Origin of the sequence: Kribbella sp. ALI-6-A, from assembly GCF_001984195.1 — a bacterium.
Taxonomy (GTDB): Bacteria; Actinomycetota; Actinomycetes; order Propionibacteriales; family Kribbellaceae; genus Kribbella.
In genome coordinates, this window is record NZ_MTQN01000011.1 from 112229 (window position 1) to 226942 (window position 114714).

The window sequence follows — 114714 nt, forward strand, 5'->3', positions numbered from 1 at the left end:
GCGTGGACTTGCCACAGTCCATGGTCCCGGTGAAGTAGAGCAGCTCAGCCACGGGCGCCCATCCTGCCAAAGTCGCTTGCGGGTCAGTAACGCCGGGGGGCGTCGGCTTTCGTTCTGCACCTTCGCCAGGTTCTACTTGGTCGTGCGCAAAGCCCTGTTCTCCGCCTGTTCCTTCGCCCTGGTCCTCGCGTCGGCTCTGTTACCGGCCGCCGGGCCGGCGACGGCTGCCGCCGTACCGATCCGGGCCGAGGCCGGGCTGCGCGCCTACTTCGTGCTGACCGCGCCGAAGCAGACCGCCGCGGTCACCTCCGCGATCACCGGCAACGGCGGCACCGTCTACGCGACGTACGACGCGATCGGTGTGGTCGTCGTGCACTCGCAGACCCCCGACTTCGCCGCGAAGTTGCGCGGCGTGAGCGGCGTCCAGAAGGTCGGCGCCACCCGGACGTCCGACGTCCCGGCCGCGGCCGCCGGCCCAGCTGTCCCGGTGGCGCCGCCGGTGACCCCGGACGAGTCGCCGGAGATCCCCCGCCCGGACATGCAGCAGATCGGCGCGGACCAGGCCTGGGCGGTCAACCCGGGGTCGAAGTCGATCACCGTCGGTGTGCTCGACACCGGAGTCGACGACCAGCACCCCGACCTCAAGCCGAACTTCGACGCGGCGCGCTCGGCGTCCTGCGCCTACGGCAAGATCGACACCCGGCCCGGCGCCTGGCGGCCGGTCGGCGAGCACGGCACCCACGTGGCCGGCTCGATCGCCGCCGCGAAGGACGGCAAGGGCATGGTCGGCGTCGCGCCGGGCGTCCGGATCTCCTCGATCCGGGTGGCCGAGGCGGGCAGCCAGCTGTTCTTCCCCGAGAACACGGTCTGTGCGTTCGTGTTCGCCGCCGACAAGGGCGTCTCGGTCACCAACAACAGCTACTACACCGACCCGTGGCTGTTCACCTGCCCGAGCGACCCGGACCAGGACGCGATCGCCGAGGCCGTCCGCCGTTCCGTCGCGTACGCCGACAGCAAGGGCGTCGTGAACGTCGCCGCGGCCGGCAACGAGAACTACAACCTGGCGGCCAAGACCAGCGACAACACCAGCCCGAACGACTCGACCCCGGGCGAGCGCACGATCGGCAACGACTGCCTGAGCCTGCCGACCGAGCTGCCGAACATGGTGGTCGTCGCCTCGGTCAACGGCAGCAGCGTGAAGTCGAGCTTCTCCAACTACGGCACCGGCAAGATCACCGTCGCGGCGCCCGGCGAGGACGTCTACTCGACCGTCCCGGGCGGTGGTTACCAAAGCCTCGACGGGACGTCGATGGCCGCGCCGCACGTCGCCGGTGTCGCGGCCCTGCTGCGCAGCGCGAATCCCAAACTCACCCCCGCGCAAGTCCGCGACCGGCTCTCGGCCCAGGCGAACGACCTGACCTGCCCCGCCGCGTCCGGCGGCGAGTGCACCGGCTCGGACCAGAACAACTCGTTCTACGGCGAAGGTCTGGTCGACGCGGCCGAGGCGGTCGGCGCGGCGACGAAGACGCCGACCTCCGGCGTGACCATCACCAAGCCGCCGAACCAGCTCGGCATCGGCGGGCTGCCCGCCGTACCGCTGCTGATCAAGGGACTCAGCAGCAAGGGCGAGATCAGCTACACCGCGACCGGTCTGCCGCCGGGGCTCAGCATCGACCCGGAGCGCGGCTGGATCACGGGTGTCCTGACGCCCGGCGCGGGGCGCTACAAGGTGACCGTGCGGGCGCAGGACGCCGACGCACGCGACGCCACCACGACCTTCTTCTGGAGCGTCTGGAGCTTCTAGCCCGCGTCGACCAGGAGCGGGATGGCCATCTCGTCCTCGGTCAGCGAACCGTGGACGCCGATGAGCCCGGCCTCCTGCGGGAAGCGCGTTGAGGCGACCAGTGCGACCGGGCCGAGCGCGGCGACCACGACGTCGCCGATCCGCGGTGCGACCCGCTCCTCGACCGGGCCGAACCAGTCCCGCTCGACCGCTTCCGACCGGCACAGGACGAGCGCCTGGTCGCCGAGCAGCTCGCGGTAACGCTCGGCGACGTACGGCTCGGCGCCCGGTACGCAGTACAGGTGCCGGAACCGCGACTCGCCGCCGATCAGCCGTACGCCGTCGGACAGCGTCGGATCGGCGTCGAGATCGATCCGGTTCTCGGGCGCGATGTCGACCATGCCGTGATCGGCGACCACGACCAGTACGGCGTCGCGCGGCAGCGCCGACCGCACCCGCTGCGCGAACGAGTCGGCCGCGGTGAGCTCCTTGCGCCACTGCCAGGACTCGCAGCCCTGCATGTGGCCGATGTAGTCGAGCTGCGAGTCGTACACGTAGACCAGCGACGAACTGCCCTCGCGGCTGGCGAACCTGGTCGCGTCCAGCCGGTCCTCGATCGTGTCGGCGCCCCGGTGCGCGCTGCCGCGGAACGCCGCCGCGGTCAGCCCGGACTTGTCGAACCGCGCCTTGCTGACGTTGCGCGTCGCGACGCCCGCGGCCGCCACCCGCTCGAACACCGTCGGGTGCGGCTGCCACCGGCGCGGATCGACCGGAGCATCCCAGGCGAGCGCGTTCAGCAGGGCGCCGGTCTCCGGCACGATCGCCGAGTAGCCGACGATCCCGTGCGCGCCCGGCGGAAGACCGGTGCCGAGACTGGTCAGGCTGGTCGCGGTCGTCGACGGTACGCCGGCCGTCAGCGGCCGGGCCTGCAACGAGCTGAGGTACGGCGCGAGCTCGGGATGACGGCGCAGCAGGTTCCAGCCGAGGCCGTCGAGCAGCAGTACGGCGTACCGGCTCGCCTGCGGCAAGCCGAGCTGGTTCTGCTCGCCCGGCACCGACAGCGCGCCGGCGACCGAGGGCAGGACGTCGGCGAGCGACCCGCCGCCGTAGGCGGGCAGGGTCGGCGTGGGGCCACTCACGACGACTACCGGCTGGTCGCGAAGGACAGTGCGGCGGCGAAGTCGAGCACCTGCTGGATCCCGGCCGGGCCGTCGGCGGCCGCGCTGATTCGCAACGAGATGTCGTCGGCGGCCACCGAGCCGGTGTAGCCGTGGTCGGCCTCGCAGTTCGGGTCGGCGCAGACGGCGGGCTCCAGGTCGATCCGGTTCACCATGCCCCAGCCGATCGTCAGCACCACCTCACCGCCGGCCGTCGCCGTGGCCGGGTCGGCCTTGCCGGAGGCGTAGCCGGCCGGGTTCGGGACGACGCGGTTGACCACGACGGCGTTCACCCGGTTCAGCGGGATCGCTTCGGTCGAGGTCGACGCGTACGGCGCCCGGATCAGGTCGTCGGCGGCGTGCTCGTCGGTGTGCCCGACGATCAGCCGGCTCGGGGTCAGCGCCAGGATCGTGATGTGGCGCCGGACCTCGTCGCGGTCGAAGGTCGGTTCGTGCTGCAGCACGAAGGCCCGGATCGGTTCGTTGGCGATCGCGATCGCGAGCGAGTCCGTCACCACGTCGGGGTAGTAGCCGCACCGGTCGATCGCCTCGCGCAGAGCGGCGGAGACGTCCGTGAGTTCCGGGACCGGCGCATTCAGGTCACGCATGCCCTCATCCTTGCATGCGCCGGTCCCTTCGTTGCCGCTAACCCACGCTGGCCTTGCGCAGTACCGGCGCACCGGCCGCCCCGGCGACCGTGACCAGAATCAGCCCGACCACGACCTGACCGAACAGCAACACGACTCCCGAACTGCCCTGGGTGATCACCTGGCCACCGCTCAGCACCAGGCCGCACAACGCTCCGAAGCCGACCACCGGCAGACCGACGCCGACCACCGGTACGACGGCCGCCAGCCGGGACGCCCGCTCGATCACCGACAGCGGTACGCCGGACCGGCGCAGCGCCTTCGCGGGACCGGCCTGGTCCAGCGCCGTACCGACAGCTCCGGCGGCGGTCGACGCTGCGCCGGTCACGAAGACCACCCCGAGCAGCAGCGCGACACCGAGCCGCATGTCGAGGTAGAGCCCGGCCTGGTGCTCGTCGTGCTCCGCGTCGGTCAACGGCACTCTGCCCGGGACGAGGTCGTAGAGCACGGTCCGGACGCCTTCGCGGTCGTTGCTCGCGACCACGATCTCGACGGCGTTGGTATCGGTCGTCACCTCACCCTGCAGGCCCGCCTTCGCGAGCCGGTCCTTCGCGTCCTGCGCGACGGCGGCTGTTGTGGCCGGTTTGGTGGAGAACTCGAACGTCGTGTCCCTGCCGTCGCTGTTCATGCCGTACGGCATGAACAGCGCGAGAAAGCCGGTGACGAATCCGCTCAGCACCAGCGCCGCGACCGGGCGGAACGCAGCCTTCGGGTCGTCGACGAGGCGACGGCCGGCCAGCAGCGCGACCGGGCCTTTCGCCGTACGGGCGAGGATCCGGCCGATCACCTGGACGGCGAACGGGCCGACGACTCGCACCGCCAGCGCGCCGAAGCCGACGCCGATCACCAGCGGCAGCAGCGCTCCCCCGCTGCCGATCACGCCGAGCATCACCGGGCCGACCACGAGCAGAGCGAGCCGGAGCGGCGTGATGCCCTTGCGGGTCTGACCGCGGACGACGCCGAGCGGCGTGATGCTGACGCGTCCCAGTCCGATCAGGGCGCTGAGCACCGACAGCAGCGGTACGGCGACCAGGACGATCAGGACGAGCCACCAGCTGACGGTGAGGTCGTGCACGTACCAGCGGCCGCCGCCGAGCGGGATGCGGGCGATCAGCGGAGTGAGCGCGGTGTAGGCGAGCAGGCCGGCGACGGCGCCGAAGACCCCGAGGACGGCTTGCTCGACCGCACTCAGCAGCAGGACCTGACCACGGGTCGCGCCGGCGAGGCGGAGTGCGGCCAGTCGGTGCTCGCGTCGCTTCGCGGCGACGCCGGCCGCCTGACCGACCAGGCTGAGCACCGGGAACAGGACCAGAGCGATGCCGAAGGCAACGAAGGCGAACAGGACCGCGATCCGCGCGTCGGTCGACGTACCGCGCCAGGTCTCGAGGTAGTTCGGCCGCTCGGTGGGCCGCATCCCCGGCGCGTCGGGCGCGAGGCCGCGGATCGCGATCAACTCGTCGGGTGAGGACAGACCGTCGCTGGAGATGACGCCGGTCGGGTTGCCGATCTCGTAGCGCTTGCTGAGGTCGGGGCCCCAGAGCTTCGCCAGCGCGGGCGAGACGTACACCTCACCCGGCTTCGGCGCATGCGGCAGACCTGGTGGAGGCGGAAGTTCGGCATTACGCCGGTCGTTGGTGATCGCGAGGTCGAGCCGCTGGAACGGCTTGCCGTCGACCATGTCGTCGACGTTTCTGACCAAGCCGACCGCCTCGCGGCCGTCGCCGCCCACGCTGACCCGCCAGCCGATCCGGTCGTTGCGTTCGGACAGTCCCAGCGTGCCGGCGATCAGGAACGTGATCAGCAGCGCGACGACCGCCGTCGCGCCGAACGCTGCCAGGTTCGCCGCCCGGCCGCCCGGTCCGGGTCTGCGCACGAACCGCAGCCCGAGCGAGGTCATCGGGTTCATCGCTCGCTCACCCGGCCGTCCACGATCCGTACGACGCGGTGGCAGCGCGCGGCGACCGCGTCGTCGTGCGTCACGACCACCACGGCCGCACCCCGATGCGTCGCGGCACCCACCAGCAGATCGATCACCTGCGCACCGGTCGCCGCGTCGAGTGCCCCCGTCGGCTCGTCGGCAAATACCGCCTGCGGCTCGCCCACCAACGCCCGAGCGATCGCGACCCGCTGAGCCTGACCTCCCGACAACTCCCCCGGCCGGCGGTTCGCTTCGTTGGCCAACCCCACCTGCGCCAACATCCCCCGCGCCCGCGTCACCGCCTCCCGGCGCGACACCCCGTCCACCATCAACGGCAGCGCCACGTTCTCATCCGCCGGCAGCTCCGCCAGCAGTTGATTGTCCTGAAACACGAACCCCAACCGCCGCCGCCGGAGCACGGTCCGCTGAGCGTCATTCAGCTGATCCACCCGCTCTCCCCCGAGCCACACCTCTCCCTGGTCCGGCGTCAGGATCCCCGCCAGCACATGCAGCAACGTCGTCTTGCCGTTGCCACTGGGCCCCATCACCGCCAGCGCCTCCCCCGGCCGGACGGCGACGTCCACCCCCGCCAAACCGACAACCTCTCCGTAGTACTTCACCAGCCCCCGCCCGGCCAGCGCCGGGTAGCTGTTGCTCGGAACGGGGACCTGCATCATCTGAGGACTGGGCTGCGTCATACCCCAAACCCTCCCGCCAACAGCCTGCCAATACGTCGGCCCTTGGTCCCGTCCTCCGGTCGCCCTTCGGTCGTCGAACCAGCACTTGCTGTAGTCCCTGGGTAGTACGCGGGGGCAGACGATCGTTCGCCACTGCTAAGTTCTGCGAACCGCTCGCGCGTTCGACACGGTGATCGCCGCCCATTCCTGGCACGGATCGACCCGGGCGCCGGCACTACGTGCGCCGCAGCCACCCAGCAATTCTCGAGATGGCTCAGGCCTCGAACGCCGACGGATACGCGTCTCGGTAGCTCGGCAGGCGGCCGGCCGGCGACTCGACCGTTTCAGCGGCCAGTACGGCGTGCACGACCGCTCGGGTGAGGGCGCGGGATGCGGCTGCGTAGATCCTCTCGAGTTGGGCGAGGGCGGCGGGGTCCGTGACGGTGAGGCGCGGGGTGTCTTTCGGCGCGGTGGAGGCGCCGAAGATCGAGTCGCCGTCGAGCAGGGTGTGGACGGGATCGATGGAGCGGGCCAGGCCGTCGTGGGCGATCATCGCGAGACGCTTGGCGGCGGCTTTGTCGAGGGGTGCGTCGGTGGCGACGACGGCGATGACCGTGTTCATGGCGGGGGCCGCAGGTGGGGGTGGTGGCGGCTCGGTGGGGGTTCTCAGATCGCCGAACTCGTTGTCCAGGGCAGCATGCTCGCCGAGGAGGCGGCCGGTTGGGGAGACTGCGGAGCCGACCGCGTTGACGATGGCCAACGCTCCCACCGTGGTTCCGTCCTCCAGTACGACGCTGGCGGTGCCGGTGCCGCCTTTGAGGGCGCCCGCCCGGGCTCCCGCGCCGGCGCCATGGTTGCCTTGGGCAACAGGGCCGTCATGGGCGGCGGCGATGGCGTCGCGACCCCACTCGGCGGTCGGGCGGGCGGTGAAGGAGCCGCCGCGGCCGAGGTCGAGGATGACGGCGGCGGGGACGATGGGGACGACGTCGTGGTCACCAGGGCCGACACGTACCCCTTCGCCGCGGAACTCCAGCCAGGACATGACGCCGCCGGCCGTGTCCAGGCCGTAAGCGCTCCCTCCGGTGAGCACGATCGCGTTGACACCGGGATTGGAGTTCACCGGGTCGAGCAGGTCGGTCTCGCGGGTGCCGGGCGCACCGCCGCGCACATCGACGCCGGCGACCGCCGCACCGGGGAAGTAGACGACCGTGGTGCCGGTCAGGTACGGCGGGTCGGTGCGTTCGACCTGGCCGACCAGGACGCCGGGGACATCGGTGATCGCGTTGTGCGGGCCTGGCTGCATGGATCCGTCATAGCACCCTGGGTAGGGTCTCAGGCCGGCGACGGGCGGAGGAGTCCGTCGAGGGCGGTCTGCAGGATCGGTTCGACGTACTCGGCGTCGCCGTTGATCGTTGCGATGGCGACGACCATGTCGAAGACCTGCTCGAGGGTGAGATCCTTGCGCACCTCCCCCGCCTCTTGGGCCGCGGCGAGCAGTGGCCGGCCCGCGGCGAGTCCGGCCGCGCGGCCGTCACCGAAGACCGCTTCGTCTCCACCGAGCTGCGTCAGCAGTTCGGTCGCGACCTCGCGCTTGGCGGTGATGAAAGCGAAGAACCGCCACAGCCACATCCGCAGCGCGGCCGCTGGAGTCTCACCCTCGGAAGCAGCGATCCCGGCGGCCTCGCACAGCGCCGTCACCTCGTCGGCGTAGACGGCTTCGAGCAGCTCGCGGCGGCTCGGGAAGTTCCGGTACAGCGTCGCCATTCCCACACCGGCGCGCCGCGAGACCGCGGCCATCGACGTCTCGCCGCCTTCACTGAACGCCGCGCGGGCCGCCGCGAGGATCTTGTCGCGGTTCCGCCGGGCGTCCGCCCGCCGCGCCGGGGCAGCACCCAGGCCCTTGGCTGCCCCGCCAGGACACTCGACTTCCCCAGACTCGCCGGCTCTCGCGCTCACCGCTCGGCGCCCCTGGATCCACACCCGCGGGCAGCACTCGGCACAGACGTCTCTTGTAAGTGGATAGCCTCTCCGTTACTGTCTAAGTGGACAGCCTCTCCGTTCATGCTCCGGAGACTACCCCACTCAGCGAAAGAGAACCCTCATGGACTACCGCCCACTGGGCCGTACCGGGATCACCGTCAGCGAGCTGTGCCTCGGCGCGATGATGTTCGGTGCCGCCGGCAATTCCGATCACGACGACTCGATCCGGATCATCCACCGCGCGCTCGACGCCGGGATCAACTTCATCGACACCGCGGACATCTACTCGGCCGGCGAGTCCGAGGAGATCGTCGGCAAGGCACTGGCCGGGCGTCGCGACGACATCGTGCTCGCCACCAAGGTCGGACTGCCGTTCGACGAGGATCCCAACCACCGCGGCGCCTCCCGCCGCTGGATCATCGAGTCGGTCGACCGCTCGCTGCGGCGGCTCGGCACCGACTGGATCGACCTTTACCAGATCCACCGCCTCGACCCGGACGTCGACATCGACGAGACCCTCGGCGCGCTGTCGGACCTGGTCAGCCAGGGCAAGATCCGCGCGTTCGGCGCCTCCACCGTCCCGGCGTCGCAGATCGTCGAGGCGCAGTGGACCGCCGAGCGACGCGGCAGAGAGCGCTTTCGCACCGAGCAACCGCCGTACTCGATGCTCGCTCGCGCGATCGAGAACGACGTCCTGCCGACCTGCCTGCGCTACGGGATGGGCGTGCTCACCTACAGCCCGCTCGCGATGGGCTGGCTGTCCGGGCGCTACCGCACGGACCAGGCAGTGCCCGAGTCCGCCCGGGCAGCGCGCTTCCCGGCGCGATGGGATCTCGGCCTCGAGGTCAACCAGCGCAAGCTCGCGGCCGCCGACGCGCTCGCGACGCTGGCCGAGGAAGCAGGGATGACGCTGATCGAGCTGGCGATCGCGTTCGTCGTTCGGCATCCCGCGGTCACCTCCGCGATCATCGGGCCGCGCACGCTGGAGCACCTCGAGTCGCAGCTGCCGGCCGCCGACGTCGAGCTGTCCACCGACGTGCTCGACCGGATCGACGAGATCGTGCCGCCCGGCGTGACCATCCACCCCGAAGACAACATGTCGTTCACGAACGCGCTCAGCCCGGCGATGCGGCGGCGCTGAAAATCGGTTGCAGCCCGCCTTAGCGTGGAAGGCATGAACGCCGATCAACTCTGCGGACTGCTGGCCGAACCGTCCCGCCTCAAGGTGTACTCCGCCGTCGTGCTCGGCGCCGGGACTCCGGATCAGGTCGCGGAACGAACCGGGCTCGGACCCGCGGTCGTCGGGAAGGCGCTCCAGCGGTTGTTCAAGAGCGAGCTGGTCGTTGCTGACAGCAACGGCTTACGAGCCGACGAAAGCGTGTTCAAGAACGCCGTACGGACGGGCCGGCCGGAGCGGGAACCGCTGTCCGCCGATCCGGAGCGGGACAACGTGCTGCGCTCGTTCGTCCGGGACGGACGGCTGACGCACTTCCCGACGGTCCCGGCCAAGTTCCGGGTCGTGCTGGAGTATCTGGCCGGCTCGTTCGAGACCGGCGTGCAGTACCCGGAGAGCGCGGTCAACGAGATCCTCCAGCGCTGGCACGACGACTACGCGACGCTGCGTCGTCAGCTGGTCGACTACGGCTTCCTGACCCGGGCCGACGCGGTCTACAGCCGCGCGGCCTGAGCCGCAGCCCGTTCCAGTACGCCGGGCGCCGGCACCGACCGGATCTGCTGAACGATCTGGCTGCGGGCGAACTCCCGGTGCTCGGCGGCGAGCTCCGGGTCGAGCGAATCGTTCACCTGCACGTGCAGATAGTTCAGCATGATCGCCAACCCGGCCGCGAATCCTTCCGGCTCGGTGATCAGCCCAGGACCACCCGCCGACCGGTACGCCGCGACGATGCGTCGTACGGCGTGCTCGTCGGTGAGGTGGTTGATCAGCAGGAAGCTCAACTCCTGGGTCGCGGACATCGGCCCGACGTTGTCCCAGTCGACCAGACAGGGGCCGTCGGCACCGATCAGCACGTTCGACGGCGCGAGGTCCCGGTGGCACCAGATCAGGTTGTCCACCGGGGCCGCGTTCACGAGTTCGGTGAGCTCGACGAGCCGGGGCACGGCCGGGGCCACCGCGGGTTCGCGCTCGGCCAGGGCCGGCCAGTCGACGTGGACGCGGCAGTAGAAGTCCTGCGGCTCCAGCGGCCCTTCGGTCCAGGCCACCTTGTGCATGGTTGCCGCCTGCTCCGCGAGCCAGCCCAGAGACTCGTCGCCCGGCACCGTGCCGTCCACCCACTCGTAAAGCCGCCAGCCGTCGGCGACGTACGCGCCGGCTGGAGTGGTGAGCGGCTCAGGGCTGCGCACGCCACAGGCCGCGCGGAACGCGATCTCCAGCCGGACGCGCTGCTCGTCGGGAGGAGTCCAGAACGCCTCCTTGGCAGCGAACACCCCGGCCCGGGTCTCGAGTCGCCAGACAGCTCCCATGGCGCCGCGCGCAATACGCTCGAAGGCAACCGCCCGACCGAGCCCGAAGGCGTCGGCCAACGCCTGAGCCGCGCCACCTACCCCAAACGAAGCCGTTTCCGGCGCACTCATGTCAGCCGTCGGGCCGGCATGTCCTGCCGCGGCTTCTCGTTCGGCGCGATCCGGATCGTCGTGTCGAGCACCGTCGCGCCCTGCGCCGCGACCAGCACCGACCGCAGATCCAGCCGCACGACCTCCTCCAGCTCCAACGTCAACCGCGAAACCCGGTGCAGCAGGTTCTCGATCGCGGCGATGTCCACCGGATCCGACCCGCGGTACCCGTACAGCAACGGCGCCGCCCGCACCTCCCGCACCATCTCCGCCGCATCGGCCGTCGTCAGCGGTGGCATCCGGTACGACCGGTCGCCGAGCAGATCGGTCGCCACGCCGGACAACCCGAACGACACCACCGGCCCGAACGCGACGTCCTCCTGCGCCGAGATCACCACCGGCACCCCCGGCGGCGCCATCTTCTGTACGACGAACTGCGCCCGCGCCGGGTCCGACGCGACCCCGAAGGTCCGCGTCATCTCCGCCCACGCCTCGCGCATGTCGTCCTCGTCGTGGATGTGCCGCCAGATGTCGGCCAGGTCCGGCCGCATCCGCCACTGCTCGGCGGTCGCCTTGAGGATCACCTCGTAGCCGAGATCGGCCGCCCGCGCGACCGCCTCGTCGGCCGACAGCACCGGGAACGCCGGCAGCACGCTGATGTCGTAGAAGCTGAGCAGCCGCTGGCGATCCGCGTCGTCCAGGTCGGCGCCGGCCGGATGCCGCTGCAGGAACTCCTGCACGAAGTCCTCCGCACCGGCCGAGTCGATGTTGGGCAGGACCGGGATCTGGTCGTCCGCCCGCTGCCGCCACTCGGCGTACTGGGTCGCCTTGGCCAGCGCGCCGACGGCGTACTGCGGGGACAGGAACGACGGGATCGAGCCGCGCGCCGCGCCGCCCTGCTCGCCGGGGACGCGAAGCTGCTCGGGCACGCTGCGCGACGCGAGGAATGTCGACAGGACCGGCTTGTCCGAGCCCGCCGCGGCGGCCGCGAGCACCTGGGCGACCTCGGCCACGTTCGACTGGACCGGCGGGGTGAAGATCACCACCACCGAGTGCACCTGGTCGTCGGCGATCACCGCGGTCAGCGCCTCGGAGAAGTCCGACGCCGAGGCGTCGGCGCTGAGCGTGTGGGGCTCCCCCGCGACGTCCAGCCCGCAGGTGGCCATCATGTCGAGCGCGAGCAGCGTCAGCGCGTCGGAGTTGCTGACGATCGCGACCCGCCGGCCCTTCGGCAACGGCTGGTGCGCGAGCAGCTGCGCCACGTCGAACAGCTCGCCCGTGGTGTCCACGCCGATCAGCCCGCTCTGCCGGAACAACGAGTCGACCGTTGCCGCCGGCAAGTGACTGCGCCGGACCGTGTGCCCGAGCGGAACGCCCTGGGTGGCCCGCCCCGACTTCAGCGCGATCACCGGCTTACGGCGCGCCAGCCGCCGCGCGACCCGGCTGAACTTGCGCGGATTGCCGAGCGACTCCAGGTAGAGCAGGACCACCTCGGTGGACTCGTCGGAGTACCAGTACTGCATCAGGTCGTTGCCGGACACATCGGCCCGGTTGCCCGCCGACACGAAGCTCGACAGCCCGAGACCGCGCCCGACCATGTCGGCCAGGATCGACACGCCGAGCGCGCCGGACTGGCAGAAGAACGCCACCCGCCCCGGACTCGGCATCAGCGGCGACAGTGTCGCGTTGAGCGAGACGCCGGAGGCGGTGTTGATCACGCCGAGCGCGTTCGGCCCGATCACGCGCATCCCGTACGAACGGGCGAGCCCGACCAGGCGGCGCTGCCGGCGGCGTCCCTCGGGGCCGACCTCGGCGAAGCCGCTCGACACCACGACCAGCCCGCGGACGCCCTTCGCGGCGCAGTCCAGCACCACGTCGACGACCGCCTCGGCCGGTACCGCGACCACGGCCAGGTCGACCGTGTCGTCGACGTCCCGGATCGTCCCGTACGCCGGGACGCCGTCGATTTCCTCGTCCTTGGTGTCGGTGTTCACGGCGTACAGGCGGCCCGGGAAGCCGGCGTCGCGCAGGTTGCGCAGCAGCGCGTTGCCGATCGTGCCCTCCCGCCGCGACGCGCCGATCACCGCGACGCTGGCCGGCGTCAGCAACCGGGCGATCGACAGCGCCTCGGACCGCTGCTCGCGGGCCTGCATCACCTCGAACGACGTGTCGGTGGGCGCGATGTCGAACTCGACCATGATCACGCCGTCCTCGAACTCCCGGGCCACCTTGTAGCCGGCCTCGGTGAAGACGGTGATCATCTTGCGGTTGTCCGGCAGCACCTCGGCCACGAACCGGGTGATGCCGTGCTCGCGCGCCGCCTGGGCCAGGTGCTCGAGCAGCAGTTGGCCGAGCCCGCGGCCCTGGTGCGCGTCCTCGATCAGGAACGCGACCTCCGCGGTCCGCCGGCCGGTCCGCTCGTAGCGGCCGACGCCGATCATCGCGTCGGCGACGGTGACGATCAGCGCGAGGCGGTCGTGGTAGTCGACCTGGGTGAACCTGGCCACGTCCCGGTCCGACAGTTGCGGGTACGGCGCGAAGAACCGGTAGTACTTCGACTGCTCCGAGACCCGCGCGTAGAACTCGACCAGCAGGTCGGCGTCGTCCGGTGTGATCGGCCTCAGATGCGCGGTCGCGCCGTCGCGCAGTACGACGTCCGCCTCGAACTCCACCGGGTAGCCGTCGGGCCGCCCGGCCAGCGGCCGTCCAGCCAGCGGCAGGCCCGCGAGGGTCTGCCCGGCGGTCTCTGGCTCCTCCGGCGATGTCACCCGATCAGCCTACTCACCGGACGGCGGCCTCACGACGCCATTCCGGTGCACGGAAGGTGCTCACATAGGGTCTGCAGTCATGTGGTGGCTGAGCGCGCTCGGCGGACTGGGCGTGCTGGTCACGGGTCTGCTCGGGCTGGACGACGCAGCAGGCGTGCTGGAGCGCATCGCCTCGGTCCTGGTGTTCCTGGTCGCCGTGACGGTGATCGCAGGGCTCGCCGACTCGGCGAAGGTATTCGACGTCGCGGCCCGGGAGGCGGCTTACCTGGCGCGTGGCAAGACGTGGCGCCTGTGGCTGCTGGTCGTCGTACTGGCTACTGCGCTCACCATCGTGCTGTCGCTCGACACGTGCGCGGTGCTGCTGACTCCGGTCGTACTGGCGATGGCGCGGCAGCTGAGCATCCCGCCGAAGCTGTTCGCCTTCACCACGGTCTGGCTGGCCGGTACGGCGTCGCTGCTGCTGCCCGTGTCCAACCTCACCAACCTGCTGGCGCTGCACCGGCTCGACCAGCTGGGTCTGGGCCTGGCGGACTACCTCGCGCTGAGCTGGCGCCCCGCGGTCACCGCCATCGTGATCACCGTCGCGGTGCTGGCCGCCCTGTTCCACCGAGACCTGCGCCGCGAGTACGCCGTACCGGAGACCCCGGCTGTCGACGACAAGGTCCTCTTCTGGAGCTCCGCCGGCATCTGCCTCGCCCTGGGACCGGCGTTCGTGTCGGGCGTCGACGTAGCCATCCCGGCGACCATCGGCGCGCTCATCCTCACCGGACTGTTCGCAGTACGACGCCGAGCGGCGCTGAAGTGGTCCCTAATCCCCTGGCGGCTGGTTGTCACCGTGGTCGGCCTGTTCCTGGTCGTCGGCGCACTCACCGCTCACGGACTGGAACAGCTTCTCGGCGACGTGGCCGGCACAGTCTCCGCCGGCCTCGGCTCCGACCTCCGGCTCACCGGTACGGCAGCCGTCGGGGCGAACGCGTTCGACAACCTCCCGGCGTACCTGGCGATGGAACCAGTGGCCGCCGCGGAAGGTCATCGGATGATGCTGCTGCTGATCGGCGTGAACTGCGGCTGCCTACTGACCCTGTGGGGCTCGCTGGCCACGCTGATCTGGCGGGACCGCTGCGTCGCGGCAGGCGTCCACATCTCCTGGTGGTCGTTCCTGTGGCGCGGACTCGTGTTGATCCCCTTGGTGCTCGCCGGGGCGGTTGCCGCGCTGCGGCTCGGCTAGTTGTCCACAGACACGCGCGAGCCCGATTGCCGTGGGCGTCCGGGTGAGGGAATCATGCCCTGCATGAGCGAGGAACAGAGCACCTCGGACAACACCCGGGCCTTCCGTGAGGCGCGCGACTTCCTGGTCGCGCACCGGGAGGACTACGACACGGCGTACCGGGACTTCAGCTGGCCGGCGTTCGACCGGTTCAACTGGGCGCGGGACTGGTTCGACGCGCTTGCCGTCGAGCAGGCCGAGGTGGCGGCGCTGACGATCGTCGAGGAGGACGGCGAGGTCAACTCGCTCACCTACGCGCAGATGGCCGAGCGGTCGCGCCAGGTGGCCGGCTGGCTCACCGAGCACGGGCTGCAGCCCGGCGACCGGGTCCTGATCGTGCTCGGCAACACCGTGCCGCTCTGGGAGGTCATGCTCGGCTGCATCCGGGCCGGCGCGGTGATGATCCCGGCAACGACTCTGCTCACCGACGCCGATCTGGCCGACCGGATCACGCGCGGCGGCGTGCGGGTGGTCGTCACCAGCAGCGCCGACGCCTCCCGGTACGCCGGGATCGCGGACCACTGCCTTCGGGTCGGCATCGGCGAGCCGGTCGAGGGCTGGCTCGACTACGACGACAGCCGCCAGTACGACGGTCCGGTGCCCGAGGTCGACACCTCGGCCGACGACTCGCTGCTGCTCTACTTCACCTCCGGCACGACCAGCGAGCCGAAGCTGGTCGAGCACACCCAGGTCAGCTACCCGGTCGGTCATCTGTCGACGATGTACTGGATCGGGCTCCAACCCGGTGACGTGCACCTCAACGTGTCGTCGCCGGGATGGGCGAAGCACTCGTGGAGCAACGTCTTCGCGCCCTGGAACGCGGGCGCGACCGTCTTTCTCTACAACTACACGCGCTTCGACGCCGAGAAGATGCTGCAGGTGCTGCAGACGTACGGCGTGACCACGTTCTGCGCGCCGCCGACGGTCTGGCGGATGCTGATCCAGGCCGACCTGTCCGCGGTCGAGGTGGCGATCCGGGAGTGCATCTCGGCCGGTGAGCCGCTCAACCCGGAGGTGATCGAGCAGGTCCGCAACGCGTGGGGCATCACGATCCGCGACGGGTACGGCCAGACCGAGACCACCGCCCAGATCGGCAACCCGCCGGGCCAGCCGGTCAAGCTCGGCTCGATGGGCCGGCCGCTGCCCGGGTACTCGATCGCGCTGGTCGACCCGGCCACCGACACGGTCGGCGACGACGGCGAGATCTGCATCGAGCTCGCTCCCCCGCCGGTGCCGCTGATGCGCGGCTACCGCGATGCGAAGGCGCTGACCGACGAGGTGATGCGCGGCGGTTTCTACCACACCGGCGACGTCGCCAGCCGCGACGAGGACGGCTACATCACCTACGTCGGGCGCTCCGACGACGTGTTCAAGGCCAGCGACTACCGGATCTCGCCGTTCGAGCTGGAGTCGGTGCTGATCGAGCACCCGGCCGTCGCCGAGGCGGCCGTCGTACCGTCGCCGGACCCGGTCCGCCTGGCCGTGCCGAAGGCGTACGTCGTCCTGGCGCCCGGCCGCGAGCCGTCGCGCGAACTGGCCGGCGAGATCCTCCAGTTCTGCCGCGACCACCTGGCGGCGTACAAGCGGATCCGGCGAATCGAGTTCGCCGAGCTGCCGAAAACCATCTCGGGCAAGATCCGCCGGGTCGAGCTGCGCACCGAGGAAGCCGACAAGGTCGCCGGCGGTCAGCACCCCGAACACGCCTACGACGAGTCCGACTTCCAACAGCCCTGACGCCTGGACCGGGAGACGCTTCCACCACTCGACGCGTGATGGAATGGCCGGATGTCAGTCGACACCGGCCTGGGGGTATCCGCGCTCGTCGTCCTGCCGTTGCTCGTGGCAATCGCCGTCCTGGCGTCGCGCCAGGCTCAGCTGAGGCACGACAAAGGGATCGTCACCGCCGCCCTGCGGGCCGTGCTGCAGCTGGCGCTGGTCGGCGCGGTCGTCGGGTTCGCCCTGCAGACGATCTGGGGTGCGCTCGCGTTCGTCCTGGTGATGCTGACCGTCGCGACCTTCACCAGCACCCGGCGGATCCACGGCACCGCGGTCGTGCCCGGTCAGCTCATGTTCTGTGCGATCGCGATCGGCGGCAGCGCCTGCGTGATCCTGCTCCTGCTGATCCTGCCCGGCGTCGTCCCGCGCAACCCGGAGACGATCCTGCCGATGGGCGGCATCATCATCGGCGGCACGATGAACGCGACCACGCTGGCCGGCCGTCGCCTGCTCGCCGAGTACGGCGGCCGCTTCGGCGAGTACGAGGCCGGCCTGTCGATCGGACTGCTGCCGGCGGAGGCGTTCAAGCTGGTCGCCGGCCCGACCGCCGGTGACGCGCTGCTGCCCGCGCTCGACCAGACCCGTACGGTCGGCCTGGTCACCCTGCCCGGCGCGTTCGTCGGCATGGTGCTCGGCGGCGCGTCACCGACCGCGGCCGCGGCCCTGCAGCTCGTGGTCCTGCTCGGCCTGGTCGCCGCCGAGTCGCTCGCCATTCTGGTCACCACGGAGCTCCTTGCCCGCGCCGCGCTGCCGGACGGGCGTACCGTTTCCTCATGACCGACGACAAGAGCATCCTCCACCGCATCAACGACCTGGTGTCCGAGGAGCACGACCTGCGCTCCAAGCACGCGGCCGGCACGATCGACGACGCCGACGAGAAGGCCCGCCTGCGCGCCCTCGAGGTCGAGCTGGACCAGTGCTGGGACCTGCTGCGCCAGCGCCGCGCCAAGCGCGAGTTCGGCGACGACCCGAACACCGCCCAGGCCCGCTCCGCCGACACGGTCGAGGGCTACCTCAACTAACAAGCCGGCGGCAGGGCGCCCACCGGCACCCTGCCGCCGCTTTTACTGCTCTTCTCCAGCCGGTGTGCCCTCAGAAGCCACGCAATCTGTCCGGCGTGATCCGGATCAGCACGGGGTAATCCTGGTGAAACTGCTCCGCGGTCATCCCCAGACTCGCCAGCCCCTCCGCGTACTTGGCGTCGTACACCGCCCGCTCCTCGTCCGTCGGCCCAGCCGGGTCGATCACCGCGTCCCCCGACAGCACCCCGACGTCCCCGCCGGTGAAGGTGGCATTGAAGTGCACCGCCACCCGCGGCTGCCGCTCGATGTTGTGCAGCTTCGGCTTCCCCGCCTGGCTGAAGACCAGCACCTCCCGCCCGTTCCAGTGGAACCACACCGGGCTGGGCGCCGGCGTCCCCGACTTGCCGACGGTGGTCAGCCACACCACCTGCTCGCCGGCCAGCTGTTTCTCGATCCGGGCGCCGAACGCGGTGGACGTGTCGATCGTGAACATGTGAACCCCCTCTGGCTCAGTCGGTCTCGCCGAACAGTCGGTCAGGCCGGACCCAGGCGTCCCCACTCGATCGCCGGGCAGCGGTTCATCACCATCGTCAATCCCGCCGCCGTCGTTCGGGCATAGGCGTCCGGATCCACCACATCCAGCTGGAACCAGACCGCGCGGGCGTTGATTCCCACCGCCTCGTCCGCGATCGCGCCGGCCAGCTCCGAGCGGACGAACACGTCCACACAGTCCACCGCGAACGGAATGTCGGCCAGCGACGCGTACCCCTGCTCGCCGTGCACGGTCTCCGCCGAGGGATGCACCGGCACGATCCGTTTCCCGTGCTGCTGCAGGAACCGCGCCACGCCGTACGCCGCCCGGCTCGCGTTGTTCGACAGGCCGACCACTGCCCAGGTCTGGCAGTCGGCCAGGATCTTCCGGATATCGCTCTCATCAGCCCAGTTCGCCATACCGTCGATCTTGCCTCAGCCGGCCAACCTAGGCCTGTCGGCGCAGGTACGTGAGCACCGCCGACACCCGCCGGTCCAGACCGTCTTCCAGGTGCAGCTTCGCGAAGATGTTGCCGACGTGCTTGCGGACCGCGGCCTCGCTGACGACGAGTTGCTCCGCGATCGACGCGTTCACCCGCCCCTCGGCCATCAGCGCGAGCACTTCCAGCTCCCGCGGGGTGAGCGCCGCCAACGGCCCGTCGTCCCGCCGCCGCGCCAGCAACTGGCGAACCACCTCCGGATCCACCACCGTCCCGCCCTCCGCCACCCGGTCCAGCGACGCGAGGAACTCCGTGACGTGCCCGACCCGATCCTTCAGCAGGTAGCCGATCCCGCCGGTCGTTGTCTCCAGCAACGACGACAGGTACGCGTCGGCGACGTACTGGGACAGCACCAGGATTCCGATCGACGGCAGCTCGGCCCGGATCGCGGCCGCCGCGCGCAGTCCCTCGTCGCTGTGTCCCGGCGGCATCCGGACGTCGGTGATCACGACGTCCGGCGGATCCTTGCGGACGACGGCCAGCAGGGTGTCCGCGTCGCCGACGGCGTCACGCACCTCGTGCCCGGCCCGGTCGAGAATGCTGGCCAGTCCCTCTCGCAGCAGCATCGAGTCCTCGGCGAGCACGATGCTCAGTCGTCGAGCCGGCACGGGCTCTCCATCCGTAGTCGAGTGGGCCCACCGGGTGGGCTGGACAGGTCGAGTGTGCCGCCCAAGGCGTCCAACCGGGTCACCAGCCCGGTCAGGCCGGTCCCGTTCGCCGGGTCGGCGCCGCCGGTTCCGTCGTCGGTGACGGTGACCACGAGCCGGTCGCGATTGATCCAGGCCTGCACGTGACAACTCTTGGCGTTGGCGTGCTTGGCGACGTTGCCCAGTGCCTCGCTGACGAAGAAGTACGCCGCGGCCTCGATCGGCGGCGGCAACCGGTTCGGCAGGGCCATCTGCACGGCCACCGGCAGCGGACTCCGGTCGGCCACCTCCCGTACGGCGGCCTCCAGCCCGAGGTCGACGAGCACGCGCGGGTGAATCCCACGCACCGCCTCGCGCAGATCGGCCAGCGCGGCCTCGGCCTCGCCGTGGGCCTTCACCACCAGCCGCTTGCTCTCCCCCTCGGGCAGATCGAGCTCGGCGAGCCCGAGCGTCATGGTCAACCCGACCAGCCGCTGCTGTACGCCGTCGTGCAGGTGCCGCTCGATCCGGGCGCGCTCGGTCTCGAACGCGTCGACCAGGTCGAGCCGGGACCGGCGCAGCTCGGCGACGTTGCGGCGCAGCTCGTCCTCGCGCGGCCCGAGCAGCGCCTTGGCCAGCGAGGCCTGGGCGGCCGCGACCACACCGATCAGGTACGACGACACGACGTAGAAACACGGCCCGAAGGTGACCAGGAACAGGAAGCCCTCTCCGGTCGTGTCCAGCACCCACGGGCCCATCCCCATCGTGTCGTCGGTCGCGATGAGTGGGGCGAGCAAGGTGATGCCGAGGATGACCGCGCTCAGGCCGGCCGTGGCCGCGCTGAAGAACCAGACGAACGTGCCGAGCAGTACGCCGTACCCGAGAGCGCGCAACGACGCCTGCTCTCGCCGCCGGAACTTCAGCCGCTCGCGCCGGTTCATCCCGGCCGGCATCGCCGCGTGCGGGCTGCGAATGCCCGTCGGCAGCACCAGCCGGGCCCGCTGACGCTCGACGATCCCGATCACCACGCCGAACAGCGGGAACGCGGTCAGCAGCAGCACGCCGATCACGATCGGACTGAGCACCGCACTGACCGCGACTCCGGCGATGAGCACCACGATCGTCAGCAGGCCGATCGGCACGGAGCTCAGGAGATAGGCATAGCTGCGCCACGGCCACGACGAGACGAGGTAGCGCGGCATGGCCAACGCGGCCCAGGCCGAGTTCGGTTCCTGCACACAGCAACCCTAGGCGCCGCACAGGCCCGCGGACGGTAGCTTCCGCGCTACCTCTACTGTCCCGCGCAAGCCAGCGCGCGATCCGCTGCGCGACGGTTGGCTGGGACCATGACCACCACGGCACCTCACCACCACCCTGTTCAGCACCCGTCCGACCAGCCCGCGTTGCTGCTCGACGGCATCACCAAGACCTACAAGTCCAAAGCCGGTGCCGTGGATGCTCTGCGGGGCGTGACGTACCACTTCCGGCGCGGCTCCTACACCGCGGTGATGGGCCCCTCGGGCTCCGGCAAGTCGACGTTGCTGCAATGTGCGGCCGGCCTCGACAAGCCGACCACCGGCGGAGTCGTGCTCAACGGCGTCCCGCTGCACGGGCTCTCGGAGGTCGCGCTCACCAAACTCCGCCGGGACCAGATGGGTTTCGTCTTCCAGGCCTACAATTTGCTGCCCTCGCTCACTGTCTACGACAACGTCGCCCTGCCTTTGCGGCTGACCGGCCGCCGCCCGAAGCGTGACGACGTCCACAACGTGCTGCAGCAGGTCGGGCTCGAGGACAAGGCCAAGCGCCGCCCGGCCGAGCTGTCCGGCGGCCAGCAGCAACGGGTGGCGATCGCCCGCGCGCTGATCACCCACCCGGCCGTCTTCTTCGCCGACGAACCGACCGGCGCCCTGGACAGCAGCACCAGCCGCCAGGTCCTCGAACTGTTGCGCGCGGCAACCGATCGCAGCGGTCAAACTGTCGTCATGGTCACCCACGACCCGGTCGCCGCGGCGTACGCCGACCGCGTGCTGTTCCTGTCCGACGGCGCCGTCGCGGGCTCGCTCGACCGGGGCACCCCGCAGCAGATCGCCGCCGCGATGAGCGACCTGGAACGCTGATGTTCTTCCTCAGCCGCCGCACCGTCAGCCGGCACCGCTCCCTGTACGCCGGCTCCTTCGTCGCCCTCGCCGTCGGGGTCTTCCTGCTCGGCCTGGCCGCGACCGCCACCGCCGCCACCATCGCGTACGACGCCCCGCCCGGCAGCACCATCGCCGTTCACCTCCCCGGCGGCGACGGGGTCGATCCGCACACCGTGCAGATCAGTCCCACCGGCGAGGACGCCTCCGGACTGCAGGTCGTGCTCAGCATGGTCGGTACGATTTGCGGGTTCATCACGATCTTCGTGATCGCCAGCACGTTCGCGTTCGCCGTCGCGTCCCGCCGACGGGAGATCGGCCTGCTCCGGCTGGTCGGCGCGACGCCGCGGCAGATCCGCCGGATGATCCTCGGCGAGGCGCTCGTCGTGGCGCTCGCCGCGTCCTTCACGGGCGCCCTACTGGCTCAGCTGGCGACGCCGCTGCTGCTCGCGAAGGCGTCGTACTCGGAGCTGGCGCCGGTGAAGCTGGAGCCGGCCAGTCCGTGGGTTCCGCTGGCGATCGCGATGGGGATCGGGCTTATCGTCGCGATGCTCGGCGCCCGCTCGGCCGCTCGGCGCGCCGGCAAGATCGGCGCCGTCGACGCGCTGCGCGAGGCCGCGCTGGAGCCGCCGCGGATCGGTCCGGTGCGGGTGGTCTTCGGTGGTCTGGTGCTGGCCGGTTCGATCGTGCTGCTGGCGCTGATCCAGCCGGGGACCGGTGAAGGGGTGATCCCGCTGGCGATGTTCACGCCGATGCTGCTGGTGATCGCGCTCACCCTGCTCGCGCCGCTGGTCGTGCCCGCGGTCGGCCGCTTGCTCGCCGTACCGCTGGTGGCCTGGACCAACGTCTCCGGCCGGCTCGCCAAGAGCAACGTCGTCGCGGCACCTCGCCGTACGGCGTCGCTGGCGGCTCCGATCCTGGCGATCTCCGCGATCGCCGGGTCGATGGTGCTCACGCTCAGCTTCGCCGCCGACGCCTCGGTCGCCACCATCCGCGAGACCCTGTTCGCGCCGGTGGTCGTCACTGACACCGGCGCCGCGGAGAACCTCGGAGAGCGCGTTCTCGGGACCTCGGGCGTTTCCGCCGTCGACGGCGCGATCCCGCTCACGGTGATCCGCACGAGCAGCGACTCCGCCGACCTCGAGGACGCCGAAGGCATCGACCCGGCCGTGGCGCCACGGGCCCGCCGGCTGGAAGTGCTCTCCGGCGATCTCGGCGCGCTCTCCGCAGGCAACACCGTTGCCATCAGCAAGGAACTCGCCGGGTACGAGGGCTACCGGGTCGGCTCCGAGATTCCGGTCACCTTCCTCGACGGCCGCGCCGCGCGGCTGAAGGTGGTCGCGATCGTCCGGACCGCGGCCGAGGTGAACGCCTCGATGCTCGTCTCGCAGGACCTGGCGCGGGCTCACGCCCCGAAGGCTCAGCCCGTCCGGTGGTTCGTGCTGCCCGAGCCCGGCGTCGATCACCACACCTTGCTCGACGCTCTCAACAACATCCCCGGCGCCCGCGCCGTACCCGCCGCCACCTGGGAGGCCGAACAGGGGCAGGGCGTCCGCGACGGCAACAAGCTCGGCCTGCTCCTGCTGCTCGGTCCTGCCGCGCTCTACAGCGCGATCGCGATCGTGAACACGCTGCTGATGGGCAGCCTCCAGCGCGGTCGCGAGTTCGTCACCTCCCGCCTGCTCGGCGCCACGCCCGCGCAGATCCGCCGAATGGTGCTCTGGGAGTCCACGCTGGTCGGCGCGGTCGCCCTCACGCTCGGCACGGTCATCACGGTCACCGTCGGCGCCCTGATCCGCAACGCGATGACCGACGGACTCAACCAGGTCCCGGTCACCGTGCCCTGGATCACCCTGCTCGGCATCGCCGTCATCTGTCTGGTCCTGGCCGCCGGGTCGGCGCTCGCGCCAACAGCCTTCATCCTGCGTCACTCGCATCCCTCGGCCGCCGCGGAGTAACACGCGGCGTACAGCTGGGCCAACACTTCGATCTGGACGACACCCGGCGGTCGGCGGCCCGCGATCCGCGGACGATCGGAACGCCGGTCCGGCCGGTGGGACCTCCGCCGGCTGAACAGGCCGGCGGACGAGAAAGGAACCACCATGCGCAAACGACTGATCGCCGGCGCCCTGCTCACCGCGGGGCTGCTCGCCGTCCCGGCCACCGCCCTGGCCGACGACTCCGTCCGCATCACCAGCGGCACCACTGATTCGGTCCGGATCACCAGCGACACCACCGACTCGGTCCGCATCACCAGCGACACCACCGACTCGGTCCGGATCACGGCCGACTCGGTCCGGATCACCTCCGGGCCGTCGCCGGACGACAAGATCTGGTGATGCCCGGCCGGGGTCCGTTCGCACGGGCGGACCCCGGCGCCGGCCGTCGCCCGGCCTCACGCGAGCACGCGGCTCCTCCTGCTCGCCGAGCCGGCGGCCGGGACACATCCGGCGGGCCGGCGCCGGTTGTCCGTACGGCGTCGTAGGGTTGGCGCGATTGGGCCGGGTCGCTGCCGCGCATCGTGGCGGGGACCGGGGACAATGGCGCTGCCGCCCGACCGCCGCGGCACGTAACAGCCGGCATCACCGAGGAGTACACAGACCCGCATGGCACGCCGTTCCAGCACCACCGCCGAACCGGAGGACTTCGAGGAGCGCATCCTCGACGTCGACGTCTCCGACGAGATGCGCACCAGCTTCCTGGAGTACGCCTACTCGGTGATCTACTCCCGGGCGCTGCCGGACGCCCGGGACGGCCTGAAGCCGGTGCAGCGGCGGATCCTGTTCTCGATGGCGGAGAACAACATCCGCCCCGACCGCGGGCACGTGAAGTCGGCCCGCGTCGTCGGTGAGGTGATGGGTAAGTACCACCCGCACGGTGACGGCGCGATCTACGACGCCCTGGTCCGGACCGCGCAGCCGTGGTCGATGCGGGTCCCGCTGATCGACGGCCACGGAAACTTCGGCTCGCTCGACGACGGCCCGGCCGCGATGCGTTACACCGAGTGCCGGATGGCGCCCTCGGCGCTGGCGATGACCGACGGTCTCGACGAGGACGTCGTCGACTTCAAGCCCAACTACGACGGCCGCGAGGAAGAGCCGTCGGTGCTGCCGGCCGCCTTCCCGAACCTGCTGGTCAACGGCGCCGCCGGCATCGCGGTCGGCATGGCGACCAACATGGCGCCGCACAACCTGGTCGAGGTGATCCAGGCGCTGCGGCACCTGATCAAGCACCCGAACGCCGGCCTCGACGACCTGATGCGCTTCATTCCCGGCCCCGACCTGCCCACCGGCGGCAAGATCGTCGGCCTGGAAGGCATCAAGGACGCCTACGCGGCGGGCCGCGGCAGCTTCAAGATGCGGGCCACCGCCCGGATCGAGAACGTCACCCCCCGGCGCAAGGGCATCGTGGTCACCGAGCTGCCGTACACGGTCGGCCCGGAGAAGGTGATCGAGAAGATCAAGACCCTGGTCCAGGCCAAGAAGCTGCAGGGCATCGCCGACGTCAAGGACCTGACCGACCGCAGCCACGGCACCCGGCTGGTGATCGAGGTCAAGAACGGCTTCGTGCCCGAGGCGCTGCTGGAGCAGCTCTACAAGCTGACCCCGCTGGAGGACTCGTTCTCGATCAACGCGGTCTGCCTGGTCGACGGCCAGCCCCGCACGCTCGGCCTGCGCGAGCTGCTGGACGTCTACCTGCAGCACCGCTTCGACGTGACCCGGCGGCGCAGCGAGTTCCGCCGCAAGAAGGCGCAGGACCGGCTGCACATCGTCGACGGTCTGCTGATCGCGATCCTGGACATCGACGAGGTGATCCAGATCATCCGCACCAGCGACGACGCGAGCGCCGCGCGGACCCGGCTGATCGACATCTACGACCTGTCCGAGGTCCAGGCCAACTACATCCTGGACATGCCGCTGCGCCGGCTGACCAAGTTCAGCAAGCTGGAGCTGGAGACCGAGAAGGCCGAGCTCGAGCGCGAGATCGAGAAGCTGACCGCGATCCTCGAGGACGAGACGCTGCTGCGCAAGATCGTCTCCGAGGAACTGGCCGACATCGCCAAGACCTACGGCACCCCGCGCCGCACGGTGTTGCTGGAGTCGTCGGGCGCGGCCAAGACCGCCGCCGTACCGCTCGAGGTCACCGACGACCCGTGCTGGGTGCTGATGAGCTCGACCGGTCTGCTCGCCCGGACCAACGGCGTCGAGCCGTTCGGACCAGGTGACAGCCGCGCCAAGCACGACGCGATCGTGTCGGCGATCAAGAGCACCGCCCGCGGCCAGTACGGGCTGGTCACCAGCGCCGGCCGGCTGATCCGGCTGGAGTCGCTCGACCTTCCCGCCGTCCCGACCACGGCCAGCGCGCCGAACCTCCAGGGCGGCGCGCCGATCGCCGAGTTCGTCGAGCTGGAGCCGGGAGAGCGCGCTCTCGCGCTCACCACGCTGGACCCGGAGTCCGTCGGCCTCGCTGTCGGTACGGCGACCGGCGTGGTCAAGCGCGTCGTCCCCGACCACCTGAGCAACCGCGACTCGTGGGAGATCATCCGGCTCGCCGACGGCGACGAGGTGGTCGGCGCGGTCGAGCTGGCCACCGGCGAGGAGGAGCTCTGCTTCATCGCCAGCGACGCGCAACTGCTGCACTTCAACGCCTCGGTCGTGCGTCCCCAGGGCCGTACGGCGGGCGGTATGGCCGGCATCCGGTTGTCGGCCGGAGCGAAGGTCGTCTACTTCGGCGCGGTCGACGCCGCCCGCGAGGCGCACGTCGTCACGATCGCCGGCTCCTCCTCGGCGCTGCCGGGCACGGAGGTCGGCGCGGTCAAGGTGACGCCGTTCAGCGAGTACCCGGCCAAGGGCCGCGGCACCGGTGGTGTGCGCTGCCAGCGGCTGCTCAAGGGCGAGGACGGGCTGCTGTTCGGCTTCGTCGGCACGGCGCCGGTGAAGGCCAGCGCGACCAGCGGCGCGCCGGTGGACCTGCCGCCGATCGACCCGCGGCGCGACGGTTCCGGCGTACCGGTGGCGCAGCCGATCGCTGCCTGCGCCCCGGACCTGGCAGGCTGAGGTCATGAACAGACTGGTCGCGGTCGGCGCGGTGCTGGTGCTCGCCCTGACCGGCTGTACGGACAACAAGGACAGCGACGGCGACGGCAAGAAGGGCGACGACCCGGTCGCGCTGCTGACCGAGGTCAAGAAGACGATCGACGAAGCGGCCAGCGTGCACGTCGTCCTGGCCGGCCGTGACCTGCCCGACACCGCCCAGACGCTGGCCAACGGGGACGGCGTCGCGACCCACGCTCCGGCGTTCAAGGGCAAGCTGACCGTGCGGGCCGCGGGGTCGCCGATCGACGCCGAGGTGGTCGCGGTCGGCGGCAAGGTCTACGCCAAGCTGCCGTTCACGCCGAAGTTCATCGAGCTGCCGCCGGAGCAACTGGCCGGTCTCGGCGCGCCCGACCCGGCGATCCTGCTCGACCCGGACAAGGGCGTCACCTCGGTGCTGCCGACGTTGAAGGACCCGGCGATCAAGGGCGAGACGCGGGACGGCTCGAAGGTGCTGACCGAGGTCACCGGCGCGGTCCAGGGCAAGACGCTGCAGGGCATCTTCCCGAAGGCGCCGGCCGATCAGGACTTCCCGAGCACGTTCAAGATCGACAAGGACACCAAGCAGTTGGTGTCGGCAACGATCACCGGTCCGTTCTACGACGGCGCGACCAGCAGCTACGACCTCACCCTGGACCGGTACGGCGAGCAGGTCGAGATCACCAAGCCGTGAGCCGAGCGAGCCACGCCCCGGCCCAGGAGCACGGGTGAGCGGGCGGCCCGAGCCCGTACCCCGCCCCTCCACAGGCACGGGCGCGGCCGGGCATCCGCGAGCCCGTCTCACCCTCGCTTCGATCGCGGTCGCGTTCGCCGCGGCCGACACCTACGTCGTCGTGCTCGCGCTGCCGGACATGATGGCGGGCGTCGGGCTGTCCGCGGACCAGCTGCAACGGGCCGCGCCGATCGTGTCCGGCTTCCTGCTCGGCTACATCGCGGTGCTGCCCCTGATCGGGCGGATCACCGACGTCGTCGGCCGGACGCCGGTCCTGGTCGGCGCGCTCCTGCTGTTCGCCGTCGGCTCGCTGATCACCGCGGCGGCGTACGACCTCTCACTCGTCGTCACCGGCCGTTTCCTGCAAGGCATCGGCGGCGGTGGACTCGTCCCGGCGACGCTCGCTCTCGTCGCCGACCTCTGGCCACCTGACCGACGCGGACTCCCGCTCGGCGTGGTCGGCGCCGTTCAGGAGCTCGGATCGGTTCTCGGCCCGCTGCTCGGCGCCGCCGTACTGGCTGTCGCCGACTGGCGCTGGATCTTCTGGCTCAACCTGATCGTCGCGGTCGTTCTCGCGATCCTGCTGCGCGGCCGGCAACGACCACCGGTGTCAGCGGCCGTCGGGTTGCTCGCCTGCATCGCGCTCGGGCTCACGCTGACCGCGCCAGAGCGACTGGCGACCGGCGTGACGCTCGGGCTGCCGTTCGTTCCCTTCACCGGCGACTCGAGGCTGCTCACGCCGATCGGCCTGATCACCGCACTCCTGCTGCTCGCGTGGCTCGCACTCCTCCTCCGGAAGACCAACCTCCGCGCGCTCACCCAGATCGACCTGACCGGCGCACTGCTTCTCGCCCTCGCCCTGGCCGGCGTCGTACTGGCTTTCGCCACCGCCGACCCCGAGCGCGAGGTCCTCTCCCCCGCCGGCCCGTGGCTGCTCGTCGGAGCGGCAGTCTTCGCCGTGGCCTTCGCACTCTGGCAGCGCCGTACGCCGCGTGCGATCGTCCCCGTCGGTCTGCTCCGCGACAAGGCGGCCTGGGGATCTTTGGTGGTCAGCTTCCTCGTCGGCGCCGCTCTGATCGCGGCCCTCGTCGACATCCCCGTCTTCGCCCGTACGACGCAAGGCGGCGGCCAGCTCGCCGCCGCGCTCGTCCTGCTCCGGTTCCTGGTCGCGCTGCCGATCGGCGCGGTCGTCGGCGGCTGGCTGACCCGCCGCTACGGCCTCGGGCTGATCACCGCCGCGGGGCTGGCGCTGGCCGGCGCGATGTTCGCCTTGATGGCGTTCTGGGACCGCGACGCGCTCGACACCGCACCCGCGACGCTCGTGCTGCTCGGCTGCGGGTTCGGCTTCGGCCTCGCCCTGTCGCCGGTCAACACGGCGATGCTCGGCGCCACCCCGCACGACAGCCACGGACTCGTCAGCGCACTGGTCGTCGTTGCCCGGATGGTCGGGATGCTGGTCGGCGTCTCGGCCCTCACCGCGATCGGCCTCCGCCGGTACTACGCGCTGGCCGAGGACGTCCCCTCCCCGAACGAGCTGTGCCCGGCCAGTCCCGGCACCTGCCGGCCGTTCGTCGACGCGCTGCGCGAGGCGGCGATTTCACAACTGCACACGATCTTCGCCGGGGCCGCGGTCTGCGCGTTCGCGGCCGCCGTACTGGCGGTGGTGCTGCTCGGACGGCGGCGCGCTGTCCGCGGGTGACGACCGTCATGGGGATCCGGTCCCGGCTCGCGTAACGTTGAGCACTGTGAGTGCACCCTTACTCGGTCGGCCGGAGCTCTGCTCGACGATCTGCCGGGAACTGGACGAACCGATGCCCGGCACGGCCGTGATGGCCGCCGGCTGGGTCGTGGTCGAGCAGCCGGGGCCCTGGGGTGCCAAGGCGCCCACTCAGAGTCACCTGGATCCCGAGTTCGGCCGCCGGATCGACGGCGCGTGCAAGAAGGCGGACCTGCGGTTCGGTCTGATCCGCAGCCCCGGCAAGCACGCCGACGCCGTACCGCGCGCTCATCAGGTGTACGTCGCCAGCACCGCCCCGGGTCGCACCTGGCTGCTCGGCGGCTGCGTCGACGACCCGGCCAGGCTCGACGCGCTCGACCTGGACGCGGTCAAGCGCGGTGATCTGGACGCGGCCCAGGCCTCGCTGCCTGAGCTCTCACCGGTCACGCAGTCCGTGCTGCTCGTCTGCACCAACGGCAAACGCGACGAGTGCTGCGCACTGCTCGGCCGGCCGATCGTGGCCGGTCTGGCCACCCGTTTTCCCGGGCGGGTCTGGGAATCGAACCACCTGAGCGGTCACCGATTCTCCCCGACCGCTACGCTGCTGCCCGCGGGGACGATGCACGGCCGCCTGACAGTGACGTCGGCGACCGACGTACTGGACGCCGCGGACCGCGGCGAAACCGTGGTGGCGTCACTGCGTGGACGGTCCGCCTGGACCAAGCGCGGCCAAGTCGCCGAGATCGCGGTGCGGCACCTCACTGGCGAGGTGGCGCTGGACGCGCTCGGTGTCGTCGCGGAAGACCTCGACACCGTCACCGTCGCTCACACCGACGGCCGGACCTGGCTGGTCCCGGTGACGAGCGAACCTGCCGATCCTCCCCGCCCGGAGTCTTGTGGAAAGGAGCCTTACGACATGTCGATCCTGCGTGCCGGCACCGTAGTTCCGGGTGATGCCCGATGAGCGCCGACGTCTCCCCACCGGTCACCGGCTTCGAGGATCTGCTCGCGGCCAACGCCGACTACGCCGACCACTTCGCCTACAGCGGCTTCGACGGCATCGCCCACGCCGGGGTCGGCGTGGTCACCTGCATGGATTCGCGGATCCCCCCGCTGGAGATGCTCGGGCTCAAGCCCGGTGACGCGAAGGTGCTGCGCAGTGCCGGCGGCCGGGTCACCGAGCTGACGATGACCGGGCTGGTGCTCGGCGTCCACCTGCTCGGCGTCCGGCGGATCATGGTCATCCCGCACACCCGCTGCGCGATGGCCTCGATGACCGAGGACGAGATGCGCGCCAAGGTCGAGAAGGCGGCCGGCAAGTCGGCGGCGTACCTGCCGCTGAACGTCATCCCCGACCAGCTCGAAGCCCTGCGCCGCGACGTCGCCGGCGTCCGCGAGCACCCGCTGATCAGCGACGACGTGCTCGTCGGCGGATTCATGTACGACGTCGACACGGGCCGCCTGACCCAGATCTGCTGACCGCCTGTGACACGCGAGGAGCAGGCCGGGGGGCCGGCCGTCACCAGCCTGCCCCCCGTCGCGCTGCGACCGTTGCGTCTGGGCACCCTGCGTCCGGCGGGCTGGCTGCGGGCGCGGATGCGGCAGCAGGCCGAAGGGATGGCCGGGCGGCTGGACGAGTTCTGGCCGGACGTCGCCCGCAGCGGCTGGATCGGCGGTGACGCCGAAGGCTGGGAGCGCGGGCCGTACTGGCTGGACGGTGTCACCGGGATCGCCTACCTGCTGGACGACGACCGGCTGAAGCGCAAGGTCGAGCGCTGGGTCGACTATCTGCTGGACCACCAGCACCCTGACGGCTGGTTCGGGCCGCGGACGGGTGAGGCGACCTACGCCGATCACGACGTCTGGCCGCGGATCGTCGTGGTCAAGGCGCTGTTGCAGCACCACTCGGCCACCAGCGACCCTCGCGTCGTACCGGCCTGCCTACGGTTCCTGCGCTGCCTGGACACCGTGCTCGACGAGTGGCCGCTGCGGGAGTGGGCGCGATCCCGGTGGACCGACGCGGTCTGGGTGATCAACCAGCTGCACGACCTGACCGGCGAGGCATGGTTGTTGCCGGTGGCAGCCAAGTGCCGGGAGCAGGGATACGACTGGTTCGCCTTCGCCGACGACCTGCCGTACCGCGAGAAGGTGCCGGAAGCAACGTTGCTCGCGCTGCAGGCGGCGAATGCCGGCGACTGGATGAACGACGAGTACCTCGCCTCGCACGGCGTCAACGTCGCGATGGGACTGAAGGCGATGCCGGTCTGGTCCCGGTACGACGGTGAGCCGGACCAGCTGGACCGGCTGCTGCGGATGATCGCCGCGCTCGACGAGTACCACGGGCAGGCGAGCGGGCTGTACAGCTGCGACGAGCACCTCGCGGGGCGGCACCCGAGCCAGGGCACCGAGACGTGCACGGTCGTCGAGTACCTTGCCTCGCTCGAGGTGGCCCTGGAGAACTGGGGCCCGGTCGAGCCGCTCGCGGCCCGGCTGGAGAAGCTCGCGTTCAACGCGCTGCCCGCCGGCGTGGGTCCTGACGAGTGGACGCACCAGTACGTGCAGCAGGCCAACCAGGTGATCTGCCACGTCACCGAGGACCGGGTCTACACGAACAACGATCCGGACGCGAACGTCTTCGGTCTCGAACCGCACTTCGGCTGCTGCACCGCGAACCGCCACCAAGGCTGGCCGCGGTACACCGCCCACTTGTGGATGGAAGCCGCGGACGGTGGGCTGACCGCGCTCTCCTACGCGCCGTGCGTACTGGAGACCGGCGACCTGCGCGTCGAGGTCGGTGGCGGCTATCCGTTCACCGACGAGGTCGAGCTCCGCGTGACCGGGCCGTCGTCGCGGCCGCTGCAGCTCAGAATTCCGGGCTGGGCGACCGGCGCGACGCTCACGGTCGACGGCGGACCCGCCGACCCGCTCGTGCCGGGCGACGTGCACGTCGTGCGCCGCGAATGGTCGGGAGAACACCTTCTTCGCCTGCGGCTGCCCGCCCGCGTGCGCGCTGTTCCTCGCGGACAGAGCGCCGTCTCGGTCGAGCGCGGACCCCTGGTGTTCGCTCTCCCCGTCCCTGAGCAGTGGCGCAAGATCGGCGGGGAGGAGCCGCACGCGACCTGGGAGGTGCACCCGACCGGGCCCTGGAACTACTCGGTCGCGCTGCCACCGGGCGACGTCACGGAGTACGTGCGGGTGGAGCAGACGCCGCCTGACGATCTGCCGTACTCCCCCGCCACCGCGCCGACCAGGCTGCACGTCACCGGCCGCCGCGTCGAGTGGGGTCTGGAACACGGCGCCGCGGCGGCCCCGCCAACCGGTCCTGCCGACTCGTCGGCCGACGTCGAGAATTTGGTGCTCATCCCCTACGGCTGCACCAACCTGCGAGTCACGGAACTTCCGTGGACCACACCACCCGGCAGTCAGGCATGATCGCGCGATCGTGCTCAGCGGCTCAGCCACTCAGGACGACCTTGCCGGTGTCCAGCTCGTAGTACGCGCCGACCAGGGTCAGCTTGCCGGCCTTCTCCAGCGGGCCGAGCACCGGCGACTCGCGCAGCTGGGCGATCACCAGGCCGATGTTCGCGTGCACCGCGTTGTCGAGGCGGTTGCCCGGCTTGCCGGACACCTGCCGGACGGCCGGCGCGAGTGTGTCGACCAGGTGGTCGATCTCGCCCGCGTGCGCCCCCGTTCGGTGGCTGTCCAGCGCCTTGATCGTGGCGTCGAGCGCACCACACCGTTGATGCCCGAGCACCATCAGCAACGGCGTGTGCAGTTCGGCGACCCCGAACTCCAGGCTGCCGGTGACCGATTGGTCCAGGGCCTGACCCGCGCTGCGCACCACGACCAGGTCGCCGAGCCCGCGGTCGAAGACCAGCTCCACCGGCACCCGCGAGTCGACGCAACCGAGCACGGTCGCGAACGGCTGCTGACTCTTGCTGACGGCAACTCTGCGGTTCAGGCCCTCGTCGATCGGTTCGGTGCGGTTGGCAACGAATCGTTCGTTGCCCTCCAGCAGGCGCCGCAGCGCCTGGTCGCCGGTGGTGATCGGCGGTTCGACCGCAGGCGCAGCGTTCGGCGGGGTCGCCGGGGTGCCACTGGTGGGGCCGGCTTCGCTGGGACCGGCCAAGGTTGGAGCCGCGCCGGAATCCTGGCACGCGGTCAGGACGGTGGCGCCCAGGCTCGCGCCGAGCGTGGCGGTCACCGCGGTGGTCAGGAACCGGCGACGGGTGGGTCCGGGCGGAATGCTCACGGGATTTCTCCTCACGGGGGCTGCGGGTGGGGCGACGCCGCCTTCCGAAAGTAACGCATTGCATACTGTCTGCAATACCGCGACAGCCCAGGAACTCCGGCCGGACCGGCCGGAACCTGATAGGAACTCCTTATGAGACTCCGCCCAAGCTCTCTTTCCCGCTCGCTGCTCGTCGGCGCCCTGGCGCTCAGCACCGTCCTGACCGCCACGCCCGCGCCCGCCGCCGTCGCCGTCCGGACCACCTGCTTCGATCCAGCCGTCACCGGCACCGTCGAGGAACAACGCCTCGACAACGGGATCGCCGGCGGCCCGTCGGTCCCCGCCCAGATCCTGGCCCGGTCCGGCTTCGACAAGCAGGTCACCCTGTTCAACCACCTGCTCTGCGCGGCGCCGAACAAGCTGGCCGCCCGGCTCATCGTCCGCGCCCAGGCCGAAGCACTCTGGCGTACGGCGACCCACCGCGCCCAGCGCCCGCAGACCGCGCCCGCGCTGCCCGCCACCGACGACCGCGGTCTGTACTGGGCCCGCATCTCGATGGCCCTGGCGCTGCGCCAGTGGCAACCGTCGTTCGGCCTCAGTACGGCGGACCGCGCCGAGCTGATCCGCAGCCTGGAGTACTCCTCGCGCGGCATCACCAGCACCCGGTTCTCGCCGGGCGTCCGCAAGATCCTGGTCACCGGGTTCGACCCGTTCACGCTCGACGCGGACATCCGGATCGGCAACCCGTCCGGCGCGAACGCGCTCTCCCTGGACGGACAGCGCTGGCGCGTCGGCGGTACGACGTACGAGATCCAGACGGTGGTCTTCCCGGTGCGCTACACCGACTTCGACGAGAACATGGTCGAGAACGCGCTCTCCCCGCATTACCGGCCGGGCCCGCAGCACGCCGACCTGGTGATGACCGCGAGCCAGGGCCGGGTCGGGATCTTCGACCTCGAGGTGTTCAACGGCCGGCGCCGCTCGGTCAGCTCGATCGGCGACAACAACAACCTGTGGGGCGGCGGCACGATCAACGCGCCGGTCGTCTCCCCGAGCATGCCCCCGGGACCGGAGTGGCTGACCACCAGCCTGCCGACCGCCCGGATGGCGCAGGCCGACGTCACGCCGTTCCGCACCCGGGTGAACACGTCGGTCCTGGAGATCCCCGCCGGTGAAACGCTCCCGGTCCGCCGGCCGCTCGGCCCGACCGAGGGCTCGATCGCCTCCGAAGGCGCCGGCGGCGGCTACCTGTCCAACGAGGTCGCCTACCGCAACACCCTGCAACGCGACCTGCTCGATCCCCTGATGCCGGCCGGCCACCTGCACGTCCCGGTCCTCCAGTTCGACGTCGCGAACAAGACCGAGATCACCGACCCGACGTACGAGGCCAACCGCGACGCCATCGTCCGCGGCGCCCACACGATGCTGCGCAGGGCCCTGGGCTGACCGCCTGAGGCCCGGGCGGCGGCTCCGGAGGGATGGTCACGCGGGAACAGCACGAACTCTCAGTGCCCTGCTGGTGACAACGGGGCATATCCCCGCGACGATGGCCTTCGCCCCACCGGCGCCCCGCCCGGTGCCCTGCGGAGAGGAACGCGGCCATGCGACGACCAACACTTCGAGGGCCAGGGGCCCTCCTCGCTTTCGCCGGCCTGATCGCGGCGATGTCCGGCACCGGTACGCCGGCCGGCGCCGATCAGCCGGACCCGGGATCACTCGCCCAGCTCATGTCGCAGTCGGCCGGCGCGTCCGTGGCCGACCCGACCGGTGCAACCAGCCGGGACGTCGACTACCGCACCGGGAGTTCGGCGCCGACGACCAGTCAGCGCCAGCAGGCCGCACGGACAGCGACCGGCGTACGGTGGAACCGGTTCGGCACTCCTGCGACGCTGGTGCCTACTCCGGCCGCGCAACCGAGAGCGGCCGCCTCGGCCGACCCGGTACAGGTCGCTCGCGACTACCTCACCCGCAACGCCGAGTTGTTCCGGATGTCAGCCGACGCTGTCCGGGCGATGGACGTTCAGCTGAAGCAGCCGATGGGCAAGGGCTCGATCGTTTTGCTCCGCCAGCGCTTCGGATCGCTGCCGGCCGCCAACGAAGGACTCGTCTCGCTCGGAATCAGCGCCGGCCAGGTGGTGTACGTGTCGTCCACCCTCAGCCCGGAAGCATCCGCCCCACCCGCACCGGCCACCCTCGGCGAGGCCGACGCGCTGGCCGCCGCGGCAGCGAACGCGGACGTCGCCGTCGACCAACTGGCCATCTCGCGGGTCCGGCTGGCCGCGTTGCCGATGCCGTCGGGCGGTGCGCGGACGGCGTACCAGGTCGTGCTGATCGGCAAGGAGAAGGCCCACCCCACCGCGTTCACCACGTATGTGGATGCCCGGACCGGTGAGGTGCTGCTGCGGGAGGACCTGGCCGACCAGCACTCCGACAATCCCGAGTGGGACGTGTTCCCGGCCAACCCGCCCGCTGACTACTCCAGCACCGACACCCGCGTCACGTGGTGCCTGATCCAGCGACCGGGCTGCGAGCGCGCCGTCAGTGCGGCCGGCTCCGGTGCCGCCTGGGACATCGATCCGGCGACAGGCGCGCCCAGCCAGACGTCGTCCGGCAACCAGGCGCGCACGACCGAGAAGTGGGACCTGCTGACCAACAACTCCGTCGGGACCCGGACGTCGACGGTCAGCCCGACCCGCGAGTACACCTACCCGTGGACCAATCAGTGGTACGAGAACCGCTGCAATCCCAACGTCTTCGCCACCCCGCAGCAGAACGACGTCGACGCGGCGATGGCCAACCTGTTCGCCAGCCACAACCGGATGCACGACTGGTCCTACCACCTCGGGTTCACCGAGCGGACCTGGAACCTGCAGACGGCCAACGGCACCGCTGGGGGCCTCGGCAACGATCCCGAACTCGGCAACGCCCAGGCCGGCGGCCGGGCCGGTGGCGCGCCGCCGGAGTTCGCGTCCCGCAACAACGCCAACCAGATCACGCCGCCGGACGGCGTCCCGGCGATCACCAACATGTTCTTGTGGCAGCCGGTGGCCGGGGCGTTCTACGCGCCCTGCGTGGACGGCGACTACGACATGTCGGTGATCGGGCACGAGTACGCGCACGCGATCAGTGGCCGGCTGATCGGCGGTCCCGACCGCGGCTGGTCCGGCGACCAGGCGGGGGCGATGAACGAGTCGCACTCCGACCTGTTCGCGATGGAGTACCTGTACAGCTACGGTTTCCGGCCGCGCGGCAACACGCCGTACGTCGTCGGCGGCTACGCCACCGGGGATCTGGTCACCGGCATCCGCAACTACGACATGAGCAGGAGCCCTCTCAACTACAGCAACGTCGCCTACGACCTGGTCGGCGAGCAGGTCCACGCCGACGGTGAGATCTGGAGTGCGACCAGCTTCGACGTCCGCCAGGCCCTGATCGACCGCTACGGAATCGGTACGCCGGCCCAGCAGCGCGCCTGCGCGGACGGCAAGGTCGCTGTGGAAAACTGCCCGGGCAACCGGCGCTGGGTACAGCTGGAGTTCGACGCGCTGCTGCTGTCGGCCGACCCCGCGGTCAGCATGGTCGACCTGCGCAACGCGATGCTGGCGGCCGACCAGATCAGGTTCGGTGGCGTCAACGCGCCGCTGCTGTGGACGGCGTTCGCCCAGCACGGCCTCGGCCGGGACGCGAGCAGCGCCGGGCCGAACGACGAGAACCCGGTGCCGAGCTTCGCCTCGCCGTACGGCCGGAACGCGACCGTCCGGATCGCCGCCGCCGGCCAGGCCTCCGGGCGCCCGATCAAGCTGTACGTCGGCGAGTACGAAGGACGGTCGATGCCGATCGCCGACACCGACCCGGCCACGCCATTGCCGGACACCGCTGAGATCGCCCCCGGCAGCTACAGCTTCATCGCGGCCGGCGAGGGCTTCGGCAGCAAGTCGTTCAGCCTGCGGCTGCGATCCGGTCAGCAGCGCACGCTGCCGCTGGTGCTGCTGCGCAACCTGGCTTCCGGTGCGTCGGGAGCGACCGCGACCGGCGACGGCGTCAACCTGGACCGGCTGATCGACGACACCGAGGCGACCAACTGGGCGTCGCTGGGGTCACCCGTCCAGGGCAAGGCCGTCACCGTCGATCTGGCCGGCGACCGAGCCACGCTGGTCAGCCGGATCCAGGTCAGCGCGCAGCTCCGGCCTCAGATCGCGACGGACCCAGATCCGGTCGCGCAGAACCGGTTCACCGCGCTGCGCCGCTTCGAGGTGCTGTCCTGCAACACCGGCACCGGGTCGGACTGCGCCGACGACGCCGACTACCGGTCGGTCTACACCAGCCCGGCCGACGCGTTCCCGGCGAACGCGCCGCGACCGACCGCGCCGGACCTGAAGCTGCGGTCGTTCCGGATCCGGCCGACCATCGCGACCCACCTGCGTCTGCGGGTGCTGACCAACCAGTGCACCGGCGGGCCGGCGTACGCGGGGAAGCAGCACGACGACCCGCGCTCGACCAGCGACTGCACCACCGGCAACCCGGCCGTCGCCCAGCAGGTCCGGATCGCCGAACTGCAGGCGTTCACGATCTGACCCCGCGCTGATGCGGGTGCCCCCACCGGGGCACCCGCATCAGCCTGCGAGGATCAGCTTGAACGCTTCGAGCACCGACTCCACCTGATGGTCGGCCCTCGGCCCGTCGTGCTCGGTGCCGATCTGGATCGTGCGCATCCCGGCGTTGATCCCACCGAGGATGTCGTACGCCGGGTGGTCTCCGACCATCCAGCCGCCTTCGAGGCGGGCGCCGGTCTGCTCGGCGGCGAGCGCGAAGATCTGGCGGTCGGGCTTGCGGACGCCGGCGCTCTGCGAGATGCAGGCGTGGTCGACGGCCGCGCCGATACCGGTGTGGTCCAGCTTCAGCTGCTGCTGGACGACGCCACCGTTGGTGACGACCGCGACCCGCCAGCCGGCTGCGCGCAGCCTGGCGATCCCGTCCAGGACCTCCGGATCGACCGACGTGAACGACGGGTGCTCCCGGTCGTACTCGGCGACCAGCTCCGCCACGGACCGCTCGACCCCGAACGCCTTCACCCCGGCGAACAGCTCCTCCCGCGGCCTGAATCCACCGTGGTCCTCGGTCAGCAGCCAGGCCAGCGCGTCCGTGTTCAGGCCTTCCTTCTCGACCCACCACTCGGCCCACGCCCGGAACGCGCCGTTGCGATCGATCAACGTGTTGTCGAGATCGAAGGCGACCAGCCGCGGCAGCCTCGGCGGCCGCGGCAGGGACAGCCGCTGCCTCCACACCGGCTTGCGCAGGTCGTACTCCACCTCGCCGTACTCGGTGCCCGGTCCGTCGTGGGACGAGGGGAACGCCCTCGCGAACGACATTCCGAGCGACACCATCGTCGCCCGCGACCCGACGTTCACCGTCAACGTCTGCGCGAAGATCCGGTCCAGCCCGACCTCGTCGAAGCCGTACCGCAGCAGCTCCCGCGACCCCTCGGTCGCATAGCCACGCCCCCACCGATCCCGCAGCAGCCGATACCCGAGCTCGGCCTCACCGGCCACCTTCGGCTGATCAGGCCCGTACGGCGGCCGCAGCAGCCACCACCCGACGAACCCGTCGTCGTCGAACCCGACCCAGAACCCGAGCCCGGGACTCTTCCGCGCGTCCTCGAGCCGCAGCAAGTGCGCGGACTCGACCTGTTCGCGCGGCCTCGCCCGGCCACCCAGGTACCGCATCACCTCGGCATCGGAGTCGAGCAGCACCTCCCACTCCAGGTGCTCGTCGCCCAACGGCACCAGCTCCAGCCGTTCGGTCCGCAAGTTCGGTTGCTCCATCCCCCGATCCTCGCACCCACCGACGGGAACCTCAGTCGAATTCCCGCCGGCGGGAGCACGCGCGAGCCGGCCCGAACGTGCCGATGCCCACGTCACCCGATCGGGCGACGTGGGCATCAGCCGGCCTGGGGTCAGACGTCGATGCGGTTCTCGTCCAGCTCGTACGCGCCCTGGACGATGAACTCCTTGCGCGGAGCCACGTCGTTGCCCATCAGCAAATCGAACACGCTCGCGGCGGCCTCGCCGTCGTCGACGGTGATCCGGCGCAGCGTGCGGTGCCGCGGGTCCATCGTGGTTTCGGCCAGCTGGTCGGCGTCCATCTCACCCAGACCCTTGTAGCGCTGCGGGGGCTCCTTCCAGCGGACGCCCTTCTTCATCAGCTCGGCCGACTTCCGCTGGTACTCGGCGTCGCTGTAGGTGTACAGGTACTTGTCCTGCCCCTTCTTCGGGTTCGTCAGCTCGAAGCGGTGCAGCGGCGGGACGGCGGTGTAGACCCGGCCGGCGTCGACCAGCGGGCGCATGTAGCGGAAGAACAGCGTCGCCAGCAGGCAGCGGATGTGCGCGCCGTCGGAGTCGGCGTCGGCCATGAAGATGATCTTGCCGTAGCGCGCCTGCTCGAGGTCGAAGGTCCGCCCGGACCCGGCGCCGACCACCTGGATGATCGAGGCGCACTCGACGTTCTTCAGCATGTCGCCGACCGAGGCCTTCTGCACGTTCAGGATCTTGCCCCGGATCGGCAGCAGGGCCTGGAACTCCGAGTTGCGGGCCAGCTTCGCCGTACCGAGCGCGGAGTCACCCTCGACGATGAACAGCTCGGAGCGGTCCACGTCGTTGCTGCGGCAGTCGGCCAGCTTCGCCGGCAGCGCCGACGACTCCAGCGCGGTCTTGCGCCGCTGCAGCTCGCGGTGCTGGCGGGCCGCGACCCGCGTGCGCGAGGCGGCGACGACCTTCTCCAGGACGGCGCGCGCCTGGGCCTTGGCCGTGCCCTTGGTCGCGGTGAGGAACTTCTCCAGCTCGGTCTGGACCACCTTCGCGACGATCCGCGACGCGGCCGGCGTACCGAGCACCTCCTTGGTCTGGCCGTCGAACTGCGGCTCGGCCAGCCGGACGGTGACCACCGAGGTCAGCCCCTCGAGCACGTCGTCCTTGATGATCTCCTCGCCGCTCTTCAGCAGCCGGGTGCCGGTCAGGACGCCGGTGAACACCTTCGACAGCGCCCGCTCGAAGCCGGCCACGTGGGTGCCGCCCTTCGGTGTGGCCACGATGTTCACGAACGAGCGGACCTCGGTCTCGTACCCGTCGCCCCAGCGGACCGCGATGTCGACGTCCAGGTCGCGCTCGACGTCGGTCGGGGTCATGTGCCCGGCGTCGTCGAGCATCGGCACGGTCTCGGTGAAGTGGCCCGTACCGGTCAGCCGGACCACGTCGGTGACCGGCTGGTCGGTGGCCAGGAACTCGCAGAACTCGCTGATCCCGCCGTCGTGCTTGAACGTCTCCTCGGTCGGCTCGTCGCCGCGCTCGTCGCGGATCACCAGCTCCAGGCCGGGGACCAGGAACGAGGTCTGCCGCGCGCGGGTGACCAGCTCGTCGTAGTTGAAGGCCGCGTCGCGGGTGAAGACCTGCCGGTCGGCCCAGTACCGGATCCGGGTGCCGGTGACACCCTTCTTGGCCCGGCCGGCCTTGCGCAGCCCGACGGCCGGGGTGAAGGCCGCGTCCGCGCCGTCGCCGGCGAACTCACCGGCCACCCCGCGCCGGAACGACGTGGTCCAGACCGTGCCGCCGCGGTCCACCTCGACGTCCAGGCGCGCGGACAGCGCGTTCACCACCGAGGCGCCGACACCGTGCAGACCGCCGGAGGCGTTGTACGACCCGCCGCCGAACTTGCCGCCGGCGTGCAGCTTGGTGAAAACCACCTCGACGCCGCTGAGCTTGGTCTTCGGCTCGATGTCGACCGGGATGCCGCGGGCCTTGTCCCGGACCTCGACCGAGCCGTCCTTGTGCAGGACGACGTCGATCCGGTCGCCGTGGCCGGCCAGGGCCTCGTCCACGGCGTTGTCGATGATCTCCCACAGGCAGTGCATCAGGCCGCGGCTGTCGGTCGAGCCGATGTACATGCCCGGGCGCTTGCGGACCGCCTCCAAACCCTCGAGCACGAGCAGGTTGCGGGCGTTGTACGTCGGGTCGAGCTCGGTACTGCGAGGCGTCGGCGCTGCCACTGGGCTCCTTCACTGGTTCACAAGCAGACATCCGTACGGCGACTCGGCCGCCGTACGAGTGACAGCCTACGAGGCGCCACCCCCAAACCCCGGCAGGAGGTGGCCGTGGCCGATTTGGGTTGCCGGGCAGGATGGTGGGTACCGCTTCGGCGCACCACAACTGAACAGCATCAGCGGAGATCAACCACCAGATAGGTGTTTCGGCAGATATCGATCCGGACTCGATCGCTGGGAAATTCCGACACTCCGGATGTCAGCACACAGTGAGCATCCAGTGGCGCACAGTGAAAGAAGACACGCCCGACACCCGCCGGAAACAACAGATCGCCCGAATCCGAAACGATTCCCCGTCAATATGCGTCATAAGGGAACAGGTGGTTCGTCTCACATTCGGACACGCTGCACCTACCGGGAAGCGATCCGCATGTCAGGATGTTGCTATCTGGTGAGTACGGAACTAGATGAGATGAGGCCTCAAGTGACTACAGCACTCGCCCCGAGTTCGACCCTGTCGGCTGCGGACCGTTGTGACCGCTGCGGCGCGCAGGCCTACGTTCGTGTCACCCTGACCAGCGGTGGGGAGCTTCTGTTCTGCGCCCACCACAGCCGGGAGCACGCGGAGAAACTGCGCAACATCGCTATCACCATCCACGACGAGACGGGCCGGCTCGACGCCACCCCGGTCGCCGCGGAAGAGGAGCGGTAACCCCAGGCCTCGTAGGCGCCAACGACGGCGCAGACCCCCACACACTTCTACCGATGGCGGTCATCCGGACAGGATGGCCGCCATCCGTCATGTCCGGATGTGTCGGACATCTCACACCATCGGTACGCCGGGCTCCGGCCCGTGCCGGCGAAAGTCCCGCCAGGCCCGGGCGAGCCGGTCGACCGCGTCGGCCAGCACCTCCGGTGCGTAGGCGAACGGTAGCCGCAGGTAGTTGTCGTGGTCACCGGTCGGATCCATGGCGTGCCCGGCAACGATCTCGACGCCGTGCCGCAACGCGATCTGCGCGAACACCCGCGCGTCGGTGTCCGGCAACTTCACCCACAACGCCGAACCGCCGGCCGGCTCCTCCCACTCCCACTCCGGCAGCCGGTCGCGCAGCAGTTCGCCGATGTGCGCGCGGCGGCCGGTGGCCAGCCGGGCCCGTTCGGCGGTGACGTCGGCCAGGCGCGGCAGGAGCCGGGCGGTGAGCGCCTGGTCGATCACCGGACTGCCCAGATCGGCGAGCGCCTTGTGCCGCGCGAGCCGGTCGGCCAAGGGCCGCGGCGCGCGGATCCAGCCGATCCGCAATCCGCCCCAGACCGCTTTCGAGACCGAGCCGATCGACAGAATTTCCGCGCCACCGGGCGCGAACGCGGCCAGCGGCGGCGGAATTTCGGGGCCGGCCGGATCACCGGCGGAATAGGCGTTGTCCTCGACCACCACCACGCCGTACCCGGCGGCGATTTCGGCGACCTGGCGACGCCGTGCCGGTGACATCAACCGGCCGGTCGGGTTGTGGAACGTCGGCATCACGAACAGCATCGCCGGCTGGTGCTCCTTCAGCGCGGCGGTGAGCAGGTCGGGCCGGATGCCGGCGTCGTCCAGCGGTACGCCGACCACCCGGCCGCCCGCGGCGCCGAACAGGTCGAAGCAGCCCGGCCAGCTCGGCTTCTCGATCACGACCGCCGCGCCGGTGCGCAGGTACATCTGCGTGACCAGCGCGATCGCCTGATGCGCACCGCTGGTGACGACGATCTCGTCCGGGCTGGTCGGCAGTCCTGTCTGCTCGAAGTGCTCGGCGATCCGCGCCCGCAGCGGCTCGATGCCGCGTGGGTGATAGCCCACGTCGCGCAACAGCTCGGGCAGGTCGGTACGGGCCAGGTCCTCCACCTCGGCGGCGAGGTCCGGGATGCCGGGATCGACCGCGTAGGTCATCGAGATCACGTCGCCCGGCCCGACCGTGATCCGGTGGAACAGCGACTCGCCGTACCCGAGCGGCATGCGCTTGTCGGCGGTCGAGCGTCCTCGGCTCGCGCTCCGGGCGACCGTCGTACCGCTGCCGCGGCGGCTCTCGACCAGTCCGCGGGCGCGCAGTTCGTCGTACGCCGCGACGACCGTGCTGCGGCTGACCGCGAGCGCCTCCGCGAGGCGTCGTTCGGCCGGGAGCTTGGCGCCGACCGGCAGCTCGGTGGAACCCATCACGGCGGCGAGCGCGTCGGCCAGGCGCCGGTACAGGCCGCCGGAACCTCCGGTCAGCCGGCGCCCGATCAGGTCGGCCAGGACGGCGGGATCTCCGGAACGGTCCACTTCTCCTCGGATTGGCTCGGGTGGACTGGATGTCGAGCGGCCAGGCTAGTGGCGAAGGCAGTCCAGTTGAAGAGGTGAGGGTGATCATGGGGATCGGGCAGCTGCTCGGGTTCGTCGGCGCGACGGTGGTTCTGGTCGGGATGCCGGGGCCGAACAACATCTACATCTCGCTGCGCAGCCTGACCCAGGGCCGGCGGGCCGGAGTGGTGTCGGCGTTCGCGATCGAGACCGGGTCGGTGGTCTACATCCTGGTCACGGCGCTCGGGCTGGTCGCCGTCCTCGAGGCGTCGCCGGAGCTGTTCACGGTGATCTCGCTGGCCGGCGCGGCGTACTTGGCCTACCTCGGTGTGAAGACCCTGCGAGCGACCGGCGGTTCCTCCGGGCTCGGGGCGCTGCGGACGGAACCGCTCGGGCGCGTGTTTCGCGCCGGCGTGCTGGTGAACCTCCTCAACCCGAAGGCGGCGCTGTTCTTCCTCGCCTTCCTCCCCCAGTTCACCAGCCGTGGCGCCGGCTCGGCCCAGATCCGCACCGAGATGCTGCTGCTCGGCCTCGCCGTCTTGGTGATCGGGCTGGCGCTCGACCTCTGCTACGCCGTCGGCGCCGACGCGATCGGCCGGCGCTTCCGCTCACCGCGCAGCACGCAAATCCAGCGCTGGCTGGCGGGCGGAAGTTACCTGGCCGTCGCTGTCGTCGCGGCGCTCACCGCGACGACGCACTGAACCTCCAGTTCAGGTCGAGCCTTTCAGGCGTCTAGCTGAGCGTGAGGTTGCCGTCGGTGTACTCGACCGTCAGCGTTCGCTCGCCGACCCGTACGCCGTCCAGCCGCAGCGAGCGCCACGGGAAGTCGCCGGCCGGTGTGATGTCGAGCGTGCCGGCCGGGACGTTCGGCTCGATGCCGAGCGCCGCGATGACGACTGCGATCGCCGAGGCCGCCGCCCAGGCCTGTGGCCGGCACGACAGCGGGTACGGCGTCGGGCTGCTCTCCTCCCCCACGCCGGCTCCGCCGTACAGCTCGGGGAGGCGGTAGCCGAACGACTCCGCGGCCTCGACCAAGCCACGCGCGTACGTCGTGGCGACGGTGGCCTGGCGGGCGGCGTACAGGCCCTGGACGGCCATCGCGGTGTCGTGGGGCCAGACGCTGCCGGTGTGATAGCCGAGCGGGTTGAAGCCGCTCATCTCGGTCGTCAGCGTGCGGAGTCCGAATCCGCTGTCCAGCTGCTTGTCGCCGAGCAGAGTGGCGACGGCCGCTTCCTCGTCGGGGTCGAGCAACCCGGTCCCGAGCAGGTGGCCCAGATTGGACGACGGCCCGGCGACCGGGCGCTTATCGCCGTCGAGTGCGATCGCCGGATAGCCGTCGACCCAGAACTTCTCCCGGAACCTGGTCTTCAGGTCCGCCGCCCAGGCCCGCCACTCGTCGGCGCCGTCGAGGCCGAAGGCGGTCAGCAGCTCGGCGCCCGCGAGCGCGGCGGCGTACGCGTAGCCCTGGACCTCGCACAGTGCGATCGGCGCGGTCGCGAGCGTGCCGTCGGGCCACTGGACCGAGTCGCGGGAGTCCTTCCAGCCCTGGTTGGCCAGGCCGTGGCCGGACTCGTCGATGTACTCCAGGAAGCCGTCGCCGTCGGGGTCGGCGTACTCCTTGATCCAGGTGAGCGCTCTCTGCAGGTTCGGCAGCAAGGCGCGGACCTCGTCGGTGGGCATGCCCCAGCGCCAGGCCTTGTGCAGCGTGGTGATCCACAACTGGGTGGCGTCGTGCGTGCCGTAGTACGCCGCGGGCAGGACGAGGCCGTTGCCGTGGTCGGCGACCTCGGCGCGCAGCTCGTGCGGGATCTTGCCCGGTTGCTCGGCCGCGTCGATGTCGACCTTGGTGCCCTGCCGCTCGGCGAGCGCGCGCAGGGTCCCGGTCGCGAGCTCGGGATCGACCGGGATCAGCATCCCCGCCGAGATCAGCGAGTCGCGGCCGAACAGCGTCAGGTACCAGGGCGGGCCCGCCCCGAGATAGCGCTCTCTGCCCGTTCCCAGCTGCAGCGCGGCGACGTCGTCCAGAGACCGCCGGATCCACCGCTCGACCCGTGAGTCGTCGCAGGAGACCGCGATCTCGTCGTACGTCGGGCGCTGTTCGGGCGGCTTGATCTCGAAGCCGCTGGCCGGCGGGAAGGCGGCGCTGATCCGGAGCGTGACCGTGGCCTCGTCGCCGGGCTCGACCTGCAACTGCCACTGCACGCCGTCGTCTGCGGTGAGCGACGGCTCGGGATCGCAGAGAGCGCTCACTCGCGTTCCCGCGGCGTTCTCCCAGTGCAGGGTCGCGCCGTCGGCGATCGGGTCCAGCGCGGGAAGACTCGCGGCGGCTTCGCTGCGCACCTCCGCGGTCCCGGCGAGATCGGTGCCTAGAGCAACCTTCAGCGTGCAGTCGACGGTTCGGTGCGAGGTGTTGACCAGCGTGACCCGCTCGATCAGGCCCGCGCCGTCGACCGTCCGGGTCCGCCGCAGCCGGACCGTCGGATCGTGCCCGCCGTCGCCCAGCCCTTCCACCACCGCACCGAACACCGTCACTCCGAGCGGGTGCGGACTTCCGCCCCGGGGCGACTCGTCGACGTGGACCGGAAGCGGCTCCCGGTCGTCGATCGTGACCAGCAACCGGGACAGGATCCGGCGGTCCTGGGCGTAGACGCCCTCGGCTCCGGTACCGGTGAGCTGGCCCGAGCGGGGCGACAGCACCACCCAGGGAGCCGACAGCGTGGTGATCAGTTCGTGCAGCGCAGCCATGCGTCCACACTAAGCCGCCACTTTTCCGGCACAGTGGTGGGTGTGAACAGCGTTGCGACACTCCTGGTCGGCGTGGCGATCTTCGTCGGCATCATCGGCATCGTGGTCCCGATCCTGCCCGGGGCGCTGCTGAGTCTGGCGGCGATCCTGGTCTGGGCGCTGGAGGAGCAGAGCGCGACCAGCTGGGTCGTGCTGGCGGCGGCCGTGGTGCTGATCGGTGCGAGCCAGGTGGTCAAGTACGTCGTACCGGAACGCAGGCTGCGCGAGTCCGGCGTACCCCGGCGGTCGATGTTCGTCGGGGTGCTGCTCGGGATCGTCGGGTTCTTCCTGATCCCGGTGGTCGGCATGTTCGTCGGATTCCCGCTCGGCGTCTACCTGTCGGAGCGCCAGCGGCTCGGCACCCACCCACTGGCCTGGGCGTCGACCAAGCACGCGCTGCGAGCGACCGGTCTGTCGATCCTGATCGAGTTCGTCGGCACGGCGCTCGCCGCGGCCGTCTGGCTGGTCGCGGTCCTGTTCCTGGTCTGATTGCCAGGAAACTGCCAGCTTCGCGGGAGCCTGGTCTCAGGTCGGCGTCGCAGGGTGGAACCATCAGTACCAGGTGAAGGCCTGGTACGTCGTACCGGGAGGCAGTTGCAGATGGCGTCGTTCGAGAAGCTCACCGACAAGTCGTGGCGGGTGGCCGGGACCGTGGCAGCGGTCGTCGTCACCACGGCGGCCGGCGGAGTCGCCTGGGCCACCACCAGCGCCGATCCTTCGCCCTCGCCGTCCCCGTCGGCCTCGCCCTCGGCGCCCGCCGACCCGGCTCAGCCCGGCAAGCCAGGCGGCCGGCACGGCGAGTTCGGGCTCGGCAGGGGTGCGCTGCACGGCGAGTTCGTGGTGGAGAAGGAGGGTGGCGGCTACCAGACGGTGTCCACGCAGCGCGGCGAGGTCACCGCGGTCAGCAAGGACAAGCTCACCGTGAAGAGCGCGGACGGCTACAGCCGCGAGTACACGCTGACCGAGGACACGCTGGTGAACGCGGCCCGCGACGGGATCGACGACGTGAAGACCGGCAACCAGGTGATGGTGACCGCTGTGGTCGCGAACAACGTCGCCACCGCGACCACCGTCAACGACGGCACGGTCCGCGACGCGGCCCGCGAGAAGTGGGGCTTCAAGCGCGGCCCGCGCTGACCTACCCCCCGCGGGCGGAGGACTCACAGCGAACTGCCAGGAAGCTGCCAGGGTTCGCACGGGCACCGGGGGCAGACTGGAGACCATGAGCCCGCACCTCCTGGTCGTCGACGACGAACCGAACATCGTCGAGCTGCTGTCCGCGAGCCTGCGGTTCGCCGGCTACGACGTGACCACGGCGACGCACGGGGCCGAGGCGCTGAAGAAGGCTCGTGAGATCGAGCCCGATCTCGTCGTGCTCGACGTGATGATGCCCGGGCTGGACGGTTTCGAGGTGGTCCGGCGGCTGCGGGGAGAGGACCGGCACGTGCCGGTCCTCTTCCTGACCGCCCGCGACGCCGTCGAGGACAAGGTGCTCGGCCTGCAGACCGGCGGCGACGACTACGTGACCAAGCCGTTCAGCCTGGACGAGCTGGTCGCCCGGGTGCGCGCTCTCCTGCGCCGTTCCGGGCACCGCGAGCAGGCCCCGACCGAGCCGGCGATCCTCAAGTACGCCGACCTCGAGCTCAACGAGGACAGCTACGAGGTGTTCAAGGCCGGCGAGGCCGTGCAGCTGTCGCTGACCGAGTTCAAGCTGCTGCGCTGCCTGCTGGAGAACGCCGAGCGCGTGATGTCCAAGGGCCAGCTCCTGTCGGCGGTCTGGAACTACGACTTCGCCGGTGACGCCGGCGTGGTCGAGTCGTACATGTCGTACCTGCGCCGCAAGGTCGACACCGGGGACCAGAAGCTGCTGCACACGGTCCGCGGCGTCGGCTACGTGCTCCGCACGCCGAGGGGACCGAGCTGATGTCCGGTGTCGGGTCGGGCCGCCCGCGCCTGACCGATCGCTACCCGCTGCGGATCACCATCGTGCTCGTCCTGCTCACGCTGGTCACCGCGGCGCTGCTCACCTCCGGAGTGGTCGCGACCACGATCATGCGCGGCTACCTGCTGGACAAGGTCGACAGCCAGTTGGCCGAGGCATCCAAACCATTGGTCAGTCAACCGCCCGGCCCCGGCATCGGCCGCCCACGACTGGGACGGACCGAGCCGCGTCTGCCGAGCGCCTTCGTTGTCCAGCGGTTTCAGCCCGACGGCACCGAGATCCAGGCCGGCAGACTGCGCGAGCCGCTGCGCGCATCCGACGGCCAGCCCGCGCTGCCCACCCTGACCCTCGACCAGGTCATTGCCAAGGGCAACCAGCCGTTCAACACCGGGGCGGTCTCCGGCGGCGAAACCTGGCGGGTGGTCGCGGTACCGCTCGCCCGGGGAAACGGCTACCTGATGATCGGCCAGAGCCTCAGCGACATGGACCACACGATCCAGCAGCTCGTCGGGGTGCAGATCGCCGCCGGGGTCATCCTGCTCGTGCTGCTGGCCGGCGTCGGCACGTACGTCGTACGGCGCAGTCTGCGCGGACTCGAGGACGTCGAGCACACCGCGGTCGCGATCGCCGGTGGTGATCTCGGCCGGCGGATCCCGCAACGCGACCCGCGGACCGAGGTCGGCCGGTTGTCGCTCGCGCTGAACCAGATGCTCGGGCAGATCGAGACCGCCTTCGCGCAGCGCACCGCGTCGGAAGCCGCCGCGCGGCGGTCCGAGGACCATGCTCGGCAGTCGGAGGAACGGATGCGGCGCTTCGTCGCGGACGCCAGTCACGAACTGCGGACGCCGTTGACCTCGATCCGCGGGTTCGCCGAGCTGACCCGGCAGCGCGGTGGCGCGATGGATCCGGCCACCATGAAGCGGATCGAGGACGAGGCGAAGCGGATGGGGCTGCTGGTCGACGACCTGCTCCTGCTGGCCCGGCTCGATCAGCAGCGACCGTTGCAGTATCGGCCGGTGGACCTTCTGACGCTGGCCGGTGACGTCGTGCACGGCGCCGAGGCGGTACAGCCCGAGCGTTCGGTCACCCTGCGGATCCTGCCGAACTCGGGAGCGCCGGTGGTCCAGGGCGACGAAGCACGCCTTCGGCAAGTACTTGGCAACCTGGTCAGCAACGCACTGCACCACACACCGGTCGAGGCGCCGGTGACGGTGTCGGTGGGGACCCGCGAGGGCGAGGCGGTGCTGGAGGTCGCCGACACCGGTCCGGGGCTGGACGACGAGCAGAAGGCCCGCGTGTTCGAGCGCTTCTACCGCGCGGACACCGCCCGGACGAGGGTCACCGGCGGCTCGGGCCTCGGGCTCTCGATCGTCTCCGCGCTGGTCGCCGCCCACCGCGGGCGAGTCACCGTCTCCGACACCCCCGGCGGTGGGGCGACCTTCACCGTCACGCTTCCCGTCGCCGTCGACGCCTGAGTCGGCCTCTCGACGGCGTACGGCGATCAGCGGCGGCGGACCTTCACCGTGCAGTCGCGGCGGTTGATCACGTCGCCGGCGGGCATCACCTGGGTCCGCTCGTGCTCGCGGCTGACCAGGACGTCCCACTCGCCCTCGGGCAGCTCGAGGCTCTCGATCACCTCGTCGGGCGTCGGGAAGTGGATGTCCGGATGCGGGTTGGGCTCGCCGGGCGGGAAGCCGAGGTGACCCTCGATCAGCAGCACTCCCCCGCGCGCCACCGCGCCGGCGGCACTGCGCAGGATGCTCTCGCGCGCAAGTTCGGTCTTGGAGTGCAGGAACTGCGCCGACACCAGGTCGAACTCGCCGTCCGGGAACGACGTACCGAGTTCGTGCTGCTGCCAGTCGATCCGGTCGCCGACACCGGCGTCCTCGGCGTGCTTCGCCGCCCGGCCGAGCGCCACCGAGGAGATGTCGACCGCGGTGACCGTCCAGCCCTGCTGGGCCAGCCAGATCGCGTCGGCGCCTTCACCGCAGCCGAGATCGAGCGCCCGGCCCGGCGTGAGGTCAGCGACCTCGTCGACCAGTACGACGTTCGGCTTGCCGCTCCAGATCTGGTCGCGCTCGGAGTAGAAGGAGTTCCAGTACTCGTCGGAGAGTTGTTCTGTCGTCATGGTCCCGATGGAACCGCGCCCTCAACTCGCAGGGCAAACCTTCTTGCCGGACTGGCAAAGCGTCGACGCCCCGCCCGCACCAGAGGGCGGCGCCTTCACCACTGGGCGGTGGTCACTGTCTGCCTTCGATCGATGGCGGATCGTCGACACCGTTACCCAGCTCGCCACTTTGTCACGCCATGCGTACCGTAGATCGGAACACGCTCTCCCCACGGGCCCTCGCCCGGTCAGCGCAGCAGGATCGCCCGCTCGACGACCGTCCACGTGGTCGTGGTCAGCAAGTAGAGACCAGCCGCGAGCGGGATGAACGCCGCGGTGACCAGCGTGCCGAACGGGAGCAGCCGCGCGAGGTTTCGCCCCATCGGCGCCGCGGTGGCATCCAAGCGCGCCAGCTGGCGGCGCGCGGAGAAGTAGGCGACGACGGCCAGCAGCACCGCGAGACCGGCGTACGCCGGGGTGGACGCGACGATCGGCCAGTGGACTCCGATGGGCGCGCCGAACAGCGTCCCGGCGAGCAGCTGGTTCGGCTCGCCGCCGACGACCGCGCGGGAGAACAGCGTGTAGAGCACCCAGAAGAACGGCAGCTGCGCGAACATCGGCAAGCACCCGGCGAACAATGTCGCCCCCGACTCGGCCTGCAGTTCGGCGATCTCCCGCTGAGCGCGTTCGGGGTCCTTCGCGTGCTTCTTGGTGATCTCCTGGATCCGCGGCATCAGCACCGCGCGGGACTTCTCACCGCGGACCGCGGCCAGGCTGAGCGGCAGCAGCACCAGCCGGACGGCGATCGTACAGACGACGATCGCGAGCGCCGCGGCGTACGGGCCGCCGACGGGTTCGAGCAGGCCGGCGATCCAGGATACGAGGTGGTAGGCGCCGCTGACCGGCGCGTCGAGAAAGAAGGGCATGACTGAGCTCCACAAGAACAAAGGGAAACGGACCGGTCGCGAGGAAGTGCGACTACAGCCCGGGAGCTCGGGGTCGTGCACGCCCGGCGGTGTCGGGATCACGCAGCGGGACGTACGCCGTCCGCGCGGACTGCTCGCGCAGGGTCAGCGCGACCAACGGCGTGACGACCGGCGTCCGCGAGTGCCGGTCGGCCAGCAACAGCGTGAACAGCAAGGCCGCCGCCGTGAGAACGGCGGCGGCCAGAGTTGCCGCGTCGAGCGCAGGGATCACCAGCGACAGCGCGCCGGCGATCACCTGGTGCATCAGTCGAGGTAGTCGCGCAGGACCTGGGACCGCGACGGGTGCCGCAGCTTCGACATCGTCTTGGACTCGATCTGCCGGATCCGCTCCCGCGTGACGCCGTAGACCTTGCCGATCTCGTCCAGCGTCTTCGGCTGGCCGTCGGTCAGACCGAAGCGCATGGAGACCACGCCGGCCTCGCGCTCGGACAGCGTGTCGAGCACCGCGTGCAGCTGCTCCTGCAGCAGCGTGAACGACACCGCCTCGGCCGGCACGATCGCCTCGGAGTCCTCGATCAGGTCGCCGAACTCGGAGTCGCCGTCCTCACCGAGCGGGGTGTGCAGGGAGATCGGCTCGCGGCCGTACTTCTGCACCTCGATGACCTTCTCCGGGGTCATGTCGAGCTCCTTGGCGAGCTCTTCCGGAGTGGGCTCGCGACCGAGGTCCTGCAGCATCTGGCGCTGGACCCGGGCGAGCTTGTTGATCACCTCGACCATGTGCACCGGGATCCGGATGGTCCGGGCCTGGTCGGCCATCGCGCGGGTGATCGCCTGCCGGATCCACCAGGTCGCGTAGGTGGAGAACTTGTAGCCCTTGGTGTAGTCGAACTTCTCGACCGCACGGATCAGACCGAGGTTGCCCTCCTGGATCAGGTCCAGGAACAGCATGCCGCGACCGGTGTAGCGCTTGGCCAGCGAGACGACCAGTCGCAGGTTGGCCTCGAGCAGGTGGTTCTTGGCCCGCCGGCCGTCCTCGGAGATCCACTCGTACTCGTCGCGAACCTTGTCCTTGAGCTTGGTCGACTCGTCGCTGATCTGCTCCTCGGCGAACAGGCCGGCCTCGATCCGCTTGGCGAGCTCGACCTCCTGCTCGGCGTTCAGCAGCGGGACCTTGCCGATCTGCTTCAGGTAGTCCTTGACCGGGTCGGCGGTCGCGCCGGCCACCATCACCTGCTGCTCGGGCTCGTCGGTCTCGTCGGCCTCGGAGACGATGAAGCCCTGGTCCTCGGTGAGCTCCTTCTCCAGCGGCTTGACCGCGTCCGGGCTGAAGTCGGCCTCGTCGACCTCGTCCAGCGCACGCGGCTTCCCGGTCTTGGGGTCGATCGCCAGACCCGCCTCGGACACGGCCTTCTTCGCCGGCGCCTTCTTCGCGGCGGCCTTCTTCGCGGGGATACCGTCCTCCTTGGATACAGCGGCCTTCTTGACCGCGGGAGCGGCCTTCTTCACGGTGGCCTTCTTGGCGGCAGGGTCAGGCACTCTGGCGCTGGTCCTCGGGGCCGTGCTGCGGGCGGTGGCGGCCACGGCCCGGGCGGACTCGGCGGGAAGGTTCTCGGACGAGCTGGACGACACGAATTACCTCTCGTCTGACGCAGGGTTTTCTGTACGGCGATACGGCGGTGCGGGTGAAACAGGTGGTACCACGAATTCTGCGCTGCGCACCGGCTTCTGTGCTCGTCTGCGATCGTGTTCGCTGGTCAGCAGTTATGCACCGGGTGCCCGTCAGGCGGCAGCAACACTACATTGTAATCCGCGGACCAACCCCGACCCACGCGCGGCCCCCGTCCCGGCGTGCCACGACCGGTGCCCGCACGCCCCCGCGGGCCGGCACCGGCGTATCCGTTGAATCCTCAACTGTTCCTGGTCTGCCGCAACGGCCGCGCGACCACCCGCTGCTGCGCGACCTGCTGGGCGGCCTTGAACTGGCGGACCTTGACCAGCGAGGCCACGTCGATCACGTCCGCGACCGACTTGTAGGCACCGTCCTCGCCGTACGGTTCGGAGGCCTCCCGCCAGCCGCGTGGCCGGACCTTCAACTGCTTGCCGAGCAGCGCGACGAAGATCTTCGCCTTCTGCGCGCCGAAGCCCGGCAGGGCGGACAGCCTGGCCAGCAGGTCGTCACCGGACTTCACGTCGGCCCAGACACCGGAGGCGTTGCCGCCGTACTCCTCGTCCAGGTGCTTGGCCAGCGTCTGGATCCGGGCCGCCATCGCGGTCGGGAACCGGTGCACCGCGGGCGGGCCGGCCACCACCTCGACGAAACCGTCCGGGTCGTAGGCGGCGACCGTGCACGGGTCGAACGGACCCTCCATCCGCTTGGCGATCAGGACCGGGCCCGCGAAGGCACGCTCCATCGGGATCTGCTGGTCGAGCAGCATGCCGACCATCAGCGCGAAAGGGTCCCTGCTCAGCATCTCGTCGGCGTCGGGCTGCTGCGCAAGGCACAGTTTCTTGCTGCGTGTCGAAGTCACCTCAGTCCTCCCCTTCCTCGGCCTTGACGGCCAGCACCGGACACGGAGCGTCGAGCAGCACCCGCTGGGCGTTGCTGCCGAGGATGAGCTTGCCGACCGGCGACCTGCGCCGCAGGCCGATCACGATGAACTCCGCGTGCACCTGCTCGGCGACGGCCACCAGGTCCTCCGCCGGATCGAGTCCACGCACCAGTTGCCGTACCTCGTAGGGCACACCGGTCGAGTCGAGCTGCTCCCGTACCTCCGTCAACGCGGCCTCACTGGCCGCCGCCTCGTCGCTGTCGAAGCTGCGTCCGCCCCGGTGGGAGTTCACCACCACCAGCTTGGCATCGCGGAGCGTCGCCTCCTCTGCCGCCCGGCGAAGGGCTGCGCGCCCTTCGGCCTTCGGCACATAACCCACGACGATGGTCGTCATCGACTTGCCTCACCTCCGGGTGTCTCCACCTGTCACGGTCGACCCGTTCCGAACGATACTGCCCTGAACCGTTACCGGCATCTGTGGAAAAGCACCATCTGTGTCGCGACCGTGACCGTTAGACAGTTGTGTCCGCAACGAGACCGTGCAGGCCCGGGCGGCAGAGCGGTTGGCACCTGCATACCCGCGCCGGGCGGTTCTAACCCTGCCCCGGCGAGACCCTGGCGCACACCTTGGCAGGCTCCGGGCCCGGCGCGCCAGTCCGATGCCGTTGCCCTCGGCAAGCGGCCGGACCGGTGTCCTACGTTGTCGGCCGGGCGGGGACTTTCTTGACGGCGTTGGCTAACCGGTTCAGTCCACCGGCCACTCGTGCACCGGGGTGTTGGCGTGCATGTGGTCGCGATAACGACTCAGCATCCCTCGCAGCGCGTCCCGCCGATCGTGCGAGCCCTTGGTGTACAAGCGGTGGAACTCGTCGGCCTGCCAGGAGGCGCCGTTGCGGTGGGTGAGGCAGCGCTGCTCGATAATGCCGAGCAGCCGGTCCCGGACCTGCGGGTCGACGCCCCACGCGTCCAGGCCCTGCGATGCCAACGGCAACAGCCTGCGTAGGACCAGCTCGGTGGCGCGGGCGGTGCCGACGCCCGGCCAGAACACCTCGGCGTCGATCCCTTGCCGGGCCGCTTCGTGGAAGTTCTCCTCCGCCGCGCTGAACGACATCTGCGACCAGATCGGCCGCTCGTCGTCGGCCAGGGCCCGGACCAGCCCGAAGTAGAAGGCGCCGTTGGCCATCGTGTCGACCACCGTCGGGCCGGCCGGCAGCACCCGGTTCTCCACCCGCAGGTGCGGCTTGTCCCGGACAACGTCGTACACCGGGCGGTTCCAGCGGTAGATCGTCCCGTTGTGGAGCCGCAGCTCCGAAAGAGCCGGGGTGTCGCCGCGGTCGAGCACGGCGATCGGGTCCTCCTCGGAGGTGACCGGCAGCAACGCCGGGTAGTAGCGCGAGTTCTCCTCGAACAGGTCGAAGATCGAGGTGATCCATCGTTCACCGAACCACACCCGCGGCCGGACGCCCTGCGTCTTCAGCTCGTGGGTGCGGGTGTCGGCGGCCTGCTCGAACAGCGCGATCCGGGTCTCGCGCATCAACTCCTTGCCGAACAGGAACGGCGAGTTCGCCCCGACCGCCAGCTGGACGCCGGAGATCGCCTGCGCCGCGTTCCAGTACCGCGGGAACGCCTCCGGCGTGACCTGCAGGTGGAACTGCGTCGACGTACAGGCTGCTTCGGGCACGATGCTGTCGGCGGTGGCCTGCAGCCGCTCGACGCCGTCGATGGAGATCTGCACGTCCTCGCCGCGGGCCTGGAAGATCTGGTCGTTCAGCAACGCGTAGCGCGGGTTGGTGCTGAGCGCGTCGCGGCGGATGTGCTCGGTCATCAGCGTGGGCAGGATGCCGACCACGACCATCGACGAGCCGGTCCGCTGCGCCTTCTCCTCGGCCGCGTTCAGGCTGGCCCGGATCGAGGCCTCCATGGTTCCCAGCCCGTCGCCGTCGATCTGGCCGGGCGGCACGTTGATCTCGATGTTGAACTGGCCGAGCTCGGTCTGGAACGCGTCGTCCTCGATCGCGCTCAGCACCTCGGCGTTCTTGAACGCCGGGTCGAACCGCTCGTCGACCAGGTTCAGCTCGATCTCGATGCCGGTCATCGGACGCTCGGCGTCGAACCGCGCCTCCCGCAGCATCCGTGCGAACGCGTCCAGGTTGCGATGGACCTGGTTGCGGAACGCCGTGCGGTCCGCCCGGGTGAACTCGACCCGGTCGACTTCCTCGCCCATCTGAGCCTCCCCTGTTCCGGTACTGCCGTGGGTACGGCGTACTTCTCTGTACCTGGCGACAGTCTGCCCGAACCGGGCAGTGGATGTGACCTGGATCGCGTCGCCGACCATCCACTGGTACGCCGGGGAGTCAGCGCGGGAACACGATGAAGTGATCGCGGACCAGCCGGAGGGGCTCCGGACCCGCGACGGTGAGCGCCTCGTCGAGCTCGGTCAGTGTCTCCGGGGCGAGCTGCAACGGGTGCTCGCCGGGATGCACGTCGGCCCCCATCGGGTAGTCCTCCCCCGGCCGGTCCGGCATCTCGATGTGCGCGCCCAGCACCCAGTCCACCGGATTGCCCGCGGCAACGAACGCGGCCAGCCGGCGGACGCTCGCGCGGTACGACGCCCAGTCCGGCACGTACAACCGGCCCGGGTACAACGAGTCGCCGGTGAGCAGCAGCCGGGTCCGCGCGTCGTATACGGCGATGTCGGCGCCCTGGTGCCCGGGAATCGGGATCACGTCGAGAACGCGCTCTCCGAGATCGAGCCGCCCGATCCCGCCGGGCCAGTCACCGATCCCGAAGAACGCCGCGACCTCCTCGGCGCCGTGGCCGACGACGTGGTCGAACTGGTCGTCACCCCCGACGTGGTCGCCGTGGGCGTGCGTGTGCGCGACCACGAGTTCGAGGTCACGGCCGGCGAGCAGCTCGTCGACCAGCCGCCGCAGCTCGGTGTGGCCCGTGCCCGTGTCGAGCAGGAGAGCGCGTTCTGAGCCGAGCAGGAGGTACAGGAACGGGCCCTCGAAGTTCGTGCGCAGCGACTGGCGGATGATCGCCGTCCGCTCGTCGTACCAGTGCACCTGGTGCTCCGGCCCGTCGGGCGCCGTGCCGTCGTCCCACTGGTCGGGAAAGCTCGCCATAGAGTGATCCTGTCAGCCCACCGGTCCAAGACTTGTCGGTGCGACCAGCCAGACTGTGGGGGTGCGTGCCGATCCGTCGATCCTGCATGTCGACCTGGACGCGTTCTTCGCGGCGGTCGAACAGCGGGACAAGCCCTCCCTGCGCGGCAAACCTGTCGTCGTGGGCGGGATCGGCCTGCGCGGCGTGGTGTCGACGGCGTCGTACGAGGCGCGCAAGTACGGCGTCCGGTCGGCGATGTCGACGGCCGAGGCGCGGTCGCGGTGCCCGCACGCGGCCTACCTGTCGCCGCGGTTCGAGGTCTACCGGGCCACCAGCCAGGCGGTGATGGCGCAGATGCGCGCGCTGTCCCCGCTGGTCGAGCCGCTGTCGCTGGACGAGGCGTTCGTCGACCTGTCCGCGGCCGGGCTGCACGACCTGACCGTCGAGGACGTGCAGGCGATCGCCGACGACCTCAAGGACGCGATCAAACAGGCCAGCGGCGGACTGACCGCGTCGGTCGGCGCCGGGACGTCGAAGCTGATCGCGAAGATCGCCAGTGATCTCGACAAGCCCGACGGCGTCGTGGTCGTGCCGCCCGGCACCGAGGCGGAGTTCCTCGCGCCGATGCAGGTCACCGTGATCCCCGGCGTCGGGCCGGCGACCGCGCAACGACTCAGCATGGCCGGCGTCCGGACGGTCGCGGACCTGCAGCAGCTCGACGCCGACGAACTGATCCGCCAGGTCGGTACGGCGCACGGCTCGAGCCTGCACCGGATGGCCGTGGCCGCCGACGACCGGCCGGTGGTCAGCGACCGGGAGACCAAGTCGGTCAGCATCGAGGACACCTTCGAGACCGACATCATCGATCGTGCCCTGCTGGCCGCGATCAGCGAGCGGATGGCCCACCGCGTCGCCGAACGCCTGCAGAAGGCCCAGCTCTCCGGCCGGACCGTCACGGTGAAGACGCGGATGCACGACTTCACCACACACACCCGTTCGTCCACCCTGGCCGGCCCGACCGACGATCCGCGCGTGGTCGCCCGCGTCGCCCGCCGCCTGCTCGAGGACAGCGACATCTCCGGCGGCATCCGCCTGCTCGGCGTCGGCGTCTCGTCCCTGGCCGACTGGATCCAGGACGACCTCTTCACCGAGTCCGAGGCCGTCGAAGCCGCCGAGGCCGCGGTCGACCTGGCCGACGTGCCCGTCCGCTCCCGCGAACGCCAGACCGGCTACTACCCCGGCCAGGACGTCACCCACCCGGCGTACGGGGACGGCTGGGTGTGGGGCGCCGGCCGGGGCCGCGTCACGGTCCGCTTCGAAACCGCCGCGACGACCGGTCCGATCCGCACGTTCGCCGTCGACGATCCCGAGCTGAGCCTGGTTCAGCACACCCCGCCGGACGACGAGGAGTCAGCCGCGGAGGCGGACCGATAGACAGGTGACGCAGCCTTCCAGCTTCTCGAACTCGGTGATGTCGACGGGGATCGGCGTGTAGCCGAGGCCGGAGAACAGCTCCGCCGTACGAGGGGCCGAGGCGGCCATCAGGAGTTGCTGGTCATCGAGCAGTACGACGTGGGCGCCGGACTCCTCGGGGACCGGACGGAACGTCGGGAAGGCCGTGGGGTCGTCGACCAGCGGCTCGTAGCCGATGACCGTGCCGTCGGGCAGGGCGGTGACCGCCGACTTGAGGTGCAAGACCTTGCGCACCGGTACGGCGACGACGCGGGCGCCCAGGGGTTCGAGGTGAGCGCGGAGCTGGTCGATGCCCGACTGGTTGGTACGACCGCCCTCGCCGACGTACACGGTGGCGCCGATCTTGAGCACGTCGCCGCCGTCCAAGGTGCCGGGGGCATCGATCTGGGCCAGGCGGTAGCCCTGCGCCTCGACCGCCTGGGCGGCGGCCGCCGCTTCGGGGCGCCGCTGCTCGGCGCCGGCGCGCGCGATCACCGCGAGGTCGCCGTACACGACCATCGTGTCCTCGACGAACACGCTGTCAGGGCAGTCGTCGGCCGGCGGGACCTCGATCGTCGACCAGCCGGCGGCGGCCAGCGCGTCGACGTACTGCTGCCACTGCCGGACGGCGAGGTCGGCGTCCACCGGGACGCGTTCCAGATGCGTGAGCAGGCCCTCGGCGATGCGCGGGCTGGGACGGCGGACGAGCGCGCGGATGGTGACCATGGGCGGAGGGTAACCGGCGGCCGCGATCGATGCCGGGCGCATGGCGTGGCGGGGGCCGGGTACTGGCCGGACGAACCCGGCGCGGTTGCCGGGCACCTAGTACCTGGAGGGTTACATGCCGAAGATTCTGCAGCACGCCAGCGGCGACGTGGTCGAGATCATTCTCGCCGACCACCGCTGGTTCGAGGAGGCGCTGCGCGAGCTGCGTGACGTGCAGAGCGACCGCGCCGCCGTGCTCGCGGACCTGGCGACCGTACTCATCGCGCACGCGGAGGCCGAGGAGTCCAAGGTCTATCCCTCGCTGCGGAACAAGAACGCGATCGACGCCGAAGAGGTCGAGCACTCCGTGCACGAGCACGACGAGGGCAACGAGGCGCTGCTCGAACTGATGGAGGTCGAGGACACCTCGTCGGAGGAGTTCAGCGAGAAGACCCACGAACTGTCCGAGGCGCTCACGCACCACCTCGACGAGGAGGAGCGCGACGTACTCAACCCGGCGCGCACCGACGTCTCCCAGGAGGTCCGCGACAAGCTCGGTCAGGAGTTCGCGGCCGAGCGGTCCCGGCTGATCGAGTCCGGCGCCGGCTCCATCGAGAACGTTCGCCGACTCGTTGCCGCTGCCAAGAAAAAGGAGAAGTCCTCCTAGAACCACGGGCGTCGCGACTGGTGGCGCGGCGCCCGTGCTCTTCCGTCCCCGTGGCCATGAGCGCGGGTCAGTCGCCGGAATCGGCGTGAGTGCGGCTGACCCGTCCTCAGGTCACGGGGACGGTTCGCTGTCCGGACCGGTGCCTCGGAGGGACTTGGCGAGCATGGTGCGGATGTGGTCCGGGTCGGCGTCGTGGTCGTCGAGCAGGATGGCGGTGCACAAGCCATCGCACAAGGCGACAAAAGCTTCGACCGCGTCAGGGTCCCGGGTCTGTGTCCGGGCGAGCTCCGCGACCTCGTCGCGCCAGCCTCGAGCGGCGGGGCGGAGGGCGGGACGGCGGGCCGCGAGGGTCGACAGCTCGCGTTCGGCGAGTGCTCGCTCACGGCCGGAGCCCCCGGACTCGGCGATCAGGTGGGCGAGACCCTGGACCGGGTCGTCCCCGGTGTCGATGAGTTGGCGGATGCGGCTGGTGTAGGTGTCGGTGACGCTGGTCAGCGCGGCCACGAGCAGATCGTCGAGGGTCGCGAAGTAGTAGAGCGTCAGACTGGTGGTGATCCCGGCTTCCTTGGCGACGCTCCGATGGGTCACGCCGGCGGCGCCGTCGCGGCGGACCACCGTCAGGGTCGCCTCGATGATCTGGGCTCGGCGGCGTACGCCACGCACCTTGCGCCCGTCGACCTCGTGCTCGTCCACCATCGCCCTCACCGATCAATCGCCACTCACGCGGGTCGAGGCTATCTGCTCCGCCTCGACGTCACCGATCGGGCGGACGTGGCGCAGCATGGTGAAGCAGGCCGCCGACGCTCCGGCGATGGCGATCCCCGCGGCGATCGCGGCGATGTTGAGTCCGCTGGTGAACGCCTCCCTCGCCTGCTGCAGAGCCCCTGCCGGCAGTTGCCCGGCCACAGACGTGGCGCCGGTGAGGCTGTCGTCGTACGGCTCGGCCACGGATCCGGACAGGCCGGACCGAGACTCGACCGCCCTTCGGTAGACCGCTGTGGTGAGGCTGCCGAGCAGTGCGACCCCGGCCGCGATCCCGAGCTCCTGCACGGTTTCCGAGAGCGCGGCGGCCGATCCGGAGCTGTCGACCGGCGCCGTACCGACGACGATGTCGGTACCCAACGAGGCGATGACTCCGAGGCCGAGATAGAGGAACGCGAAGCCCCCGACCACACTCAGCTTGCTGCCGGTCCCGGCAAAGGCCAGGAGGCCGTACCCGACGAGCGACAGCGCGAGCGCGGAGCCCATCACGACTCCCGGCGAAACACGAGTGGCGAGCAAAGGTGCCCCGATGCCGCCGATCAGCATCGCCAGCGCCGGTGGTCCCATCCACAGACCGGCTGCCAGCGGAGACAGGTCCGCGACGAGCTGCAGGTGCTGGGTGATCAGGTACATCATTCCGCCGAATCCGACCAGGCCGATCAGCAAGACCGACAGGGCGGCGGAGAAGGCTCTGTTGGTGAAGAGCCTCATCTCGAGCAGCGGCTCCTTCAAGCGGAGCTGACGGCGGACGAACGCAACAGTCGAGCCACCACCGACAGCAACGGCCGCCGCTGCCTGGAGGTCGAGTCCGTGCGCTGCGACGTGCTTGATCGCGAAGATGATCGGGAGCATCGCCGCCAGCGACAGGCCGACGCTCACCAGGTCGAGCCGGCCGGCTCCGGCCCGAAACTCCGGCAGCAGCCTGGGTGCGGCGACCAGCACGATCACGCTGATCGGTACGGCGATCAGGAACGCCGCGCCCCACCAGAAGCCGGCCGTCAGGTAACCGCCCACGATCGGACCGGCCGCCATCCCGAACGCGAACATCGTGGCCCATCCACCGATCGCCAGCGCCCGCTGCCCCGCGTTGCTGAACATGTTGCTGATCAGCGACAAGGTGGACGGCATCAGCGTCGCACCAGCCACGCCCAGCAGTGCGCGCGCGATGATCAGCCACAACGCACTCGGGGCGAAGGCGGCGAGAACCGAGGCCACTGCGAAGGCAGCCATGCCGAGCATCAGCAGGCGCCGCCGCCCGATCCGGTCGCCCAGCGTCCCCATCGTGATCAGGAATCCCGCGATGAGGAATCCGTAGGCGTCCATGATCCACAGCGTCTCCGTCGCGGTGGGCCGCAGCTCCGCGGCCAGGCTCGGAACCACGAGGTACAGCGCCGTCACATCGAGCCCGAGCAGCACGGTCGGCAACGCCAGCACCGCGAAGCCGGCCCACTCGCGCCACCCGGCGCGGGCCGTCGGTTCCGTCGTCATCTCACCGTCCGATCAAGTTGAACGTACGTACTACTTGTACCATCGTTCAACATGAAGGGCGAAGTCGTTGGCCGCTCGGATCGGCCACGGAGGGGCTAGCCGAGGTCCAGGACGAGACCTTCCTCGGCGGCGATCACGTCGCCGAAGAACACCTCCTGCGCCTGGGACACCGAGAGAGCGCGATCCGTACCCGGCCAGAAGTGCGTCAACAGCAACCGCGTGGCACCCTTCGCGCCGGCTGCGGCCTCCCGGGCCGTCATCAGAAACCGCGGCTCCGGAGGTGGTAGCTGGTGGGTCGCGTCGGAGATGTGGAGGTCGGCGCCCTCGGCCAACGCCGCCAGTTCGGGGGCCGGGCCGCTGTCACCGGTGTAGGAGACCGTCAGCCCGGGAGCGCTGAGCCGTACGCCGAGGTTGGTCACGTAGTGCGGCAACGCAGCGGTCTCCAGCCGGAACGGTCCGATCTCCCGGGCGCCGGCCAGGTCGTGTACGGCGAAGACGGTCGCCGGATCGGGACGTGGTTCCAGCGCCCGCAGTACGTCGAGAACGCCGGGTGGGCAGTACAGCGGGATCGGCGCGGAGTCGGGCGCCTGGTAGTGCCGGACGCGCGCGAGAGCGCTCACGTCGACGCAGTGGTCGGGATGCTGGTGGGTCACCACGACCGCGTCGACCTCGCCGTCGGGGCAGTGCTCGAGCAGCCGCGGCAAGGTCGCGTAGCCGAGATCGAGCACGACCTTGAACCCGTCGTACTCGAGCAGGAAGCCGGCGCAGGCCCGGCCCGCCTCGGGCCACGCACCGCAGGACCCGAGCACGGTCAACGACCTCACGGCGCCGAGCCTTCGCAGGCAGCCGGCGTCATCGAGCGCCGAAGGCTTCCTCGGTGGAGACGATGTCCTTGCCCAGCGGTAGCAGCGAGATCGGGATCAGCTTGAAGTTGGCCAGGCCGAGCGGGATGCCGATGATGCTGACGCACAGGGCGATCCCGGTGACCAGGTGGCCCAGCGCCAGCCACCAGCCGGCCAGCACGACCCAGATGATGTTGCCCAGCACCGACCCGGCACCCGCGCCGCGGCGGTCGACCACGGTGCGGCCGAACGGCCAGAGCGCGAAGCCGGCGATCCGGAACGACGCGATGCCGAACGGGATCGTGACGATCAGGATGCAGCAGATCAGCCCGGCGATCACGTAACCCACAGCCAGCCAGAATCCGGCCAGCACCAGCCAGATCAGGTTCAACAGCGTTCTCATACCTGCCAGCCTGCCACCCGGCGGGTGTGCTCGAGGGTCAATCGGGCGACGAGTCCGGGATCGTTCCGGGGTAACCAGTGGCCACCCCTGACCACCTGGACGCTCAGGCTCGGGGCCCAGCGTGCGACGTCGGTCTGCAGTGGCGTCGTCACGAACGCGTCGCCGTCCGGCGAAACCGCGAGCACCGGTACGTCGGTACGCCGCGGCCGCGGTCGCAGCAACCGCGGCAGAACGTTCGCGCGGTAGAGCTCCAGACCGTTCAGGTAGTCCGCCAGAGAGCGCTCCCCGTCCGCGGGAGCATGGCCTCCGGCGCTGCGCTCCAGCTTGCCGAACACCCGATGCGCCCAGCCTTTGCGCCAGCCGCGTTCGGGCAGCCAGGGCAGCTGGAAGTAGAAGATGTACCAGGAGTGCGCCAGCTGCGAGAACTTGTCGCGCCGCGGACGGCGGCTGCGGAAGAAGTAGCCCGCATGGTCGAGCGACGGCCCCGAGATCGACACGAACGACTCGATCCGGCCGCGCAACCGCTCGCTGGTGACGAACTGCCAGGCCTGGATCGACCCCCAGTCGTGCGCGAGCAGCTGGACCGGTCGGTCCGGCGCGACCGCGTCGAGCACCGCAGTGAAGTCTTCTTCCAGCCGCTCCAACCGGTACGCCGAGCGCCCGCGCGGGTGATCGGAGTTGCCCGCACCGCGTACGTCGTACGTGACGACGTGGAAGTGGTCGGCGAGCCGGGCCGCGACGGGTTCCCAGAGGCGGGCGTTGTCGGGATAGCCGTGCACGCAGACGAGCACCGGAGCGGACGGGTCGCCGTACTCGTAGAGCGCGATCTCCGTTCCGTCCGCCGATCGCACCCGCCGCGACGGAGCGGCCCGCGGAGTCGAGGGCACGGTCAGTAGTCCTCGGTGGAGATCACCCGGAAGTCGATGCCGGCGGCAACCAGACGGTCGCGCAGCGCCGGGCCCATCGCGGACGCCGTGGTGACCTGGCCCGAGGTCGGCGGCAGGTCGTCGAGCGCCAGACACAGCGCGCACTCGCCGAGCATTTTCGCGGTCTCGTCGTAGCCAGGGTCACCGCCCGCGACCTGGGTCACGACGCGTTTGCCGCCGCCGGAACCGGTGAAGCGGGCCTCGAACCAGGACCTCGCCCGGCGCTCGGGCGACGGCCCGTCCCCGGACTTGATCCGGCCGAGCAGCGCGTTCCGGGCCGGCGGGATCTGTGCGGCCACGCCGAGCAGGCCGATCCCGAGGATGCCTCCAGCAACCATCGGCAGTCGCTTCACCCCCGCGTAGTGCGCGTAGGTGAAGTCCGGACCGTACTCGTCCAGCAGCATCGCGGAGCGCCGGACGATCTGCGGGTCGACGGTCGGCAACGGCACCGCCCAGAAGCCCTGCGCTCGGTGCAGCCGCCCGCTGGACAGCCTGACCGACCGCCCTTGCGGGAGCTCCTCGACCCGGCGCCGGGCGCGATGGGCGTCGAGGTTCTGCTTGCCGCGCGACAGCCCCGTCACCACGGTCTGCCACGTGCCGCCGGATGGTTTGCCGCTGGCCCGGATCATCCCCTCGACCTTGATCGGCACCCGGCGCGGCAACTGCTCGACGGTGTACTGCACGCCCAGGTCGTACGGGATCGAGTCGAAGCCGCAGCAGTGGATCAACCGGGCGCCGGTCTCGACGGCCTTCGGGTGATGGGCGACGTACATCCGGTCGACGAACTCCGACTCGCCGGTGAGGTCGAGGTAGTCCGTGCCGGCCTCGGCGCACGCGGCGACCAGCGGTTCGCCGTACCGGAGGTACGGGCCGACGGTGGTGACGACGATCCGGGCCGACTCGGCAACCGCTCTCAGCGTTTCCCGGTCCTCGACGTCGGCGTGCACCAGGTCGACCTCGGCTGCATTCAGCTGTGAACGCAGCCGTTCCAGCTTCGCCTTGTTCCGCCCGGCAAGAGCTAGCTTCAGACCCGGTGGTGCGTGGTCGACCAGGTACTGCGCGGTCAGCGCGCCGGTGAACCCGGTGGCACCGAACAGGACGATGTCGTACTGACGTTCGCTCACCGTCGGCCGGCCTTCGGCTTGGCCGTGTCGGCGAGACCGCCGGCGCCGGACGCCCGGGACGAGACGTCGGCGCCGCGGGCCTCGATGTCGGCCAGCGCCGCCCGGTCGGCCTTCGCGACGGAGAACCGGCTGCCCAGCTCGACGACGTGCGGGATCAGCGCCCGGATGATCTTCAGCGGCCCGATCCAGCCGGGCACGTGCACGACGCGAGAGCGCTTCCTGATGCCCGCGGCGAATTTCTCGACCGCGAGTTCCAACGGGTACACCCGGTTTCCCAGCGGGATCCCGGTCCGCACGTTGCCGAACACCGGATGCTCGTCGACCCCGCGGACCATGTCGGTGTCGACGAAGGTCATGTGCGCGACGCCGACCCGGACCCCGAGGTGCCGCAGCTCGGCGCGCAGGCTGTTACCCATCGCCTCCACTCCGGCCTTGGCTGTGTTGTACGACGCGAGACCCGGAATGTGCACGACCGCTGCCAGAGAGGACACGAGCAGGAGGTACCCCTTGCTCGCGATCAGATGCGGCAGGGTCAGGTGCACGGTTCGCCAGACGCCGTACAGGTCGACGTCGAGCACGCGCTCCCAGACGGCCGGGTCCATGCTCCGGGTGAAGCCCGGCGCCGCGATCCCGGCGTTCGCGACGACGACGTCGATCCGGCCGTACCGCGCGACGACGCCCTCAACCGCGGCGCGCAACGAGTCGGTGTCGGTGACGTCCGCCTCCCACCAGCCGGCGTCGGGTCCGCAGGCCTCCGCGACCTTCTTCAACTCGTCGGGCTCGAGCCCGACCAGGGCCAACTGGTCACCCTCACTCGCGAGCCTGCGCGCCACCGCCGCACCGATCCCCCGGGACGCGCCTGTGACGAGTACGACCTTGCCGGTCATCGCGGACCTCCGTCTGTTGAGTCGATACTCAACAGTAAGTGCTTGTTGAGCCGACACTCAATAGACTGCCGGTATGACCCATGCCTCGCGACTGCGACCGGACGAGCGGCGGGCGCAGATCCTCGCCGCCGCCCGCCGCGTGCTGGAGGCCGATCCGCACCGCGAGCCGAGCGTGGAGCAGGTCGCCGCCGAGGCGAAGGTCTCCCCCGCTCTGCTCTTCCACTACTTCGGCTCCAAGAAGAAGTTCCAGTACGCCGTGATCGAGGCGGCCGCCACCGAGCTGATGCTCCGGACCGCACCCGACCTGTCGCTACCACCCGACCAGCAGCTCAGCAGCGGCATCCGCGCCTTCGTCCGCGCGGTCCTCGAAGCCCCCCAGCTCTACCGGGCGACCCTGCTGATGTCCGCCGCCGGAGACCCCGCGGTTCGCGCGCTGCACACGGAGCTGCGCCAGGTCTTCAGCCGGTGGGTGATCGACGCGCTCGCCCAGCAGGGCGTCGAGACCACCCCGAAGGTCGAACTGGTGTGCCTGGGCTGGCAGGGCTACGTGGAGCAGATCCTGCTGACCTGGATCGACAACCCGACCGTCACCGAGGACGAGCTCGAAAACCTGTGCGAGAGGTCGCTGGCGGCCGTTCTCACCACACTGCGGCGGTGAGGCGGTACGGCGTACCGCTCGGACGCGGCTAGGGTTACCCGCGTGCTGAAGGTTGCCACGGTGAACGTGAACGGGATTCGGGCGGCGTACCGGCGGGGCATGGCGCCGTGGCTGGAGCAGACCGATCCGGATCTCCTGCTGCTGCAGGAAGTCCGGGCCACCGACGACGTGCTGCGCGACCACCTCGGCGGTGACTGGCACCTGGCCCACGCCGAGCCGCTGATCGCCGGCAGCAAGGGCCGGGCCGGGGTCGCGGTCGCGAGCCGGCGGCCGATCAAGCTGGAGCGGACCGACATCGGCCCGGAGCGGTTCGACGGGTCGGGCCGGTGGGTCGAGGCCGACGTCGTGCTCGACGACGGCTCGACGCTGACGGCGGTCAGTACGTACGTGTTCACCGGCGAGTTCGAGACGCCGCCGCGGCAGGCGGAGAAGTACGCGTTCCTGGACGCGATCACCGCCCGGCTGACCGAGCTGCGCGCCGACGGGCGGCACGTCCTGATGTGCGGCGACCTGAACATCGCCCATCGCGAGGTCGACCTGAAGGCGTGGAAGGCCAACCGCAAGAAGAGCGGCTTCCTGCCCGAGGAACGCGCCTGGATGGACCGGCTGTTCGAGGCCGGCTGGGTCGATCTGGGCCGGCGGTTCGGCGGCGAGGGCCCCGGGCCGTACTCCTGGTGGTCGTGGCGCGGCAAGGCCTTCGACAACGACGCCGGCTGGCGGATCGACTACCAGATCGCCTCCCCCGAGCTCGCCGGGGCGGCGACCGGCTGCACGGTCCACCGCGCCCCGACGTACGCCGAACGCTGGAGCGACCACGCGCCGGTCGTCGCGACGTACGACCTCTGAGCGGGCGGCGGGTAGTCTCCCCACATGCCTGAGTTGACTCCCCCTGTCGCCGCGAAGAAGCCGATCGAACGCATCCACCACGGCGACGTCTTCGTCGACGACTACGAGTGGTTGCGCGACAAGTCGAACGACGAGGTGCTGGACTACCTGCGCGCCGAGAACGCCTACACCGAAGCCCGCACCGCACACCTGGACTCGTTGCGTGAGGCAATCTTCGGCGAGATCTCCGCGCGCACCCTGCAGACCGACCTGAGCGTGCCGTCGCGGCGCGGCGGTTACTGGTACTACACCCGCACGGTCGAGGGAAAGCAGTACGCGATCAGCTGCCGGGTCCGCGCCGAGGGTGACCAGCCGCCGGCCACCGACGGTGAGATCCCCGGTGAAGAGGTGATGCTGGACGGCAACGTGCTGGCCGGCGACTCGGAGTTCTTCTCGCTGGGCACCGTCGACGTCTCCCCCGACGGCAACCTGCTGGCCTACTCGATCGACCTCAAGGGCGACGAGCGGTTCACGCTGCGGATCAAGGACCTCACCACCGGAGAGCTGCTGCCCGACGAACTGCCCGAGGTGCACTACGGCTCGGCCTGGTCCGCCGACGGCTCGACGATCTTCTACACCAAGGTCGACGACGCCTGGCGGCCGTTCCAGGTCTGGCGGCACACGCTCGGCGCCGGCACCGAGGACGTGCTGGTGATGGAGGAGACCGACGAGCGGTACTGGATCGGGGTCGACCTGACCCGCAACGAGCAGGCCATCCAGATCGCTCTCGGCAGCAAGCTGACCAGCGAGGTCTGGTTGCTCGACGCACAGGACCCGACCGGCGAGCCCGTTGTCGTCCGGCCGCGGGTCGAGGGCGTCGAGTACGACGTCGAGCACGCCGGCGACCAACTGCTGATCACGCACAACGCGGACGCCGAGAACTTCTCGCTCGCCAGCGCTCCCCTGGACGCGCCGGGCGAGTGGTCCACGCTGATCGAGGGCGACGAGTCCAGCCGGCTGCTCGGCGTCGACGCGTTCGCCGGGCACGTCGTGCTCTACCGCCGCCGGGAGGCGCTCACCGAGCTGGCGATCATGCGGCGGGACGGCGACAGCTTCGGCGCGCCCGAGGTGCTGGGCTTCGACGAGCCGATCTACACCGTCTCCCCCGGCCGCAACGACGAGTGGGACGACACCCGGTACCGGTTCGGCTACACCTCGCTGGTCACGCCCGGTTCGACGTACGACGTGGACGTGGCCACGGGCGAACGGCGATTGCTCAAGCAGCAGCCCGTGCTCGGCGGCGTCGACCTCAGCGCGTACACGCAGTACCGGGAGTGGGCGACGGCGCCGGACGGCACGCAGGTGCCGATCTCGATCGTCGCCCGCAAGGACGTCACCAAGGACGGAAACGCGCCGGTCGTGCTCTACGGCTACGGCTCGTACGAGTCCTCGATGGACCCGTGGTTCTCGATCCCGCGGCTGTCGCTGCTCGATCGTGGTGTGGTGTTCGCGATCGCGCACGTCCGGGGTGGTGGCGAGCTCGGCCGGCACTGGTACGACAACGGCAAGACGCTGACCAAGCGCAACACGTTCACCGACTTCGTCGCGGTCGCCGAGCACCTGGCCAAGGACGGCTGGACCCGGCCCGAGCGGATCGTCGCGCAGGGCGGCAGCGCCGGCGGGCTGCTGATGGGCGCCGTGGCCAACCTTGCCCCGCAGGCGTTCGGCGGGATCGTCGCGGAGGTGCCGTTCGTCGACGCGCTCACCACGATCCTGGACCCGTCGCTGCCGCTGACGGTGATCGAGTGGGAGGAGTGGGGCAACCCGCTGGAGGACCCGCAGGTCTACGAGTACATGAAGTCCTACTCGCCGTACGAGAACGTGACGGCCCAGCAGTATCCGCGGATCCTCGCGATCACCAGCCTCAACGACACCCGCGTCTTCTACGTCGAGCCGGCCAAATGGGTCGCCAAACTGCGGGCCACCGCCGCCGGCGACGTCGACGTACTGCTGAAGACCGAGATGGAGGCCGGCCACGGCGGCCGCAGCGGCCGGTACGACGCGTGGCGCGAGGTCGCGTTCACGCTGGCCTGGGAGCTGGACACGCTCGGTCTGGCCTGACCCGCGAGTGAGGCTGGGTGACCGGATCGCGGTCACCCAGCCTGTGCGGCCTGCAGTGGTCAGCCGGCCATCTTCACCATCTGCTTGGGCAGCTGCTTCAGCTGGTCCGGCACCGGTACGTCCGCGCTGACCGCCTTCAGCAGCTGCTGGCCCTGGGTGTCGTACTCGTCCGGCATCTCCAGGCCCAGCGCCTCCAGCAGCGCGTTGACCAGCTCGGCGATCGCCTGCAGCGGGGTGTTGCCCGGGATCGCGCTCGGGCGCCACTTCTGGTCCTTGCCGCCCGTGTAGGGAACCGTCGAGGTCGGCCGGGCCTGCTTGGCCACGCCGATCATCGAGCTCAGGGCCTTGCCGTTGGCCTTGTTGACCAGCGCGCCGGTCGCCTTGTCGTAGGACCACTTCTGTCCGTCACCGACGCGGCACGGCAGCACCAGCAACGGCGCCTGACCGTCGGGCTTGGCCAGGTCCGCGGCCGTGTCCAGGCAGGCGCCGTGCGGAAGGTCGCCACCGACGCCCTTCGACATCGACACCATCAGCTGACCCTCAGCCGTGTAGGTCCACTGCTGGATCTTGCCCTTCTTGCCACTGGCGCACTTCAGCATCACGGCGGTCGGGATGCCGCTGGGCGTGACGGCGAAGGTCAGGCACAGCTTCGACTCGACCCGGTTGACGATCTGGCGCGGCTTGCCGACCGGCAGGTCGACGGGGGCGGCGGTGGCCGACTGCGGGGCCGGGGTGCCGGCCGGAGCGGCCTGGGCCGGGGCCGCTCCGAGTGCCGTACCGGCACCGAGCGTGACGGCGAGGAAGACGACGGCACTCCGCGTGATGGGCTGAAGCTTCAAGGCAACCTCCGTGGTCGATGCGCTGGGGGGCGATCACTGTTCGCAGTGACTCGCCTGCAGCAAGTAACTGCCCTGCAGCCGCCCACCGCAACCGGCCACTTGATGCCAGAGGCAACAAAATGCCAGGTCGCCGTGACCTGCCCCGCTCGCAGAGGTCACGGTGAGACCAAGTTGTGAACCAGCGGTGGCGTTCTCGTGATGCCCTCGCGGGGCGGCCGCCACGCCGTCTGCGCCGAATCGTGACGGCGACCACGAATAGCCGGCCGATCCGCATGCACAAGTTCGCGGTTTCCGCCGGAATGCCCCGGGTACCTGTGGCGTTCGATGTGATGACGAGTTGAAGGTGTGTCTTGCAACACATTTTAGCCCCGCCCCGGCCAGGGCTTTCGGTTGTTCTCAGGTTTCCGCTCCGGCCCGTCCGCTCCCGTGGCGGCTCCGAATCCCTCTGGAGCACGTCGATTCGGCGGATTCAGGGCGTGACGGGACGGCGTACGGGGCGTTTTCGCGGTGGATTCCCGGTCGGTGAGGTGCCGGGAACTCTCAGGGAACGTTCAGGCTGTTTACACACTCGTCGTGGAATCTTGAACCTCACTCGAGCGTTGCTCTCCATGTAACGACGAAGGGAGTTTCGGTGGCTCGCATGGCTCGTGTCCGGTCCACGGACGAAGGTATCGACGGCAAGGACAGCGTCGGTCTCTACCTGGAAGAGATCGCGCGCACTCCTCTGCTGACCGCGGAAGAAGAAGTCGAGCTCGCTGAGACGGTCGAGGCAGGACTCCTGGCGGAGCAGCTGTTGGCCGAGGGGCGGGTTGGACGTAAGAAGGGCGGCGCGCCCAAGTACGCGACGCAGGAAGAGCTGGAGTGGCTGGCCGAGGAAGGCCAGCGCGCGCAGCAGCGGTTCGTCACCGCGAACCTGCGGCTCGTGGTCTCGATCGCGCGCCGGTACGGCCGTTCCCAGATGCCGCTGCTGGACCTGGTCCAGGAGGGCAACACCGGACTGATCCGCGCGGTGGAGAAGTTCGACTACCGCAAGGGCTTCAAGTTCTCGACGTACGCGACCTGGTGGGTGCGCCAGGCCATCACCCGCGGGATCGCGCAGCAGGCCCGAGTGGTCCGGCTGCCGGTGCACGTGGTGGAGCAGCTGAACCAGATCGGCTCGGCCCGGCGGACGCTGGAGCGCAAGCTCGGGCGTGAGCCGGAGATGGACGAGATCGCGGCGGAGCTGGACCTGGACGAGGAGCGGGTCAGTGAACTGATCCGGATCGGCCGGGACCACATCAGCCTGGACAACCCGATCGACGACGAGGGCGAGACCTCGCTGGGCGACCTGATCGCGGCCGAGACCGCGCCGGGCCCCGACCAGCTGGTCGCGGACGCGTCGGACCGCTCCGGACTGTTCAGCCTGGTCGACCAGCTCGACCCGCGCTCGGCCGATGTGATCCGCCGCCGGTACGGCCTGCACGACGGCCGCCAGGCCAAGCTGGCCGACATCGGCGCGGTGCACGGCATCTCCGCCGAGCGGGTGCGCCAGATCGAGCGCGAGGCGCTGGGGCGCCTGCGCCTGCTGGCCGACCCGACCCTGGCCGCCTAGGTCTGAGCCGCCAGGCAGCCGCAGCCAACCAAACCCCCACCCAGGACCCCCGAGCCCGCCACGGCCCGGGGGTCCTGTCGTGTGCAGAGGTTTCGAGCGCTGTCAGCTCTTCAGGCCGTAGAAACGGATCGGCGTGTTGGGTTCGAACCCGATCCGCGGGTAGACCGGGGCGCCGGCCTCGGTCGCGTGCAAGATGGCGCGCGTCAGCCCGGTCGCCCGCGCTCCCTCGTACAGCGCCTTGCGGGTGACCGCCTCGCCGTAGCCCCGGCGTTGCCACTCCGGATCGGTGGCGACCAGCGCGACGAACAGCCGGCCGTCCGCTTCGACCGCGCCGGCGCAGGTCACCGGCTGGTCGCCGCGCATCCCGAGGTAGGCGTGCACCTCCTTCTTCCAGAGCGTGGATCCGCTCAGGCCGTCGCGACCGGCCTCCAGCGGAAAGCCGTACGCGCGCGAGTTGAGATCGGCGTACGCCAGCAGCTGCTCGTCGGTGGTCACCCGGACGAACGTCAGGTCTGGGTGCACCGGCTCGGGCAGCGGAAGGATGTCTCCGGCCATCCCCACTCCCGGGAAGGCGAACTCGAGACCCGCCTGCTCGGCCGCCGACGCGAGCACCGCCTTGGCGTCATCGTCCAGCAGGTCCTCGAACAGCCACAGGAAGCCGGGCTGCTGCTTCGAGCGCATGATGTCCGCCGCCTGGCCGAGCTGCTGCCCGAGCGACTCCGGGTCGGGTTCGGCATCGGTCAACGTGATGCAGTTCCAGAAGGCGAACCGGCTGTCGGCCCAGCGCACGGCGATGCCGGGAAGGTCGCGCACATCCGCGTCGGCGGCACGGTCGAGCACCATCGCCCGCCACACCACGGCCAACTGGTTCACCGATTCGACGGACTTCGGCAGATCACTCATCGCAGCTCCAGGGTCACTCGGGGAAGTCTCCGCACAGATCACGCTTCAGACGCCGGAAAAGTTCACCGGGCCCACGAATCGAGTACGGCGGGGAGCTCGGACAGGCGCTGGATGGTGGCGTCGGGGGCGCCCTCGGTGTGGCCGATCTGGTCGGTCGGGATGTTGCTGTGCGGGATGTGCACGGCGCGCATGCCGACGTTCTGGGCGCCCCAGACGTCGTCGAACAGCCGGTCGCCGACGAACACGCAGCGCGCCGGGTCGGAGGCGCCGGCGGCCCGCATGGCGGCCAGAAAGGTCTCCGGGTGCGGCTTGGTCCACGGCACCTCGCTGGTGTAGACCGCGCCGTCGAACAGCTCCAGCACGGCGTCTCGGGCGAAGATCTCCTCGTGCCGACGGCGGGACCAGATCGTGTTCGACAGCACGCCGAGCCGGTAACCGCGGTCGCGCAGCTGCTTGAGCATGTCGACCGCGTCCGGGTCGAGCTCGGTGTGCGGGTGCCACTGACGCTCGTACTCCGCGAGCGCGGCCGGCGTCATCACCACCTCGGCGGCCAGACAGACGTCCTCCAGCGTCGTGCTGACGTGCTCGTCGCGCGACCGCAGCCAGGCGGCGTTCTCGGCGGCGACCAGCTTGGCCGCCAGCTCGTCGGCGCGCGGCTCGTCGATCACGGCGGCGACCGAGCGCCAGACGGCGTACAGGTCGATGTCGTGCCAGGTGGCCAGGGTGCCGCCCCAGTCGAACAGGACGGCCTCGATCGGTGCGGGAGTCAGCTTCGTCACGGCGGACAGGTTGCCAGATCGCACCGACAAGCGCCGCTGGTTTTCACTGGCTGACCGTCGCCACCCGGCGGCGCTTGGCCAGCCACACCACGCTCACCGCGAAGAAGGCCAGGCACGGGATGTCGGTCAGCAGCAGGGTCCACGGCGCGCCACCCTGGTCGGCCCAGCCGTCGAGCTGACCAGTTGCCGCGGGCAACATGAAGGCGAGCAGGTTGTTCAGCGCGTGCAAGGCGATCGCGGCCTCGATGCCACCGGTGCGAACCGTCAGCCAGCCGACCGTCATCGCGAACAGGAAGATGTCGGCCATCGCCCAGCCGGTGTAGCCGTGCGCCGACACGAACAGCGCACTGCTGACGACCAGCGCCGGCCACGGCGTACGGAGCACCCGCCAGAGCACGCGGGTGACGGCGTTGCGGGCGTCGCTTCTCGGTGCGTAGGCGCCGATCGTCTGCACCAGCCAGCCGCGGAACACGAACTCCTCGGCCGCGGACTGGAACGGGACGAGCAGCAGGATCAGCAGCGCCGGGCCGATGAACGCGGCGAAGCCGACCCACGCGCCGTCGTCGGTCTGGACCGGGTCCGCGGTCGGGAAGACCAGCTCGACCAGCGTGCCCAACAGGTAGGACAGTGCGAGGTAGCCCAGGCCGGGCAGGCACGCGAGCAGCAGCCACTTCCAGCGGATCCGGTTGAGCACCGACGCGACGCTCCACGGCGGGCGGCGCTGGATCAACCATGCGGTGAACGCGACCACGGGGGTGAGGATTCCGAGCATCACCAGCGTGCTGGCGAGGTTCTCCAGGTCGTTGGGAAAGAGGTTGTCGCCCTGGCTCTCCGGTACGTCGCCGGTGATCGCGCCGTGCACGATGGTCCAGACGACGAACAGACCGGCGGTGAGGACGAACGCGATAGCGGCCAGCATCAGCGTGCCGAGCAGCGGTCGCCACCACTTGTGGCGGACGTTGCGCGCGAGCTGGTGGAACGGCGTGCCCGGCGGCGCCGGGACCTGGCGTGGCTCGGGCGGCCGCATGTTGTAGGGCACCGAGCCGTAGGGCTGCTGCCCGTACGGGGGTTGGCCGTACGGCGACTGCTGCGGGTAGGGCTGTTGCCCGTACGGCGGTTGCTGCTGCGGATACGGCGGGGGTTGCTGCGGGTACGGCGGCAGCTGGTAGGGCTGCTGCGGTGGCTGCCCGGTCCACGGCGGCGGCTGCTGGGGAGACCAGAAGCCCGGCCCGTCGCCGGGAAGCTGCTGCCCCTGGGGCATCGGCGGAGTCCCGTACCCAGGCTGCGGCGGTTGGTTGCGCGGATCCTGGGCAGGGTCGTGCGGTGGTTCGTTGGGTCCGTTCGGGGGCCCTGCCTGCGACGCCATGCCGAGACTCTATGAGATCGGCTCAAGTCACGCCGCGTTCCACGCCCTGTGGACAATGCTCGACACGGGACCGGCGTTGTTTGACATGCTTCCGCCATGCCGATCGAGCAGCAGGCCCGCCGGGTGCGGATCGGCTATGCCCTCGGCTCCGTGGCGACCGGTTCGTTCGCCACGGTTCCAGGTCTGCTGCTGCTCCCCTACCTGACCGACACCCTTGGTATCGCCGCCGGAGCCGCCGGAGCGATCGTGCTGCTGCCGAAGGCGCTCGACGTACTGCTCAACCCGGTTGCCGGCCGGATCAGCGACCATCACCAGTCGCCGCTCGGTCCGCGCCGGCCGTTCCTGCTCCGCGCCGGGCTCGCGCTGGCGATCTGCTTCGCGCTGCTGTTCGCCGCTCCCGATCTCGGTTCGAAAGCGCTGAACGCGACCTGGGTCCTGCTCGCCTTCCTCGCGTGCGCGACGGCGTACGCGTTCTTCCAGGTGCCGTACGTCGCGATGCCGGCCGAGATCACCGACGACTACACCGAGCGGACCCGGCTGATGTCCTGGCGGGTCGCCTTCCTCACCGTCGCGATCCTGGTCAGCGGTGGCGCGTCTCCCGCGATCCGCGACGCGATCGGCGGCCGCGACGGCTACCGCGTGATGGGCCTGACCGTCGCGCTGCTGCTCGCCATCGGCACCGTCGGCGCCTACCTCGGGACGCGGCGCGCCCCGATCGGCCGTCCGCAGGAGGCGACCGGCACGCTGCGCGATCAGCTCCGCGTCGTCGCCCGCGTCCGCGACTTCCGCTGGCTGCTGATCACCTTGATGCTGCAGGCGCTCGCGATCGGCTCGATGCTCGCCGGCATCGACTACCTGGCCCGCTACGTGCTGCGCGATCCCGGCGCCGCGAGCATCGGTTTCGTCTGCGTGGTCGGCCCGGCGTTGCTGGTCAGCCCCCTCTGGCTTGCCTTCGGCAACCGATTCGGCAAGCGGACAGGGTTCTTGACCGCATCGATCGTGCTCGGTCTCGGGGCGCTGGCGCTGACGACCGCCAGCAAGTGCCGGATTGGTGCGTGTACGCCGCCATCGGTGTGGTCGGGATCGGCTTCACCGGTGCCCAGGTGTTCCCGCTCGCGATGCTGCCCGACGTCGCGGCCGTGGACGCGGCCCGCAGCGGGGTTCGCCGGGCCGGCGTCTTCACCGGGATCTGGACGGCCGGCGAAACCCTGGGCCTCGCGCTCGGCCCCGGCCTGTACGCCGTGGTGCTCGCGCTCGGCGGCTACGTGTCGTCGACCGACCGGTCCGCAGTGCAGCCGGGATCGGCGGTGAACGCGATCGTGCTCGGGCTGTCGCTGGTGCCCGCGGTGCTGATCGCCCTCAGTCTCTTCTCGTTGACGCGGTACAAGCTCACGGCCGGCGAAGTCCTGGAGGCGCGATGAACGACGTCCTGACCCGATTGCGGGCGCTGCAGGCGGGCGACCTGCCGACGCACGGCGGCAGCACGCTCGCCTATGTCTACGACTCCGGACTGACCGAGGCCGACGAACTCGGCCGCGCGGCGCTCGCACAGTACGGCGCGACGAACGGGCTCGATCCGACGGTCTTCCCGAGCCTGCGCACATTGGAGAACGAGCTCGTCGGCCGGGCGGCCCGATTGCTGAACGGCCCGTCCGCGGTCGGGACGGTCACGTCCGGCGGAACGGAGTCGGTCCTGCTCGCGGTCCAGGCCGCCCGCGACGCGGCCGGCTTCTCCTCGCCGAACATGGTGATCCCCTCGACGGCGCATGCCGCGTTCCACAAGGCCGCGCACTACTTCGGCGTCCGGGCCGTGGTCGTCGATGTCGATCCGGAGACGTTCACCGCGCATCCGGGGGCGATGGCCGAAGCCTGTGACGACAACACGGTGCTGCTGGTCGCGAGCGCGCCGTCGTACGCGCACGGCGTGGTCGATCCGATCCGCGAGGTCGCGGCGGTCGCGGCCGAGCGCGGGGTGCGGTGTCACGTCGACGCGTGCATCGGCGGCTGGATCCTGCCGTACCTCCGGCTGGACGGCGTGGCCGTGCCGGAGTTCGACTTCGCCGTACCGGGGGTCACGAGCATCTCGGTGGATCTGCACAAGTACGCGTACACCCCGAAGGGCGCCTCGATCCTGCTGCACCGGGACGCGTCGTTGCGCCGAGCGCAGTTTTTCGCCAGCGCGGACTGGCCGGGCTACACCATGCTCAACTCGACGATGCAGTCCACGAAGTCGGGCGCGCCGCTCGCCGCTGCCTGGGCCGTCGTCCAGCACATCGGCGACGACGGCTATCGGCGGCTGGCGCGCAGCGCGTACGACGCGACCGTGCACCTGGCGAAACGGGTCGACGAGATCGACGGGCTGAGTGTGCTCGCCGAGCCGGCGACGACGTTGGTGGCGCTGCGCAGCGACGATCGTGCCGACGTGTTCACGCTCGCGGACGAGATGGCCGAGCTCGGCTGGTTCGTCCAGCCGCAGTTGAGCTTCCGTGATCATTCGGCGTCGCTGCACCTCACCGTCAGCGCGGCAACCGCCGGCCGTCTGGACGAACTGGTCGAAGCACTCGGTACGGCGACCCGCGCGGCCCAGGCGGCAGGTCCCGTCCAGGTCGCGCCCGAGCTCGCCGCTGCAGCCGGTGCACTCGACCCGGCCACGCTCGACGACGACGCGTTCGACGGCTTGCTGGCGATCGCCGGTCTCGGCGATACGGCGGCGACGGGCAGCCTGCCCGACCGGATGGCGCCGGTCAACGCGCTGCTCGACGTCGCTCCCCCACGTCTGCGGGAAGCTCTGCTGATCGCCTTCCTGGACCGCTTGATGCGACCGGCCTGACAGCTGCTCGCCCGGGACGCACGGGCACCCCGATGCGGCGGCCCGGCGACCGATTCCTGCATGCTGACGCCTGAACGTCGTACGAACTGGAGGAGCTCCTGATGGTGACCGACCCGACGCCCGGTCCGACCGCCTCGACGCGCGCGCTGCCGCAGTCGGTGCTGATGCCGCTGACCGGCTCGGCGATCTTTCTCGTGGTCCGGATCGAACCGGGCGGCGAGGAGAAGGCGCGTGACCTCCTCGAGCGCGTGACCGGCCTGACCCGCTCGGTCGGGTTCCGCGTCCCCGCGGGCAACCTGTCGTGCGTGACCAGCATCGGCTCCGACGCCTGGGACCGGTTGTTCAGCGGGCCGCGGCCGCGCGGACTGCACCCGTTCGCCGAACTCGACGGCGGCAAGCACAAGGCCGTGTCCACCCCGGGCGACCTGCTCTTCCACATCCGCGCCGCGCAGCTCGACCAGTGCTTCGAGCTGGCCCAGCAGATCATGAAGGTGCTGGACGGCGCCGCGACCGTCGTCGACGAGGTGCACGGCTTCAAGTACTTCGAGATGCGCGACCTGCTCGGCTTCGTCGACGGCACCGAGAACCCGAGCGGCCGCGACGCCGAGGACGCGGTGCTGATCGGCGCGGAAGACCCGGAGTTCGCCGGTGGCAGCTACGTGATCGTGCAGAAGTACCTGCACGACATGTTGGCCTGGAACGCCCTGACCGTCGAGCAGCAGGAGCTGGTGATCGGCCGGACCAAGCTCGAGGACATCGAGCTGGACGACGACGCCAAGCCGTCGAACTCCCACATCGCGCTGAACGTGATCGAGGACGCCGACGGCAACGAGCTGCAGATCCTGCGCGACAACATGCCGTTCGGCTCGATCGGCGAACAGGAGTTCGGCACGTACTTCATCGGCTACGCCAAGGACCCGGGCGTGACCGAGCTGATGCTGCGCCGGATGTTCCTCGGCGAACCGGCCGGCAACTACGACCGCATCCTCGACTTCTCCACCGCGGTCACCGGCACCTTGTTCTTCACCCCGTCCGCCGACTTCCTCGACGACCTGCCGAAGGCTCCGTAGCGCCGCCGGTCGGTCCCGGAAACTGTCGGTGGCATGGGTGAGACTGGGACCATGCTGCTCGCCGATGTGGTCGCCACCTCCACCGCCCTGAGCGGTACGCGGTCGCGCCTCGCGAAGGCCGGGTTCATCGCGGAGCTGCTGTCGGCCGCGACCGACCCGGTCGAGACCGAGGTCGTCGTCACCTATCTGTCCGGCGAGCTGCGCCAGCGGCGGACCGGGGTGGGCTGGCGGACGCTGGCCGAAGTGCCCGCGCCGGCGGCGGAGCCGTCGCTGACGGTCGAGGAGGTCGACCGGGCCTTCGCCGAGCTGTCCGAGATCGCCGGTGCGGGCTCGCAGGCGCGCCGGCGGGAGGCGGTCGACGCGCTGTTCGGCCGGGCGACCGCGGCGGAGCAGACGTTCCTGCGGTTGCTGGTCGCGGGCGAGCTGCGCCAGGGCGCGCTGGACGGCGTGATGGCCGACGCCGTCGCGAAGGCGACCGGGATCCCGCTGGCCAAGATCCGTGCGGCGACGATGCTGCGAGGTGCGGCGGCGCCGGTCGCCGTGGCCGCGCTGACCGAGGGCGAGGCCGGGCTCGCGCAGTTCGGGCTGGAGGTCGGGCGCGGGGTGCAGCCGATGCTCGCCCAGTCCGCGACCACCGTCGCCGAGGCGATGGACAAGACCGGCTCACCGGCCGCGCTGGAGTGGAAGCTCGACGGCATCCGCATCCAGGTCCACCGTTACGGTTCGGACGTCGTCGTCTACACCCGCACGCTGGACGACATCACCAGCCGAGTGCCCGAGGTCGTGACCGCGACGCTGGAGCTGAAGGCCGAGCAGGTCGTGCTGGACGGCGAGCTGATCGCCCTGCGCCCCGACGGCCGCCCGGAGGCGTTCCAGGTGACCGGCTCGCGGACGGCGACCCGCGCGGCGACCGGTCCGGACACGGTGCCGCTCACGCCGTACTTCTTCGACATCCTGCATCTCGACGGGCAGGACCTGCTGGGCCTCGGCGGCGCCGAGCGGCACGAGTGGTTGAGCGAACTCGTCCCGGAGCACCGGCGTATCCCGCGTCTGGTGACCGACGACGCCGAAGCCGGCCAGGCGTTTTTCGCCGACGCCGTCGGCCGCGGCCACGAGGGCGTGATGGTCAAGTCGCTGACCGTGCCGTACGAGGCGGGCCGGCGCGGGTCCGGCTGGGTCAAGGTGAAGCAGACCCATACCCTCGACCTCGTCGTCCTGGCCGCCGAGTGGGGCCACGGCCGCCGGACCGGCTGGCTGTCGAACCTCCATCTCGGCGCGCGCGACGAGACCACCGGCGAGTTCGTCATGCTCGGCAAGACGTTCAAGGGCCTCACCGACGAGCTGCTGCGCTGGCAGACCGAGCGATTCCAGGAGATCGCCGTCCGCCGCGACGACTACACCGTCTACCTGCGGCCGGAGATCGTGGTCGAGATCGCGTTCGACGGCGTGCAGACCTCACCGCGTTACCCCGCCGGCATGGCGCTGCGCTTCGCCCGCGTGCTGCGGTATCGCGAGGACAAGACCCCCGACCAGGCGGACACTGTGCAGACCGTACGGTCCATCCACACTCCAGACGAGGCCTCATGACCGACCAAGCCGAAGCTCAGGACTCCGCCGCCGACCCTGACGTCGCGACCCGCCGGCTCGCGCGGGAGTCACTGGCCGCCGACGATCCGACCGGCTGGTTCGACCGGCTGTACACCGCGGCCGCGGACGGCCGCGCCGTTATACCGTGGGATCGCGGGATGGCGCACCCACTGCTGGCCGACTGGGTGTCCACGGCCGAGCCCGACGGCAGCGGCAAACGCGCGCTCGTGGTCGGTGCGGGAACCGGCTGGGACGCCGAGCTGATCGCCGACCTGGGCTTCGACACGATCGCTTTCGACATCTCCCCCGCCGCGGTCGAAGCCGCCCAGCAGGCCCATCCCGACTCCAAGGCGCAGTACGTGGTCGCCGACCTGCTCAACCCGCCCACGGAATGGCATCGAGCCTTCGACCTGGTCGTCGAGATCTTCACTGTCCAGGCCCTGCCCATTGCTCTGCAACCGGACGCGACCCGCCAGGTCGGCGAACAGGTCCGCCCCGGAGGCAGCCTGGTCGTCATCGCGGCCGCCCGGGATGACGGCCAGCCGGACGCCGACATCGAAGGCCCGCCCTGGCCGCTCACCCGCGCCGGTGTCGAGGCGTTCGCGGTCGACGACTTGCGGCTCATTCAGCTCGAACGTGTGCCCGGTCCCTCCGATCCCACGTCGTACCGCTGGCGTGCGGAGTTCCTGCGGGACTGACCCCGCCGGAAAACGGGACGACTCCGGCAGCCGGAGCGCCTAGGCTCGCCAGGTTCGCGACCCTGGGGAGATGGACATGAGCGACGCCTTCACGATCCGCCGGATGCGCGCGGGCGATCCGGCGGTCATCTCGGCCGCGTTCGTCGCGGTCGGGTGGGACAAACCGGTCAGCCAGTTCGAGGCCTTCCTGCTCGACCAGGAGGCCGGCCGGCGCGATGTCCTGGTCGCGACGATCGACCTCGACGGCGCCGAGCAGATCGCCGGGTACGTGACCGTGCGGTGGCAGTCGCCGTACGAGCCGTTCAACGGCATCCCGGAGATCCAGGACTTCAACGTGCTGCCGGCGTACCGCCGGCGCGGACTCGGCAGTCGCCTGATGGACCTCGCCGAGCAGTTGGTCGCCGAACGCTCGGACGTCGTCGGCATCGGGGTCGGCCTCTACCCGGACTACGGCACCGCACAGCGCATGTACGTGCGACGCGGCTACATCCCCGACGGGCGCGGCGTCATCTACGACCACCGTCAGGTTCCACCCGGCGAGCTGGTTCGGCTCGACGACGACGCTGTTCTCATGTTCACGAAGTCGCTGCGGTAGACCCTTTTCATCCCACCTGTCACATCACTACCAGTTTACCGAGCGAATCGAACATCTGTTCGATCTTCCTGTAAACTGATGGCATGGCCGGGCGGAACGAGCCGGGGCCGACGGCCCTGCGCATCATGCTGGGCGCGCACCTGCGACGACTGCGGGAGCGCGCCGGGGTGAGTCGTGCCGACGCCGGCTGGGCGATCCGCGGCTCGGAGTCGAAGATCAGCCGGCTGGAGCTCGGCCGGGTCGGCTTCAAGCAGCGCGACGTACTCGACCTGCTCACGCTGTACGACGTCCGCGACGACGCCGAGCGGGAGCGTCTGCTCCAGCTCGCCCGCGACGCCAACAACCCCGGCTGGTGGCACCAGTACGGCGACGTCACTCCGGACTGGTTCGACGCCTACCTCGGTCTTGAGGCGGCCGCGTCGCTGATTCGTACCTACGAGGTCCAGTTCGTGCCCGGCCTGCTGCAGATCCCGGAGTACACGCGGGCCGTCGCCCAGCTCACCGCGACCGGAGACCGCACCGAGGACGAGATCGAGCAGTTCGTCGCGCTCCGGCGGACCCGGCAGGAAGCCCTGGACCGCGAGCCACCACTCAAGCTGTGGGCGATCGTCGAGGAGTCCGCGCTGCAACGCCCGATCGGCGGGCCCGAGGTCCTTCGCGCCCAACTGACCGCACTGCTCGAGGCGATCGAGCGCCCGAACATCACGCTGCAGATCATCCCCACGGCCAGCACGGGTCACGCCGCCTCGGGCGGAGCGTTCAGCGTGCTCCGGTTCCCCGAGGCCGATCTACCGGATGTGGTCTATCTGGAGCATCTGACCAGCGCGTTGTATCTGGACAAGCGCGACGACGTGGATTCCTACACCAAGCTGCTGGACACACTCGCGTCGACGATTCCACCACCACAGGACACGGCGGAGCACCTCAAGGCCCTGCGCAGACAGCTGAGTCGGAGGTCTCGCCGCTCAGCCGCGCCCTGAGAGCGGTCAGAGGTTGAGCACAGGGGCAATCGTCTTGCTGCGAGCGCCCTCGTACGCCGCCAGCAGGATGCCGAGCACCGCGATGCCCTCCTCCTCGGTGTGCAGCGGGCGCGTCTTGCCGAGCAGCGAGTCGGCGAAGTGGCCGATCTCGGCGACGAACGTGTTGACCGGCTCCAGCTCGACCGTGCTGATCTCACCGGACCGCAGCCGAATCGTCAGCGAGTTCCCGTCGCTGTGCAGAGCTCCGAGCTCCCCCACCACCGAGAACCGCTCGGTCACCGCAGCCGGCTGGTACGCCCAACTCGTCACCAGCTGACCCACGACCCCGTTGTCGAACCTGACCAGCACCTGCGCCGAGTCCTCGCCCTCCATGAACTTCAGCCGGTGCGTCGACAGCATCGCGGTCGCCTCGACCGGCGTCCCACCCGCCAGATGCAGCAGCAGGTACGTCGGGTGGTAGCCGGTGTCGATCAGCTCGCCACCACCACTCGTCGCGGCGCTCGCGCGCCAGCCCATCGTCGACGGGTCGAAGTCGTTGTAGAAGCTGTCGGTGGTTCGGACCTCGTACACGGTCCCGATCGTCCCGGCGTCGAGCAGTTCCTTGGCCTTGGCCACAGCTGGCAGGAACAACTGGTTGTGCGCGCACATCAGCGTCACGCCCGCCGCCGCGACCGCCGCCTTGACGTCCGCCGCTTCCTGCGCCGTCAGACACAGCGGCTTCTCGCACAGGATGTGCTTACCGGCCTCCGCGGCGGCGACGATCGCGTCCCGGTGCAGGTGGTGTGGCAAACAGATGTCGACCGCGTCGAGTTCCTCGATCTCGAGCATCTGCCGGTAGTCCGTGTACGGCGTGGCGCCGAGCTCGCCGGCCCGGTCGGCCGCGGTCTGCTCGACGGCGTCGGCCACGGCGGTCACGCGGATGCGATCCGAGTGCTCACGGTAGCCGTGGATGTGGGCGGTCGCGATGCCGCCGGCGCCGATCAGTCCGACCTTGATGTCTGGCATGGATGTCTCCTTCGACTGGATCGGTCAGGCGGCCGGGCCGTCGTACCGGACGACCGTGCCCTGCTCGGCGGACTCGTTGGCGGCGACCACCATCCGGGTCAGCTCGACCGCTCGCGCAAGGTTGTCGTCGGCGCGCGTGCCGTCGTTGATGTGGTCCACCCACTGCGCGAACGGGTCCTTGCCGTGCTCGGGGACGGGCAGCTGCCTTCCCTCCCCGAACGCCGGTCCGAAGACCCGCAGCGAGTTGCCGTCCTCGGTGTACGTCAGACTTCCCTCGGTCCCGAAGAGCTCGATCGTGAACGGGTTCCGGCTCGCGAAGCCCGCCTCGATCACCCCGATCTTCTGGTCGCCGTACCCGATCGTCGCGACCGCGTTGTCCTCCAGCCCCAGACCTGCCACCGACCGGTACGTCGCACTGACGGTTTCCGGTGTCGCACCGAGGAACAGCTGGGTCAGGTAGACCGGGTGACACCCGAGGTCGGTGAGCGCGCCGCCGATCGCCGTCTTCGCCTCGAAGAAGCGCTCCGGCAACCAGCCACCCTTGCCGCCGTCCGACACGGCGCCGTCGTGCGACAGCCGGACCCGGCCGTACGTGAGCGTGCCGAGGTCACCGCTGTCGATCACCTCGCGGATCGCCTGGGTGTAGCCGTGGGCGAGCCGCGGCAGCGAGACGACGAGCTTCACGCCGTTGGCATCGGCCGCGGCGACGATCTCCTCGGCCTCCGCGACCGTCGGCGCGAGCACCTTCTCGGTGAAGATGTGCTTGCCGGCGTTCGCGACCTTCACCATCAGGTCCCGATGCACGGTGGTCGCGGTGGTGACCGTGACGCCGTCGAGGTCGTCGCGCGCCAGCAGTGCGTCCAGGTCGTCGGTGTACGGCACGCCGAACTGCTCGGCCCCGGGCCGGCCGAGCGCTGGTTCGTCGTCCCAGACCGCGACGAGTTCGGTGCCCGGATGCTGCTGAGCCTGTCTTGCGTAGTCCCCCGCATGCACGTGCCAGAATCCCAGCGCCGCGATCTTGAGCGGTTTCGACACCTTCTCCTCCTCGCACCAGGTTGGTCTGCCGACCGGTCCCGGCGCTGCGCCGGAAAACGATCTCCCGGTCTACCTAACCAACCCGGGACGCCGCGTGCGGGCCGGATCGGCGGTTCGTCTCAGGATGCGAGCGAGGTTGTTGGAAACGATTCCGAGCGATTCGCGGATCGCGCCGAGGTGGTCGGCGGGGCGTCAGGCGTCGTACTGGACGATCGGGCGGACCTCCACCGCGCCGTACCGCGCGGTCGGGATCCTCGCCGCCCAGCCCTCGGCGGCCTCGATGGTGTCGACATCGATGACGTAGTAGCCGGCCAGGACCGGCGCGCCGGTCGCCCCGCCCTGCTCGGTCGCCGGCTTGCCGTCGCGCACCCGGACGGTGCGGGCGCGCGACGCCGAGTGGAATCCCGCCTCGTGCACGAACGCCCCGGCCTTCCGTACGGCGCCGTCGAAGGCCAGCCAGTCGAGCAGCTCCTCCTTCGTCGGACCCGCGACCGCGGGGTCGTAGTAGTACAGCAATGCGAACTGCATGGAGGTCCTTCCGAGACGGGCCAGGGCGAGCACCAGTCAACCGGACGCCTCCCGCCCTACTCACTCAGGCTGCTCGAAATACCCTTCCTTCCGCCGCGTCCCCTGCGCATCGTCGGGCGGCAACTCGCCGTCGTCGTCGCTGCGCTCGGTGGGCTGTGAGGCTTCGGTACCGTCGGGCCGGCCTTCAGTGGGAGCGGTCATCGTCGGTTCTGAGTCCTGGTCCGTGTACTGGTCATCGCTCGGTTCGGTCATGCCGCCCCGGTACCCCGTGATGCTTCCCGAACGCGATGTTTCAGCCGGCTGCGATTCCCTGTTACAGGTTGTCCACAACCGTCCACAGATTGTGCATCAAGGCTCGTCGGTGCCTGTGGACAAGTCGACGCCACCCCGAGGTGGACCGCCCGGACGGATAACCTCTCCGTACCGGTGACAGCCACCGGGGGCGGGGAACTACTATTGGCTGTGGGCTGAACGCCCCCGCACCGCTGATCTCCGCCGCATCCACTTCGCCCGGGGCTGGATCCCACGGCCGATCACCCGTCGTCCCGCACGACGGCCGGCCAGTTCCGCCGGAGTCCTCGGCCGCTCGACGAGTTGGTGGACCGTGCCGTGTGCCGGTCCCCGAACCGGCGACGGCGTAGGCGTTGTGTTGTGCCACGGCACCGTGCCGTGGTGGCTTTGAGGAGGATTCTTGGCCAACCGAGGTCGTCGCCAGACCGGCACCGACGCGCAGCGCGGCGGTTCAGCCGGCGCTTCGCGTGGTGGTTCGACGAGTGCTGCGCGCGGAGGGTCGACCGGGTCCTCGCGGGGTGGGTCGGCCGGGTCCTCGCGGGGTGGGTCGAGCGGTTCGTCCGGCGGGTCGGGCGGCGCTCCGCGCAAGGGGTCGGGTGGCGCTTCGCGCGGCGGATCCAGCGGTTCGTCGCGCGGCGGTTCGCCCGGCACGCCCCGGGGCGGCGCGCGGCGACGCCGCCGTACCGACGACTCCGACGGGCTGATCCCCGTCCTCGCGCGCGCCGTACGGGAGGTCGAGGCCGCGGTCGAGCGCGGCGCGATCGTGCCCTCGGTCCGGACGAAGTTCCAGGTCATCGGCCTGCTGGTCCGCCACGAGCGCGCCCAGGTGAACGGCGACACGACCGCGACCGACGCCTACCGCGCCGAGCAGTTGCGGCGACTCGACGGCGTCGCGACGATCCTCGCCAAGACCGCCGCCCGTGAGCCTTCGCTGCTCGCCCTGCTCGCCGAGGACGCCGTCATGTCCGAAGCCGCCGTGGCGCTCCAGCGCGAGATGCTGCGCGCCGCAGGCCTCGAGGCGCCGGTGGAGAAGCCCGCGCCGGTCGCGCAGCCGACCGAGGCGGCCCCGCCGCCTCGCCAGGTCGTGCCGCAGTCGGTCGTGTCTCGCCAGCTGGCGAACCCGTTCCTCGCCCCGGACTTCTCCGCTGCTCCGCAGAAGGAAGCCCGCCCCCGTCGCCTCGCCGGCTGGGAGCTGATCGGTCCGCTGCTGCGGTCGTTCGAGCAGGCGGGGGCCACGGCCAGCATGTCGCTGCCCGACCCGTCCTCGCTCTCGGCCGCGGGCGGCCGCGAGTTGATGCTGCACCAGGCGCAGCTGATCGCCTCGGTCGCGGCCGGCCACCGGACGTTCCTGCTGGCCGACGAGCCCGGCCTGGGCAAGACGGCCCAGGCGCTGCTCGCGGCCCAGGCCGCCAACGCGTACCCGCTGCTCGTCGTCGTGCCGAACGTCGTCAAGACCAACTGGGCCCGCGAGGCCGAGCTGTGGACACCGAAGCGCAAGGCGACGGTGATCCAGGGAGACGGCGACTCGATCGACGGCTTCGCCGACATCGTCGTGGTGAACTACGAGGTGCTCGACCGCCACGTCGGCTGGCTCGGCGACCTCGGCTTCCGCGGCATGGTCGTCGACGAGGCGCACTTCATCAAGAACAAGAAGTCGCACCGCTCGCGCAACGTGCTGCACCTGTCGGAGCGGATCCGGTCCCGCACGGCGCGCCCGCTGCTGATGGCCCTGACCGGTACGCCGCTGATCAACGACATCGAGGACTTCACCGCGATCTGGCAGTACCTCGGCTGGATCGAGGAGAAGATCCCGGGCGCCGAACTGATGGAGAAGCTCGAGGCGACCGATCTCACCCCGGCCGATCCCGCCTTCTACCCCGCGGCCCGCGCCAGCGTGATCGACCTCGGCATCGTGCGCCGCCGCAAGGTCGACGTCGCCGCCGACATCCCGGCCCGCCGCATCGCCAACCTGCCCGTCGAGCTCGACGGCTCGGTCGGCCGCTCGATCCGCGAAGCCGAACGCGAGCTGGCCGAGCGCCTGGTCAACCGCTACCGCACCGCGCTGGAGATGCGCACGTCCGGCGTCACCGTCGACGGCATCGACCACCACCTGGTCCGCCAGGTCGCCGAGTGGGAACGCACCGAGACCTCCACCGCCAAGACCGGCGAGAACGTCTTCACCCTCGTCCGCCGGATCGGCAAGGCGAAGGCCGCCCTGGCCGCCGACTACGCCGCCCAGCTGGCGCACAACGTCGGCAAGGTCGTGTACTTCGCCCGCCACATCGAGGCGATGGACACCGCCGAGCAGCTCTTCGCCGACCGGGGCATCCAGTACGCCTCGATCCGGGGCGACCAGTCCCCCACGGCCCGCCAGAAGAACATCGACGCCTTCGTCAACGACCCGGACGTCTCGATCGTCGTCTGCTCGTTGCTGACCGCCGGCGTGGGCCTGAACCTGCAGGTCGCGTCCAACGTGGTCCTGGCCGAACTGTCCTGGACCAACGCCGAACAGACCCAAGCCATCGACCGCGTCCACCGCATCGGCCAGCAAGAGCCCGTCACGGCCTGGCGCGTCATCGCGGCGCAGACCATCGACACCCGGATCGCCGACCTGATCGACTCCAAGGCGGGTCTGGCCGCGGTCGCCCTCGACGGCGCCAGCGCCGAGGAGCTGGCCACCACCGACATCCAGGTCGAGGCCCTTGTCACCCTGCTCACCAACGCGCTGGAATCTGCGTAGCCGGACGCGTTCGACAGCTCGGGGGCCGGATTCTTCCGGCCCCCGATTGCTATTTCAGGGCATATTCCGGGGTAGACCACTAAAGGCGAGCGGAATAGACCACTTTTTGCGCCGTCGCGGAGCTTGCCCGGTGAATCGGTGTCTGACCTGCGAAAAGAATCAGTTGCCGCTAGCAACATTTACGCACCGGGCGCGCGGCCCGCGCACCCAACCGCAGAACCGTCCAAATATCAAGCGTTCGGGCGATCCTGAATTTCGAGACGATTGAGTTCTCCGCACCGGTTTCAGCCCATCGGGCCTAGGGTAGATCGGAATCGTCGAAGGACAGAAAAGACTCGGGGACTGGATCTGGGAGGGCACCCTTGTCAACGCAGTACGTGCCGGCACGAGCGGCCGGCGACCGGAAAAACGGGTCTGCGACTGATCAACCGTTCGCTTACCTCGAAGAGCTGCCGTTTCGAGACAGATAGCGAAGCCCGATGGATGCATACGCCCTGCAACGCAGCTGGGACCAGGTCACCGAACACGGCGAGCAGGTCCCGCTGTACTTCTACTCTCACCTGTTCGTGTCCTATCCCGAAGTGCGATCGATGTTCCCGCTGTCCATGTCCAACCAGCGGGACAAGTTCGTCGGCGCCCTCGGCCGGATCGTGAGCCACGCCGACCAGATCGAGAACGACGCGTCCTTCCTGCAACACCTCGGCCGCGACCACCGCAAGTACGCCGTACTCGCGGAGCACTACAACGCGGTCGGCGCCTCGCTGTGCGCGACGCTGATGCACTTTCTCGGGTCCGACTGGGACGAGGAGCTCGCCGCGCACTGGACCGCGGCGTACCAGGTGGTGGCCCGGATCATGGTCGAAGCCGCCGAGATGTCGTCGGAGTCCAGCCCCGACTGGTGGGATGCCGACGTGATCTCCGCCGAGCGACGGACGATGGACCTCACGCTGCTCACGGTCCGGCCGCGGCGCCCGTTCGAGTTCCGCCCCGGCCAGTCGGTGTCCATGGAGATCCCGCAACGCCCCCGGCAGTGGCGGTACTTCAGCCCCGCCAACGCCCCGCGCTCGGACGGCTCGATCGATCTGCACGTCCAGCAGATCGACGGCGGGCTGGTGAGCCCGACCGTGGTGCGTTCTTTGAAGGTCGGCGACACCGTGAAGCTGGGCGCGCCGGTCGGTGAGCGGCTGACGCTGCGCGACAACGCCGCGCGGGAGTTGCTGCTGGTCGCCGGTGGTACCGGTCTGGCTCCGCTGCTGGCGCTGGTCGAACAGATCGACCGCGAGTGGCATCGGTCGGGCAGCGGACCCCTGGTCCACCTGCTCCACGGCGTCCGGATGCCCTGGCATCTCTACGACCGGCCCCGGCTGCGCGAACTGGCGCAGACCCGCGCGTGGTTCGAGTACACCGAAGTCGTGTCCGACGACCCGTCCTATCCAGGCGTCCGCGGAAAGGTCGGCACAGTCGCGGCCCGTCAGGCCTTGCACGGCCGGACGGCGATGGTGTGCGGCGGCCCGCAGATGGTCGCCCACACGCTCGAGCGGCTCGCCGCCGCCGGCATGTCCCCCGAACACATCAAGTACGAGCACTTCTACTACGCGGCCGCGGACGAGCACACGGCCGGGCCATCGCTATCACGGCAGGAGACACCGAGTGAGGACCAACAACCACCGCGACACCTCTCCGCGACTGACACCGCGGTCGATCCGGGACGAGACGTTCCAGCGGCGGATGCGTGGTCTCGACGCGGGCGAGGTCTACGGCTACCTCGATCGGCTCGCTGACCAGGTGCAGGCCATGGACCAGGAGCTCGGCGACAGCCGCTCCGAGATTGCCCGTCTCCAGGCCGAGCTGCAGCGCGTGCAGGGGGAGCTGGACCAGTACGAGCAGGCCGGCGACCGGGTGAACGAGCAGGTCGTCCAGATGTTCAGCCAGGCACAGCTCGTGGTCGAGGAGATGGTCCAGGACGTCAGCCGGGACGCGCGCGAACGCATCGGGCAGGCCCGCGAGCACGAGCGCAGGATCGTCGCGGAGGCGATGGACACGGCCGGGCAGCAGGTTCGGGCGTACGCCCAGACGGCCCAGGCGCAGATGCAGTCGATCGTGAGCTCGTTCGCCACCGAGGTCGATCAGCTCGCGGCCACGGCGCAGCCCGGCGAACCGGGTCATGTGGCGCCCGACCCGCTGTTCGACGCCCCCAGGGACACTCCACCGCGTTTCCGGACCGGGAGCGGTCCGGGGGCCGCAGGCTAGGGACCGACTCCGTGCCAACTCTTCGGAGACCCGCCCAGGCACACGACACAACAGAAGTTCTCGCTGCCGTCGGCACGTCAGGTTGTGGAGGCACGACATGAACGACTCACCGGCGACATGCCCGTTCCACGACGTCGCGGCCGACCAGCCGGCAACACGGCACAGTCCGCTGGTGGCTGTCGCATTCGCCGTGGCCGGCCTGGCGGTGTCCGGCGTCACCATCGGCGCGGTCGAACTCGGCTGGGACCTGTTCGTGAGCCGCGCGGGTGTCGTCGTACCGGTCGTGGCGATTGTTTTGCTGGCAGTGGGGATTTGCGCACACCAACTCGTCGCTCGCCCTGGGGAGCAGCTGCTGCAGGTCGGCGACCGGCCGTGGCCGCAGATCCCGCGCGCTGGCCGACGGGCGTCGCCAGGACCTGGAAGGGTCCGGGCCAGACCGGTGCACCGGCGCGATCCCGAACCAGCTCCGGAGACCCCGGGAAGCGATGCGATTCGCGCAGCGGCCGAGGAGTTCTTCGAGCTCTACCACGCCGAGAACCCGCAGGCCGGCTGGCTCGGACCGCGGCTCGCCGCGGTGATGCGCGAGATCGACCTGACCGGCACGTACTGGCACACCCCTGAGGAGTTGGCGTTCGGCGCTCGCGTTGCCTGGCGCAACAATGCACGGTGCATCGGACGCCTGTACTGGCGCAGCCTCCAGGTGCGCGACCTGAGGACCGTCGGCGACGCCGGCGGCGTTGCCCGGCACTGCTTCGACCATCTGCGCGCGGCGCACAACGGCGGCAAGATCCGGCCGATGATCAGCGTGTTCGCTCCGGAGACTCCGAACCGGCCCGCCCCCAGGATCTGGAACGAGCAACTCATCCGGTACGCCGGCTACGAGCAACCGGACGGGCGCGTGCTCGGGGATCCCCGCTACGTGTCGTTCACCCGCGAACTCGTGCGGCGCGGGTGGCAGCCGCCCGAGGTCCGCGGAGCCTTCGACGTACTCCCGCTTGTCGTGGAGACCGTCGACGAGGGACCGCGGATGTTCCAACTCCCCTCGCAGTCGGTCCACGAGGTCTCCCTCGAGCACCCCGAGCTGGCGTGGTTCGCCGAGCTGGGCCTGCGGTGGCACGCGGTCCCGGTGATCAGCAGCAATCGCCTGCTGATCGGCGGGGTGTCCTACCCGGCCGCTCCCTTCAACGGCTGGTACATGGGCACGGAGATCGGCGCCCGGAACCTGGGCGACAGCGACCGTTACGCGCTGGTCCCCGAGGTCGCCCAGCGGCTCGGTCTCGACACCTCCGACGAGGCGACGCTGTGGCGCGACCGTGCCCTGGTCGAGATCAACCGCGCCGTACTGCACTCGTTCCGGTCGAGCGGAGTCAGCATCACCGACCATCACACCGAGTCCCGCAGATTCCTCGTCCACCTGGAACGGGAGGAACGCGCCGGCCGCCGCTGCCCCACCGATTGGAGCTGGATCGTTCCCCCGATGTCCGGCTCACAGACCCCGGTCTTCCACCGCCTCTACGACAGCGAACTACAGGTCCCCAACTTCTTCGCCGACCCCGACGCCACGACCCGAGCTCTGCACGGCACTCCCCCGGCCTTTCGTTGAAATCGGCAACGGCTGGGTGGAATGCCGCAGGTACGGCGGGATGTTGTTCCCAGCAGAATCAACATCTCAGGAGGAAGCCATGAGTACCGACTTCAAGTTCGAGGCGGTCGTCATCCCGGTGACGGACGTCGACCGGGCGAAGGAGTTCTACCAGCGGCTGGAGTGGCGCCTCGACGCCGACTTCGCCTTCGACAACGGCTTCCGTGTAGTGCAGTTCACGCCTCCGGGTTCACCGGCGTCCGTCCAGTTCGGCAGCAACATCACGACCGCCGAACCCGGCTCCGCGCAAGGCCTCTACCTGATCGTCTCCGACATCGAGACCGCCCGGGACGAACTCGCCGCCCGGGGCGTCGACGTCAGCCCGGCGTTCCACCCCGAGACCCCAGGCGCCCAGTTCCTGGCCGACAACCCCGGCCGCGCCACGGGCCCCGCGGACGAACGCGCCAGCTACGGCTCGTTCGCCACGTTCGCCGACCCCGACGGCAACACCTGGCTCCTCCAGGAAGTCACCACCCGCCTCCCCGGCCGGGTGGACGCCACGGAGGTCACGTACACCTCAGTCGAAGACCTTGAGCAGGCCCTCACCCGCGCCGCGACGGCCCACGGCGAACACGAAGCGCGCAACGGCGGCGAGCACGATGCCGAGTGGCCGGCGTGGTACGCGAAATACATGCACGCGGAACGCACCGGCCAGGAGCTTCCGCAGTAGCTTCTCTCATCGAGGTCTTCTGACGTCCTTCAGAAGACCTCGATGCTCACCGGGGCCACCGGCCAGCGGAGTGCGGCCGTCAGCGCATTCAGAGCGCCGGCAGTGTTCTCCGTGACTCGACCCGTCGCAGCGAACTCGCTCAGCGCACGACCACCCAGGTACGCCGCGGAGAGCTCCCTCACCGACAGCGAGACATCCGGCGCTGACTCGGTGGGTTCACAAGTAGCTTGCTCGGTGTCACCGGTCAGCCGGTACCGGCCGTTGTTGGTCTTGATCAGGTCATCGGTCACCTCGATCACGACGTCCACGCTGGTCGCATACCGTCGCTGCTCCAGCGCCCGGCCGACATCGGTGATCCGAACCCACAGCGACTCCCCCAGCCGCCGGGTGAGCGCCAACGGATTGGTCACCAACTGCTGCAGCGGCTCGTCGAGCGCGCCATGGCCGTACTCGAGCTTGCCGGCCAGGTCGAGCGTCAGCAGGTGATGCCACAGCGCGTGGTAGGCGTTCGGCTCGAGAGCGACGAACTCCTCCACGGTCACCTCGTTGGCCGGACCCGCTGGTCCCCAACTCAACTTGCCGCGCCACAGCGCGTACCCGTCCAAGCCGCCGGCTTCGTCGCGATGCACAAGGATGTGGCGCGCGGTCTTCCCACCGCGATGGTCCGGCTTGTCCTCCAACCGCCTGCGCCACTCCAACTCCGACCGCCCCGACACCCCCGGCCGCTTCTCCTGCAGCCCCCGAAGCATCGGTGCCAACTGCCCCGCGGCGTCCTCGGCCGGCACTTCCTCAAGACGACCGGCCCCGCTCGTCACCGGATACGGCTTGATGTTCCGCAGATCAGCCTCGTACGACACACCCCAAGCAGCTGGCCCGTACCCGAACCGCCCGTAGATCCCCGGCTCGCTGGCCCACAGCACCGCCAACGCCTCTGGCACTTCGCGCAACTGCCGGCTCATCAAGCTGGACAGGATCCCCCGCCGGCGATGAGTGGCTTTGACGCCGACCGCCGTGATGTGCGCAGCCGGCACCACAGCCCCCGGCACCGACAGATCCCGAGTCATCGCCTTCGCAGTACCGACGAACTGATCACCATCCACGGCCACCAACGCCCGCTCCGGCTCGAACAGCTCCCGATCGAGATCGCCCGGCGCGCTCTCGAACATCATCGCCGCCCCGAACAACGCCGCGAACTGATCGTGCTCGTCCGCCGTCGCCGCCCGCACCTCGTACTCGGAGTTCACCATGCCCTGCATCGTCACACGCGCGACCGACATTCCTCGACCCAGTTTCGGTTCGACAGGCGCCCAGCTCACAGCTCCGTGAAGCGCGCCGCCGAGCCCTCCGTAGTCCAACCGATGAGCAAACTTCTAGACCGCCGCCCGGTTCTGCGACGATCGGTGAGTGGCACGAGTAGCGGTGACCGGAAGCAGCGGGAAGTTGGGGCGCGCGGTGGTTGATCACCTCGCCGAGCACGGGTGGGAGGTGATCGCCCTCGACCAGGCCCCGCCGGCGCGGGCCGACGTGACGTCGACCCGGCTCGACCTGACCGATTTCGGCCAGACGTACGAGGCGATCGCCGGCATCGACGACCGCCACGACGGTGTCGACGCGGTGGTGCACCTGGCCGCGATTCCCGCGCCGGGTCTGCGCCCGAACGCAGCGACGTTCCAGAACAACATCACCGCGACGTACAACGTGTTCTCAGCCGCCCTGCGAGCCGGCGTCCGCAACCTGGTCTGGGCATCGAGTGAGACCGTCCTCGGCCTCCCCTTCGACGAGTTCCCGCCGTACGTGCCGGTCGACGAGGACTACCCGCCGCGCCCCGGCAGCACCTACTCGCTGGTGAAAACCCTCGAGGAGGAAATGGCCCGTCAACTCTGCCGCTGGCACCCCGACCTCAAGCTGATCGGCCTACGGTTCTCGAATGTGATGTACCCCGAGGACTACACCCGCTTCCCCTCGTTCGACACCGACGCCCAGGCCCGCAAGTGGAACCTCTGGAGCTACATCGACGCCCGCGACGGCGCCCAGGCGGTCCGCAAGGCGCTCGAGTACGACGTGACCGGCACCGACGTGTTCATCGTCGCCAACGCGGACACCGTCATGTCCCGCCCCAACGAGGAACTGCTCGCCGAAGTCTTCCCCGGCGTACCGGTGAAGCGCCCGTTCGGCCCGAACGAGACGCTCCTGTCAATCGACAAGGCCCGCCGCCTCCTCGGCTACGAACCGCAGCACTCCTGGCGCGACAGCTAGCGGCCCACCCTCGTCTCTGACCTGCTGAATATCAGCGGATCCGAGATGGCGTGTGGACAGAGAACCAACCCCCGACCACCGCACGCCTAAAACGAGGGCGGCGGAGGAATTCAGAACAGAATGAACGCTGACGCTGAGAGATACCCGGAACTCGACGCCGATGAGCGCACCACGCTCAGCCAATTCCTCGATCAGTACCGTCACCGGGCGCTTTCACGCCTCGAACGGCTGACGGACGCGCAGGCGCGAACGAAAAGCCTGCCGGCGACAGACCTGACGCCGGGTGGAATTGTGAAGCATCTCGCGCACATGGAAGATCACTGGTTCATTGCACGAGTCGGAGGAGGCGAGCTTCCTGAGCCGTGGGCGTCGGCGCCGCTCGACACCCAACCGCAGTGGGCCTTCGAGTCCGCGGCCGGTGACACAGTGGAGGAGATTTCCGCGCTATACCGGGCGGCTTGCACTCGTAGTCGCCAGGTGGCCAGCCGGCTTCCGACACTCGACACGACCGCGCCCCGCCCCTCGTTCGGGAAGGGCCCCGTGACACTTCGCTGGGTCATGGTGCACATGCTCGAGGAGACGGCCTGCCACGTCGGCCACCTCGACCTGCTCACCGATGCTCTACCGGCCGATCCTCGATGGCTCGGGGCGGGTCTGTAGTCGCCCGCGAACCACCGGCCTGGCTGCAGCCGTACGCCAACAGCAGCCAGGCAACTACCACTCTATTTCTCTCTCTTTGTCTTTTGTCTTTGCGCGTCCTGCTTTATCTGATCCGCATACCCGAGATCGCCCTCGAGATCACCAAACGCTGGATCTCGCTGGTGCCCTCGAAGATGGTGTAGATCTTGGCGTCTCGGTGCATGCGTTCTACCGGGTACTCGCGCGTGTACCCATTGCCGCCCAGGATCTGGATGGCTTCTTCCGTCACCTTCACCGCGACCTCGCCGGCCTTCAGTTTGGCCATCGAGCCCTCGCCGTGGCGGTAGTCGGGGGTTTCGCCTCGCATCAAAGCTGACGACATGTTGGCGGCTCGCCACACCAGCAGACGAGCGGCGTCGATCTCCATCGCCATGTCGGCCAGCTTGAACGCGATGCCCTGGTTGTCGATGATCGGGCGGCCGAACTGTTCGCGGCCCTTGGCGTAGTCGAGGGCGAACTCGTACGCCGCTCTCGCGATACCGATGGCCTGGGCGCCGACGATGTGGCGGGTCATCTCGAAGGTGGCCATGGAGGCGTTGCGGGCTCGACCAGCAGAGTCCTGGGGCTCGCGGGCCTTGGCGAGGCGGGCGTCGAGTTTCTCCTTGCCGCCCAGCACGTTCTCCGCAGGGATGCGCACGTTGTCGAGGAAGACATCGGCAGTGTGGGAGGCTCGCAGGCCGTGCTTCTTGAGCTTCGTGCCCTGCTCCAGGCCCCGGACCTCGGACTTGGGGACCACGAAGGCGGCCTGGCCCTTGGTGCCCAGTGATGGGTCGACCGTGGCGACGACGACGTGGATGTCGGCGATGCCGCCGTTGGTGGCCCAGGCCTTCTGGCCGTTCAGGACCCACTCGTCGGTCTTCTCGTCGTACGTCGCCCGGGTGCGGATCGCGGAGACGTCGGAGCCGGCGCCCGGCTCGGACGAGCAGAACGCGGCGACCTGTACGTCGTCCGCCGTGCCGTAGCAGCGTGGGAGCCACTGGCTCCACTGCTCGGGAGTGCCGTTGGAGAAGATCGCCGACGACGCGAGGCCAGTGCCCACCAAGGACATGCCGATGCCGGCGTCACCCCAGAACAGTTCTTCCTGGACCAGCGGCATCAGCAGGCCGGACGGGTCGATGAACAGGTTGATGCTCGCCTCGAGCCCGTACAGGCCGATCTTCGCGGCCTCCTGGATCACCGGCCACGGGGTCTCCTCGCGCTCGTCCCACTCCGACGCGGCGGGGCGGATCACGTCGGCGGCGAAGGTGTGGGCCCAGTCGCGCAGCTCGCGCTGCTCGTCGTTGATCCCGAGCGAGAACGAGCTCCAGCCCGGTCGGGACCGCTCGGCGCCGAGTTCGCCGGCCAGCGACATCACATCGGCGGAGACGGACGGCTTCGGGTCGGTCATGGTCATCGAGTCCTCCGTACGGCGCGCCGCGAGGGGCCGGGCGCAGAGCAGCGGGTCACACAGCAGGGGCACAATCAGCATCGAGCGGTACGGCGTACCGCGCAGGCCGATGTTACCCGCGAGTGTAACCGTCGTTTGCACCCGGGGGTAGCGATGTGGCTAAGATCGGGTGCATGAGCTCCGCGCTGCTCGCGATCGGACGCCGCCGGACCACGGCGGAGCGCCGTCGCGACCGGGAGCGGGACATCATCCGCTGCACCCGCGAGCTGTTCGACGAGCGCGGCACGATCGACGCCCAGATCGACGACATCGCCAAGCGCGTCGGCATCAACAAGGCGCTGATCTATCGCCACTTCGCCGGCAAGGAAGAGCTGTTCGCGCTCACCCTGGTCGACTACCTGGGCGAGCTCGACGCGCGACTGAAAGAAGTCGACGGCCCCCGCCGTACGCCGATGAACCGGCTCAAGGCGCTCAGCGAGGTGTTCGTCGACTTCTGCCTGGAGTACCCGGCCTTCGCCGACTGCGCGATGAGCCTGCTGCGGCGTACCGGCGACGAGCTGTTCGGCGAGATCACCGAGCCGGTGATGACCAAGCTCGGGACGGCGATGGGCAGCGCGCTCCAGCGCATCTCCACCATCCTGGAAGCCGGCCAGCGCACGGGCGTGTTCGACGAGGTCGACACCGACTACCTCGCCAACCACCTCTACACCCAGACCCTCGGCTCGCTGCACATGGCGCGGATGGGACTGATCGTCTCCGCTGCCAAGCCGGGCCACCCGGTCGTGCACCACGCGGACATCGCCACCGTGCGCGAGACCGCCATCACCGCCACCCTCGCCACCGCTGTCGGCCGTCAGGCGCTCGGCGGAAGATCCACGAAACCCTCCAAGGCGACCGCCGGCCGCACCTCACGCACTACAGGAGACACACCGTGACCGAACCTCGCAAGGTAGCCGTCGTGGCGGGCAACCGGATCCCGTTCGCCCGCCAGGACAAGAACTACCGGCACGCGTCGAACTCGGACATGCTCACCGCCGCACTCAACGGCCTGGTCGACCGGACCGGGCTGGGCGGCGAGGAGCTCGGCGAGGTCGTCGCCGGTGCCGTGCTCAAGCACGCCCGCGACTGGAACATGGTCCGCGAGGTCGTGCTCGGCTCGAAGCTCGCCGCCACCACCCCGGCGTACGACCTGCAGCAGGCGTGCGGGACCGGGCTGGAAGCGGCGATCCTGGTCGGCAACAAGATCGCGCTCGGCCAGATCGAGGCCGGTGTCGCGGGCGGTGTCGACTCCGCCTCGGACGCGCCGATCGCGGTGAACGACAAGCTCCGCACGATCCTGCTCGACCTCAACCGGGCCAAGTCGTTCCAGGACCGGCTCAAGGTGCTGGCCCGGGTCCGCCCGAAGGACGTCGTACCGGAGATCCCGCGCAACGCCGAGCCGCGGACCCGCAAGTCGATGGGTGAGCACGCCGCGCTGACCGCGCTGGAGTGGGGCGTCACCCGCGAGGCGCAGGACGAGCTCGCCTACCGCTCGCACATGAACCTGGCCGCCTCCTACGACCGTGGTTTCCACGACGACCTGATCACGCCGTACCTGGGCCTGGACAAGGACCAGAACCTGCGCCCCGACACCACGATCGAGAAGCTGGCCAAGCTGAAGACCGTGTACGGCAAGGGCGAGACGGCGACGATGACGGCGGGCAACTCGACGCCGTTGACCGACGGCGCGTCGGCGGTGCTGCTGTCGACCGACGAGTGGGCAGCGGAGCACGGACTGCGGCCGCTGGCGTACCTGACCCACGCGCAGACCGCCGCGGTCGACTACGTGAAGGGCGCCGAGGGCCTGCTGATGGCCCCCGCGTACGCCGTACCGAAGATGCTCGCGCGCGCCGGGCTGACGCTGCAGGACTTCGACTACTACGAGATCCACGAGGCGTTCGCGTCCCAGGTGCTGGCGACGCTGAAGGCGTGGGAGGACCCGATCTTCTGCAAGGAGCGGCTCGGCCTCGACGCGCCGCTGGGCGAGATCGACCGCGCCAAGCTGAACGTCAACGGGAGCTCGCTCGCGGCCGGTCACCCGTTCGCCGCGACCGGTGGGCGGATCGTGGCGGCGCTGGCCAAGCAGCTGGACGAGAACGGCGGCGGCCGCGGGCTGATCTCGATCTGCGCCGCCGGTGGCCAGGGCGTCGTCGCGATTCTCGAGAAGTAGGAGCCTGAAGATGACGGACCGCTACCAGACCTTCACCCGGACGCCGCTCGGCCAGACCCTGGTCAAGAACCTCGGCCTGCCCGACCCCACCCCGCTGCCTCGCTGGACCGAGGGCGCACCGGTGATCGACGGGCCGGTCGTGTTCGGGTCGATCGGCGAGACCGACACCGGCAAGGCCATCCAGGCGCTGCTGCGCGACATCGGCGCCAGCTTCAGTACGGCGGCCGAAGGCGTCGCGTCGAGCGAACTGCGCCCGAAGGCGCTGGTCTTCGACGCCACCGGCGCGGCCAGTACGGCGGAGCTGAGCTCGCTGCAGCGGTTCTTCTCGCCCGTGATCCGCCAGCTCGGCGCGGCCGGCCGGGTGATCGTGGTCGGCCGGACGCCGGAGCTCGCGGCGACGCCCGAGCAGCAGATCGCGCAGCGCGCACTCGAGGGCTTCACCCGCTCGCTCGGCAAGGAGGTCAAGCGCGGCGCCACGGTCAACCTCGTGTACGTCGCGCCGGACGCCCAGGACCAGCTCGACTCGACGCTGCGGTTCTTCCTGTCGCCCAAGTCGGCGTACGTCGACGGGCAGGTGACGCGAATCGGGACCGGGCCGCTCGTCGCGACCGATCCGTCCGCGCCGCTGGCCGGCAAGGTCGCACTCGTCACGGGTGCCGCCCGCGGGATCGGGGCGGCGATCGCCAAGACACTGGCCCGCGACGGCGCGACCGTGATCGGCGTCGACGTCCCGCAGAACGCGAACGATCTGCGCAAGGTGATTTCCGCGATCGGCGGCAGCGAGCTGCTGCTCGACGTGACCGCGATCGACGCGCCGCAGCGCATCGCCGCACACGCCGAGGAGCACCACGGCGGGCTCGACATCGTCGTGCACAACGCCGGCATCACCCGCGACAAGCGGCTGGCGAACATGCGCACCGACACCTGGGACGCCGTACTGGACGTCAACCTGCGCGCTCCCGAGCGGATCACGGCGCATCTGCTGGAGTCCGGCACGCTGCACGACGGCGGTTCGGTGATCGGCGTGTCCTCGATCGCGGGCATCGCGGGCAACAACGGCCAGACCAACTACGCGACCTCCAAGGCCGGCGTGATCGGGCTGGTCCAGGCCTATGCGCCGAAGCTCGCCGAGCGGCAGATCCGGATCAACGCGGTCGCGCCCGGCTTCATCGAGACCGAGATGACCGCGCGGGTGCCGTTCGCGATCCGCGAGGTCGGACGCCGGATCAACTCGCTGCAGCAGGGCGGGCAGCCGGTCGACGTGGCCGAGACGATCGCCTGGTTCGCCGATCCGGCGTCGGCCGGCGTGACCGGCAACGTGGTTCGCGTGTGCGGCCAGAGCATGCTGGGAGCCTGACGTGCCGACCCGCCGGTACGACGATTCGCCGAGCTTCGGGGCGCTCTACGCCCGGACCGTGAAGGCGACGCTGCGCAGGGCCGAATACGAGCCGGACGTCGACGGGCTGACACTCGAACTCCCCGAGGTGCTGGTCGATCAGGACCACCTGGCGTCGTACCGGGAGGTGACCGGGTTCGCGGCCGGGCCGACGGTGCCGGTGACGTATCCGCACGTGCTGGCGTTTCCGCTGCACCTGGATCTGATGTCCGACCCGTCGTTCCCGTACAAGCCGATGGGGATCGTGCACCTGTCGAACACGATCACCCAGTACCGCCCGATCCCGCTGCACGCGGACCTGGCGATCACGGTGCACAGCGGCCCGGAGCGGCCGCATCCCAAGGGCACGGTGTTCGACGTACTGAGTGAGGTGCGGGTCTTCGGCGAGCTGGTGTGGACCGACTCGACGACCTTGCTGAGCCGGTCGGCCGGTGACGCCTCGGCGCACGCCGAGCTGCTGACCGATCCGGCGTTGGACGGTACGGCGTGGTGGGATCTGCGCGGGAATCTCGGGCGCCGGTACGCGTCGGTGTCCGGGGACCGGAACCCGATCCACCTGTTCAAGCTGTCGGCGCAGGCCTTCGGTTTCCCGCGGCAGATCGCGCACGGGATGTGGGCGAAGGCTGCCGCGTTGGCGTCGATCGAACGGGCGACGGGATTACCCAACGCGTTCGAGGTGCGGGTGGACTTCCGGAAGCCGCTGTTGCTGCCGTCGCGGGTGCAGTTCGGGCACCGAAAGTCCGAGACCGGTGTCGACTTCGGCTTGTACGACGAGAAGCACGAGCTGACGCATCTGGTGGGCAAGCTCACCGAGCGCTGACCCGGAAGCGGTTGAGGGTGGCGGTCAGCCAGATCCAGGCGAGCGCGATCGCTGCCCAGAAGCCGAGCGTGATGGTCTCACCGGCCGAGCCCGAGGCGATGCCGGCGAAGGCGGCCAGGAAGAGGGCGCCGGTGAGGTACGACGCTGTGGCCCATCGGGGTGCGTTCGTGCGCCGGAAGTAGTTGCCGACGACAACACAGCAGGCGATGAAGGCGAGGAAGCCGATCCCGCCGACGGCGAAGTGGGCGGTCCCGTGCCAGCTCATGGTGACCGGCTGGCCTTCCGGCGTACCGAGGGGGAATCCGAGGGCGGGGTCGGGGAGGAAGACGCCGGCCAAGGCTGTGCCTGCTCCGAAGACTGCGAGCAGGCTCGCGGCCTTCTTGCCGATCACTTGCCGCAGGCCGATCGCGCCGAGGATCACGAGGATGCCGGTGACGATGAAGTTCGCGGTCTGGATCCAGCCGTGGTTTCCCAGGGTCAGCATGCTGCCGGCGTGTTTGGTGGGGTCGAAGCCGTCCCTGGTGAACGCCTGCGTGAGGACGACCAGCAGGTTCAGCGGTCCGGCCAGTACGCCCGCCAGCAACAGGTTGTCGGTGGTGTGAGTGGTTGTGTTGATCCTCATGGTCTCGTCCCTTCGGCGTGGTGAGTGGTGCTCACCTACGCGTCGGACGAGCTGGTCCCAGATCGACACTGATCGCTACTGTTCCGGCCCAGGCACCGAAAGCGGGTTGAACCCGTACGGAAGCTCGAGGCGGTGCGCCGCCATCAGCGTCGGGTCGGCGAGCAGGTCCCGGGTTTTGCCGTCGGCGACGATCCGGCCGCCGTCCATCAGCAGGCTGCGTTCGCAGAGCTGGAGCGCGTACGGCAGATCGTGCGTGATCATCAACAGCGTGACGTCCAGCCCCGACAGGATGTCGGCGAGTTCGCGCCGGCTGGCCGGATCGAGGTTGCTCGAGGGCTCGTCGAGAACCAGAACCTCGGGGCGCATGGCCAAGACCGTCGCGACGGCGACCCGGCGGCGTTGGCCGTACGAAAGATGATGAGGAGCGACGTCCGCGTGGTCCTGCATGCCGACCTGGACCAGCGCCTCCTGGACCCGGGCGTCCAGCTCGGCGCCCTTCAAGCCGAGATTGGCCGGCCCGAAGGCGACGTCGTCGCGGACGGTGGGCATGAACAGCTGGTCGTCGGGATCCTGGAAGACCAATCCGACCTTCCGGCGGATCTCCGGCAGGTGCTCGCGGTGCAGATCCGTGCCGCCGATCTGGATCTTGCCGCTGCCGGTACCCCCGGCGACCGCGCCGAGGATGCCGTTGAGATGCAGTACGAGCGTGGTCTTGCCCGCGCCGTTCGGACCGAGCAGAGCGACCCGCTCACCGCGCCCGATGGTGAAGTCGACGCCGAACAACGCCTGCCGGCCGTCGGGATAGGCGAACACCAGACGCTCGACGTGGATCGAAGGGCTGCTCACAAGCCGACCACCCTAGCCGCCACCGCGACCGCGATCGCCGCCAGGGACACCGTGAGCCCGGTCAGCCACTGCCCGCGATCGGCGCCGCCGATCGACAGCAGCGGCATCCGGCCGGTGTAGCCGCGGGACTGCATCGCCAGGTGCACCCGCTCGCCGCGCTCGAAGCTGCGGACGAACAGCGCGCCCACTCCCCCGGCGACCGCCTTCAGGTGACCCGCGCGACCACCGGCGTACCCGCGGGACTCCCGGGCGATGCGCATCCGGTGCAGGTCGTCGGCGACGACGCTCAGGTAGCGAACCATGAACGACAGGATCGCGATCAGCGTCGACGGCAGTCTCAGCCGCTCGAGCCCGGCCAGCAGGTCGCGCGGCCCGGTCGACGCCGACAGGATGATCGCCGCGACCACCCCGAGCGTGCCCTTGGCCAGCACGTTCCAGGCGCCGAGCACTCCGGCCGACGACAGCGACACCCCCAGTACGTCGACCTGCGGGCCGGTCGCGACGAACGGCAGCAGCAGCGCGAACACGATGAACGGTGTCTCGACCGCGAGCCGGCGCAGAACCGTTGCGGGCGGCAACTTCGCGAGCACGACGCAGCCGAGCAGCAGGACGGCGTACAGCCCGAAGGCCCAGAAGACCGCCGCCGGGGTGGACACCACGGCCAGCACGAACAGCAGCAACGCGACGATCTTCACCTGCGCCGGCAACCGGTGGACCAGGCTGCCGGTCGGCACCAGCAGACCGTCTCCGGCCGAGCCGCTCACGACCGCATCGTCGCCGCGGCGAAGGAGCGCATCAGACCGTCGTGTCGACGTCGGCGTGAGTCGACGAACGCAGGGACGCGATCTTGGCGACCGCGAGCCCGACCGCGATCGTCACCAGTACGCCGATGATGCCGGCGAGCGCGCCCGAGACGTGACTGTTGCCGATTCCACTCACCCCGTAGTCGGCCAACGGGCTGCCGGCCACCGCCGAGTCCGTGGCCGCGCTCTCGAATCCGAGCTTCGCCCCGACGAACTCCAACCCGTCCGGGTGGGCGCTGGCGAACAAGCTGATCACTCCGGCGACCAGCATCGTCACCGCGACCCCGACGCCGAGGCTCCGCCCGGCGGGCCGAGCCGCGATCGGGCGGTCCGGCGACACGGTCGAGGAGTTGCCGTCGGCATCCACCAGGACCAGGTCGGCGCGCAGGTGACGCGCGGCGTAGACGAGATCGGGCCGCGTCGCGACGACCGCGCTCAGGACGGCACCGGTGATGACCGCCTCCCCCAGCCCGACGAGAACGTGCCAGCCGACCATCGCCGTGGCCAGTTGGCCGATCGGAATCTGGACCGTGCCACCCACGGCGTACAGGCCGGTGAAGGCGAGCGCGGACAGGGGAACCGACACGAGCGCGCCCAGCGCGGCCGACGGCACGATGCTGCCGACGCGCTTGGGCAGGACCTGCAGCAGGAACCGCGTGACGAAGTACCCGACGAGGACCGTGACGACGCCCATCAGCGTGATGTTCGTGCCGAGCGCGGACAGCCCGCCGTCGGCGAACAGCAGCCCCTGCACCAGCAGCACGGTCGACATCACCAGCATCGCCGTCCACGGCCCGACCAGCGCCGCCGCCAGCGCACCGCCGAGCAGGTGACCACTCGTCCCGGCCCCGACCGGGAAGTTCACCATCTGGACGGCGAACACGAACGCGGCGGTCAACCCGGCCAACGCCGGCCCGGTCTCCCGGATCTCCCGGTTGGCGCGCTGGAGGCTGATGCCGACGGCACCGGCCGCGATCAGCCCGGTCGCGATCGAGGTCGGTGCGTCGAAAAATCCGTCAGGGACATGCATACCCCCATTCTTGATCCAGTTGCGACCGGATCGCAACAAGGGCCGGTCAGAGGCTCTTCAGCGCCTCGCCGTAGGCCCGGTGGAAGGTCGGATAGGCGAGGATCATCTGCCGCAGCTCCCGCACCGGTACGGCGGCGTGCACCGCGACCGCGAGCCCACTCAGCACCTCGCCTCCGGCCGGTCCGGCACTGGTCGCACCGACCAGGACGCCACGCTCGGCGTCCAGCACCACCTTGATGAAGCCGTCGTTGCCTGCCTTGTGGATCCACCCACGGGTCGAGGCCGGGAGCGGCGTGATCGCTGTCCGTACGTCGAGACCCTTGTCGCGGGCCTGCTGCTCGGTCAGCCCGACCGCGCCGATCTCCGGATCGGTGAAGGTGACCCGAGGCATCGCGTGGTAGCTCGCCTTCGGGGCGTCCTCGGTGCCGAGGATGTCGTGCACGGCGATGTCGGCCTGGTACATGGCGTTGTGCGTGAAGGCCCCTACGCCGGTCACGTCCCCGACCGCCCACACGTTGCTCGCGGCCCGCACGTGCTCGTCGACGGCAACGAACCGCGCCGCCGGGTCGATGCCCACCTGGTCCAGCCCGAGCCCGGCCGCGTCCACCCGGCGACCCGTTGCCACCAGCAACTTCTCGCCGGTGACCGAGCTGCCGTCGCCGAGCCGCACGGTGAAGCCGTTGTCGTAGGCCACCGACTCCGCCCGTACGCCGGTCCGGATGGTGATCCCGTCCCGCTCGAGCGCCTCCCGGGCCAGCTCGCTGGACTCCGGCTCCTCCAGCGCGAGCAACCGGTCGAGCGCCTCGACCACGGTCACCTGCACGCCGAACCGGGCGAAGACCTGCGCCAGCTCCAGCCCGATCGCGCCGCCGCCGAGCACCACGATCGACGCGGGCAAGGTGTCGGCCTCGATCGCCTCGTGGTTGGTCCAGTACGGCGTACCGGCGAGCCCGTCGATCGGCGGCACCACCGGGACCGTGCCGGTGGCGATCACGATCCCGCGCGACGCCTCGAACGAGCGGTCTCCCGCCTGGACCGTGCCCGGGCCGGTGATCGTCGCGCGCTCCCGCAGGAACGTCACGCCCTTCTTCACCAGCCGGTCGACCGCGACCTGGTCGTTCCAGTTGTCGGTCGCCTCGTCACGGATCCGGCGGGCCACCGGCGCCCAGTCCGGCTGGACCGTCGCCTGGCCGGCCATCGCGTCGACGCGGCGCGTCTCGGCGATCAGGTTGGCGGCCCGGATCATCATCTTGCTCGGGATGCAGCCCCAGTACGGGCACTCCCCGCCGACCAGCCGCGGGTCGATGCCGACCACGTTCAGGCCGGCCTCCGCCAGCCGGCCGGCGGTCTCCTCGCCGCCAACTCCGAGCCCGACAACCACGACGTCCACCTGTTCAGCCATGAAGCCAAATCTCGCAGATGCCGACGCCGCCGGCCAAGCCGCGCGCCGGTGCGCCCGCGAGACGCCGGTCCGGACGCGGAAACGGTCACCACAGCGTCAGCAACCGTTCACCCGCGCTCCGTAACCTCACGAGCTGGAGGGGTGATGGGACTGGCAGTGGATTTCTCCGGGCTCGGGGACATCAATCTCGAGACCGTGATCGCCGCGATCGCACTGATCGGTACGGCGGCGGCCTGGCTGGTGGACAGGTACTTCCTGCGCCGCAAACGACTGGTCTACCGGGTGCAGGTGGACGCGCCGATCGGGGTGTTCCCCAGCTCGCACATGGTCGACGTCGAGGTCCGGCACCAGGGCGACGTGGTGGAGGAACCGAGCGTCGTGCTGCTGCGCGTCGACAACGCCGGCGGGATGGACATCGAGCCGCACCACATGCACGAGAAGGTGTCGTTCGCGTTCCCGGACCGCAAGATCGTCGGGCTCGAGGTGACCGAGGCCAAACCGGAGGCGCTCGGCGAGATGCTGCAGCGCCAGCTCGACTCGGAGAACTTCGTCGACACCAGCCGGCTGGTGATCCCGCGGATGGCGATCAACCGCGGGGACAGCTTCAAGTTCCTGCTCGTGCTCAGCGGGCGCGGCAACGGCGTCACGCACTCGGGCTACCTGGCCGGTGGGTCGGCCGGCGGCGGGGTCTACCACGAACCGCGGCCGCGCGGGCCCGGCCGGCGTACGTTGACGTTCGGCGCTCTGTCGCTGCTGCTGGTCGGGGCGCTGGTGGCCCTCTTCCTGGTCGACGTGCTGCAGCCGCCGGACAACTGCGCGGCCGGTCAGCTCCGGATCGTCGGGTCGACCGCGGTGGAGCCGACGGTCAAGGAAGTGCGCAGCGCGTACGTCGCGGAGTGCACCCAGGCCGACATCACGATCGCGGCCGGCGGGAGCCGCAGCGGAACGCGGTTGCTCGCCGACACCCAGAGCAAGGACGCGGCCGCGGCGGAGAACCTGATCGCGCTCTCCGACGGCCCGGCCGAGGAGGCCGCGAAGCTGCAGGGCCGGCCGGTCGCGGTCGTCGTCTTCGCGGTCGTGGTGAACCGGACGACCGACGTCAGCGCGCTGACCGTGAACCAGCTGCGCGACATCTACGCGGGCCGGCTGACGAACTGGAAGCAGCTCGGCGGTCGCGATCTGCCGATCCGGATGGTGAGCCGGGTCGGTCCGGACTCCGGGTCCCGCCGGACGTTCCGGGAGAGGGTTCTCGCCGGCGACCAGGAGCTCGGCATCACCTCGGACGACTGCCGCACCAAGGACGACCCGGTCGCGAAGCACCAGCGCTGCGAAGTCGGTACGACGGAGGAGCTGCTGAACCGGGTCGCGGACATCGAGGGCGCGATCGGGTACGCCGAACTCGGCGGCTCCCGCAAGTACCCGACACTGACGCCGATCGCGATCGAAGGCGTCGTACCGGCCACGCCGAACGTCGCCGACCGGACGTACCGGTTCTGGGAGGTCGAACACGCCTACACCGCGGCGCCGCCGAAGCCGGACTCCTTGCAGGAAGCGTTCCTCGACTACCTCACCTCGGCGCCGGCCAAACCGATCCTGGCCCGCGACGGACTGGTTCCGTGCGCGGACCTGCCGGGAGACTTCTGCGGATAGCCGATCTCGTGGACGATCCGGCGACTAATCTGCTGGCCTACCCGAGGAGGCCGCTTTGACCGTGATCGCGCACCTGAGTGACCCGCATCTGGACGGTACGCCGCAGGCGCGCGACCGGCTGCGCCGCGTCACGTCGTACCTGCTGGCCTTCCAGCGTCCGGTCGACGTCGTCCTGGTGACCGGTGATCTCGCCGACCACGGCACCGAGTACGCCGAGGTCGCCGCCGAACTGGCCGTCTTCGGCGATCTCCCGGTCCTCGTCCTGCCCGGCAACCACGACGTCCGGGCCGCGTTCCGCGCCGGCCTCGACGCGTACGTCGACGCGGTCGGCGGCGGTGATGATCCCGTTCACCAGGTGCGCGAGGTCGCCGGCGTGCGCTTCGTGCTGCTCGACACAACGGTTCCCGGCGAGGATCACGGGCTGCTCAGCGCCGATTCGCTCGACTGGCTGGACGGCGTACTGGCCGAGCCGGTCGACGGGCCGGTTTTCGTCGCTTTCCACCACCCGCCGGTGGGTCTTCAGCACCCGAAGCTGGATCAGTGGCTGCTGCAGGCGCCGGGGCAGTTCGCCGCGATCCTGCGCCGGCACCCGGTCACCGCGCTGCTCGGCGGCCACCTGCACAACGGAGTCAGTACGACGTACGCCGGTCTGCCGCTGTTGCTTGCCCCCGGCATCCGATCGACCGTCCCGCTGCCGTTCGAGCCGCCGACGCCCGGCGGCGGACTCGCCGACGACACGGCACCCCCCGGGCTCGCGGTGCACATCCATCGGGCCGACGCACCGCTGCTGACCAAGTTCGTGGAGCTGGCATGAGCGAGTTCGTCGTTCACCCGATCGGACGGGTCGAGTCGTTGCTGACGGACCTGGCCGACGCGCCGCGGCAAGGCGACGAGGTCCCGCTGGTCACCGTGCTCGCCGTCGAAGGGCTCCGCGTCCAGGTCGACCATCTGGAAGCCGTCGACGGCACCCCGCTGGTCGACGTCAAGCCCGTGCTCGGCGACATCGACGAACGCTGAGAGTCCGCTAAGAAGGTGTCGGTGACGACATCTTCGGGCCTACTCGACCGTTGATACTGGTGAGACGTTCTACGGAGGAATGCGCATGAGCCTGATCGGAACCCTGGTGGGGTACGCCCTGACCCTGTTCATCCTGGTGATGATCGTGCGCATGGTGCTCGACTGGACCGCCCAACTGGCCACCGGTCCGTCGCGCACCGGCCGGGCCCGCGAACTCACTCACGCCTGGACCGAGCCGGTGATCGCGCCCGTCCGGCGCAGGCTCCCGCCGCTACGAGCCGGCGGCCTCGCCTTCGACCTCGCCTTCACGGTGGTGTTCGTGGCCGCGCTGATCGTGCGCTCCATCGCCTTCAGTTTGTGACCAGGCCGTCCCAGGACCACCGCGGCACGGAAAGCCCGGCCGGTACGTCGGCCGCCGCGCTCGGGTACCGCGCCAGCGACACGGTCGTCGCCCAGGCGAAGTAGTCGTACAGCACCGAGAAGAGCCGATCACCCTCGACCAGCCCGATGTCGGTCAACGCCTCCGCGAAACACGCGATCGCGCGCCGATCCATCTCCTCGTGCTGCCCGTTCCCACTGTGCATGCGCACCACGACACTCTCGCCGCCGTACGACGCCGAGTACGTCTCCGGCCCACCCAGGGCCTCGGCCCAGTAGGCCGCCAGCCGTTCGGTGTGCTGCGGATGAAATCCGTGACTGAACGCGTGACCGACCACCTCGTCCGCCATCACCCGCCGATGCCAGGCATGCGCCAGCCGCCGAAGCCCGTCGTCCCCACCCACGGCGTCGTACACACTGTGCATCTGCCAACAGTGCCACAACGACAGGAGCATCTCTTCAGGCCGTCGAAGGTCTTCTAGAGCCAGACCGGGCCGCCGTTGAACAGAATCACGACGGCGTTCACCACGCTGATCACGGCGAAGGCCAGGAACAGTGGGTCGGGCCAGGCAAACCGGTAGCCGGCCGGCGCCGAGTCCCCAGCCGTCCTCACCGCACCTGCAGCGCGCCCCGCCTGGGCGTTCACCGGCTCGACCGCATCCGCATCCGCACGCTGAGCGTCAGCGGCGGCGCGATTGATCAGCAGGACGACGTCGTCCTGGGTGCCGTAGTCGCCGGAGGCCACCTGGGCGTTGGCGGCCTCGATGCCCGCCGCGACGAAGTCGCGATGTCCCGCCTTGATCCTGAGGTTGCTCCCCTGCACTGCCAGCCTGACCTGCGTCAGCGGGATCTCGGCTCGCCGGAACGGGTTGTTCACGACCACGTGCGTGCGCGTGACGACCACCGAGGACGCGACGTACAGGTAGAGACCGCCGAGCATCACCAGGAACGCCAGATGCAACCACCAGTCGCCGCGTTCCAGGTCGTCGCCCTTGCCCTCGGGAAAGTACGTGAGCGAGATGCCGAGCACCGACTCCCCGACCAGGAACGCCCCGGCGACGACGCGCAGGAACGGCCGGTGGTATCGGACCGGCACCTCCGGGTACGCCGCGACGGCGCGCGCGGTTCTCGGTCTCAGCCAGCTCACGCCGACAGTCTGCCGTGCACCGGCACCCCGGCACGACGAAGGGCCCGGGCGGCAGCGCCCAGACCCTTCGTCGTACGGCTGAGATCAGAAGTTGATCATGTGGCCCTCGAGGCCGTGGAAGGCCTCCTGGAGGGCTTCGCTCAGGGTCGGGTGGGCGTGCACGTTGCGGGCCAGTTCCTTGGTGGTCAGGTCCCACTTCTGGGCCAGGGTGAGCTCGGGCAGCAGCTCGGTGACCTCGGGGCCGATCAGGTGGGCGCCGAGCAGTTCGCCGTACTTGGCGTCGCTGATCACCTTGACGAAACCGGTCGCGTCGCCGAGTCCGTGGGCCTTGCCGTTGGCGGTGAAGGGGAACTTGGCGACCTTGACGTCGAAGCCCTCCAGCCGGGCCTGCTCCTCGGTCCAGCCGAAGCTGGCGATCTGCGGCTGGCAGAAGGTGGCCCGCGGGATCATCACGTAGTCGAGCTCCATCGTCTCGACCCCGGCGATCGTCTCGGCCGCGATCACGCCCATCGCCTCGGCGGCGTGGGCGAGCATCAGCTTGGCGTTCACGTCGCCGATCGCGAAGATGTTCGGCACGTTGGTGCGCAGGAAGCCGTCGACGTCGATCGCGCCGCGCTCGGTGAGCTTGACGCCGATCTTGTCCAGGCCGTAGCCGTCGACGCGCGGCTGGAAGCCGATCGCCTGCATCACCTTGTCGGCCTCCAGCGTCTGCTGGTTGCCGTCCTTGCCGGTGACGGTGACCTTCACCTTGTCGCCGGAGTCGTCGATCGAGTCGACCCGGGTGCCGGTCAGCACGTCGACGCCGAGCTTCTTGTACGCCTTGGCCAGCTCCTTGCTGACCTCCACGTCCTCCAGCGGGACGATCCGGTCCAGGAACTCCACGATCGTCACCTTGACGCCGTAGTTGGCCAGCACGTAGGCGAACTCGACCCCGATCGCGCCGGCGCCGGCGATCACCATGCTGCCCGGCAGTTCCTCGGTGAGGATCTGCTCCTCGTAGGTGACGACCCGCTCGCTCAGCTGGGTGCCCGGCAGCAGCTTGGTGGTGGCGCCGGTGGCGATGATGCAGTGATCGAAGGTGACGGTCTCGGAGTTGCCGTCGTTCAGCGCCACGTCGAGGGTGTTGGCGTCGACGAACGAACCCCACCCGTCGAACTCGGTGATGTTGTTCTTCTTCATCAGGAAGTGCACGCCCTTGACGCGGCCGTCGGCCACCTTCCGGCTGCGCTGCACCGCGGTCGGGAAGTCGAAGCTCACCTCGCCGCTGATGCCGAAGGTCTTCGCCTCCTTGCTGAAGATGTGCGCCAGCTCGGCGTTGCGCAGCAGCGCCTTGGACGGGATACAGCCCACGTTCAGGCAGACACCGCCCCAGTACTTCTTCTCGATGATGGCGGTCTTGAGCCCGAGCTGGGCGGCGCGGATCGCCGCGACGTACCCACCCGGGCCGGCGCCGAGGACAACAACGTCAAAGTGCGAGGCCATACGGTGAACTTTAGTGCCTCGCACCAGCCGATCCCGCCGTGGGCCCCGTGGTGGTGGTCACGATCTGTGAGCTGGGGTTTCGCACTGCCCGGCGGACGCCTAGGCTGAGCTCGCACGGGGGGGGCCGTCTTATCTCTTGTGCGCGTGTGAGGCGACCGGTTGATGGGGGCTGGATGACGAACAGGCGTGGGCTGCGGTTCGCCGCGCTCGGCACGCTGCTGGGCGTCTTCGCCGTGCCCGCCTGGTCGGCGTACGCCGACGACCCGACTCCCCCGCCGCCGGCCTCGGTCACCGACGTGAACCGGTCCCTGGAGCAGCTGCGCGCCGAGGCCGCCGCCGTGCAGGCCGAGTTCGCCAAGGCGACGATCGCGTACACGAACGCGCTCAAGACCGCCCAGGCCGCCGAAGCCGCCGCGAAGCGCGCCGAGGCGTACGCCGCCACCAAGCGGGCCAGCTCGGAGGTCGAGCGCCGCAAGCTCGGCCTGCTCACCGCCCAGGCCTACCAGCTCGGCATCCCGACCGTGATGGGCACCGAGTCGATGCTCTGGTCGCTGGCGCCGATCGCGGAGAACCTGCAGGAGATCGCCGACCGGCAGACCGCGATCAAGCAGCTCGGCAGCACCCAGGTCGCCCAGTACAACGCCGCCTCCGCCGCCGAGAACGCGGCCGGTACGGCGGACAACGACGCCAAGAACAAGCGCAAGGCCGCCGACGAGGCCTCCGCCAAGGCGCAGAAGCTCAGCCAGGAGGTGCAGCAGAAGGCCGCGAACGCCTCCATGACGATGGAGGGCCAGATCGCCGACCTGGCCGGCGCCACCCAGTTGTCCGAGCAGCTGCAGGCCAGCCGCAACCAGCAGGCCAAGTCCCGCTGGCAGACCTACCTGGCCGAACTGACCGCCGCGGGAGTGAAGCCGCCCGCGGCCGGCGCCCTGCGCAACCCGGCCAAGCTCCCGGCCGGCCTCAAGCCGCTGACCGCCGCGGGCAAGGCCGTCGCCGGTGCCGCGTCCGTCACCGCGAGCGGCCGCTCGGTCAAGGTTCTGCCCGCCGAGACGATCACAGCGGTCAACCGGGCGTTCAGCCTGCTCGGCAAGCCGTACGGCGTCGCCGCCACCGGCCCGGACAAGTACGGCTGCCTCGGCGCGGCCCGGACCGCCTGGCAGCCCTACACCACTCTCCCGGGCCTGGTCGGCAAGGTGTACTCGAACTACCAGACCGTCCCCGGTGCCTCGGTCCAGCCGGGCGACCTGCTGGTGATGGGCAGCCGCTCGGTCGGGCTCTACCACGTCGGTGTCGCGCTCGGCGACGGCGAGATGATCGCCGCGGACGAGGCGAAAGGCGCGGTTGTCGTCACCACCGTCCCCGAAAGCCTGTACGCCGCGCTCCGCCCGACCCTCGGCAAGCCGACCAAGCCGCAGACCGCCCCGGCGACCAGCTCCCAGGCGGTCCAGTTCCGCTGCGGCAACACCGCCACGTCGTACGACGTCGGCACCGGTGCGTGGACCTGGCCGCTGAACGACGGCACCTACGAGATCGGTACGCCGTTCGGCCAGCCCGGCGCGCTGTGGGCGAGCGGTATCCACACCGGTCAGGACTTCCCCGCCGCGATCGGTACGCCGGTGCGCGCGGTCACCGCCGGCACGGTCCGCGTCGAGCACCCCGCCTGGGCCGGCAACCTGGTCCGCATCGACCACGGCAACGGCCTGGAGACGCTGTACGCGCACCTGAGCTCGATCGACGTTCCGGACGGCTCGCGAGTCCAGGCCGGTCAGCGGATCGGTGCCGTGGGCACCGAAGGTAACTCGACCGGCGGGCACCTGCACTTCGAGGTCCGGCTCGGCGGCGACCCGGTCAACCCGATGCCGTTCCTGGCCACCGGCGGGACGAGCACGGGCTGGGGCGGCTACAGCAACGGCATGATCCCGGCGAGCAAGCTGTGCGGAATCACCAGCGGACACGCGCTGCGCTGCGACGCGGCGACCGCTTACCTGCAGCTGGCGTCGGCGTACCAGAAGCGCTTCGGCAAGACGCTGTGCATCACGGACTCCTACCGCTCGTACAGCGCCCAGGTCGACCTGTACGGCCGCAAGCCGTCCCTGGCCGCCCTGCCCGGTACGTCGAACCACGGCTGGGGTGTGGCCGTCGACCTGTGCGGCGGCATCGACCGCTTCGGCTCCGCCCAGCACCAGTGGATGGTCCAGAACGCCCCGAACTACGGCTGGGTCCACCCCAACTGGGCCCGCCAGGGCGGCAACCGCGAGGAACCGTGGCACTGGGAGTACGAGCGTCCTGCCAGCGCGTGATCAGCGGTTGAGCAGTGTGTGAACACCGCTCGGTCAGGGTCGTTTTCAGGGGCCGGTCAGGGGTCACAGTTGCCCGGAACGAACCTTTGCACCACGTACATTGGTGACGTGGCCGAGCAGACCAGTCCGGACCGCACG

At 70.0% G+C, this 114714-nt stretch carries 106 protein-coding genes and 1 pseudogene (2 of these 107 only partly in view); 55 read left to right on the plus strand and 52 right to left on the minus strand.

Annotation, left to right across the window (positions count from 1 at the left end; all coding sequences use genetic code 11):
* Positions 1-52, minus strand: partial view of a thymidine kinase gene (locus tag BWI15_RS21110; RefSeq protein ID WP_077016217.1) — the start only. It extends 602 nt beyond the left edge of the window; the window shows 52 of its 654 coding nt (coding positions 1-52); its start codon is at positions 50-52; its stop codon lies off the left edge, out of view.
* 90 nt (positions 53-142) lie between these two features.
* Between BWI15_RS21110 and BWI15_RS21115 the strand changes: the two genes are divergently transcribed.
* Positions 143-1804 carry a S8 family peptidase gene (locus BWI15_RS21115; RefSeq protein WP_237771390.1) on the plus strand — a complete coding sequence of 554 codons (1662 nt, stop codon included), beginning with the start codon at positions 143-145 and terminating at the stop codon, positions 1802-1804.
* Here the strand turns inward: BWI15_RS21115 and BWI15_RS21120 are convergent.
* The 6 genes from BWI15_RS21120 to BWI15_RS21145 form a co-directional block, all read right to left on the minus strand.
* On the minus strand, positions 1801-2922 hold the full coding sequence (locus BWI15_RS21120; RefSeq protein ID WP_077016219.1) for an alkaline phosphatase family protein: 1122 nt from the start codon (positions 2920-2922) through the stop codon (positions 1801-1803). The two genes, BWI15_RS21115 and BWI15_RS21120, sit on opposite strands and share 4 nt — an antisense overlap.
* Before the next feature lie 5 nt (positions 2923-2927).
* The gene (locus BWI15_RS21125; RefSeq protein ID WP_077016220.1) at positions 2928-3548 is read right to left on the minus strand and encodes a DUF5998 family protein; all 621 of its coding nucleotides are present in this window, start codon (positions 3546-3548) and stop codon (positions 2928-2930) included.
* Between the two features lie 37 nt (positions 3549-3585).
* Positions 3586-5493 carry an FtsX-like permease family protein gene (locus BWI15_RS21130; RefSeq protein WP_077016221.1) on the minus strand — a complete coding sequence of 636 codons (1908 nt, stop codon included), beginning with the start codon at positions 5491-5493 and terminating at the stop codon, positions 3586-3588.
* Positions 5490-6203: an ABC transporter ATP-binding protein gene (locus BWI15_RS21135; RefSeq protein ID WP_077016222.1), complete on the minus strand. Its 714-nt coding sequence runs from the start codon at positions 6201-6203 to the stop codon at positions 5490-5492. The genes BWI15_RS21130 and BWI15_RS21135 overlap by 4 nt, the downstream gene beginning before the upstream one ends.
* Positions 6204-6456: 253 nt before the next feature.
* Positions 6457-7485 carry a P1 family peptidase gene (locus BWI15_RS21140; protein ID WP_077016223.1) on the minus strand — a complete coding sequence of 343 codons (1029 nt, stop codon included), beginning with the start codon at positions 7483-7485 and terminating at the stop codon, positions 6457-6459.
* 29 nt (positions 7486-7514) lie between these two features.
* Positions 7515-8138 carry a TetR/AcrR family transcriptional regulator gene (locus tag BWI15_RS21145; protein WP_202817704.1) on the minus strand — a complete coding sequence of 208 codons (624 nt, stop codon included), beginning with the start codon at positions 8136-8138 and terminating at the stop codon, positions 7515-7517.
* A 145-nt stretch (positions 8139-8283) separates the two neighbouring features.
* Between BWI15_RS21145 and BWI15_RS21150 the strand changes: the two genes are divergently transcribed.
* Both BWI15_RS21150 and BWI15_RS21155 read left to right on the plus strand, forming a co-directional pair.
* Positions 8284-9303 (plus strand): aldo/keto reductase, encoded by a 1020-nt coding sequence (locus tag BWI15_RS21150; RefSeq protein WP_077016224.1) that lies wholly within the window; start codon positions 8284-8286, stop codon positions 9301-9303.
* A gap of 33 nt (positions 9304-9336) precedes the next feature.
* Positions 9337-9849, plus strand: a complete 513-nt coding sequence (locus BWI15_RS21155) for a DUF2087 domain-containing protein (protein WP_077016225.1) — start codon at positions 9337-9339, stop codon at positions 9847-9849.
* Here BWI15_RS21155 and BWI15_RS21160 read toward each other — a convergent pair.
* Positions 9831-10643, minus strand: coding sequence for a phosphotransferase (locus BWI15_RS21160; RefSeq protein WP_077016226.1), 813 nt, complete (start codon positions 10641-10643; stop codon positions 9831-9833). The two genes, BWI15_RS21155 and BWI15_RS21160, sit on opposite strands and share 19 nt — an antisense overlap.
* A 107-nt stretch (positions 10644-10750) precedes the next feature.
* On the minus strand, positions 10751-13501 hold the full coding sequence (locus BWI15_RS21165; protein ID WP_237771391.1) for a bifunctional acetate--CoA ligase family protein/GNAT family N-acetyltransferase: 2751 nt from the start codon (positions 13499-13501) through the stop codon (positions 10751-10753).
* Between the two features lie 79 nt (positions 13502-13580).
* Between BWI15_RS21165 and BWI15_RS21170 the strand changes: the two genes are divergently transcribed.
* From BWI15_RS21170 to BWI15_RS21185, 4 genes are all read left to right on the plus strand, one after another.
* Positions 13581-14729: an SLC13 family permease gene (locus BWI15_RS21170; RefSeq protein WP_077016227.1), complete on the plus strand. Its 1149-nt coding sequence runs from the start codon at positions 13581-13583 to the stop codon at positions 14727-14729.
* Between the two features lie 63 nt (positions 14730-14792).
* Positions 14793-16502, plus strand: coding sequence for an AMP-binding protein (locus BWI15_RS21175; RefSeq protein WP_077016228.1), 1710 nt, complete (start codon positions 14793-14795; stop codon positions 16500-16502).
* Positions 16503-16553: 51 nt separating this feature from the next.
* Positions 16554-17321 (plus strand): ABC transporter permease, encoded by a 768-nt coding sequence (locus tag BWI15_RS21180; RefSeq protein WP_077016229.1) that lies wholly within the window; start codon positions 16554-16556, stop codon positions 17319-17321.
* A complete protein-coding gene (locus BWI15_RS21185) occupies positions 17318-17566 on the plus strand; it encodes a DUF2630 family protein (protein WP_077016230.1) in 249 nt (82 codons plus the stop codon). Before BWI15_RS21180 ends, BWI15_RS21185 begins: the two co-directional genes overlap by 4 nt.
* A 70-nt stretch (positions 17567-17636) precedes the next feature.
* Here the strand turns inward: BWI15_RS21185 and BWI15_RS21190 are convergent, their stop codons facing one another.
* Genes BWI15_RS21190 through BWI15_RS21205 form a run of 4 tightly spaced genes read right to left on the minus strand, consistent with a single transcriptional unit; the run spans position 17637 to position 20461 of the window.
* Positions 17637-18059 (minus strand): TIGR03667 family PPOX class F420-dependent oxidoreductase, encoded by a 423-nt coding sequence (locus tag BWI15_RS21190; RefSeq protein ID WP_077016231.1) that lies wholly within the window; start codon positions 18057-18059, stop codon positions 17637-17639.
* Positions 18060-18100: 41 nt separating this feature from the next.
* Positions 18101-18517, minus strand: a complete 417-nt coding sequence (locus BWI15_RS21195; protein WP_077016232.1) for a CoA-binding protein — start codon at positions 18515-18517, stop codon at positions 18101-18103.
* A gap of 28 nt (positions 18518-18545) precedes the next feature.
* Complete coding sequence (locus BWI15_RS21200) at positions 18546-19205, minus strand: response regulator transcription factor (protein ID WP_077016233.1); 660 nt, start codon at positions 19203-19205, stop codon at positions 18546-18548.
* Positions 19187-20461 (minus strand): sensor histidine kinase, encoded by a 1275-nt coding sequence (locus BWI15_RS21205; RefSeq protein ID WP_083750917.1) that lies wholly within the window; start codon positions 20459-20461, stop codon positions 19187-19189. Before BWI15_RS21205 ends, BWI15_RS21200 begins: the two co-directional genes overlap by 19 nt.
* A 108-nt stretch (positions 20462-20569) precedes the next feature.
* Here BWI15_RS21205 and BWI15_RS21210 point away from each other — a divergent pair, with 108 nt between their 5' ends.
* The 9 genes from BWI15_RS21210 to BWI15_RS21250 all read left to right on the plus strand — a co-directional run bounded on the left by BWI15_RS21210 (position 20570) and on the right by BWI15_RS21250 (position 32312).
* On the plus strand, positions 20570-21340 hold the full coding sequence (locus BWI15_RS21210; protein WP_077016234.1) for an ABC transporter ATP-binding protein: 771 nt from the start codon (positions 20570-20572) through the stop codon (positions 21338-21340).
* On the plus strand, positions 21340-23316 hold the full coding sequence (locus BWI15_RS21215) for an FtsX-like permease family protein (protein WP_077016235.1): 1977 nt from the start codon (positions 21340-21342) through the stop codon (positions 23314-23316). Before BWI15_RS21210 ends, BWI15_RS21215 begins: the two co-directional genes overlap by 1 nt.
* A 144-nt stretch (positions 23317-23460) precedes the next feature.
* A complete protein-coding gene (locus tag BWI15_RS21220; RefSeq protein ID WP_077016236.1) occupies positions 23461-23697 on the plus strand; it encodes a hypothetical protein in 237 nt (78 codons plus the stop codon).
* Positions 23698-23964: 267 nt separating this feature from the next.
* On the plus strand, positions 23965-26415 hold the full coding sequence (locus BWI15_RS21225) for a DNA gyrase/topoisomerase IV subunit A (RefSeq protein ID WP_077016237.1): 2451 nt from the start codon (positions 23965-23967) through the stop codon (positions 26413-26415).
* A 4-nt stretch (positions 26416-26419) separates the two neighbouring features.
* Positions 26420-27124: an LppX_LprAFG lipoprotein gene (locus tag BWI15_RS21230; RefSeq protein ID WP_077016238.1), complete on the plus strand. Its 705-nt coding sequence runs from the start codon at positions 26420-26422 to the stop codon at positions 27122-27124.
* A 34-nt stretch (positions 27125-27158) separates the two neighbouring features.
* A complete protein-coding gene (locus BWI15_RS21235) occupies positions 27159-28862 on the plus strand; it encodes an MFS transporter (RefSeq protein WP_077016239.1) in 1704 nt (567 codons plus the stop codon).
* A gap of 46 nt (positions 28863-28908) precedes the next feature.
* Positions 28909-29844: a sucrase ferredoxin gene (locus BWI15_RS21240; RefSeq protein WP_077016240.1), complete on the plus strand. Its 936-nt coding sequence runs from the start codon at positions 28909-28911 to the stop codon at positions 29842-29844.
* Positions 29841-30359: a beta-class carbonic anhydrase gene (locus tag BWI15_RS21245; RefSeq protein ID WP_077016241.1), complete on the plus strand. Its 519-nt coding sequence runs from the start codon at positions 29841-29843 to the stop codon at positions 30357-30359. The genes BWI15_RS21240 and BWI15_RS21245 overlap by 4 nt, the downstream gene beginning before the upstream one ends.
* Before the next feature lie 6 nt (positions 30360-30365).
* Positions 30366-32312: a beta-L-arabinofuranosidase domain-containing protein gene (locus BWI15_RS21250; protein WP_077016242.1), complete on the plus strand. Its 1947-nt coding sequence runs from the start codon at positions 30366-30368 to the stop codon at positions 32310-32312.
* A 22-nt stretch (positions 32313-32334) separates the two neighbouring features.
* On the opposite strand, the gene BWI15_RS21255 is transcribed toward BWI15_RS21250, so the two are convergent.
* Positions 32335-33132 carry a carbonic anhydrase gene (locus BWI15_RS21255; RefSeq protein ID WP_237771392.1) on the minus strand — a complete coding sequence of 266 codons (798 nt, stop codon included), beginning with the start codon at positions 33130-33132 and terminating at the stop codon, positions 32335-32337.
* Between the two features lie 132 nt (positions 33133-33264).
* On the opposite strand from BWI15_RS21255, the gene BWI15_RS21260 reads away from it, so the two are divergent.
* Both BWI15_RS21260 and BWI15_RS21265 read left to right on the plus strand, forming a co-directional pair.
* Positions 33265-34557: a hypothetical protein gene (locus tag BWI15_RS21260; protein WP_077016243.1), complete on the plus strand. Its 1293-nt coding sequence runs from the start codon at positions 33265-33267 to the stop codon at positions 34555-34557.
* A 155-nt stretch (positions 34558-34712) separates the two neighbouring features.
* Positions 34713-37685 (plus strand): M36 family metallopeptidase, encoded by a 2973-nt coding sequence (locus BWI15_RS21265; RefSeq protein ID WP_077016244.1) that lies wholly within the window; start codon positions 34713-34715, stop codon positions 37683-37685.
* A gap of 39 nt (positions 37686-37724) precedes the next feature.
* Here BWI15_RS21265 and BWI15_RS39850 read toward each other — a convergent pair whose 3' ends face one another.
* Both BWI15_RS39850 and BWI15_RS21280 read right to left on the minus strand, forming a co-directional pair.
* Positions 37725-38933, minus strand: a complete 1209-nt coding sequence (locus BWI15_RS39850) for a GNAT family N-acetyltransferase (RefSeq protein WP_202817705.1) — start codon at positions 38931-38933, stop codon at positions 37725-37727.
* A gap of 131 nt (positions 38934-39064) precedes the next feature.
* Positions 39065-41149 carry a DNA gyrase/topoisomerase IV subunit B gene (locus BWI15_RS21280; protein ID WP_077016245.1) on the minus strand — a complete coding sequence of 695 codons (2085 nt, stop codon included), beginning with the start codon at positions 41147-41149 and terminating at the stop codon, positions 39065-39067.
* A 466-nt stretch (positions 41150-41615) separates the two neighbouring features.
* Here BWI15_RS21280 and BWI15_RS21285 point away from each other — a divergent pair, with 466 nt between their 5' ends.
* A complete protein-coding gene (locus BWI15_RS21285; protein WP_237771393.1) occupies positions 41616-41855 on the plus strand; it encodes a DUF7455 domain-containing protein in 240 nt (79 codons plus the stop codon).
* 111 nt (positions 41856-41966) lie between these two features.
* Here BWI15_RS21285 and yczR read toward each other — a convergent pair whose 3' ends face one another.
* Positions 41967-43442, minus strand: coding sequence for a MocR-like transcription factor YczR (yczR, locus tag BWI15_RS21290; RefSeq protein ID WP_193432178.1), 1476 nt, complete (start codon positions 43440-43442; stop codon positions 41967-41969).
* Positions 43443-43528: 86 nt separating this feature from the next.
* Here yczR and BWI15_RS21295 point away from each other — a divergent pair, with 86 nt between their 5' ends.
* The gene (locus BWI15_RS21295; protein WP_077016248.1) at positions 43529-44161 is read left to right on the plus strand and encodes a LysE family translocator; all 633 of its coding nucleotides are present in this window, start codon (positions 43529-43531) and stop codon (positions 44159-44161) included.
* Positions 44162-44192: 31 nt separating this feature from the next.
* On the opposite strand, the gene BWI15_RS21300 is transcribed toward BWI15_RS21295, so the two are convergent.
* A complete protein-coding gene (locus BWI15_RS21300) occupies positions 44193-46205 on the minus strand; it encodes an amylo-alpha-1,6-glucosidase (protein WP_077016249.1) in 2013 nt (670 codons plus the stop codon).
* Positions 46206-46247: 42 nt separating this feature from the next.
* Here BWI15_RS21300 and BWI15_RS21305 point away from each other — a divergent pair, with 42 nt between their 5' ends.
* The 4 genes from BWI15_RS21305 to BWI15_RS21320 all read left to right on the plus strand — a co-directional run bounded on the left by BWI15_RS21305 (position 46248) and on the right by BWI15_RS21320 (position 49661).
* Positions 46248-46733, plus strand: coding sequence for a DUF456 domain-containing protein (locus tag BWI15_RS21305; RefSeq protein WP_077016250.1), 486 nt, complete (start codon positions 46248-46250; stop codon positions 46731-46733).
* 111 nt (positions 46734-46844) lie between these two features.
* Positions 46845-47381: a hypothetical protein gene (locus tag BWI15_RS21310; protein ID WP_077016251.1), complete on the plus strand. Its 537-nt coding sequence runs from the start codon at positions 46845-46847 to the stop codon at positions 47379-47381.
* 85 nt (positions 47382-47466) lie between these two features.
* The gene (locus BWI15_RS21315; protein ID WP_077016252.1) at positions 47467-48168 is read left to right on the plus strand and encodes a response regulator transcription factor; all 702 of its coding nucleotides are present in this window, start codon (positions 47467-47469) and stop codon (positions 48166-48168) included.
* The gene (locus BWI15_RS21320) at positions 48168-49661 is read left to right on the plus strand and encodes a sensor histidine kinase (protein WP_077016253.1); all 1494 of its coding nucleotides are present in this window, start codon (positions 48168-48170) and stop codon (positions 49659-49661) included. Before BWI15_RS21315 ends, BWI15_RS21320 begins: the two co-directional genes overlap by 1 nt.
* A 26-nt stretch (positions 49662-49687) precedes the next feature.
* Here the strand turns inward: BWI15_RS21320 and BWI15_RS21325 are convergent, their stop codons facing one another.
* The 8 genes from BWI15_RS21325 to BWI15_RS21360 all read right to left on the minus strand — a co-directional run bounded on the left by BWI15_RS21325 (position 49688) and on the right by BWI15_RS21360 (position 56893).
* Positions 49688-50314 carry a class I SAM-dependent methyltransferase gene (locus tag BWI15_RS21325; protein WP_077016254.1) on the minus strand — a complete coding sequence of 209 codons (627 nt, stop codon included), beginning with the start codon at positions 50312-50314 and terminating at the stop codon, positions 49688-49690.
* Between the two features lie 227 nt (positions 50315-50541).
* Positions 50542-51219, minus strand: coding sequence for a YidC/Oxa1 family membrane protein insertase (locus BWI15_RS21330; RefSeq protein ID WP_077016255.1), 678 nt, complete (start codon positions 51217-51219; stop codon positions 50542-50544).
* Positions 51220-51271: 52 nt separating this feature from the next.
* Positions 51272-51523: a DUF6412 domain-containing protein gene (locus BWI15_RS21335; RefSeq protein WP_077016256.1), complete on the minus strand. Its 252-nt coding sequence runs from the start codon at positions 51521-51523 to the stop codon at positions 51272-51274.
* Positions 51523-52848, minus strand: a complete 1326-nt coding sequence (locus BWI15_RS21340) for an RNA polymerase sigma factor (protein ID WP_077016257.1) — start codon at positions 52846-52848, stop codon at positions 51523-51525. Before BWI15_RS21340 ends, BWI15_RS21335 begins: the two co-directional genes overlap by 1 nt.
* A 278-nt stretch (positions 52849-53126) precedes the next feature.
* Positions 53127-53747, minus strand: coding sequence for an HhH-GPD-type base excision DNA repair protein (locus BWI15_RS21345; RefSeq protein WP_077016258.1), 621 nt, complete (start codon positions 53745-53747; stop codon positions 53127-53129).
* Position 53748: 1 nt separating this feature from the next.
* Complete coding sequence (locus BWI15_RS21350) at positions 53749-54162, minus strand: universal stress protein (RefSeq protein ID WP_077016259.1); 414 nt, start codon at positions 54160-54162, stop codon at positions 53749-53751.
* Positions 54163-54513: 351 nt separating this feature from the next.
* The gene (locus BWI15_RS21355) at positions 54514-55992 is read right to left on the minus strand and encodes a glutamate--cysteine ligase (protein WP_077016260.1); all 1479 of its coding nucleotides are present in this window, start codon (positions 55990-55992) and stop codon (positions 54514-54516) included.
* A gap of 130 nt (positions 55993-56122) precedes the next feature.
* On the minus strand, positions 56123-56893 hold the full coding sequence (locus BWI15_RS21360) for an MBL fold metallo-hydrolase (protein ID WP_083750918.1): 771 nt from the start codon (positions 56891-56893) through the stop codon (positions 56123-56125).
* Between the two features lie 61 nt (positions 56894-56954).
* Between BWI15_RS21360 and BWI15_RS21365 the strand changes: the two genes are divergently transcribed.
* Positions 56955-58307: a DNA polymerase IV gene (locus tag BWI15_RS21365; protein ID WP_077016261.1), complete on the plus strand. Its 1353-nt coding sequence runs from the start codon at positions 56955-56957 to the stop codon at positions 58305-58307.
* Here the strand turns inward: BWI15_RS21365 and ddaH are convergent.
* Positions 58284-59051: a dimethylargininase gene (gene ddaH / locus BWI15_RS21370; protein WP_077016262.1), complete on the minus strand. Its 768-nt coding sequence runs from the start codon at positions 59049-59051 to the stop codon at positions 58284-58286. The genes BWI15_RS21365 and ddaH overlap by 24 nt on opposite strands.
* A gap of 115 nt (positions 59052-59166) precedes the next feature.
* Here ddaH and BWI15_RS21375 point away from each other — a divergent pair, with 115 nt between their 5' ends.
* Complete coding sequence (locus tag BWI15_RS21375) at positions 59167-59697, plus strand: hemerythrin domain-containing protein (protein ID WP_077016263.1); 531 nt, start codon at positions 59167-59169, stop codon at positions 59695-59697.
* A 111-nt stretch (positions 59698-59808) separates the two neighbouring features.
* Here BWI15_RS21375 and BWI15_RS21380 read toward each other — a convergent pair whose 3' ends face one another.
* The 7 genes from BWI15_RS21380 to BWI15_RS21410 form a co-directional block, all read right to left on the minus strand.
* Entirely contained in the window at positions 59809-60393 is a 585-nt protein-coding gene (locus BWI15_RS21380) for a TetR/AcrR family transcriptional regulator (RefSeq protein WP_077016264.1), read from the minus strand.
* A 12-nt stretch (positions 60394-60405) separates the two neighbouring features.
* Positions 60406-61947 carry an MFS transporter gene (locus BWI15_RS21385; protein ID WP_077016265.1) on the minus strand — a complete coding sequence of 514 codons (1542 nt, stop codon included), beginning with the start codon at positions 61945-61947 and terminating at the stop codon, positions 60406-60408.
* A 95-nt stretch (positions 61948-62042) separates the two neighbouring features.
* Entirely contained in the window at positions 62043-62771 is a 729-nt protein-coding gene (locus BWI15_RS21390) for an MBL fold metallo-hydrolase (RefSeq protein ID WP_077016266.1), read from the minus strand.
* 28 nt (positions 62772-62799) lie between these two features.
* Positions 62800-63192 (minus strand): YccF domain-containing protein, encoded by a 393-nt coding sequence (locus BWI15_RS21395; protein ID WP_077016267.1) that lies wholly within the window; start codon positions 63190-63192, stop codon positions 62800-62802.
* Positions 63189-64079 carry an alpha/beta fold hydrolase gene (locus BWI15_RS21400; RefSeq protein WP_077016268.1) on the minus strand — a complete coding sequence of 297 codons (891 nt, stop codon included), beginning with the start codon at positions 64077-64079 and terminating at the stop codon, positions 63189-63191. Before BWI15_RS21400 ends, BWI15_RS21395 begins: the two co-directional genes overlap by 4 nt.
* Before the next feature lie 2 nt (positions 64080-64081).
* Entirely contained in the window at positions 64082-65242 is a 1161-nt protein-coding gene (locus BWI15_RS21405) for a saccharopine dehydrogenase family protein (RefSeq protein WP_077016269.1), read from the minus strand.
* The gene (locus tag BWI15_RS21410) at positions 65239-66129 is read right to left on the minus strand and encodes a short-chain dehydrogenase/reductase (protein ID WP_077016270.1); all 891 of its coding nucleotides are present in this window, start codon (positions 66127-66129) and stop codon (positions 65239-65241) included. The genes BWI15_RS21405 and BWI15_RS21410 overlap by 4 nt, the downstream gene beginning before the upstream one ends.
* A 73-nt stretch (positions 66130-66202) precedes the next feature.
* On the opposite strand from BWI15_RS21410, the gene BWI15_RS21415 reads away from it, so the two are divergent.
* The 3 genes from BWI15_RS21415 to BWI15_RS21425 are packed head-to-tail and all read left to right on the plus strand — an operon-like array spanning position 66203 to position 69733.
* Positions 66203-66787, plus strand: a complete 585-nt coding sequence (locus BWI15_RS21415; protein WP_077016271.1) for a TetR/AcrR family transcriptional regulator — start codon at positions 66203-66205, stop codon at positions 66785-66787.
* A 42-nt stretch (positions 66788-66829) separates the two neighbouring features.
* Positions 66830-67633, plus strand: coding sequence for an exodeoxyribonuclease III (gene xth, locus BWI15_RS21420; protein ID WP_077016272.1), 804 nt, complete (start codon positions 66830-66832; stop codon positions 67631-67633).
* 24 nt (positions 67634-67657) lie between these two features.
* A complete protein-coding gene (locus tag BWI15_RS21425) occupies positions 67658-69733 on the plus strand; it encodes a S9 family peptidase (RefSeq protein WP_077016273.1) in 2076 nt (691 codons plus the stop codon).
* 59 nt (positions 69734-69792) lie between these two features.
* On the opposite strand, the gene BWI15_RS21430 is transcribed toward BWI15_RS21425, so the two are convergent.
* Positions 69793-70572 (minus strand): RICIN domain-containing protein, encoded by a 780-nt coding sequence (locus BWI15_RS21430; RefSeq protein ID WP_077016274.1) that lies wholly within the window; start codon positions 70570-70572, stop codon positions 69793-69795.
* Positions 70573-71203: 631 nt separating this feature from the next.
* Between BWI15_RS21430 and BWI15_RS21435 the strand changes: the two genes are divergently transcribed.
* Positions 71204-72163 carry a sigma-70 family RNA polymerase sigma factor gene (locus BWI15_RS21435; protein WP_143465762.1) on the plus strand — a complete coding sequence of 320 codons (960 nt, stop codon included), beginning with the start codon at positions 71204-71206 and terminating at the stop codon, positions 72161-72163.
* 102 nt (positions 72164-72265) lie between these two features.
* On the opposite strand, the gene BWI15_RS21440 is transcribed toward BWI15_RS21435, so the two are convergent.
* The 3 genes from BWI15_RS21440 to BWI15_RS21450 all read right to left on the minus strand — a co-directional run bounded on the left by BWI15_RS21440 (position 72266) and on the right by BWI15_RS21450 (position 75211).
* On the minus strand, positions 72266-73066 hold the full coding sequence (locus BWI15_RS21440) for a GNAT family N-acetyltransferase (RefSeq protein WP_077016276.1): 801 nt from the start codon (positions 73064-73066) through the stop codon (positions 72266-72268).
* A gap of 62 nt (positions 73067-73128) precedes the next feature.
* A complete protein-coding gene (locus tag BWI15_RS21445) occupies positions 73129-73845 on the minus strand; it encodes an HAD family hydrolase (protein WP_077017168.1) in 717 nt (238 codons plus the stop codon).
* Between the two features lie 43 nt (positions 73846-73888).
* On the minus strand, positions 73889-75211 hold the full coding sequence (locus BWI15_RS21450; protein ID WP_143465764.1) for a CPBP family intramembrane glutamic endopeptidase: 1323 nt from the start codon (positions 75209-75211) through the stop codon (positions 73889-73891).
* Positions 75212-75307: 96 nt separating this feature from the next.
* Between BWI15_RS21450 and BWI15_RS21455 the strand changes: the two are divergent.
* The 8 genes and pseudogenes from BWI15_RS21455 to BWI15_RS21485 form a co-directional block, all read left to right on the plus strand.
* Positions 75308-76192 (plus strand): annotated as a pseudogene (locus BWI15_RS21455) (MFS transporter); the annotation flags it as partial.
* A gap of 122 nt (positions 76193-76314) precedes the next feature.
* Positions 76315-76632 carry an MFS transporter gene (locus tag BWI15_RS40470; RefSeq protein WP_269087186.1) on the plus strand — a complete coding sequence of 106 codons (318 nt, stop codon included), beginning with the start codon at positions 76315-76317 and terminating at the stop codon, positions 76630-76632.
* The gene (locus BWI15_RS21460; protein ID WP_077016277.1) at positions 76629-78041 is read left to right on the plus strand and encodes a pyridoxal phosphate-dependent decarboxylase family protein; all 1413 of its coding nucleotides are present in this window, start codon (positions 76629-76631) and stop codon (positions 78039-78041) included. The genes BWI15_RS40470 and BWI15_RS21460 overlap by 4 nt, the downstream gene beginning before the upstream one ends.
* A 101-nt stretch (positions 78042-78142) precedes the next feature.
* On the plus strand, positions 78143-79111 hold the full coding sequence (locus BWI15_RS21465) for a Dyp-type peroxidase (RefSeq protein WP_077016278.1): 969 nt from the start codon (positions 78143-78145) through the stop codon (positions 79109-79111).
* 33 nt (positions 79112-79144) lie between these two features.
* Positions 79145-80698, plus strand: coding sequence for an ATP-dependent DNA ligase (locus BWI15_RS21470; protein WP_083750920.1), 1554 nt, complete (start codon positions 79145-79147; stop codon positions 80696-80698).
* A complete protein-coding gene (locus BWI15_RS21475) occupies positions 80695-81396 on the plus strand; it encodes a class I SAM-dependent methyltransferase (RefSeq protein WP_077016279.1) in 702 nt (233 codons plus the stop codon). Before BWI15_RS21470 ends, BWI15_RS21475 begins: the two co-directional genes overlap by 4 nt.
* Before the next feature lie 76 nt (positions 81397-81472).
* A complete protein-coding gene (locus BWI15_RS21480) occupies positions 81473-81991 on the plus strand; it encodes a GNAT family N-acetyltransferase (RefSeq protein ID WP_077016280.1) in 519 nt (172 codons plus the stop codon).
* Positions 81992-82074: 83 nt separating this feature from the next.
* Positions 82075-82971 (plus strand): helix-turn-helix domain-containing protein, encoded by an 897-nt coding sequence (locus BWI15_RS21485; protein ID WP_077016281.1) that lies wholly within the window; start codon positions 82075-82077, stop codon positions 82969-82971.
* Positions 82972-82977: 6 nt separating this feature from the next.
* On the opposite strand, the gene BWI15_RS21490 is transcribed toward BWI15_RS21485, so the two are convergent.
* The 4 genes from BWI15_RS21490 to BWI15_RS21505 all read right to left on the minus strand — a co-directional run bounded on the left by BWI15_RS21490 (position 82978) and on the right by BWI15_RS21505 (position 85791).
* Positions 82978-83976 (minus strand): Gfo/Idh/MocA family protein, encoded by a 999-nt coding sequence (locus BWI15_RS21490; RefSeq protein ID WP_077016282.1) that lies wholly within the window; start codon positions 83974-83976, stop codon positions 82978-82980.
* Between the two features lie 24 nt (positions 83977-84000).
* Complete coding sequence (locus BWI15_RS21495; protein WP_077016283.1) at positions 84001-85011, minus strand: Gfo/Idh/MocA family protein; 1011 nt, start codon at positions 85009-85011, stop codon at positions 84001-84003.
* Positions 85012-85203: 192 nt separating this feature from the next.
* A complete protein-coding gene (locus BWI15_RS21500; protein WP_077016284.1) occupies positions 85204-85539 on the minus strand; it encodes a YciI family protein in 336 nt (111 codons plus the stop codon).
* Positions 85540-85599: 60 nt separating this feature from the next.
* Positions 85600-85791 carry a hypothetical protein gene (locus BWI15_RS21505; protein WP_077016285.1) on the minus strand — a complete coding sequence of 64 codons (192 nt, stop codon included), beginning with the start codon at positions 85789-85791 and terminating at the stop codon, positions 85600-85602.
* 439 nt (positions 85792-86230) lie between these two features.
* On the opposite strand from BWI15_RS21505, the gene BWI15_RS21510 reads away from it, so the two are divergent.
* From BWI15_RS21510 to BWI15_RS21530, 5 genes are all read left to right on the plus strand, one after another.
* A complete protein-coding gene (locus BWI15_RS21510; protein WP_330359535.1) occupies positions 86231-88570 on the plus strand; it encodes a DEAD/DEAH box helicase in 2340 nt (779 codons plus the stop codon).
* Positions 88571-89049: 479 nt separating this feature from the next.
* Positions 89050-90351, plus strand: coding sequence for a globin domain-containing protein (locus BWI15_RS21515; RefSeq protein WP_077016286.1), 1302 nt, complete (start codon positions 89050-89052; stop codon positions 90349-90351).
* Positions 90299-90820: a DivIVA domain-containing protein gene (locus BWI15_RS21520; protein ID WP_083750921.1), complete on the plus strand. Its 522-nt coding sequence runs from the start codon at positions 90299-90301 to the stop codon at positions 90818-90820. The genes BWI15_RS21515 and BWI15_RS21520 overlap by 53 nt, the downstream gene beginning before the upstream one ends.
* 97 nt (positions 90821-90917) lie before the next feature.
* Positions 90918-92423, plus strand: a complete 1506-nt coding sequence (locus BWI15_RS21525; protein ID WP_237771395.1) for a nitric oxide synthase oxygenase — start codon at positions 90918-90920, stop codon at positions 92421-92423.
* 79 nt (positions 92424-92502) lie between these two features.
* Positions 92503-93132 carry a VOC family protein gene (locus tag BWI15_RS21530; protein WP_143465766.1) on the plus strand — a complete coding sequence of 210 codons (630 nt, stop codon included), beginning with the start codon at positions 92503-92505 and terminating at the stop codon, positions 93130-93132.
* A 29-nt stretch (positions 93133-93161) separates the two neighbouring features.
* Here BWI15_RS21530 and BWI15_RS21535 read toward each other — a convergent pair whose 3' ends face one another.
* Positions 93162-94379 (minus strand): GNAT family N-acetyltransferase, encoded by a 1218-nt coding sequence (locus tag BWI15_RS21535; protein ID WP_077017173.1) that lies wholly within the window; start codon positions 94377-94379, stop codon positions 93162-93164.
* 157 nt (positions 94380-94536) lie between these two features.
* Between BWI15_RS21535 and BWI15_RS21540 the strand changes: the two genes are divergently transcribed.
* Complete coding sequence (locus tag BWI15_RS21540; RefSeq protein WP_077016289.1) at positions 94537-95388, plus strand: NAD-dependent epimerase/dehydratase family protein; 852 nt, start codon at positions 94537-94539, stop codon at positions 95386-95388.
* Positions 95389-95508: 120 nt separating this feature from the next.
* The gene (locus tag BWI15_RS21545; protein ID WP_077016290.1) at positions 95509-96048 is read left to right on the plus strand and encodes a DinB family protein; all 540 of its coding nucleotides are present in this window, start codon (positions 95509-95511) and stop codon (positions 96046-96048) included.
* 103 nt (positions 96049-96151) lie between these two features.
* On the opposite strand, the gene BWI15_RS21550 is transcribed toward BWI15_RS21545, so the two are convergent.
* Positions 96152-97480: an acyl-CoA dehydrogenase family protein gene (locus tag BWI15_RS21550; RefSeq protein WP_237771396.1), complete on the minus strand. Its 1329-nt coding sequence runs from the start codon at positions 97478-97480 to the stop codon at positions 96152-96154.
* 167 nt (positions 97481-97647) lie between these two features.
* Here BWI15_RS21550 and BWI15_RS21555 point away from each other — a divergent pair, with 167 nt between their 5' ends.
* The 4 genes from BWI15_RS21555 to BWI15_RS21570 are packed head-to-tail and all read left to right on the plus strand — an operon-like array spanning position 97648 to position 101899.
* Positions 97648-98409: a TetR/AcrR family transcriptional regulator gene (locus BWI15_RS21555; protein ID WP_077016291.1), complete on the plus strand. Its 762-nt coding sequence runs from the start codon at positions 97648-97650 to the stop codon at positions 98407-98409.
* Positions 98406-99683: an acetyl-CoA C-acetyltransferase gene (locus tag BWI15_RS21560; RefSeq protein ID WP_077016292.1), complete on the plus strand. Its 1278-nt coding sequence runs from the start codon at positions 98406-98408 to the stop codon at positions 99681-99683. The genes BWI15_RS21555 and BWI15_RS21560 overlap by 4 nt, the downstream gene beginning before the upstream one ends.
* 10 nt (positions 99684-99693) lie before the next feature.
* A complete protein-coding gene (locus BWI15_RS21565) occupies positions 99694-101040 on the plus strand; it encodes a 3-oxoacyl-ACP reductase (protein WP_077016293.1) in 1347 nt (448 codons plus the stop codon).
* A gap of 1 nt (position 101041) precedes the next feature.
* Complete coding sequence (locus BWI15_RS21570) at positions 101042-101899, plus strand: MaoC/PaaZ C-terminal domain-containing protein (RefSeq protein WP_077016294.1); 858 nt, start codon at positions 101042-101044, stop codon at positions 101897-101899.
* Here the strand turns inward: BWI15_RS21570 and BWI15_RS21575 are convergent.
* From BWI15_RS21575 to BWI15_RS21595, 5 genes are all read right to left on the minus strand, one after another.
* Entirely contained in the window at positions 101886-102521 is a 636-nt protein-coding gene (locus BWI15_RS21575) for a DUF998 domain-containing protein (RefSeq protein ID WP_077016295.1), read from the minus strand. The genes BWI15_RS21570 and BWI15_RS21575 overlap by 14 nt on opposite strands.
* Before the next feature lie 75 nt (positions 102522-102596).
* Complete coding sequence (locus BWI15_RS21580) at positions 102597-103367, minus strand: energy-coupling factor ABC transporter ATP-binding protein (RefSeq protein WP_077016296.1); 771 nt, start codon at positions 103365-103367, stop codon at positions 102597-102599.
* Positions 103364-104131 (minus strand): cobalt ECF transporter T component CbiQ, encoded by a 768-nt coding sequence (gene cbiQ / locus BWI15_RS21585; protein ID WP_083750922.1) that lies wholly within the window; start codon positions 104129-104131, stop codon positions 103364-103366. Before cbiQ ends, BWI15_RS21580 begins: the two co-directional genes overlap by 4 nt.
* Before the next feature lie 31 nt (positions 104132-104162).
* Positions 104163-105200: an energy-coupling factor ABC transporter permease gene (locus BWI15_RS21590; protein WP_077016297.1), complete on the minus strand. Its 1038-nt coding sequence runs from the start codon at positions 105198-105200 to the stop codon at positions 104163-104165.
* Between the two features lie 46 nt (positions 105201-105246).
* Positions 105247-106602, minus strand: coding sequence for a dihydrolipoyl dehydrogenase family protein (locus tag BWI15_RS21595; RefSeq protein ID WP_077016298.1), 1356 nt, complete (start codon positions 106600-106602; stop codon positions 105247-105249).
* A gap of 144 nt (positions 106603-106746) precedes the next feature.
* Here BWI15_RS21595 and BWI15_RS21600 point away from each other — a divergent pair, with 144 nt between their 5' ends.
* The 4 genes from BWI15_RS21600 to BWI15_RS21615 all read left to right on the plus strand — a co-directional run bounded on the left by BWI15_RS21600 (position 106747) and on the right by BWI15_RS21615 (position 109630).
* On the plus strand, positions 106747-108252 hold the full coding sequence (locus BWI15_RS21600) for a PstS family phosphate ABC transporter substrate-binding protein (protein ID WP_077016299.1): 1506 nt from the start codon (positions 106747-106749) through the stop codon (positions 108250-108252).
* A gap of 61 nt (positions 108253-108313) precedes the next feature.
* The gene (locus BWI15_RS21605) at positions 108314-109066 is read left to right on the plus strand and encodes a metallophosphoesterase (protein ID WP_237771474.1); all 753 of its coding nucleotides are present in this window, start codon (positions 108314-108316) and stop codon (positions 109064-109066) included.
* Positions 109063-109269: a TrmO family methyltransferase gene (locus BWI15_RS21610; RefSeq protein WP_077016301.1), complete on the plus strand. Its 207-nt coding sequence runs from the start codon at positions 109063-109065 to the stop codon at positions 109267-109269. The genes BWI15_RS21605 and BWI15_RS21610 overlap by 4 nt, the downstream gene beginning before the upstream one ends.
* An 85-nt stretch (positions 109270-109354) precedes the next feature.
* Complete coding sequence (locus BWI15_RS21615) at positions 109355-109630, plus strand: YggT family protein (RefSeq protein ID WP_077016302.1); 276 nt, start codon at positions 109355-109357, stop codon at positions 109628-109630.
* On the opposite strand, the gene BWI15_RS21620 is transcribed toward BWI15_RS21615, so the two are convergent.
* The 3 genes from BWI15_RS21620 to lpdA all read right to left on the minus strand — a co-directional run bounded on the left by BWI15_RS21620 (position 109620) and on the right by lpdA (position 112276).
* Positions 109620-110072, minus strand: coding sequence for a group II truncated hemoglobin (locus tag BWI15_RS21620; RefSeq protein WP_077017176.1), 453 nt, complete (start codon positions 110070-110072; stop codon positions 109620-109622). The two genes, BWI15_RS21615 and BWI15_RS21620, sit on opposite strands and share 11 nt — an antisense overlap.
* 53 nt (positions 110073-110125) lie before the next feature.
* On the minus strand, positions 110126-110794 hold the full coding sequence (locus tag BWI15_RS21625; protein WP_077016303.1) for a hypothetical protein: 669 nt from the start codon (positions 110792-110794) through the stop codon (positions 110126-110128).
* Positions 110795-110878: 84 nt separating this feature from the next.
* Complete coding sequence (gene lpdA / locus BWI15_RS21630; protein ID WP_077016304.1) at positions 110879-112276, minus strand: dihydrolipoyl dehydrogenase; 1398 nt, start codon at positions 112274-112276, stop codon at positions 110879-110881.
* Between the two features lie 173 nt (positions 112277-112449).
* Between lpdA and BWI15_RS21635 the strand changes: the two genes are divergently transcribed.
* Positions 112450-114576, plus strand: a complete 2127-nt coding sequence (locus BWI15_RS21635) for a peptidoglycan DD-metalloendopeptidase family protein (RefSeq protein ID WP_077016305.1) — start codon at positions 112450-112452, stop codon at positions 114574-114576.
* Positions 114577-114684: 108 nt separating this feature from the next.
* Positions 114685-114714, plus strand: the start of a protein-coding gene (locus BWI15_RS21640; protein ID WP_237771397.1) for a PGPGW domain-containing protein. Its footprint extends 429 nt past the window's final position; 30 of the gene's 459 nt are visible here — the first part of the coding sequence; it begins with the start codon at positions 114685-114687; the stop codon falls past the right edge of the window.

Coding starts and splice junctions, on each gene's coding strand:
- BWI15_RS21440 (WP_077016276.1), bottom strand. CDS start 73,066: ATGAGTGATCTGCCGAAGTCCGTCGAATCGGTGAACCAGTTGGCCGTG.
- BWI15_RS21170 (WP_077016227.1), top strand. CDS start 13,581: ATGTGGTGGCTGAGCGCGCTCGGCGGACTGGGCGTGCTGGTCACGGGT.
- BWI15_RS21245 (WP_077016241.1), top strand. CDS start 29,841: ATGAGCGCCGACGTCTCCCCACCGGTCACCGGCTTCGAGGATCTGCTC.
- BWI15_RS21180 (WP_077016229.1), top strand. CDS start 16,554: ATGTCAGTCGACACCGGCCTGGGGGTATCCGCGCTCGTCGTCCTGCCG.
- BWI15_RS21635 (WP_077016305.1), top strand. CDS start 112,450: ATGACGAACAGGCGTGGGCTGCGGTTCGCCGCGCTCGGCACGCTGCTG.
- BWI15_RS21415 (WP_077016271.1), top strand. CDS start 66,203: ATGACCCATGCCTCGCGACTGCGACCGGACGAGCGGCGGGCGCAGATC.
- BWI15_RS21215 (WP_077016235.1), top strand. CDS start 21,340: ATGTTCTTCCTCAGCCGCCGCACCGTCAGCCGGCACCGCTCCCTGTAC.
- BWI15_RS21525 (WP_237771395.1), top strand. CDS start 90,918: ATGAACGACTCACCGGCGACATGCCCGTTCCACGACGTCGCGGCCGAC.
- BWI15_RS21125 (WP_077016220.1), bottom strand. CDS start 3,548: ATGCGTGACCTGAATGCGCCGGTCCCGGAACTCACGGACGTCTCCGCC.
- BWI15_RS21330 (WP_077016255.1), bottom strand. CDS start 51,219: ATGCCCTTCTTTCTCGACGCGCCGGTCAGCGGCGCCTACCACCTCGTA.
- BWI15_RS21140 (WP_077016223.1), bottom strand. CDS start 7,485: ATGCAGCCAGGCCCGCACAACGCGATCACCGATGTCCCCGGCGTCCTG.
- BWI15_RS39850 (WP_202817705.1), bottom strand. CDS start 38,933: ATGGAGCAACCGAACTTGCGGACCGAACGGCTGGAGCTGGTGCCGTTG.
- BWI15_RS21220 (WP_077016236.1), top strand. CDS start 23,461: ATGCGCAAACGACTGATCGCCGGCGCCCTGCTCACCGCGGGGCTGCTC.
- BWI15_RS21160 (WP_077016226.1), bottom strand. CDS start 10,643: ATGGGAGCTGTCTGGCGACTCGAGACCCGGGCCGGGGTGTTCGCTGCC.
- BWI15_RS21135 (WP_077016222.1), bottom strand. CDS start 6,203: ATGACGCAGCCCAGTCCTCAGATGATGCAGGTCCCCGTTCCGAGCAAC.
- BWI15_RS21620 (WP_077017176.1), bottom strand. CDS start 110,072: ATGCACAGTGTGTACGACGCCGTGGGTGGGGACGACGGGCTTCGGCGG.
- BWI15_RS21310 (WP_077016251.1), top strand. CDS start 46,845: ATGGCGTCGTTCGAGAAGCTCACCGACAAGTCGTGGCGGGTGGCCGGG.
- BWI15_RS21550 (WP_237771396.1), bottom strand. CDS start 97,480: ATGACCATGACCGACCCGAAGCCGTCCGTCTCCGCCGATGTGATGTCG.
- BWI15_RS21565 (WP_077016293.1), top strand. CDS start 99,694: ATGACGGACCGCTACCAGACCTTCACCCGGACGCCGCTCGGCCAGACC.
- BWI15_RS21530 (WP_143465766.1), top strand. CDS start 92,503: ATGAGTACCGACTTCAAGTTCGAGGCGGTCGTCATCCCGGTGACGGAC.
- BWI15_RS21150 (WP_077016224.1), top strand. CDS start 8,284: ATGGACTACCGCCCACTGGGCCGTACCGGGATCACCGTCAGCGAGCTG.
- BWI15_RS21155 (WP_077016225.1), top strand. CDS start 9,337: ATGAACGCCGATCAACTCTGCGGACTGCTGGCCGAACCGTCCCGCCTC.
- BWI15_RS21555 (WP_077016291.1), top strand. CDS start 97,648: ATGAGCTCCGCGCTGCTCGCGATCGGACGCCGCCGGACCACGGCGGAG.
- BWI15_RS21225 (WP_077016237.1), top strand. CDS start 23,965: ATGGCACGCCGTTCCAGCACCACCGCCGAACCGGAGGACTTCGAGGAG.
- BWI15_RS21470 (WP_083750920.1), top strand. CDS start 79,145: ATGGGTGAGACTGGGACCATGCTGCTCGCCGATGTGGTCGCCACCTCC.
- BWI15_RS21600 (WP_077016299.1), top strand. CDS start 106,747: ATGGGACTGGCAGTGGATTTCTCCGGGCTCGGGGACATCAATCTCGAG.
- BWI15_RS21505 (WP_077016285.1), bottom strand. CDS start 85,791: ATGACCGAACCGAGCGATGACCAGTACACGGACCAGGACTCAGAACCG.
- BWI15_RS21465 (WP_077016278.1), top strand. CDS start 78,143: ATGGTGACCGACCCGACGCCCGGTCCGACCGCCTCGACGCGCGCGCTG.
- BWI15_RS21130 (WP_077016221.1), bottom strand. CDS start 5,493: ATGAACCCGATGACCTCGCTCGGGCTGCGGTTCGTGCGCAGACCCGGA.
- BWI15_RS21210 (WP_077016234.1), top strand. CDS start 20,570: ATGACCACCACGGCACCTCACCACCACCCTGTTCAGCACCCGTCCGAC.
- BWI15_RS21350 (WP_077016259.1), bottom strand. CDS start 54,162: ATGACGACCATCGTCGTGGGTTATGTGCCGAAGGCCGAAGGGCGCGCA.
- BWI15_RS21325 (WP_077016254.1), bottom strand. CDS start 50,314: ATGACGACAGAACAACTCTCCGACGAGTACTGGAACTCCTTCTACTCC.
- BWI15_RS21360 (WP_083750918.1), bottom strand. CDS start 56,893: ATGGCGAGCTTTCCCGACCAGTGGGACGACGGCACGGCGCCCGACGGG.
- BWI15_RS21480 (WP_077016280.1), top strand. CDS start 81,473: ATGAGCGACGCCTTCACGATCCGCCGGATGCGCGCGGGCGATCCGGCG.
- BWI15_RS21575 (WP_077016295.1), bottom strand. CDS start 102,521: ATGAGGATCAACACAACCACTCACACCACCGACAACCTGTTGCTGGCG.
- BWI15_RS21595 (WP_077016298.1), bottom strand. CDS start 106,602: ATGGCTGAACAGGTGGACGTCGTGGTTGTCGGGCTCGGAGTTGGCGGC.
- BWI15_RS21500 (WP_077016284.1), bottom strand. CDS start 85,539: ATGCAGTTCGCATTGCTGTACTACTACGACCCCGCGGTCGCGGGTCCG.
- BWI15_RS21295 (WP_077016248.1), top strand. CDS start 43,529: ATGGGGATCGGGCAGCTGCTCGGGTTCGTCGGCGCGACGGTGGTTCTG.
- BWI15_RS21320 (WP_077016253.1), top strand. CDS start 48,168: ATGTCCGGTGTCGGGTCGGGCCGCCCGCGCCTGACCGATCGCTACCCG.
- BWI15_RS21535 (WP_077017173.1), bottom strand. CDS start 94,379: ATGGTGAACTCCGAGTACGAGGTGCGGGCGGCGACGGCGGACGAGCAC.
- ddaH (WP_077016262.1), bottom strand. CDS start 59,051: ATGGTCACCATCCGCGCGCTCGTCCGCCGTCCCAGCCCGCGCATCGCC.
- BWI15_RS21425 (WP_077016273.1), top strand. CDS start 67,658: ATGCCTGAGTTGACTCCCCCTGTCGCCGCGAAGAAGCCGATCGAACGC.
- BWI15_RS21355 (WP_077016260.1), bottom strand. CDS start 55,992: ATGGGCGAGGAAGTCGACCGGGTCGAGTTCACCCGGGCGGACCGCACG.
- BWI15_RS21590 (WP_077016297.1), bottom strand. CDS start 105,200: ATGCATGTCCCTGACGGATTTTTCGACGCACCGACCTCGATCGCGACC.
- BWI15_RS21230 (WP_077016238.1), top strand. CDS start 26,420: ATGAACAGACTGGTCGCGGTCGGCGCGGTGCTGGTGCTCGCCCTGACC.
- BWI15_RS21485 (WP_077016281.1), top strand. CDS start 82,075: ATGGCCGGGCGGAACGAGCCGGGGCCGACGGCCCTGCGCATCATGCTG.
- lpdA (WP_077016304.1), bottom strand. CDS start 112,276: ATGGCCTCGCACTTTGACGTTGTTGTCCTCGGCGCCGGCCCGGGTGGG.
- BWI15_RS21315 (WP_077016252.1), top strand. CDS start 47,467: ATGAGCCCGCACCTCCTGGTCGTCGACGACGAACCGAACATCGTCGAG.
- BWI15_RS21615 (WP_077016302.1), top strand. CDS start 109,355: ATGAGCCTGATCGGAACCCTGGTGGGGTACGCCCTGACCCTGTTCATC.
- BWI15_RS21395 (WP_077016267.1), bottom strand. CDS start 63,192: ATGAGAACGCTGTTGAACCTGATCTGGCTGGTGCTGGCCGGATTCTGG.
- BWI15_RS21195 (WP_077016232.1), bottom strand. CDS start 18,517: ATGGCGAACTGGGCTGATGAGAGCGATATCCGGAAGATCCTGGCCGAC.
- BWI15_RS21520 (WP_083750921.1), top strand. CDS start 90,299: ATGCGTGGTCTCGACGCGGGCGAGGTCTACGGCTACCTCGATCGGCTC.
- BWI15_RS21190 (WP_077016231.1), bottom strand. CDS start 18,059: ATGTTCACGATCGACACGTCCACCGCGTTCGGCGCCCGGATCGAGAAA.
- BWI15_RS21515 (WP_077016286.1), top strand. CDS start 89,050: ATGGATGCATACGCCCTGCAACGCAGCTGGGACCAGGTCACCGAACAC.
- BWI15_RS21385 (WP_077016265.1), bottom strand. CDS start 61,947: ATGACGACGGAACCGACGGCCCGCGCCGGGTGGCGCGAGTGGGCCGGC.
- BWI15_RS21265 (WP_077016244.1), top strand. CDS start 34,713: ATGCGACGACCAACACTTCGAGGGCCAGGGGCCCTCCTCGCTTTCGCC.
- BWI15_RS21450 (WP_143465764.1), bottom strand. CDS start 75,211: ATGGCGTCGCAGGCAGGGCCCCCGAACGGACCCAACGAACCACCGCAC.
- BWI15_RS21475 (WP_077016279.1), top strand. CDS start 80,695: ATGACCGACCAAGCCGAAGCTCAGGACTCCGCCGCCGACCCTGACGTC.
- BWI15_RS21335 (WP_077016256.1), bottom strand. CDS start 51,523: ATGCACCAGGTGATCGCCGGCGCGCTGTCGCTGGTGATCCCTGCGCTC.
- BWI15_RS21300 (WP_077016249.1), bottom strand. CDS start 46,205: ATGGCTGCGCTGCACGAACTGATCACCACGCTGTCGGCTCCCTGGGTG.
- BWI15_RS21375 (WP_077016263.1), top strand. CDS start 59,167: ATGCCGAAGATTCTGCAGCACGCCAGCGGCGACGTGGTCGAGATCATT.
- BWI15_RS21545 (WP_077016290.1), top strand. CDS start 95,509: ATGAACGCTGACGCTGAGAGATACCCGGAACTCGACGCCGATGAGCGC.
- BWI15_RS21610 (WP_077016301.1), top strand. CDS start 109,063: ATGAGCGAGTTCGTCGTTCACCCGATCGGACGGGTCGAGTCGTTGCTG.
- BWI15_RS21285 (WP_237771393.1), top strand. CDS start 41,616: ATGAGGCCTCAAGTGACTACAGCACTCGCCCCGAGTTCGACCCTGTCG.
- BWI15_RS21185 (WP_077016230.1), top strand. CDS start 17,318: ATGACCGACGACAAGAGCATCCTCCACCGCATCAACGACCTGGTGTCC.
- BWI15_RS21490 (WP_077016282.1), bottom strand. CDS start 83,976: ATGCCAGACATCAAGGTCGGACTGATCGGCGCCGGCGGCATCGCGACC.
- BWI15_RS21410 (WP_077016270.1), bottom strand. CDS start 66,129: ATGACCGGCAAGGTCGTACTCGTCACAGGCGCGTCCCGGGGGATCGGT.
- BWI15_RS21260 (WP_077016243.1), top strand. CDS start 33,265: ATGAGACTCCGCCCAAGCTCTCTTTCCCGCTCGCTGCTCGTCGGCGCC.
- BWI15_RS21460 (WP_077016277.1), top strand. CDS start 76,629: ATGAACGACGTCCTGACCCGATTGCGGGCGCTGCAGGCGGGCGACCTG.
- BWI15_RS21175 (WP_077016228.1), top strand. CDS start 14,793: ATGAGCGAGGAACAGAGCACCTCGGACAACACCCGGGCCTTCCGTGAG.
- BWI15_RS21380 (WP_077016264.1), bottom strand. CDS start 60,393: ATGGTGGACGAGCACGAGGTCGACGGGCGCAAGGTGCGTGGCGTACGC.